Genomic DNA, 112,173 nt, shown 5'->3' on the forward strand with positions numbered 1-112,173 from the left:
GGTGCTCCCGAAGGTTACCTGGGTGCTTCGGTAGTCGCCGGCCACGTACACATTGCTGCCCAGCACCGCCACCGACTTGCTGATATCGTCGTCGGAGCCGCCACCGCGTTGGGCCCAGACGAAGCTATTGCTGGACGCGTCCCATTTAGCTATAAACACATCCAGACCGCCCGCACTGGTCAGCGTGGTAGGGCCGAAGCTGATGGTGCCCGAGAACGTGCCGGCCAGGTACACATTGCCGGCTGCATCTACGGTGGAGGCGTTGACGCTGCTGCTGCTGCCCGTAGGCTGGCTCGGAACTACGGCCATGTGCCAGGTTGAATTCTGCCCGAGCGCCATAACAGGCCCCATCAAGCTCAATAGCCAAAGTACTAAGCGGTGCGCCTTCAGGTAACTAAGACTCATATGCCACGGAATAAAGAGTGTGAAAAAATTATTGGGTATGTACATAAGTACAAAACACCCTTCCCGGAACCTAGATTCTGAAACTGTTATTTTTTGGCGGCGCCGAAGAAGTAGAGCACTGCATGGCAGCCATTAATAACGCCGCCAAGTCTGCTGCGCGTACTACAGGGTCCGGCCCGTAAGGCTGCTGACATTGTTGCGCCGTCGGTATCCTTGCCGTTGTGCGCTACCCAACTGTTGCTACCCCTTCCTATGCCTGGCCTATTCGGGTGGTACTGGCCATCTACGCCACGTGCTTCCTGATTGGCACCTACACCCACACGGCCAGCATTCTGCGGCGGGGGCTGCTGGCGTTTCCGGTGCCGGTGGGCATTGGGGTGTTCTGGGATACCCTGACGCTGCTGGACCCACTGACGGCAGGGCGGGTCTGGTGGCGGCCGCGCGTGGGCGTGCCGCTGGCGGCCGGTATTATGGCAGTGGACATCAGCGTGAACACCCACGTGTATCTGGCGGGCTACTTCAAGCCCCCGGTGGCGGGGCTGGTGCCGCTGAACCTGCTGGAGCAGGCGCTGTTTGGCGTGTTCATGTTCGTGACGGCGCCGTGGGTGTATCGGCAGCTGGCGCGGCCAAGTACGTTGCCGGGCTAACTATGGCCCCGCACTCGCTCGGCTATGCCAGGTGAGCCCTACGCCTGAGGGGCTATGCTCCGAATCCGGTCGCGCCACTAGCCCAGTTCCGGCGGACGCACGCAGCAGAGCTGCTGGGGCATAGTGGTCACTCGGCGCAGCCGAGCGACTGCCCGGATAGCCCGGAGCAGCGGCCAGAATACCGAAACAAATGGCTCATCCATAAACGCATCATGCTGCGCCTGCCGAAGCAGCTCTACCGTTCGTAACTCATTCGTTACAACAAAGCGGTAGATCTGCTTCGGCAGGCGCAGCATGACGCGTTACCTGGAAGGGCGTTCTGTTAGCTTGTTCGCCCGGCGCGCTAGTCGGGCAGCTCGTTGATGTCGCGCGGCTCGCGGCGGGGCTGGGCGTTCATGCGGTGGCGGTAGGCCGAGGACGTTTCGTAGGCCTTGATGCGCGCCCGGTTGATGGAGCCCAGCGGCAGGTGCTCGGGCAGGCAGTGGAACGGGTTGAACGACAGCACATCGTCGGCAAACACGCGGCGGGCGGGGCTGTAGGCGTCCTGGGCCGGAATGACGATTTTGCCGAGGGGCTGGTAGGGGCTCTGGTCCTGGGGCCAGTCCACGGAGCTGTCCTCCACGGGCATGGTTTTCAGGTCGGTGCAGAGCTGGGCGCGCAACTCGTACTCGGCGCTTTGGGTGCGGAAGAAGTCCACCACCAAATCGCGCAAGCCGGCAGGCTCCGTGATTTTTACTTGCTCGCCGGCCAGCGCCTGCACGTTGGCCGAGAGCGGGGCCACGCTGATTTTCGACACGTAGTCGCCGAAGCGGATGGAGCCGAGCGTGGTGTAGGTTTCGCCCAGCAGGTGGTTGTTGGGGTGCGGCGGCACCACCAGCGGAATTTCCTTTTTGATGCCCACGGCATCCAGCGCCTGATTCACCAGCGTGCCGGCCTCAGTCATGATTTTAGTAACGACTTCCGGCGCGTGCAGAAACACCTTTTCCTGGCGCAGCTGCATGTCGTGGTAGCTCTTGATGTCGCCGGTTGGAATGATGGTGTCGTTCACCATCAGGAAGTCCTGGGTGATTTCGTCGGCCTGGTCGGCCAGAAACTTCCGGCCCTCCACCCCAATAATCTTCAGGGCCAGCCCCTTCACCGCCGACTGCGTATCGGGGTCGATGGCGCCGGGCGCGGACGACAGGCGCAGAATCACGGGGTACACCCGGGGCTCCCGGAACATGCCCTGGGCCAGGTGCGCGGGCAGGTTGGGGTAGATGTGCAGCTCGCCGCGCAGCACGCCGTGGCTTTTGGCGTGGGCGTCGCGGATGGCGTGGCGGTGCTTCTCGAACATAAAGCGGTTCACCCGCGCCATCGACTCCACGGTTTCGTTGGTGAGCTGCTCTTCGTTGGGCTGGATTTCCTCGACGCCGGAATCGAAGCGGACGTACTGGGTTGGAATGGTTGCGGGCATAGGCCAGTTGGAAAACGCCCCGGGTTTGCTCCAGAGGCTGTTTTCCAATACGGACCAACTACGGCTTACGTTATAGCTGAGCTAGGCGCGCCAATAGTAGCGCGGCACAGTAGCGCGAACTTTGTAGTTCGCGCCCCAGAACGAAATCACCCGAACGGCGCGGTGGCGCGAACTACAAAGTTCGCGCTACTGCCCTCTGCGGGCAGCGGGGCTACAGGATTTCGTAGCAGGGGTAGCGGCGCTGGCGGTAAATCAGGCCGTCCTTGAATTCGAAGATGAGGCAGAGGTGGGCGATGATGCGCTGGCCGCGCAGCAGCGGGCCCAGGTCGCTGGTGGCGGTGGCCTGCCACTGGCCTTCCACCTGCACGCTGCCGTCGTCGCAGAGGCGGGTGTGGCTTACTTCGAAGTGGGGCTCCTGCAGTAGCTCGCGGCCCAGGCGCAGGTTGTGGAGAATATCGGCGAGCGAGCGAGTCTGCAGGGTTTTGTAGAGGCCGTTGGGATACTCCGTCTGCACTACCTCGGGGTGCAGTACGGCGGCGTAGGCGGCAGGGCTGGTTTCAAACGCATCAACCAGCGCGAAATATTCATTGACAACAGCAAGCGGGTTGGACATGGCGAAGAGGGGGAAAACAGCGCAAAATACGGGCGGCACATAGCCGCAGCCAAGCAAAGCTACTGCTTAGCCCCCACTCAATTGCCGTATCCGGGGCCAGCCACCGGCGCCATCTGTTCGGGGTACTCCAGGGGTGGCCGGCTCTGTCATCCGGCAGAGCAAAGCCAGCGGCCGATGGTACGGGCGGGCTGCTGTCTGGCGCGAAGAAGCCGGCGCCTTACTGTTTCTGCAGCCAGGCCAGCGCCTCAGCTTCGTCTTCAAACGAGCGGTAGACCAGCGGGCGGCTCTGAACCTGGGTGGTGATGAAGGCCGTAGCCAGGCGCACCATCACGTCCGGCGACACCACAATGGCCCCATGCCGGTAGCCGGCCGCAGTAGCCAGGGGCAGCCACTCGGCCCCTATCCATTGCTGTTCCTCGGGCGTGAAAGGCACCATTTGGGTCTGGTTGATCAGAACCCGGTGCCAGCCGTATCGTTGCAGCGCCAGGCGGGCGTGCGTCAGCAGCGCCTGCGTCTCATTCATCTTGCGGATCCCTGCCCGCCACACAATCCGGACCAGCTGCGTGGGGTCTTCAAGCACCTGGCCGGCAGGGTTTTCGAAATACACCAAAAGTTGTCGCCGGCCTGTCATCGAGCAAAGATAGTTCCCGTTGGTGTAGGTACATGCATTGGCGGCTCCAATCCGGCAGCGGCCCTTTTCAAAGACCGCTGCCGGGTGTTATTAGGGCGTTTTTTTAGGGGCCGCCCCGGTGGTGGCGCGGGGAGGCGTGGCCAGCGGAGGGGCGGGCACTGGCTGGCGCAGCAGGCGCTCGGGCGAGGCTGTAGCCTGGCGGGCAGGCTGGCCGGTCAGGCCGGGGGCGGTGGTGGCATTCTGGCCCTGCCCGGCGGTAGTACCGGAGGCTGTAGAAGGAGCCGGCATGGGCGTATTGGGGGGCGGCACTTTCACGGCGCCCAGCTTGCGCTGGGTAGGCGTGGACGGGGCGCGGTTCTGGGCCGCGGCGGTGGTACCTGCCAGCAGGGCCAGCAGCAAGGCAGTGGAAAGCAGACGGAACATAGCAGCTATAGGAAATGGTACAGCGCTGTATACGGGCGCCACTGCCTGAAAGGCGGCCTATGCGGCCAGCCTTTTCCGTTGCGGGCCGGCTACCACGCAAACGGCCGCTTTCCCGGGTAGGAAAAGCGGCCGTCTGGGCACTTATTGTATTACTGAGGCGGACTATTGGCGCGGCGGCATGGTGCCGGTTGGCGCATCTACCTGAATCCGGCCTTTGGGGGCGGCGGCTTTCTGCCGGCCTTTGCGCATGGCTTTGCGGCGGGCGGCCCGGCGGCGGAAGAAGCCCAGGCGGCGCTTTTTGCTGCGGCTGTTGCCACGGTAGCGCTTGTAGTTGGGGCGCGGAATCAGCGTTACGGCATCCGTGGCGGATACGGCAGCTTCCGTGAGCGGCGCCTCCGGGCTGGCAGCGGCCAGCACGGTTTCAGGCTCCAGCAACACCATGAAGGCACACAGAAGCAATAGTATTATTCTAAACATGATCCGAAGAAAAAAGGGTGAAACAAGCCGAAAACAGGTGGTGCAGGCAGGTGCGAACAATGCCTATACTACCTCAATACCAAAGATAACGGCTATAATCGGGCCAATATTATATTTACCCTCAATATCCAATAGCTTATCTGAAAATTGCCTTTTTCAACGGCCGCCTGTTTTCGGCGAAACCTAGCTGCGCGAGGTCAGCCAGCGCACCGCTTCGCCTTCGTCGATGAACTGGTTGAGGGAGCAGTAGTCGCCGTGGGTGTAGGGCAGCGGCGGCAGGGTGTCGTCCTGCACGTGGTCGGCCTGGTAAGGCGCAATCAGGAACGCCAGGTACACGTGCTCGTGGAGGTGGCGGCGCAGCGTGGGGTAAAACTCGGTGGTCAGCCAGTGTACGTCCTGGGCATCTACCTGCAGGCGGCGGCGCGAGTCAATCAGCCAGCGGTTGCAGCTGCCGCAGGAGGCGGCGTAGTGAAGCATGGCCTGGTAGCCGGCGCGCAGCTCGCCCGATTCCGCCGGCCGGGTCCAGCGGGCGGCCACGATGCCCAGATCGGGGCGGTGGCTGAGGTGGAGAAAGTCAGCTAGCGTGGTGGGCGTCATGCAAACAGGGGTAGGTGGCAGGCCGGGAAACAGGGCAGTGGTACCGATACGCACCAACGGCACTTCGTGTTGGCTGTGCTGACCGCAGCCCCCCGTAAACGCGGCGGCCCGGCTCACTCCTGGGGAGGAAGCCGGGCCGTCACAGGCTAGGGCCGCACCGGGGGCGCGGGCACCACCGGCGGCTGGATGTTGTAGCGGCGGTTGAACTCGGCCACAGCCTCGGAACTCACGTTGCGCTTGGTTACTACCACCATCACGCCGCCAGTGGCACCGTCGCCGAAAATCCGGGTGGCCTCGGGGCCTTTCACCACATTCACGCTGGCAATGGTGCGGCGGTTGAGCTCGTTGATGGCCTGCTGGGTGGACGGCTGGCCGTCGAGGAAATACAGGCTGGGCGCGCTGGCCTGCACCGGGGCGGGTGCCGGCGCTGCCTGGGCAAATACGCCGGCCGGCAGCACCAGCAGGGCCGTGCGCAGCGCCAGCCGCAGGGAAACAGATAGAAGCTTCATAGTTGGGATATACGCCCCGGGGGCTCGTTTGACTGAAAAAAGACGCTCCCGCAGCCTGGCAGGTTGCGGGAGCGGAGTATCGGGCGGATGCTATCTGTTATTTGGTGATGATGACAATAGCCCCTTGTCGACCTTTTTCGCCGTATTTCTTTACGGCGTGCTCGGCATCCAGTACAAACACTGACTCCAGCTTGTCGGGCGTCAGCTGCACGTCGGCCGGACTCACTTCGCGGCCATCCACCATCAGCAGCCGGCCGTTCAGGTCGGCGGCCGTCAACGGCTTGCCTTGCTTGGCATTTTCCATAAGACGCGCATCGGCGCCGGAAGCGGGCTGCAGCACGATGCTGTGCGTTTTCATGAATGCCAGCACCTCGGCCGAGTTCCGGTTCTGCTTGGTAAAAACCAGGATTACGCCATTGCTGGCTTCGGGGCCGAAGGTGGCCGTAGCGGCGCCTTTCACCACGTTCATGCTTTCAATAGTGGCCGGATTCAGGTTATCCAGTGCTTTTTTTTCGATCCGCTCGCCATCCAGAAAGTAAATCGGCTCAGCTACCACCACCGGTTGCCCCTGAGCATCGAACAATACATTTTCCGGCCGGCGGCCAATGGCTATTTCGGCTTTGTAGCGCAGGTTGGTACCATCAGCGGCCCGTACTTCCGATACACCGATCAGCCGGTAGCCAGGGTACTGCTGCACGATGTGCCGCAACGCGGCCGGCGGCAGGGCGCTGATGGGAGCAGGCTTCTCTGTATCGGCCAGGGTGCTGGTTGCTACCGCAGGAGTAGCCTGGGTGGCGGCGGCGGTCAGGAGCAAGCCCAGCGCTATAGGCAGCACAGCGGCGTAGCGCAGCAGTTGCCGCCGGCCGGAAGGAAGGGAATTCATCATACGAATACGGTTTTTAAGGGTGATAAAGGAGAAAGGGGTTGTTAAAGGGGAGCCGGCCGCCAGCGTACTGAGCCGGACCAGGCTGTATTGATACTGTTTCGGGGCCAGCTGGCTTTCGCGCAGCACGGCGGCATCGGCAATGAACTCCAGATTTTCCTGGGTGGCGCGCAGCCACAGCCAGGCCGCCGGGCTGGCCCAGGCCAGCACCCGGTGCAGGTGGCCCAGCAGCACATCCAGCGTGTGGGCCTGGCGCACGTGCACCTGCTCGTGGAGCAAGGCCACCGGCAGTTCGGCCGGCGCGTGGTGGGCCGGGTTTAGGTAAATGGCGCGCCCGAAAGAAAACGGACTCACCTCCCCCGCCACCGCCCGAAACCGCACCCCCGCCGCCTCCACCGGCCGGGAAGCCCGGTGCAGCCGCCACAACGACGCGCCCTGCACCAGCAGCCGGAGCAGCAGCCCCGCCGCCCCCAACCCGTAAGCCGCCAACAGCCACGCGCCATACTCAGGGCCAGAAGCAGCCGGGGCGGCCGTGCCGGTTGCCTCAGTCCAGGCGGGCACTACCTGCATCAGCGGGGCGGCTGGGGCCACGGCGGGCCGCAGCCAGCCCAGATCCAGCACCGGGTAAACGGCCGCCAGGGCCAGCGCCGCCAGCAGGTACCCGCGGTTGAGCTGGTGAAACGTGAGCCGGCGCAGCAGCCCGTAGTACACTGCCAGCAGCAGCAGAAGGGCCAGCTGCATCTGCAGCAGATAGAGCAGCAGCGCAGGCATCAGGGGCGGGTTTTGCGGTTTTCAATCATGTCGATGATGTCCTGCAGCTCCTCGGGGCTGATTTTCTGCTCCTGGGCGAAGAACGACACCAACTCCTTGTAGGAATTGCGGAAGTAGTCGCCGACGAAGGTGCCCAGGAAGCGGCGGCGGTACTCCTCGGCCGTGACGCTGGGCACAAACCGAAAGGTGTTGCCTAGCTTGCGGCTGGTCAGGTAGCCTTTGCGCTCCAGGTTGCGCACCGTGGAGGCCAGGGTGGTGTAGGGCGGACGCGGCTCGGGCAGCAGCTCCAGCACCTCCTTGATGAAGCCGCCGCCCAGCTGCCAGAAGCCCCGCATAGCCTCTTCCTCGGGTTGAGTTAATCGTTCCATTTTCTTATTACGAACTTTTCATAATTCTACGAATAAATCATACTTATTGATTATCAATGGAAAATATTTTTTTCAATAGAAAAAGAAAGAGGCCGCCTGCATGATGCAGACGGCCTCTTTTGGTCTTGGAGCTTTTGTGACAGCAGGGCATTGGCTCAGCGGCTGTTGAACGGTGTAGAGACGCGACACTTCGCGTCTCGCCGTTGAATGACTGGAACCGCACCCGATAAACAACCTCAGCAACGACGAGACGCGAAGTGTCGCGTCTCTACACCTTTCCTGAAATCACCCTTCACTGAGCAACCTCAGCACGCGACGACCGGCCCGACGGCTTGCAGCCGCCGGACCGGGACGTTCTGGGCTACCAGATGTTGGCGCGCTGGTTCTGAGCGCGGACCATCTTGGCGTCTTCCTTGCAGCCGAAGGCCTCGTAGAACTGGGGCATGTTCATGAGCGGGCCGTTGGTGCGGTACTGGGCCGGGGAGTGCGGGTCGGTGAGGACTTGCTGGCGGATGTACTCGGGGCGGGCGTTGGTGCGCCACACCTGCGCCCAACCCAGGAAGAAGCGCTGCTCGGGCGTGAAGCCGTCGTAGCGGGGGCGCGGGTTGCTGCCGTACTTCTTCTGCAACTCCTTTTCGAGGGCCGAGTAGGCCAGGGCCAGGCCGCCGAAGTCGGCCAGGTTTTCACCCATCGTGAGCTTGCCGTTCACGAACACCGAATCCAGGGGCTGGAAGGCCGAGTACTGGGCGCCCACCATGTCGGCGCGCTTCGTGAATTCGGCGGCGTCTTCCTTGGTCCACCAGTCGCGCAGGTTGCCCTGGGCGTCCGACTGCCGGCCCCGGTCGTCGAAGCCGTGGGTGATTTCGTGGCCGATGACCGCGCCCATGCCGCCGTAGTTTACCGCGTCGTCGGCCTTGGGGTCGAAGAACGGGGGCTGCATGATGCCGGCCGGAAACACGATTTCGTTGAGCGAGGAGTTGTAGTAGGCATTCACCGTGGGCGGCGTCATGCCCCATACTTCGCGGTCAATCGGCTTGCCGTAGCGGCTCAGGTTGTCTTTCGACTCCCACTCGCGGGCGGCCAGCACGTTTTTCAGGTACGATTCGCGGCTCATCGAGAGGGCCGAATAGTCCTTCCACTTATCGGGGTAGCCGATTTTGACGGTGAAGGCGTTGAGCTTCTTGATGGCCTCCTCCTTGGTGGCAGCGCTCATCCACTCCAGGCCGCGGATATGCTCGCCCATGGCTTCCTTGATATTAGCCACCATCTGCTGGGCCTTCACCTTGGTTTCGGGCGCGAAGGCCTTGTCCACGTACAGCTGGCCGAAGGCTTCGCCCAACGCACCATCCGTGGCGCGGAGCATGCGCTTCCAGCGGGGTTGCTGCTGCTTGGCTCCACTCAACACCTGCTGAAACCGGAACGACTCATCGCCGAACGACTGCGGCAGCGCCGACATCAGCGACGAGGTGAGGTGCCAACGCAGGTAGGTTTTCCAGTCACCAAGCGGCTCTTGCTTCAGAGCAGTGCTGGCTTCCTGCAGGAACTCGGGCTGACCCACAATCACCTCTTTGGCCGAGCTGAGGCCCAGGGCGGGCAGCATCACGGGCAGACCCAGGTTGGGGTATTTCTGGGCGGCCTCGGCCACCGTCATCTTGTTGTAGTTGGCGTAGGGGTCGCGCAGGGCTACGCGGTCCTTGCTGGCTTTGGCGAGCCGGGTTTCGAGGCGCAGCACCGTGGCGGCGCTTTTAGCGGCCACGGCCGAGCTTTCGCCCAGCATCTTGAACGTGTTGGTGAGGTAGGTGGTGTAGGCCGTGCGGATGGCTTTCGAGCGGGCGTCGTCCTTGAGGTAGTAGTCCCGGTCGGGCAGGCTGAGGCCGCCCTGGCTGAGGTAGAGGGCATACTCGTCGCTCTTTTTGCGGTCCTGGTTCACGCCCAGCCCGAACACCGAGCGGGTTTGCAGGCGCTGGGCGCGCACCAGCTCGGTTTGCAGGCCACGCAGGTCTTTCACCGCATTGATGCGGTTTAGTTCGGGCTGCAGGTACTTCAGGCCGGCCTTGTCAATAGCCACCGAGTCCATGGCCGTGGCGTAGTAGTCGCCTACTTTCTGCAGGTTGGTGCCCTTGGCGGCGGTTTTGTTGGCGGCCGAGGTTTCCAGAATCTGGCGCATCACGGCCTCATTCTGGTTGATGAGCCCGTTCCAGGAGCTCCAGCGCGACTCGGCGGCCGGAATCGGGTTGTTCTTCAGCCAGGTGCCGGAAGCGTACTGAAAAAAGTCGTCGCAGGGCGACACCGACTTGTCAATATTGGCCGGATCAATCCCGACGCCGGGCAGCACGGGGCCGAGCTGGGCCGTAGCATCAGTCGTGGCCGGAGTTGCAGCAGGCGGCGTGGTGGCGGTGGTAGCGGGCGTGCTGGCGGCGCATCCGGCCAGGGCCATACCGGCTGCCGTGCCCAAGGAGAGCAGGAAGGTGCGTTGTGGGGTCATTGGTGGAAGATTGGAGGTTGTGGATGAAGTTGAAGATGTCAAACATTAGAGCTAAGGCTAGTTCCCCTCCTTGGAAAGGAGGGGCTAGGGGTGGTTGATGGCCGGTAGAACGGGTTTTAGAACTAGCTCTAGATGATGTTCAACGGGTATCAACCACCCCTAGCCCCTCCTTTCCAAGGAGGGGAACTAGTTTTTAGCTTCCGGCTACCAAATCACCGCCCGTTCAGCATCGGGGCGGACCATTTTCTGGCCGGGCTGGCAGCCGAAGGCCTGGTAGAACTCGGGCATGTTCATGAGGGGGCCGATGGTGCGGTACTGGCCGGGCGAGTGGGGGTCGGTGAGGATTTGCTGGCGCAGGGCTTCGGGGCGGATGTTCTGGCGGCGCAGCTGGGCCCAGCTCAGGAAAAAGCGCTGCTCGGGCGTGAAGCCATCAATCAGCGGGCGGTTGCCTTTGCCGTACTGCTTGTCGAGCTGCTTCTGGAGGGCGGCGTACACGATGGTGAGGCCGGCAAAGTCAGCCAAGTTTTCGCCCATGGTCAGCTTGCCGTTCACGTGCACCGAGTCGAGGGGCGAGAAGGCGTCGTACTGCCGGCCCACCACGGCGGCGCGCTTCGTGAATTCGGCCGCGTCAGCCGGCGTCCACCAGTCACGCAGGTTGCCTTCCGAGTCGTACTGCCGGCCCGAGTCGTCGAAGCCGTGGGTCATTTCGTGGCCCATCACGCCGCCGATGGCGCCGTAGTTCACCGCGTCGTCGGCTTCAGGGTCGAAGAACGGGGGCTGCAGGTAGCCAGCCGGAAACACGATTTCGTTCATCGGCGGGCTGTAGTAGGCGTTGATGGTGGGCGGCGTCATGCTCCACTCGGTGCGGTCAATCGGCCCGCCGAACTTCTTCACGTTCTGCTGATAGCCCCACTGGCGCGCCGCCAGCACGTTTTTCAGGTACGACTCGCGCGAAATATTCAGCGCCGAATAGTCCTTCCACTTGTCGGGGTAGCCGATTTTCACGCGCAGGGCGCTGAGCTTCTTGAGGGCTTCCTGTTTGGTTGCGGCGCTCATCCAGGTGTTGGTCTGGATGTGCTCGGCCATCGACTCGCGGATGTTGGCCAGCATATCCAGCGCCTTCTGCTTGGCGGCGGGCGAAAACGCCTGATCCACATAGAGCTGCCCGAAGGCCTCGCCCAGCGTGCCGTCGGTGGCGGCCAGCATGCGCTTCCAGCGGGTGGGCTGCTGCTTGGCCCCGCTCTGCACCTGCGCAAACCGGAAGGCCTCGTCGCTGAACGCCTTGGGCAGCGCCGAAGGAACCGACGAAACCAGCTGCCAGTTCAGGTAGGTTTTCAGGTCGGCCAGCGGCTCCTCTTTCAGCACTGCGCTGACTTCCTTGAAGAAATCGGGCTGGCCCACAATCACCTCCTGGGCCGCGCCCAGGCCGTTGCGCTTCAGCAAAGCCGAGGGCTGCAGGTTCGGGAATTGCTTGTCGGCCTCGGCCACCGTCATCTTGTTGTAGCTGGCATACGGGTCGCGCAGCGAAACCCGGTCTTTGCTGGCGCGGGCCAGGCGGGTTTCCACGCGCAGCACCGTGGCGGCTTTGGCCGCAGCCGTAGCTTCCGCGTCGCCGAGCAGCTTGAAGGTGTTGGTGAGGCAGGTAATGTAGGCCGTGCGCACAGTTTTGGAGCGGGCGTCGTCCTTAAGGTAGTAGTCCCGGTCGGGCATTCCCAGGCCGCCCTGGCTCATGTTTACGGCGTACACCGAGCTGTTTTTGCGGTCGGGCGAAACGCCGGCCCGGAAGAACGCGCCGGTGCCCAGCGTCTGCTGGCGGGCAATTTCGGTGAGCATGCCGGGCCGGTCTTTCACGGCGGCAATGCGGGCCAGCTCGGGCTTGAGGTACGTCAGGCCGGCTTTTTCGAGGCCCACCGAGTCCATGCCGGCGGCGTAGTAGTCGCCCACTTTCTGGCGGTTCGAGCCGGGGGTGGCGGCGCGGTCGGCAGCGGCATCTTCCAGGATGCGGCGCAGGGTGGCCTGGGTTCGGTCGTTGAGTTCGTTGCGCGGGGCCCAGCTGCTGGCATAGGCTGGAATCGGATTGTTTTTCAGCCAGTTGCCGCCCGAAAACCGAAAGAAGTCCTCGCACGGCGACACCGAGCGGTCCACATCCTGGGGGTTGATACTACGGCCGCCGGTGGTGGAGGCAACAGCCGTGGCCGGAGGCGTGGCCGTGGTGCTGGTAGCGGCGGGCTGGGTGGTGGCACAGCCGGCCAGGGCCAGCAGCAGGGCCGCCGCGCCGGCCCGGGTAGGAACAGAAAGATGTTGCATGCAGCGAAATCAGAGTAGGCTTCGCCTAAGGTCGCGGCGCGGCGGGAAAGGTTGCGGGCCGCTGCCAATCACCCTGTTAAAAGGCACAAGCGCGACCGAAAACCCGGAGCGGGCAGTCAGTCGCGCTTGTGCTGCTTAACCAGAAAACTGTCTTGTTGCTACACTTTGCTTTGCTCGGCCTGCAGCCAGGCAATGGCCTGGCCCTCGTCGGTGAACTGGGCAGACATGGCGTGGCCGGTGCCGGGGTGCCGCAGCTCCGGAAACGGGGGCGAATCGGTGGAGGCCAGCAGTTGGTGCGGGGCCAGCAGGAAGGCTACCCGGATTTCGCGACCCAGCTTCTCCAGCGCCTGCCGGGGCGCGTTCTGGTTCACCCAGTTGGTGATTTCATGCGTCGTGCGGAACCGCCGCCGGGCATCGAGCAGCCAGAACCGGCAGTTGGCGGCGGCGGCGGCCTGAAACAGCTGCACGTAGTTCTGCTTCACCTCCTCGGCCAGACTGATTTCCACCAGCCACCGGCCCACCAGAATATCCAGGTCAGGGCGGTAGAGAATGGGAAAAGCAGGCGTCGAGAAGTCTTGCATCAAACAAAGGTACAGTACAGAAATCATGTACGGGCTGGCCCGCTGCGGCCTCCGCCTACAGCCGCGGCTTGGCCCGCATATACTGGTTGGGCCAGGCAATATCAGTGCCCAATTCGTGGGCCGCGTGCAGCGGGAAGTAGGCGTCGCGCAACGACTCCCGGGCCAGCAGCACCAGGTCGGCCTGGCCGCTGGCAATGATGGCCTCGGCCTGCTGCGCGTCGGTGATGAGGCCGACGGCGCCGGTGGGCAGGCCGGTTTCGCGGCGCACCTGCTCGGCAAATTCCACCTGGTACCCGGGGCCCACCGGAATATCAGCCTTGGCCACGTTGCCGCCGGTGGAGCAGTCCAGCAGATCCACACCCTTGTCTTTCAGAATGCCGGCCAGTTGCACGGTATCGGCGGCCGTCCAGCCGCCCTCGGTCCAGTCGGTGGCCGACACGCGCACCAGCAGCGGCAGGTGCTCGGGCAGCACGGCGCGGGTGGCTTCCACCACTTCCAGCAGCAGCCGGATGCGGTTTTCGAAGGAGCCGCCGTATTCGTCCTGGCGGTGGTTGCTCAAAGGCGAGAAGAACTCGTGCAGCAGGTAGCCGTGGGCGGCATGCAACTCAATCACCTCATAGCCCGCCTCTAAAGAGCGCAGCGTGGCCGCACGGAAGTCGGCCACCACCTGCCCGATTTCGGCCACACTCAGGGCGTGGGGCGTGGGCTCGTCGGGGGTGAAGGGCTCGGCGCTGGGCGCTACCGTCTGCCAGCCGTGGGGCTCGGTGGGCAGGATGGCGTCGGCGCCTTCCCAGGGGCTGCGGTGGCTGGCTTTGCGGCCGGCGTGGGCCAGCTGAATGCCGGCCACGCTTCCCTGGGCCTTGATGAAGTCGGTGATGCGGCGCAGAAACGGCACGTGCTCGTCTTTCCAGATGCCCAGGTCGCCGGGCGTGATGCGGCCTTCCGGCGACACGGCCGTGGCTTCCTGAATGATGAGGCTGGCCCCACCCACGGCCCGGCTGCCCAGGTGCACCAAGTGCCAGTCGTTGGCGAAGCCATCCTGGGCGCTGTACATGCACATGGGCGAAATAACTATCCGGTTGCGGAGCGTGATACCACGCAGCGCAAACGGCGAAAACAGATCAGACATGATGAGGAGTGTTGGTCGGTACGAAGCCAGTAAACCCTTTCCGGGGCCGATAGGTTGCGCCGCGGCTGGGCCGCCGGAAACAAGTGCGCCCGTTTCCGGGTAGTGCTAGGCACCTGGCTTCCGCCACCTGTTCCCTTCCCCTATGATGCGCACCATCAAGCAGCAGCACCGCGCCGTTAGCGCCCCCATTGCCGACCTGGTTACCTACCGGGCCCTGCCCACGGAGGCCGTCGAGCACCTCGACCCGTTTCTGTTTCTCAACCACCACGGCCCCCAGACCTACCCGGCCCGCAACCGCGGCCTGCCCTTCGGCCCCCACCCCCACCGCGGCTTCGAAACGGTGACCTTTATTCTGGACGGTGACATCATGCACCAGGACAGCGGCGGGCACCAGAGCGTTATCGGGCCGGGCGGCATTCAGTGGATGCGGGCCGGCAGCGGCCTGATTCACTCGGAAATATCGTCCGACGAGTTCAAGCAGACCGGCGGCCCGCTGGAGATTCTGCAGCTCTGGGTGAACCTGCCGGCCCAGCACAAAATGACCGCGCCGCACTACGTGGGCTTGCAGGAACCGGAAATCCCGACGGTGGCGCTGGACGAGGGCCGCGTACAGGTGCACGCCGTGTCGGGCAACTGGGCCGGCGCCGAGGGCGCCCTGCAGCCCCTCACGGATATGCAGCTGGCCACCATCAACTTCCAACAGGGCGGGCAGCTGGCCCTCACCATTCCGGCCGAGCGCACCATCTTCTGCTACGTTATCCGGGGCCGCCTGCGCATCAACGGGCAGGAAGCCGCGGCGCGGCAGCTGGTGGAGTTCAACTACGACGGCGACGAGTTCCGGGCCGAGGCCCTCACCGACGACTGCGTGCTACTGCTAGGCCACGCCAAACCCTTCCAGGAACCCATCGTGGCCTACGGACCCTTCGTGATGAACTCCGAAGTCGAAATCCGCCAGGCCTACCAGGATTATCAGGCCGGCAAGTTCGGCGTCTGGAAGGGCTAGCCCCGGCCAGGCAGGCCTAAGTCCTGCTAAATACACTGGCTATCAGGAATCAACCTGAAATTTTCTTTTGCCATTGATAAGGTAAATCCGGCTTTCATTCGTCTGCCAGACAGCAGCGGGGCGGGGCCGCCACCAACCGGGCGGCCCCGCCCCGCTGCCGGATTTTGCCGGAACGATTGTCCACAACCATTTTTCTTCGTACATTTGCAACCGAATCAGTTACACTTATTTTCATGAACACCCGCTTCGCCGTCGCAACGCACATTCTGGCTTTCCTGGCGCATAGCTCGGGGCAGCCGGTATCGTCGGAGGTGCTGGCGGGCAGCGCGGGCACCCACCCGGTGGTGGTGCGCCGCCTGATGAGCACGCTCCGCAACGCCGGCCTGGTGCGCACCCAGCTGGGAGCCGGCGGCGGCGCCCTGCTGGCCCGTTCGCCCGAAAGCATTTCGCTGCTGGACGTGTACGAAGCCATGCAGGAGCCGGAGCCCGACCTGTTTGCCGTGAGCAGCACCAAGCCCAACGCCCACTGCAACCTGGGCCGGGTGATGCAGCACACGCTCGAAGACCTGCTAGGCAGCGCCGAGCAGGCCATGCGCCAGGCGTTGGCGGCCGTATCGGTGGCGCAGCTGATGCAGGAACTGGCTACCCGCCTCCCCGCCGACTGCGGGTGCCCGGGCACCGCCTAGCCTCCTTTTTTCAGGTTTTGATCTGTAACCGGATCAGTTACCAACTTTTTTGCCCCACGCTTTTCCAGGTTGCGCAACCACCCGTTTTCGGGCCTGCCGACTCCACACCTATATGAACAAGTTTGTTAGAATGACGCCCGTCATTCTGCTCGGCGCACTGGGCGGGCTGGCCCTTTGGCCCAGCCACCTGCCCGAGGCCCCCACCCCCGATTCGTCGACCCTTACAGCTTACCTGCGCGAGCCGCAGCCGGCCACTCCGCCCCTGGCGGCCGGCACGGCCGTGCCCGCTACCGTGGCCGGGCGGGTCTGGGAAGTGTATTTCACTGAAGGGCAGCACGTGCGCAAAGGCCAGCTGCTGTTGAAAGTAGCGCAGAAGCTCGTTTCGGCCGACCACCACCGCCTGCAGCAGCAGCTCACCCAGCAGCAGCAGCAACTGGCTTCTCTGGCCGCCCGGCCCGCCGCGCCGGCCGCCGAGCTAACGGCCACCACCGCCCGCGTGGCCGCCACCGAGCGGCAGCTGGCGGCCCTGCCCGCACAGCTCAGCTTCCAGTTCGTGACGGCCCCGCACGACGGCGTGATGGTGCGCCGCAGCGTGGCCGCCGGCGACTACCTGAGCGTCGGCGCGGCTATTGGCCAGCTGGCGCCGCTGCCCGCCACGCCCCCCGACGATACCACCTTACTGCTTTCCAGCGCCAACTAACCCCGTTTTTCCGCACCGCAACTTTCTACTCCCTTATGCAACAGCTCACGCAATACCAGGTGGAGCGCATGCTTCACCGCCAGCGCCGTAACCCGGCCCGCCCCCTCACTCCTTCCACCCGCCTGGTCCACGACCTGGGCTTCGACTCGGTTGACGTGGTGGAACTTACCCTAAATCTGGAAAGCCGCTTCCATATCGAAATTGCGGATGCGGAGCTGGAAGAGCTGCACACGGTACAGGACGTGCTCAACTGCGTAGACCTGCACTTTTCGCCGCCGGTGGCCTAATTCGGCGGCTCTTTTGCGGGCCCGGCGCCGTGTGTATCTTGCATGCCCTACGCCTGCCCTACCCTTATGCCCGCTTTCCCCGACGATGTGCAGCACTCCCTGGCGGAGGCAGGCTGGTTTGAAGGCCGAACCGTATCCACGGCCGGCTACCAGCAGGACACGCTACGTCGGCAACTGACCTGGCTTCCGGCCGCCGCCGCGTTTCTGCGCGAGTTTGGGGGCCTGCACTGCTACTTCACCCGCCAAGACCAAAGTACTACCCGCATGCACTTCGAAATCCAGCAGGCGGCGGCCTTGCTGGACATGCACCGCCTGCGCACGGAGTATGAGCCGCGCGTACCCGGCCGCAAACTGGGGTTGGTAGGCCAGGCCTACACCGATCCGCTGTGCTTGCTGGTAGATACCCACGGCGCGTTTTACGGCGCCTGCGAGGAGGGCATCTACCACATTGCGGATACTGTGCCGCTGGCCCTGGAAGCCATTGTGATGGACCTGCCTTTCCGGCAGCTATAGCCGCCTGCCTACGCTTTACGGCACCACCGATGCCAGCTGCATCTGCTGCAGCCAGTCCAGGGCCGTGCGCTCATCGATGAAGCGGTCGGCCACAAAGGGTTTGCCGTCGAAGAAGCTGGCGGGCGGGAAAGCGGCGTCGGCCTGGGGGTCGCGCAGGTGCACCGGGGGCAGCAGATATGCCAGCGCCGTGCGGCCGCCCAGCTGCCCCTGCAGGCGCGGCAGAAAATCCTGCACCATCCAAACGGCCCCTTCGCGGTCGGTGTTGTTGCGGCGGCGGGCATCTATCAGCCACTGGCGGCAGCCGTGCTGGGCCGCGGCCTGCAGCAGCAGCTCGTAGCCCTGCTGCATTTCGGCCAGCGAAATCACCCGCATCCAGCGCGCTACCAGCACCTGTAGGTCGGGGCGGTACGCGAGAGCCAGAAAGTCGGGGGTGTCAGCAAGCATAAGCGGGATGAAGGCGACGGACCGCAAAGGTAGATAGAGTGTTTTACATATAGTCTTCTTTCCCGGCCACCTCATGGCCGGCTTTGGCTGCCGTGTGGCAGCCCCGTATATTTCGCCATGATTCCCCTCATTACCCGCACTTCCCGCCTGACCATTCTGGCTGCCAGCCGTGCCCTGCTTACGGCTGAGCTCCACAAGCCCCAATACTTCCCGGTGCTGCTGGGTGCGGCCCTGCCCGCCGACTGGCCTCCCGGAGAGTACGACGCCGAAGCCAGCCGCTATTTTCTGGCGCAGCTGACAGCGGGCGGCCGGGCCGCGGCCGGCTGGTATGGCTGGTACGCCATCCTGCGGGCCACCGAGCAGCAGCCCGCCACGCTGGTAGGCGCCGGCGGCTTCTGGGGCCCGCCCGATGCCAACGGCACGGCCGAAATCGGCTACTCCATTGCGGCCGACTGGCGCGGGCAGGGTCTGGCCACCGAACTGGTGGGCGGGCTGGTGCAGCAGGCCTCGCACACGGGCATGGTGCGCCGCCTGATAGCGCACACGCTGCCCGGCAACGAGGTGTCGCAGCGCGTGCTGCTCCGCAACGGCTTTACATTGACCGACCCCGACACAGAAGGTCGCATGCGGTTTGAGCGGGCCGTAGAGCCCTCGGAGGCGCCGCAGGCGCCGGGCCAGATTACGCCTATCAGCTAGCCGGCTTGCGGGTGGCCTTGGGCGCGGGCAGCTGCGGGTCGAGGCGGAGCAGGGCATCGCGCAGAGTGCGAGCCACCACGTAGGCTTTGTACCAGTTCTGGTCGGCGGGCACGAGGTGCCAGGGGCAGCTGGCTGGGCTGCAGTGCCGGAACACGTCTTCGTACACGGCGCGGTACTGGGGCCACTGGCGCGCCTTTTCTTCGTCGCCGGCCTCGTATTTCCACTGTTTGTCGGGGTCGAGGGTGCGCTCCAGCAGCCGCTCCCGCTGCTCGGCTTCCGAGACGTGGAGGTAGAACTTGAGCACCGTGGTGCCCGCCTGCTGCAGCAGCTTCTCGAAGTTGTTGATGGCCACAAACCGGCGCTTGGCTTCCTCGGCCGGTATCAGGCCCTGCACCCGCGTGATGAGCACGTCCTCGTAGTGGGAGCGGTTGAACACCTGCAGCATGCCGCGAGCCGGCGCCTGCTGGTGCACCCGCCACAGGAAGTCGTGCGCCAGCTCTTCGGCAGTCGGTTCTTTGAAGGAATGCACCTGCACGCCCTGCGGATTGAGGCCGCTGAACACCCGCCGGATCAGGCCGTCTTTGCCGCTGGCATCCATGCCCTGTAGAATCACGAGCACGCTGTGGCGGTTTTCGGCGTAGAGCCGGTACTGCAGTTCAATCAACTCCTGCCGGATGCGCTTTAGCTCCCGTAGCGTGTGCTCTTTGTGAAACTCGGCAGGCGCTCGGCTGGGCAGCTTGGTCAGGTCAGGGGTGGCGTGTTTGCTCATGGTAGCTTGGTATACGCAGGAGTTGCGGCTTGCTACAGCTAATCTGGGCACTTCCCGCTCTGGCCTATGGATACCACGCGGCAAAGAGGCGATGAAATGGCGTTCTGCGGCTTATACTCGGCGGCAATACGCGACAAATCGACCGAAACCGCCTTTAAAACCCGCAAAAACCGGTCATTTTGGCCGAATACAGCCCTATGGGCGGGTTGTTTACTGTTGGTACACGGTTTGCAATAGCCTTGTCGAACCTACCAATAGGAACCCAACCATGAATCTGATTAGCCGAGAATTCATTCGTAACTTGGCCCCGCAACTTGATCTGCTCAACACGCTGGGTGGGGGCATCGCGCAGGTTCAGCTGCGCGTGGACAAGCGGGAGCAAGGCGTACTGGTACGCGTAGCGGCCCCGTCGGTGAGCCCCGAAAATATTCATGTGCTGCTCAACAACAACCGCCTGACGGTGCTGGGCGAATACCGCCATCAGCCCGAGGACCAGCTGGCCGCGCCGCTCTTCACGCGCGTGCTCGACCTGCCTGCCAACCTCGACCTGACCCGGATTGATGCCGTGCATGAAGAAGGAGAGCTCCACATACGGATTCCGTACCAGAATCCGGCCGACCGCCCCCGCGAAATCACCATTAAGCAGCGCTAAGCCGCGCCTGCCTTCTTATATCGCCGGGACCGACCGGCGCCATGTTTCACCAGCCACTGCGCCCGCAGTGGCTTTTTTATTGCCCCCCGGGGCCGGGCGGGCGGGCCGGCGGCCTCAGCTCATCAGCACAAACACCAGCACGAAGCCCATCAGCAACGACAGGTAGAACCAGCCCATCACCAGCCCGCGGTAGCGGCGCGGCAACTGGTTGCTGAGCACCAGCACGGCCACCACCACCAGCACCAAATGCAGCAGCAGAAACAGCACGGCCTTCACCCAGTTGGGCACGATGGTGTTTTCGGGCTGGAACTGGTCGGGCCGGCCCAGCGGCGACGTCACCCAGCGCAGCAGGTAGTAGGCCACCACCTCAAACACCACAAAGCCCGCCGCCCCCGCCACCTGCGCCCACCCACTCGTTTTCTGCGTTACGTCAGCCATTTTCTTTTTGGGTGAATTTTGGTGGTGAGGTGATGGAGTGATGGAGTGATGGAGTGATGGAGTGATGAGGTGATGAGGTGGTGAGGTGGTGAGGTGGTGAGGTGGTGAGGTGGTGAGGTAAGAAAGTCATTCCGAGCCTGCGAGGAATCTCGCGTGCTGATGTTGCCAAAGTAATTCAGTCGTCAGCAAGCGAGATGCTTCGCTCCGCTCTGCATGACGTTCTTACCTCATCACCTCATTACCTCATCACTATTTACCAAGCACTTCGGCGCTGCGGGTGCGGATGTAGAGCTCTTCCACTTTGGCGCGGGCCCAGGGCGTGCGGCGCAGAAACGCCAGCGCCGACTTGGCACTGGGGTTCACGGCAAAGCAGTTCATGCGCAGCCGCTCATCGAGGCCGGGCCAGCCGTAGCGGGCCTGCAGGTAGTCGATGATGGAAGCCAGCGTGACGCCGTGCAGCTCACGGATGAGGTGGCCGTTTTCGTCGCGGGCATCTTGGGGGGCAGAGGGCATAAGGCAAAGGGCAGGTAAGGTGCGCGGCGGCAAGTTCGCAAAAAACCGGCACGCTGGCTTTTGCCCGCATGGGCACTAGTTGCTTAGCTTACGGCGTTACTTTTGCCATGACCCTGCTGATGAAACGCCCTGCCTCCACTCCGCCGCGCCGCCGCCCGAGCCTGCCGCCCTGGCTGCGCTGGGTTGTGGGAGTGGTGCTGCTGGGCACGCTGGGGTTCTACCTCACCCACCGCCGCCAGATCAACCGCCATGCGCGCCTAGCCTGGGCCTCGCTCATCAGCCGCCACCTCACGGGTCACGAAAAAACGCCCCTGCTCGACGGTTACTCCGTGCACGGCATCGACGTATCGGCCTACCAGGGGCGCATCAACTGGGCCGAGGTGGCCAGCCACGACGTGCAGTTTGCCTTCATCAAGGCCACCGAGGGCGTGACGCTGCGCGACCAGCGCTTCCGGCGCAACTGGGAGGCCGCCCGCAAAGCCGGCGTGTACCGCGGCGCCTACCACTACTTCCAGCCCAACTACGACGGCGCCCGGCAGGCCAACCTGTTTACCCGGACCGTGCCCCTGGCCCCCGGCGACCTGCCGCCGGTGCTGGACGTGGAGCACGCCGAGTTTCACGATGTGGCCGCCATGCGCCGCAACGTGGGCGTGTGGCTGCGGCTGGTGGAGCGCCACTACGGCGTGCGGCCCATCCTGTACTCCAACTACAGCTTCTACAAGCGCCATTTAGCGGGCCATTTCGATAAATACCCGCTCTGGCTGGCGCACTATGAGGTGCCGGAGCCCCGGCTGCCGCGTGAGAAGTGGATTATCTGGCAGCATTCCGACGAAGCTTACATTCCCGGCATCCGCGGCACCGTCGATTTCAACGTGTTTCAGGGCAGCTTCCAGACGCTGCTGGCCCTGCGTATTCCTCCCAAAACCGGGCCGGCGCCACGCTAAAGGCCCCGCGCCCGGGCCCGCCTTACCTTTGTGCGTATGACCCGACCTGCTTTTCTTCCTTTCGGACTGCGGCCCGGCCCCGGTCCGCGGCTGGCTACCGGGCTGCTGCTGCTCCTACTGGCCGCCCTGGGCGGCTGCGCCGGCGGCGGCTCCACCTTCACCCAAACCGGCCAGGCCTCTTACTACGCCGATAAGTTTGAGGGCCGCAAAACGGCCAGCGGCACGGTATACCGCGGCGGCCGGCTCACGGCGGCCCACAACACGCTACCCTTCGGTACGGTGGTGAAAGTCACGAACCCGCGCAGCAAAAAGTCCGTCAAGGTCACCGTCACCGACCGGGGCCCGCACGCCAAAGGCCGCATCATCGACCTGTCCAAGAAGGCCGCCCGTAAAATCGACATCCTCGACGCCGGCGTGGCCCCCGTGAAGCTCAAAGTGGTCCGGAAGCGCTAAGCTTCTCCCAGTCCCACGCCTGCGGCGTTCGACCGGGAGCATCACTCCACCATTTTCCCTTTTCCATGCGCATCAAGAAGAAAGTAACCTGGACTCTGCCGCCTGCCACCACCTCCCGGTTCGAGGCGCTGGCGGCCTTCATCAAAGCAGCCGAGGCCCAGCATTGGTCGGAAGCCGAGGTGCAGTTTGTCATCGACGAAGTAGTGGAAGCCACCAACGAAGTCGAGGTGCGCGAAATCCTGCAGGACTACACCCAGCGCTAGCCACCCCAAACGCCACCGCGGCGCCCCTGCCATTGCCGAACCCCACCCAAAGCGGGAGATTCGGCAACGGCAGGGGCGCCGCGGTGTTTTTTGTGCTGCCCGGCAGGACCCGCTGGTCAGCGGCGGCCTGCCCTGCAGGGACCGGCTATTTGCCTTTCTTCTTCATTTTGGTTTTGCCCTTGGCTTTCGGGTCTGCCATGGCGGCTTTCATCAGGCTGTCCTGCTCGGCTTTCATGGCCATGGTGGTGAGGCGGCCGGTCAGCGACATGTAGTCGCCTTCCTTCATTTGGGCGGTGGTGCCATCGGGCATGGTTAGGGTGCCGTCGGGCTTGATTTTGGTGCCGTTGATGAGGGCGGTTTCCTGCAGAACCGGGTTGGTGAGGCCCTGCTGGGTGAGAATCACCTTGCCGTCCTTCATTACCGCCCCGTCGCGGGTGGCGCCGTCTTTCATCACCATGCGGCCACGTGGCTGCACTGGTTTGCGGGGCGGGAGTTTAGTTTGTGCCTGGGCCACGAAGCTGCCCGTAGCCAGCAGCAAGGCAAGAGAAAGAATCCGTTTCATAGCGGAGAATGTGAAGAGGGGAAAAAATGGGTGGGGAAGCAACAGTTTGGTAATCTACAAAAGAAGGGCCATTTCCGTTTCAGCAACCCCGGTCAGCTTCCTGCCGTTTGTAAAACCGGAGCGGCAGCCGCACCGGACAGGCCTAAACGCCTGCATTTCCGGGTCGCGCCGCTCCAGATCCGTCGTTCTCACCTGCCACGCTTTTCCGTCATTCTGTCCTGTGGACTACAAAGACTACTACAAGATTCTGGGCGTAGAGAAAACCGCTACCACCGACCAGATAAAGAAAGCATACCGCAAGCTGGCCCGCCAGCATCACCCCGATGTGAACCCCAACAACCCGGACGCGGAGCAGAAATTCAAGGAGGTAAACGAGGCCAACGAGGTTCTCTCCGATCCGGAAAAGCGGCAGAAATACGACCAGCTCGGCAGCGACTGGCAGCGCTATCAGCAGGCCGGCGCCGGGGGCGGCAGTGCCCGGGGCGGCGGCTTCGACTGGAGCCAGTACCAGCAGCAGGGCGGCTTCGGCGGCAACGACTTCGGCGACGGCGCCGACTTCTCGGACTTCTTCGGCTCTATTTTCGGAAATATGGGCGGCGGCGGCGGACGCAGCACACGCGCCGCGGCCGGCCAGGACTACCAGGCCGAGCTGGAGCTGAGCCTGCAGGACGCCTACGAAGGCGGGCCGCGCACGCTCACTGTCAACGGCAAAAGCCTGCGCCTCACCATTCAGCCCGGCGTTGAGGATGGGCAGGTGATCCGGCTGCGCGACCAGGGCGGCCCCGGCCGCAACGGCGGGCCGGCCGGCTCGCTCTACATCACGCTGCGCGTGCGGCCCGATGCCCGCTTCGCCCGCACCGGCAACGACCTCACCCAGGAAGTGCAGGTGCCGCTGTACCGGGCCCTGCTGGGCGGCGAGCAGATAGTAGAAACCCTCTCGGGCCCGCTCAAAATCAACATCAAGCCCGAAACCCAGAACGGCACCCGCCTACGCCTGCGCGGCAAGGGCTTCCCAGTGCACAAGCAGGCCGGCCAGCACGGCGACCTGTACCTGCGCCTCACGGTGCAGCTGCCCCAGCGGCTTTCTGAGCAGGAAAAAGACCTGTTGCAGCAGCTGGCCGCACTGCGGCCCTAGCGACTTCGCTCACGTTATCGTTTTACCAGCCAACCACATAGCCTCCCTCGCGCATGGAAACGCACCGCATCACCATCACGTACCACGACTGCGCCAGCCAGTACGCGCTGACCGAAACGGACCTGCGCGACTTTGTGGAGCTGGGCCTGCTGGCGGCCGGCCCCCGGCCCGGCACCATCCACGACGAGCCCGAACACGTAGCGCGCCTCTCGCGCCTGCAGCACGAGCTGGAGCTGAGCCACGCGGGCATTGAGGTGGTGCTGGCCATGCGGCAGCGGCTCCTAAGCTTGCAGGCCGAGCTGGTGCGGCAGCAGGCCCGCGCCCGGCAGCTGGAATTTCTGCTGCGCAGCTCTGGCCCCCAACTCGAAGCCGACGACTGGCTCTAGGGTATGTGGGAGGATGACGACGACCACGACGACGAGGGTTTCGACCAGGGCTTGCGGGAGCTGCACGCGGCCCCGCTGCGCCAGAAAGCCCGCGAGATTGGCTTGCTAACACAAGCGCTGGTGCAGAGCCTGGCTCCCGCCACCACTCCGCACCCCGATGATGCGGCCCTGCTGCCGCCCGAAAACCAGTCCGAAGAACCCGAGCTGCGCCCCGAAGACGTGCGCGGCATTGGGGAGCTGATGCTCAGCAACGGCTTTCAGTTGGCCGCCAAGCTGGCTGCCGCCCGTGCTACCACCGACTATGGCCGGAGCATGGAACTGGCCATGCTCATCAAAGTGGCGGCCGAAAGCCTGCTCACCCAGACGTCGCTGTGCCGGGAACTACGCCTCACCCACCCCGACTATATCCAGACGCTACGCCGCGAGCTAGACGAGTTTCGCCTCCTATTCCGCGACTGGGTCGCCACCTTCGACCCCACTGACCATTACGACGACGGCTGGGGACTTTTTAGGGCTTAGGGCTTAGGGCTTAGGGCTTAGGGCTTAGGATATATGAAAGAGGCCCCGCCGGGTTACGGCGGGGCCTCTTTCATATATCCTAAGCCCTAAAGTGCTTCCACGCCTAGGGCCAGCAGGGTGCCGGCCAGGGTGGCGGCCAGCTTGGGCATGTTGAGTTTGTGCTCGGGGCTGGTTTCGAAGAGGATAGTGGTGGAAACGTGCAGGAAGTTGCCGGCCACAAAGCCCAGCAGCGCCGCGTAGAGGCCACCGGTCAGGAGCTGGTCGAGCACCACGTAGTTGCTGACGATGATACCGATTGGGGCCGCCAGCGCAAACAGCACCAGCAGCGGCAGCGCCTTCCGGAAACTGCCCAGCCGCAGCCGCAGCGCGGCCATCAGGGCGAAGGCAGCCGGAATGTGGTGGAGCGCCACGCCCGTCAGGATGGCGTAGAAATTGTCGCTCACGGCGCCGGCGGCGGGGGCCTTCACCAGGATGCTGCCCTCCAGAAATGAGTGAATCACCAGCGAAAACAGCAGCAGGAACGGTACGTGTCCCACGTGCTCGGAATGATGGTGCACGTGCCCGTGCTCCACGCCCTGCGAGAAGACCTCCAGAATCAGCTGCCCGAAAAAGCCCGCCAGCACAAAGTAGCCGATGCGGTGCATGTTGCCGGGCACCAGCAGCAGCGCTTCGGGCAGCAGGTGCGTGATGGTGAGCGTAAACAGATACGCGCCGCTAAAGGCCAGCAGCGGCTTCATCCAGACGGTGCTGGCGGTTGGTACCAGCCGGGTAGACCAGCCGGCCCCCAGCACGGTAAGAAACAACAGCAAAACAGCAAACCACATAAACCGGTGATGAAGTGATGAAGTGAACGGTGATGAGGTGAACAGTGATGAGGTGAATGGTGACAGGCTGCGTAGCTTCCGCATAGTACCTGTTGCCTGTTGCCTGTCCCCTCTTCACTATTCACCTCATCCCTCGTCACTTTTTAAGAATGAAAATCATGCGCGGGCTGCTAGCCTCGTCGTAGGGGCGCAGCTGGTAGTCGCCGAGCACGTCTACCAGCCGCAGCCCGGCCAGCAGGAAATACTCCTCAAACCGTTCCCGGCTCAGGGCCCGCACCCGCTCCTCGAAATGCATTTCCTGGCTGTCGGCGGTCCGGAAGTCGATTTCCTTCACGATGAAGTCCCGGTCGAGGTGGCGGCGCAGCTGGAACGTAATGCCGTTCACCGTTTTTTGTTCGTGCGCTACCAGCTCGCGCACCGTGCGTTCGGTGTTCAGGAAGTCGATGACCAGCTTGCCGCCCGGCCGCAGGGCCGCCGTGGCGTTGCGCAGCGCCAGCACGTTTTCGCTCTCGTGCTGAAAGTAGCCGAAGCTGGTGAACAGGTTGAAAATGAAATCGAAAGGCCCGAACGGCAGCGGCTCCCGCATGTCGTGCACCGCAAAGTGCAGGTGCTGGTGGGCGTGGCGCCGCGCCGCCGCAATGCTCTCCGCCGACAGGTCGATGCCGGTTACGTCGTAGCCCCGCTCGCTCAGGTAAATGGAATGCCGGCCCTTGCCGCAGGCAAAGTCCAGCAGGCGCGCCTGCGGCTTGGGGTGCAGGCGCGTCAGCAGCGTATCCAGGAAAGCCTGGGCTTCGGCCTGGTTCCGGTCGTGGTAGAGCAGGTGGTAGTAAGGCGAGTCGAACCAGGTGCTAAACCATTCCGGCTCCGCCGGGGCGGGTAAAGGCGTCATATCAGAAAACCACAGGTTGCTTGCGCGAGGCAAGGCGCAATGTTCGGGGCCCGGAGCAGCCGTGGCGGATATCATGCAACAATGTTACAAAATATCCGCAACAACAGCAGTTCCACGTCCGGCGGACCTGCCCCATAGGCGGGTTTCACCGAACGTGGAACTGCACTTCGCGGTAGTTTCTAGCCGGCAGGCTTGCTGGCTTCAACAGGCTCCAGCGCCATTTCGCACACCGGGCATTTGCCGGGCTTGTCGCTGGCGCTGCCTTCGCACTTCATGGGGCAGATGTAGGCCGCGGCCGCCGCTGGGGCAGCCAAGCTGTCGGTTGGGGCGGCAACGCTGGCTTCCGGAGCGGCGGCGCCGGCTTCCGTGGCGGGCTTGCTGTCGCAGCCGGTTAGGCTACCCAGCAGCAGGGCGGCAGCCGCCGCTACTTTCAGAGAAACGATACGCACGGGCTATTCGGGCTTTTCAGCTTTGGCGGCCGGGTCGGCTGTAGTTGCTTTTTCAGCCGCGGTTTCGTCGCTCTTGTTGAGCAGCGTTTCCTTGGCGTTGGCCGAGGTAGCACCATCAGCCGTCGGCTTGGCGCGGCGGTCCAGGTTCACGTTGGAGCTAGGCGGCGTGGCTACGCCAGCTTCGTGCTGCGTGCCTTCTGCACCGTGCTCTACGCCTTTGGCACCGTGCATGGCACCGGCTCCTTCGTGGTGCGCGGCAGCACCCTCGTGGTGGGCACCGCCCGCCGTGGCCTGGTCAAAGTTGTCGGAAGAGCGGGTACCGGGCTCCACCATATCTACCGATACTTTCTTGTCGGGGCGCCAGTCGGAAGGCTCGCTGCTGCACGCAGACAGGGACAGAGCGGCTACAGCCAGCGCGGAAAGCAGAAGTTGCTTGGTCATGAGAAGAAAAAGAGAGTTGAAATAACAGGTAAAAAGCGCGGCAGGCTACTTAGCCTCAGGCGCGGCAGCCGGCAGCAGGTTCTTGCGGCGCAGCATCGACTCGAACAATTTCTGGTCGGTGGCCGTGTTGAAGATCTTAAACGGAACGTGCAGGAACATGGGCGTTTCGAAGGTGCGGGCCACCCAGGCGCGCCAGCCGGTAATCTCGGCCGGCACGTCCTGGTTGCGGAACCAGAGCAGGTAGCCTTCGCCTTCCCGCTCTACGCGCCCGATCATGTCCCAGTTGACGCCCATACCTTTTCCTTCCTTCTCGTTCTGCATCAGCCCGATCTGGCGCTGGTCTATCACGTAGCTCATGCGCTCGAAAAGGGGCTTGGTCTGCTCTACCTGCGTCACGGCTGTAATCTGCGAGGAGCGCAGCAGCACGTAGAGCAGGGCCAGCACCAGCCCGCTGGCCAGCCACCACCACGAAGGCCAGATAGCGGCCGGCAGCACGCCCACCACAAACGGAATCAGGACAAACCACCATTCCTTGCGCCACACGTAGCCCATGGCCACGCGGGTGTAGAGGTTGGAGTCGAGCTGGTGCTTTTTCGTACGGATAGCCAGGGGCGAGCCAGCCGGCTGCTGCTGTTGCTGGCGGTAGCTGGCACCGCGTTGGTTGGGGAGTTGCATGGAGGGTAAATTGCTAAATGGCTGAATGGTTAAATGGCTGGCTGTTCAATCAACTGCTGAAACGGGTAACCAGGTAACCATTCAGCCATCCAACCATTTAAAACGCTTTCAGGCTGAGGTCGAGGCTTTTGGTGGAGTGCGTGAGGGCGCCCACGGAAATGTAGTCGACGCCGGTGGCCCCGACGGCGGCAATGGTGTGCTCGGTGATGCCGCCGCTGGCTTCGGTTTCTACGCGGCCGGCAATCAGCTCCACGGCTTCGCGCAGCTGGGTTGGCGGCATGTTGTCGAGCATGATACGGTCGATGCCGCCGGCGTCGAGGGCCTGTTGCACTTCGGTCAGGTTGCGGGTTTCCACCTCAATGGGCAGCTGGCGACCGGTGCGGGCCAGGTAGGCCTTGGTGGCCGCAATGGCTTCCGTAATGCCCCCGGCGTAGTCCACGTGGTTGTCCTTGAGGATAATCATGTCGAACAGGCCGTAGCGGTGGTTGACGCCGCCCCCGATGAGCACCGCCCACTTCTCGCAGAGGCGGAAATTGGGCGTGGTTTTGCGCGTATCGAGCAGGCGGGCCTTAGTGCCGGCTAGCAGGTGGCGCAGGTGGGTGGTGTGGGTGGCAATGCCGCTCATGCGCTGCATGCAGTTGAGCACCAGCCGCTCCGCCGTCAGGATGCTCTGGGCGCAGCCCTCTACCGTCAGTACCACGTCGCCGTGCTTGATGGAGTCGCCGTCGGCGAGCAGGGTTTCCACCTGCAGGTCGGCGTCCACGGCCCGGAAGATGTGGCGGGCCAGCTCCACGCCGGCCAGTATGCCCTCGTCCTTCACCAGCAACCGCGCCCGGTTGCGGGCGTCGGCCGGAATGGCCGCCAGCGAAGAATGGTCACCGTCGCCGACGTCTTCGCGGAGCGCCGTACGAATGAACTCTGAAATTGCTTCCGGGGTGAGGTAGGGGGTGTTTTGCACGGGGCAAAAATAGTGAAAACGGCGCACCTATGAGTAACTGAGTACGGGAGGAGCTGAGTAGGTGACAGGTGGGCAGACGGGCGCAGAGCACCGGTCCTCGGAAACGCGCCCATTGCAGGCCGCCAGCGCCTATTACGCAACAGGCCCCCAGCGCACGGATGCACTGGGGGCCTGAAAGAAAAACAGCGGCGGCGAGCAGGAACAGCTTACTCAGCTACTCCATTGCTCCGCTACTCTTTCGTGAAATCCATGTTGTCGATGCGCAGGGCACCGTTCACGTTTTTCATCTTGATGAACACCCGATAAGGGCCCGATTTGCCGTTGTACTTGCCAATGGCGTAGGGAATGCCCCCCTGGCTGGCGCCCTGGTGCACGATATCGAAGGTGGCGGGGGCGGTTTTGGCGAAGAAGTCTTTCAGGACGAACTCGGCCTGGGTGGCGCTGTAGCTCTGCCGGTCGCCATCGAAGCTGATGTTGACCGTGGTGCCGAAATACTGCGACAACTCGCGCGAGGAAGCACTGCGCAACGCATTGCGCACGGCCCCGAAGGTTTCGGCCTGCGCCAGCACCGCTCCCGAACTCAGGAGCAGCCATACGAACAGGAAGGCGTGGAAGAAGGTGCGTTTCATGGGGTTGGTAGAGAATTCGTCATGCAATACGCTAAAATGATGCCAAGCCTCCGCTACGCGCCAACCACCCGGCGGGTTGTAGCTGCACCTGCTGAGCAAGATAAGAAAATGCGGCTGGTACGGCGCGCGGCGCGTATCTTTGCCGGCATGAACAAACAGGTATTGTTGGTAATTCTGGACGGCTGGGGTCTGGCGCAGAATAAGGAGGTTTCGGCCATCGACAAGGCCCAGACGCCCTTTGTGGATTCGTTGTTCGAGCGGTTTCCGCACAGCAAGCTGCAGGCTTCCGGCGAGGCCGTAGGTTTGCCGGACGGACAGATGGGCAACTCGGAAGTAGGCCACATGAACATCGGGGCCGGCCGCGTGGTGTACCAGGATCTGGTGCGCATCAACAAAGCCATCCGGGAGCGGAAGCTGGGCCTCGTGCCGGCGCTGGAAAAAGCCTTCGAGTATGCCCGCCTTAACGGCAAGCCCGTGCACCTGATGGGGCTGCTCTCCGATGGCGGCGTGCATTCGCACCTCGACCACCTCAAAGCCCTGTGCACCCTTGCCCACGACGCCGACGTGCACAACGTGTTCATCCATGCCTTCACCGACGGCCGCGACACCGACCCCAAGGGTGGCGTGAGCTACGTCAATGACCTCGAGCAGCACCTGCAGCGCGGGGCCAGCGGCAAGATTGCCTCCATCGTGGGGCGCTACTACGCCATGGACCGCGACAACCGCTGGGAACGGGTGAAAGTAGCCTACGACCTGCTGGTGAACGGCAAAGGCACGGCCTCGCAGAACCTGATCCAGAGCATGCTCGACTCCTATAAGGAAGGCGTGACCGACGAGTTCCTGAAGCCGATTGTGAAAACCGGCGCCGACGGCCTGCCGCTGGCCACCATTCAGGAAGGCGACGTGGTGATCTGCTTCAACTTCCGCACCGACCGGGGCCGCGAAATCACGCAGGCCCTGACGCAGCAGGACTTCCACGCCTTTGAGATGCACCGGCTGAACCTGCATTACCTCACCATGACCAACTACGACGCCACGTTTGTGGGCGTCACGCCTATTTTCGAGAAGGATAACCTCGAAAATACGCTGGGTGAGGTGCTGGCCGCAAACCACAAAACGCAGATCCGGATTGCCGAAACCGAGAAGTATCCGCACGTGACGTTCTTTTTCTCCGGGGGGCGCGAGGTGGAGTTTGCCGGCGAAAACCGCATCATGCGCAACTCGCCCAAGGTAGCCACCTACGACCTGCAGCCCGAGATGAGCGCCTACGAGCTGCGCGACGCGCTGGTGCCCGAGCTGCAAGCCAAGTCGGCCGACTTCGTGGTGCTCAACTTCGCCAACACCGACATGGTGGGCCACACCGGCGTGTTTGAGGCTGCCGTGAAGGCCGCCGAAGCCGTGGACGCCTGCACCCGCGACGTGGTGGAAACGGCCCTGGCCGCCGGCTACGCCTGCATCGTCATTGCCGACCACGGCAACGCCGAGTTCATGATGAACCCCGACGGCTCGCCCAACACGGCCCACACCACCAACCTGGTGCCCTGCATTCTGGCCGACACCGACTACCACGGCGCCCTCGCCGATGGCAAGCTCGGCGACATTGCGCCCACGGTGCTGGCCCTGATGGGCGTGCCACAGCCCGCCGTAATGACCGGCCAGAGCCTGCTGCTTGCTAACGCTCCGGCCCGTGCCTAAGCGGCTCGGGGCACTGGTGCTGCTAAGCCTGCTGGCAGCCTGCGGAACAACTGACGACGAGGTGACCATGCGCACCAACCCGGCCAACCGCAAGCCCGGCTACTTCGACGTGAAGGGATACTTGGATGCGCAGGTAACCCGCCTCAACCAGCTGCAGCCCGCCGTGGAGAAGCAGGTGCAACTGCGCGACGGCCGCCAGGAAACCACCCGCGTCACGAAAACCGACTGGGCCAAAGAGCTGCAAATCTTCTACCAGGCCGACATCAACAAGCCGGCTTTGCGAGGGCTGTATGCGGCCGATGCCGCGCCCAAGCTGCAGGACGGTGTCGTGCGCGAAACCTATGCCCTGCAGCCCGGCAACGACGCCCCGGTGAAGCGCCTGACCGTGGAAGCGGCGCAGGAAAGCGGCGCCACTCAGCAGCTCACGGCCACCGTTCAGCAGGACAACCCGCTTTTTTACAGCGAAAAGAAGTTACTCTTAGCTGTACGCAACGGCCAGCTAACCGAATACGAGGTGCGCGGCGTGCAGAAGCTGGTATTCTTCGACACCGTGCGCTACTCCGTCCGGACGCGGGTGGTGCAGTAGACGTGCCGCCCCAACAAAGCAAGGAGCCTGAGCGAAGCCAACAACGGTTTCGCTCAGGCTCCTTGCTGTATTAGGCTAATTGGTTTCAGTCGAAGTAGGGCTGCACGCGGGCTATGCTGGGCTGGCCGGCCGTGAAGGTTGCCGAGACGTTATTGGCCCGCTCGGTGTCGCGGAGGCGCAGCTGCAGACACGTCCCGCCGTTTTGCCGCGCCGACTCGTTGAGCGTGGCCCGCAGGCGGCGGCCGTAATCGGGCCGAAAGTTGGTAATGATGGCCTGCCGGAGCAGATCCTTGTCTGGAGTCCGGTAGAACTCAAACTCGTTGCCCTGGTGCTGCAGCGTCAGGATGGTGTCCATCTGGCCGGCTTCGTGCAGGTTGGCGAAGGGCTTGCGGGTTTTGATGGTAGCGCCCACGCTCAGCAGCTCCTGCACGGTAGGCTCGGGCCCGAAAGGCTGGCCGGCCAGGCTGTCGTTGGTGAGGGTGCACACGGCTTTAGGAGCCACGGCGGGTTGCGTACGGGGGCGCGGTGCCTGGCGGCGTGTGGGCTTCGGCTCCGGGCGGGTAGCAGCTTGGCCGTTGTCATCGGAACCACAGCCAAACAGGCCCAGCGCAGCGTACAGCAGCGCGGCAGAAACGCCTTTGGAAGTGGACAGCAACATAGCGGACAACATGGCGCAGACAGAGGAACGATTTGACTGTCATACGCAAAAGCGCTGCCGGCGGCTTGCTTACGGCCGATAATTCTCCGCAATCCGGGCCTGCGCTTTACTCACTTCCCATCAGGGTAGCCACCACCCAGCGGCGGCCGCCCTGGTTGCGGTGCTCACCCAGATAAATGCCCTGCCAGGTGCCCAGCGCCAGCTCGCCGTTGCTGATGGGCACACTCACGGCGTGGCCCAGCATAGCCGCTTTCAGGTGCGCGGGCATGTCGTCGGGGCCTTCCAGGGTGTGGCGGAAGTAGGGCGCGTTTTCGGGTACGGCCTGGTTGAAGTAGGCCTCGAAATCGTGGCGCACGGTGGGGTCGGCGTTTTCATTGATGCTCAGGCTGGCCGAGGTATGCTGAATGAAGAAGTGCGCCGTGCCCATCCGCAGCTGCTCCAGCTCGGGCAATTCCGCCACCAGCAGATCGGTAATCAGATGAAAGCCCCGGCGCACGGCCGGCAGCCGCAGCCGCTTCTGGAAGTAGATCATAGCGCTACGGATTCACCCGCTCGTAGGCGCCCAGGTCGGGCGTGGAGGTGTTGCGGGCCTTGTTCACCAAGTCGCGCGGCACCAGCGCATCGAAGCGGGCCTTGTTGCTGGCCGGCGACAGGGTATCGAGGCGGTAGTCGTACTTGTCGGCGGCGTTTTCGGGCGAGCGTTTGAACTTCGGGTTGACGTTGAGCAGGTTGTTGAGGGCGGGATTGCCAAGGCCCGGCTTGTCGGCCGCATCGGCGGCGGCGGCATACGCGCGGGTGCGCAGCAGGCTGTTGCGGATGCTGAGGCTGCTGCGGTACCGGTCGCTGTTTTCAAAAAACAGCTCTTCCGCAATCGAGCCCCACACAATGGAGTTGTTGATGCTGACCCCGATGGTGATAGGGCTCACCAGCGGCCGCTTGTCGTCGGGCGGGGTATTGGTGAACGACAGGGAGGCCGTTTCGCGCCGGCTGAACAGTGGCGTGTAGTTGGCGACGGTGCAGTAGTTGAGGTTGTAGATGCCGCCGCCCACGCCCGCAACGGCGTACTCGCCGCAGTTGGTAAACAGGCAGTTGGTAAGGTCAAAGTCGCCGGAGAAGCTCAGCACCCCGCCCCCATCAAAGCTCTGGCCGCCGCTGGCAAACGTGAGGCCCGCGCCCGATATGTTGCGGATGCTGGTGTTGCGCACCGTCACTTTGGGGTGGGGCCGGTTGCGGGGGTTGAACACCAGAAAGCCAAACGAGGCGTTCTTGATGTCCACGAAGTTCACCACGTTGTTGCGGCTGCTGCTGGCATCAAACTGGATGCCGGCCCACTGGCCCGGCACGTCGTTGTAGGCCGCCTCCAGCCGGTCGCCCTGGAAGCGCACGATGGTGCTGCGGTCGTCGTCTTTGAGCTCGGTGGTGGGGTTGGCGTTTTCGTTGATGAGCAGCGTGCCGCGCACCACCAGCGCCGCTCCGCCGTGTGAGTAGATGCGGGTGCCGGGCTGAATGCGCAGCGTGCAAAGCGAATCGACGAGGGCCGCGCCGTAGATGACGTGGGGCTTGTCGTTGCGCCACACGGCGTCGCAGGGCAGGCGCTCCAGCACGTGGAAGTAGGCGTTCTGCCCGTAGGCCACCAGCTTCACGTCCTGCTCGTTGCCGTTGGTCGTGAACAGCAATTGTTCAGTAAGCAAAAACGGCTTCAGGGCCGAGGTGGCGCCGAGGCGGGCCTTCACCAGCACCAGCAAACTGTCTTTGCCCCGGATTTCGAGGCCGGCGGCGGCTTGGCGCTCGTCGCCGTTGATGATGAGCGAGTAGGTGCCGGGGTTGGTGTCGGCCAGCCGAATCTGGTCGATTTTCACGGCCCGGCTGTTGCGGTTGTACACCCACAGGCGCTTGCTCACGGTGCCCACCTGCGTGAATACCGTATCGAAGAGCACGGTATCGGCCGAAAACTCCAGCTTGGCGCTGTTGTCGGTGGTGAGCAGGTCTTCCTTCGGCTCGCAGCCCGGCAGCAAGGCCAGCAGCGCACAGCAGATCAGAAGCAGGGGCAGGAGAAAGCGCATAGAAAGAAAATAAAACAGAACGTCATGCAGAGGCGGAGCCGAGGCATCTCGCGTGCTGATGTTGCTATAGCAAGTACCACACTAGCGAGATGCTTCGGCTCCGCCTCTGCATGACGTTCTCACTCGCCAATAGGGCTAACGAGCGGATTTCGCTCTTATTACGACACGCCTTCCTTCAGGCGCTCGGCGCTTTCGGCCAGGCGCAGTTGCTCCACGAAGTCGTCGATGTTGCCGTCCATCACGCTGGCCAGGTTGTACACCGTGAACCCGATGCGGTGGTCGGTTACGCGGCCCTGGGGGTAATTGTAGGTGCGGATTTTATCGGACCGGTCGCCGCCGCCAATCATGTTTTTGCGGGCAGCGCCTTCGGCTTCGTTTTTCTTGGCCAGCTCGATTTCATAGAGGCGCGAGCGAAGTACCTGCAGGGCCTTATCGAAGTTCTTGAGCTGCGACTTCTGGTCCTGGCACTGGGCCACCAGGCCGGTGGGCAAGTGGGTGAGGCGCACGGCCGAGTAGGTGGTGTTTACCGACTGCCCGCCGGGCCCGCTGGACATAAACAGGTCCTTGCGCACGTCGTTCATGTCAATCTGTACGTCCAGCTCCTCGGCTTCCGGCATCACCACAATGGAGGCCACCGAGGTGTGGATGCGGCCCTGGGTTTCGGTGGCCGGCACGCGCTGCACACGGTGCACGCCGCTCTCAAACTTGAGCTTGCCGTACACGTCCTCGCCCTTCACGGCCAGGATAATTTCCTTGTAGCCGCCCGAAGTACCTTCGGTGGCATCGATGAGGTCCATCTTGAGGCCGTTCTTTTCGGCGTAGCGCATGTACATGCGTTGCAGGTCGCCGGCAAAGATGGCCGCTTCGTCGCCGCCGGCCCCGGCCCGGATTTCCATGATGACGTCCTTGCTGTCGTTGGGGTCGCGCGGGAGCAGCAGGTCTTTGATGACGCCTTCGAGGCGCTCCTGCTCGGGGTAGAGCGTTTCCAGCTCGTCCTTCGCCATCTGGCGGAAGTCCTCGTCCTTTTCAGTCGAGATGACCTCCTTGGCGCCGTCGATGTTGGCCAGCACGTTCTGGTAGGCCTTGTACTCGGTCACGATCTTGCCCAGGTCCTTGTATTCTTTGTTCAAGGACTTAAAGCGTTTCATGTCGCTCATGGCGTCAGGCTGGGTTAGCAGCTCGCTCACGTCGTTGAAGCGCTGTTGGATGGCCTCCAGTTTATCTAGCATCTTGCCTTCGGGGAATTGTATTTGCAGCTGCAAAGGTACTGAAAACAAACACGTGTAGGTTGGCGCCCGGTTCCGGATTGGCCGGGCCGGGGCCGGCGGCCGGCGGCAGTACCCGGCAGCGGCGCAAAAAAAAGCCGGAGCCCCTGCGTGCATCCTGAAAAGTTTTTCTACTTTGAGCCCGTTCTCCTGCCTGCTATGCTTCCACTCATTGCGCTAAGCTTACTTCTGCACACCCCGGCTGCCGGCGCTCCGCTGACAACCACCGGTACGGCTACCACAACCCGCTGACGCGGGCTGCCGAACCTCCTTTTCCCTTTCCCCAGAGTTTTCGCAGCCCGTCGCCGGCCGCTTCCCACCCCGGAAGCTCCGGCCCGACGGGCTTCTCCGTGTAGTGCCCTTCCGCTCCAGCCTCCCTCCTGCCCGCCCCGCGTTTCCTGTCTTCTATCTCTGTTTAATCTCTACGCTCATGCAGGTCCTCAAATTCGGTGGTACGTCGGTGGCTACGGCCGCCAATCTTCAGCGCGTGGCGCGGCTGGCCGAGGCCGCTGCCCGGCAGCAGCCCACTATCGTCGTGGTGTCGGCGCTGGGTGGCACTACGGATCTGCTGATTGAGGCCGGCCGCGCCGCCGCCGCCGGCCATCAGGACTACCGCGCCCACTTGCGCCAGCTGGAGCTGCGCCACCTGGAGGCGGTGCGCGGCCTGCTGCCGGTGCCCGAGCAAAGCGAAGTGCTGAGCTTCGTGAAAAGCTCCTGCAACGAACTGGAAAACCTCTGCGACGGCGTCTTCGCGCTGGGCGAGCTGTCTGACCGCACCCTTGACCGGCTGATGAGCTACGGCGAACTGCTGGCCTCGGGGCTGCTGGCGGCGGCGCTGCGCAGCCACGGCACGCCGCACCTGTGGTACGACAGCCGCCAGCTGATCCGGACCAACTCGCAGCACGGCTTTGCGGCCGTGGACGTTGCCTTCACCAACCTGCAGATCCGGGAGTTTGTGGCCGAGCAGCCGGCGGCGCTCTATGTGGTGCCCGGCTTCATCGGCAGCGACGCGCACGGGGCCACCACCACCCTGGGCCGCGGCGGCTCCGACTACACGGCGGCCCTGTTTGCGGGCGCGCTGGCCGCCGAGCGCCTGGAAATCTGGACCGACGTGAGCGGCATGATGACGGCCGACCCGCGGCTGGTATCGGCGGCGCGGCCCATTCCGCGCATCTCCTACCAGGAGGCCATGGAACTGTCGCACTTCGGGGCCAAGGTGCTGTATCCGCCTACCATTCAGCCGGTCATGAGCCAGGGCATTCCGCTCTGGATCAAAAACACCTTCGCGCCCGACGATGCCGGCACGCTGGTGGAAGTGCGCCCACCCGCCAACCACGAGGTGGTGCGGGGCCTGAGCAGCATCAGCGGGCTGGCTTTGCTGAGCCTGGAGGGCAGCGGCATGGTGGGCATTCCGGGCTTTTCGCGGCGGCTGTTCGGGGTGCTGGCGCAGGAGCGGATCAACGTCATTCTTATCACCCAAAGCTCCTCGGAGCACTCCATCTGCGTGGCCGTGCGCGCCGCCGACGCGCCCCACGCCCAGGTAGCCGTAGACGAGGAGTTCGGGCCCGAAATAGCGGCCGGCCGCGTGGAGCCGCTGCGCCTGGAAACCGACTTGGCCATTGTGGCGCTGGTGGGCGAGCAGATGCGCAACCACTCGGGCATCAGCGGACGCATGTTTGGGGCACTCGGCAACAACGGCGTCAACATCCGGGCCATTGCGCAGGGCTCGTCGGAGCGCAACATCTCCGTCGTGATTCGGGCCCACGACGTACGCAAGGCCATCAACGTGCTGCACGAGGACTTCTTTGAGGAGTCGGTGAAGCAAGTGAACGTGTTTGTGGCGGGCGTGGGCAACGTGGGCGGCAAGCTGCTGGAGCAGCTGGCCCGGCAGCAGCCCTGGCTGCGCGAGAAGCTGCGCCTGAACCTGCGCGTGGTGGGGCTGGCCAACAGCCGCCGCTTCGTGCTCGACGACAACGGCCTCGACCTGGCGCATTGGCCCGAGGCGCTGGAGCAGGGCCAGCCGCTACGTTTGCCCGAGCTGGTGCGCGAGCTGCAGGCCCGCAACTTGCGCAACACCGTGTTCGTGGACGTGACGGCCAACGCCGACGTGGCCAACATCTACGGGCAGCTGCTGGAAAAAAGCATTGCCGTGGTGGCCTGCAACAAGGTAGCTGCATCGGCGGAGTACGCCAGCTACGCCCGGCTGAAGGCGCTGGCACGGGAGTTCAGCGCGGGGTTCCTGTTTGAAACCAACGTGGGCGCGGGCCTGCCCGTCATCGGGACGCTGAACGACCTGCTGCGCAGCGGCGACGAGGTGCGGCGGATGGAAGCCGTGCTGTCGGGCACGCTCAACTTCGTGTTCAACCACTATGACGGCAGCCGGCCCTTTGCCGAGGTGGTCCGCCAGGCCCAAACCGAAGGCTACACCGAGCCCGACCCGCGCCTCGACCTCAACGGCTCCGACGTGGCCCGCAAAATCCTGATTCTGGCCCGCGAGGCCGGCCGGGAAATGGAAATGGCCGACATCCGCAACGAGTCGTTTCTGCCCGAATCCTGCCTGCAGGGCGACGTGGAGGCGTTTTATGAGCAGCTGGCCGTGCACGAACCACACTTCCGGGCGCTGTATGACGCCGCGGCGGCCGAGGGCAAGCGCCTCAAGTTTGTGGCCCGCTACGCCGACGGCCAAGCCGGTGTGGGCCTGCAGGCCGTGGCCCCCGGCCACGACTTCTACGACCTGCAGGGCAAGGACAACGCTGTGCTGTTCTTCACCAACCGCTACCCCCGTCAACCGCTGGTAGTGAAGGGGGCAGGAGCTGGCGCCGACGTAACGGCCTCCGGCGTGTTTGCCGACATCGTGCGCGCCGCCCGGGTGTAGAAACTTAGCTGCAAGCCGTAAGCCACAAGCTACAAGTCTTCGTCCTGGGGGCGGGCGGCGTAGCTCCTGACTTGCCGCTTGTAGCTTGCAGCTTATAGCTCTCTAAATCATGACCGATTCCGTTACCGTTTACTCGCCGGCTACCGTGGCCAATGTGGTGTGCGGGTTTGATGTGCTGGGCTTCGCGCTGGCCGCACCCTTCGACACCATGCACCTGCGCCGCACGCCGGAGCCGGGCGTAGTCATTCTCAACGAAGACGACTACGACCTGCCCACAGAGCCTGCCCACAACGTGGCCGGGGCGGCGCTGCTGGCGCTGCTCCGGGCCACCGGCGAGCCGCTGGGCTTCGAGATGCGCATCAAAAAAGGCATCAAGCCGGGCAGCGGCATCGGGAGCAGCGCGGCCAGCGCGGCGGGGGCGGTGGTGGCTGCTAACCGCCTGCTCAACGACCGGTTCAGCCCGGAAGAGCTGGTGCAGTTTGCCATGTTCGGGGAGGAAGTGGCCAGCGGCGCCCGCCACGCCGACAACATCGCGCCGGCCATCTACGGCGGCTTCACCCTCATCCGCTCCGCCGACCCGCTCGACATCGTACCGCTGCAGGCGCCGCCCCTGCACGTGACGGTGGTGCACCCGCAGATTGAGGTGCGCACCGCCGACGCCCGCCGGATTCTGCGCCAGCAGGTGCCGCTGAAAGACGCCATCCGGCAGTGGGGCAACGTAGCCGGGCTGGTGGCCGGCCTGCTGCAATCCGACTACGACCTGATTGGCCGCTCTCTGGAAGACGTCATCGTGGAGCCCGTGCGCAGCATTCTGATTCCGGGCTTTGCGGCCGTGAAGGCGGCCAGCCTGGCGGCCGGGGCGCTGGGCGGCGGCATTTCCGGCTCCGGCCCCTCGGTGTTCATGCTCAGCCGCGACGAAGCCACGGCCCAGGCCGTAGCCCAGGCCATGCGCGGCGTGTACCAGCCGCTGGGGGTGGATTTTCACATTCACGTCACGAGCCTCAGCCCGGTGGGCGTGCGGTTTGCCGTTTGATATCCGTTGTTTACTATGCGCTACTACAGCCTCAATCACCAGTCGCCTACCGTTGATTTCCGGGAAGCCACCATTGCCGGGCAGGCGCCCGACGGCGGCCTGTACTTCCCGGAGCAGATTCCGCGCTTCTCCGCCGAATTCCTGACCCGGCTGCCAGCCCTGCCCCGCGCCGAAGTCGCCTACGAAGTCATCCGGCCCTACGTGGGCGCCTGCATCCCGGAAGACGAGCTGCGCCGAATCTGTGCCGAAACCGTGGACTTTGAGTTTCCGCTAGTGCCGGTTTCCGACCGAATTTCGGCGCTGGAGCTGTTTCACGGGCCCACGCTGGCCTTCAAGGATGTGGGCGCGCGGTTTATGAGCCGCTGCTTGGGCTACTTTTCGCGGCGGCAGGCGGCGCCCATCACGGTACTGGTGGCCACCTCCGGCGACACCGGCGGGGCCGTGGCCGACGGGTTTCTGGGCGTGCCGGGCGTGGAAGTGGTGATTCTGTATCCGTCGGGCAAAGTGAGCCCGCTGCAGGAAAAGCAGCTCACCACGCTCGGCCAGAACATCACGGCCCTGGAGGTGCGCGGCAACTTCGACGACTGCCAGCAGCTGGTGAAGCAGGCGTTTCTGGATGCCACGGTGACGCAGCGCCGGCAGTTGACCTCCGCTAATTCCATCAACGTGGCGCGCTGGCTGCCGCAGCAGTTCTACTACCTGTTTGCGCTGCAGCAGTGGACGCACGCCGCGCCGCCGGTGGTAGCCGTGCCCAGCGGTAACTTCGGCAACCTGTGCGCCGGGCTGCTGGCCCACGCCTCGGGGCTGCCCATCGGCCACTTCATAGCCGCCTGCAATGCCAACGACGCCGTGGCCGACTACCTGCGCACTGGCGCATTTGCGGCCCGGCCGGCCGTGGCCACGCTTTCCAACGCCATGGACGTAGGCAACCCCAGCAACTTCGGGCGCATTCTGGAGCTGTTCGGGCAGCAGCATGCGGCCCTGAGCGCGCTGGTCAGCGGCGCCACCATCACCGATGCCGACACTCAGGCGACCATCCGGCGCACCTACCAGCACACCAGCTACCTGCCCGACCCGCACGGCGCCGTGGCCCTACTGGCGCTGGAAAACCATCTGGCCGAACACCCAGACGCCCGCGGCTTCTTCCTGGAAACGGCCCACCCCATCAAGTTCCCGGAAGTGGTGGAGCCAGTGATTGGGGCGGCCGTGCCGGTGCCGGATTCGGTGCAGGGCTTGCTGTCGAAGCCCAAGCAAAGCATTCTGCTGGAGCCGCGCTATGAGGCGCTGCAGGAGTTTTTGCTGCGCTGAAGCCCCTGGGAATGCTGCGCACCGCTTATCCTGGAAACGAACAGCGGCGTGGCCTGTTTATCTTGCCGACTCCATCTTCTTATTTTCATGATGCGCCATTTCCTTCGTGCCGCCGGGGCCGCTTTGCTGCTGCTGGCCGCCGCCTGCCGTCCCGACCAGATTGAGCACCTGCGTGAAAGCAAGCGCATCGGGGCCGAGGCCGAAAACTGGGTGGTGAAGCGCATCATGCCCGAAGACCTGCTCCGCGCCACCCGCTGGGCCGGCGACTCGCTCACCCGCCACGCCGACCGTGAGCTGCTGCGCGTGTTGCGCGAAAAGCTCGCCGAGGGCGGTGTGGCTACCGCCCTGCCCTACTGCCGCCCCGAAACCTTTCCCGGCGTCGACTCGGTGGCCAAAACCCTGCAAGCCAGTCCCCGGCGCCTGAGCAGCAAGCCCCGCAACCCCGCCGCCCTTACGGCCCTCACCGCCTCCGACCTGCAGCCCGACACCGCCCGCCAGGTGGCCCGCTCCAACGCAGAGACGTTCTTCTACCAGCGCCCCATCATCGCCAACGATGCCCTATGTCTGCGCTGCCACGGCACAGTAGGCCAGGACCTTAGCGCCGCCGATTACGCCCTCATCCGCAAGCAGTTTCCGCAGGACCGGGCCACCGGCTACGCGCTGGGCGAGCCCATGGGCGTGTGGCGCTTCACGCTCCAGCGCCCTGGCGTGGCCGAGTTCTGGACCATGAAAACCCGCAAGATTCCCAAGCGCCGCAAGCTGTTTTAGGCTGGGCCCGGGCACGTTGCGGGAACCGGTGGGCGTGAGTTGATAAAGCAGCATAAAAATTGCGGGCAACTGCTCCACGCGGGCGGCAGCTCCAACCAGCACTTTGCCGGCCGCGTACCAGCTTTATCGTTCCGGCTTATTCTTACCCCGACTACTCTTGAACCGCTACTGTTACTCCCTGCTGCTACTGTTCTGTTTCAGCCTCGGGCCGGCCCGGGCCCAGACGGCCGCCCTGCCCAAAGCCAAGCTCAACGACTGCTACCGGGTGGTAGGCAAAGACAGCGTAGTGTTCTACTACTCCGACGAGTACGTGCTGACGCCGCCCGGCTGCGCCACCATCCGCCGCCACGTGCGCCTCGACAGCGCCGGCCGCTTCCAGGGCTTCGTGCGCGACTACCGCCTGACAAACAATGTGCTGCTGGTGCAGGGCGCCTACCGGGCCGGGCGCAAAGAGGGCCTGTTCGAGATTTATCACCCCAACGGCGAGCTGGCCACGCGCGGCCGCTACCTGCAGGGCCGGGAAGTCGGCGACTGGGCCTACTGGTACCCCACGGGCCGCCCCCGCCAAATCCTGAGCTTCCGCGACGGCCGCGCGCCCCTCATCCAGCAGTTCTGGGACGAAACCGGCACCCAGCTCGTTAAAGACGGCAACGGCACCTGGTACCGCAACGAGCTGGGCTTGAACCTGTCGGGCGCGGTGCTACAGGGCGCCCCGGATGGCCGCTGGGTGCTGCGCCGCCTCGCCAACGACGCCGTGGTAGTGCGGGAGATTTTTCGGAAAGGCTACTTCAGCAGCGGCGTTGTAGTCGACACGCTGGAAACCTACCAGGACGAGTCGCGCCTGGAAATTGCCGACTGGGACGCCTATAGCCAGGGCGAAGTGTACACGCTCAGTAAGGTGTGCCAATAGCCGCACTGCTGGCCTGGCCGCCACGGCCGGGTTTTCAGGCCGCACGGCCCCAACCTTCGGGGCGTTTTTGGAGTTTGGGGCTGATATGACTGCTTCTCTTCCTGACTCCGCGCCCATCGTTATCATCGGGGCTGGCATGGCCGGCCTGACCTGTGCCAACTACCTGCACCGTGCCGGCCGCGCCGTGGTGGTGCTGGAAGCCGCCGAGGCCGTGGGCGGCCGCGTCCGCACCGATGTTACGCCCGAAGGTTTTCGCCTCGACCGCGGCTTCCAAGTGCTGCTGACCAAATATCCCGAGGTGCAACGCCTGCTCGACTACGGTGCCCTCGATCTGAAAGCGTTTCGCTCGGGCGCGGTCATCCGGCTTGCCTCGGGCCAGGAAACCACCCTGCGCAACCCGTTGCGGCAGCCGGTGGCGGCCCTGCCGGCCGTGGTATCGCCCATCGGTACGCTCTTCGACAAGCTGCGCATTGCCAGCCTGGCCCGCCACGTGACCAGCCACAGCAACGAAGACCTGCTGAACCGCCCCTCCACCGACACCCTGACGTTTCTGCGCCGCTACGGCTGGAGCGAGCAAATCATCGACAACTTCTTCCGGCCGTTTTTTGGGGGCGTGTTCCTGGATCGGGGCCTGACCACGGCCAGCAACTTCTTTGAGTTTGTGTTCAAGCAGTTTGTGGAAGGCGACGCCGTGGTGCCGGCGCTGGGCATGCAGCAGATTCCGGAGCAGCTGGCTGCCCGCCTGCCCGCCGGCACCGTGCGCCTCCACTCGCCGGCCATCGCCCTGGAGGGCACCACCGTGCACCTGCGCGGCGGCGAAACGCTGCAGGCCGCCGCTGTGGTAGTGGCCACCGAAGGCAACACCGCGTCGGAGTTGCTGCCGGCACTGCCCCAGGCCCCGGCCACCGCTTGGCGCCGTACCACCTGCACCTACTTCTCGGCGCCCGCCTCGCCGGGCCGCCACGACAAGCTGCTGCGCCTCAACGCCGTGCCTGGGCAGCTGGCGCACAACGTCTGCTTTCCGTCGGATGTGGCCTCGGCTTATGCGCCGGCGGGCCGCACGCTGGTGTCGGTGAGCACCCACGGCGAGCATGGCCTGCCCGAAACCACCCTCACCACCACGCTACGCGCCGAGCTGATGCTATGGTTTGGTGAGGAAGTGAGCCAGTGGGAGCACCTGCGCACCTACGACCTGCCTTACGCTCTGCCCGTGTACCCGGCCGGCCAGCCCGTGCAGCAGCCCCAGCGCATCAGCCCTACTCTCTACCGCTGTGGCGACGTCACGTCGTACCCCTCGCTGAACGCCGCCATGGCCTCCGGACGCGAAGTAGCGGAGATGATTTTGAATGGTTAAATAGTTGAATGGTTGAATTGCTAAATGGCTAAGTGACCAGCACAAAAACCAACCATTCGACCATTTAGCAATTCAGCCACTTAACCGTTCACCTCCACCCACACCGGGCAATGGTCGGAATGGACGGCGTCCGGGAGCAGGCCGGCGCCGGTGAGGCGGGGCAGCAGCTCCGCATCAACCAGCAGATGGTCGAGGCGCCAGCCGACATTGCGGGCCCGGGAGCCGGTGCGGTAGCTCCACCAGGAGTAGTGGCCCGTCGCATCGCCGTGCTGGTGCCGGAACGAATCGGTGTAGCCGTCGGCCAGAAAATCCTTGAACCACTGGCGCTCCTCGGGCGTGTAGCCGGGGCTGTTCTGGTTGGCCTTGGGGTTGTGCAGGTCGATGGCGGTCTGGCAGCAGTTGAAGTCGCCACCAATGACAAGCTGGCGGCCTTCGGCGCGCAGCTGCCGCACGTACGTGCGGAAGAAGTGCAGCCACTCCACCTTAAACGCCTGCCGCTCCGGCCCGCTCGTACCCGACGGCATGTACACGTTCAGCACCGATACCTCATCGAAATCCAGCCGCAGCACGCGGCCTTCGGCGTCGTAGAGGTCGGTGCCGCAGCCCACCACCACGGCCGTGGGCGTCTGCTTCGTGAACGTGGCCACGCCGCTGTAGCCGGGCTTTTGGGCCGGATGCAGATACGCCTCATAGCCCAGCGCCGCAAACCCCGACACGTCCAGCGGCTCGCGCCCCGCCTTTATTTCCTGTACGCATAGCACGTCGGGCTGCGCTTCCCTCACCCAGTCCAGCAGCCCCTTGCTCAGAGCCGAACGCAGGCCATTGACGTTGTAGCTGATGATTTGCATGGTTTGAATTGGTGAATGGCTGGATTGCTGAGCGGTTGACTGTATAACCATTCAGCAATCCAGCCATTTATCCTTCCATTTCGGCGAAATACTCTAGGATGTGCCACTTCAGCATCCGCTCCTGCTCCTTGAGGCTGGCAAACGGCACGGGCTTCACCAGCCGGAAATGCGGCCAGCCTTCCTCGTCTACCTGCTCCAACTCGTAATAGCCGGAGAGGCTGAACAGGCGGCAGGTGGCAATGTGCATCAGGTCCTGCTTCTGTTCCTTGGTGAACGGCCCGGCGCCCTGGCCCAACTCCTGTACACCTATTAAGAGGAGCAGCGCGTTCAGGTCGGGCTTTTTGCCGAACCGCTCGCGCATCTCGTTCATGAAACCGTACCAGCGTTCTTCAAACTGGGTTTCGGTTTCGTCGGGGTGCATGAGGCTCATGCCTCGTGGTGGTGTTCGGGCGCAGCTTCCACGGCCTCCGTTTTCAGAATTTCCCAGTACTCCACGGCCCGGCGGAAGTGCGGAATCACGATGCTGCCGCCGATGAGGTTGGCAATGGCAAACACCTCATAGATTTCCTCGTCGGTGAGCTTTTCCTCGAAGCACTTGCCGAGGTGGTACTTGATGCAGTCGTCGCAGCGTAGCACCATGGAGCAGGCCAAGCCCAGCATCTCCTTGGTTTTCACGTCCACGGCGCCGGCCTGGTAGGTGTTGGTATCGAGGTTGAAGAAGCGCTTGATGACCTTGTTGTCGGCCGCCATGATCTTCTCGTTCATGCGCTGGCGGTACTCGTTGAATTCAGTGACTTGCGACATATGGGTGATGAGGTAATGAGTGAGTTGTAGCGCGAAGCTTTTGCTTCGCGTGTGGCCGAACGAGCTATCCGAAAGTATTCGTGCCAAAGCAACGATACACGAAGCAAGAGCTTCACAATACTACGGCAACTATGGCCGCGAATTGCTACTTTCAATCCGGCCCGTTCTAACCGCGAAATTAGGCAGAAGTTCGCCAGCGGATGCCGCCGGGCTTATTCGCTACCTGTTAGGACTATCTACGATGCGCGCCACCGCCGCTACTATCCTCGCCGATTTCTGGGGCCTGATTTTCCCGCGCGTGTGCCTGGGCTGCCAGGAGCCGCTGGCCCGCGGCGAAGACCACCTCTGCACCAGCTGCCGCGCCCAGCTCCCCTACACCGACTACCACCTGCTGCCCCCGGCCGATAATCCGCTGGCCCGCCGCTTCTGGGGCAAGCTGCCCGTACGCCACGCCCTGAGCTACCTGCGCTTCCTGCGCCGCGGCCGGGTGCAGCACCTGCTCCACCAGCTCAAGTACCAGGGCCAGCGCGACGTCGGCCTGGCCCTGGGCCGCTGGTACGGCCACGACTTGGCCGCGGCTGGCTTCACCTTCGACCTCATCGTACCCGTGCCGCTGCACCCGCGTAAGCTGGCCAAGCGTGGCTTCAACCAGTCCGCCCCTTTTGCCGAGGGCCTCGCTGAAGCCCTGCACATGCCCTGGCACGCCGCCGCCCTGCGCCGCACCGCCCACACCGACTCCCAGACCCGCAAAAACCGCGTGCAGCGCTGGCAAAACGTCGCCGAAGTATTTGAAGTAGCCGATGTAATAGCCATTCAGGGCAAACACGTACTGGTAGTAGACGACGTGCTGACCACCGGCGCCACCCTCGAAGCCTGCGCCGCCGCGCTGCTGGCCGCCGGCGCCACCGAGGTCAGCATCGCCACCATTGCCTGCGCGGATCGCTGATTTGCGCTGATTTCTGCAAGGCAGACGACTTGCCGTAAGATCCTAAAAAAGAAGAGAGCCGCTTCATCTGAAGCGGCTCTCTTCTTTTGTGGCTAAGTAAAAATCAGCGCAATCAAGTCAATCAGCGCAAATCAGCAGTTCTTACTTGTTCGAGCCGGCGTTGATCATGGCGCAGCGGAAGCCGATGGTGGCCGTAGCCGAGTCCTCAGCCATAAAGCGGCGCGTGCCGGGCGACAGCCAGTAGGCCACATCGCGCCACGAACCACCTTTGTACACGCGTACGTGGTCGTCGATCAGCGACTGGTAGCCTTTCTTATCGTACTTCTCCGAAGGGTCGAGGAAGCCGTTGCGGCGGAAGGGGTTCAGATCTTCCACGTCCTCAAACGAGAGCGGGCGGTAGATGTCCTGCACCCACTCGTTCACGTTGCCCGACATATTGTACAGGCCGTAGTCGTTCGGTGGGTAGGCGTATATGTACTCTGTAATCATGGCGCCGTCGTTGAGCGAACCGGCAATACCGGCGTAGTCACCGCGGCCACGCTTGAAGTTGGCGAGGAACTGGCCCATCTTGCCACCGTAGGAGTTCCGCACCTGGCGGCCATCCCATGGGTAAATGCGCTTGTTTTCCTGGTTTTCGTTGCCGGTTTCCTGCGTACCAACCAGTGCCTGCGCGGCGTACTCCCACTCTGCCTCGGTGGGCAGGCGGTAGTTGGGCAGCGTGTTGCCGTTTTCGATGGAAATCTTGGGCTTGCCTTCCGAATCGGTGCCTTCGGCCGCGTCGCCTTTCTTCTTACGCTTGAACAGGCCACCGCCGCCGCTGCTCTCTTCCGAGTTGCCGGCCAGCGTTTCATTCACCTTCGACGTACGCCAGGTGCAATAGTCGTTGGCCTGCAGCCAGCTTACGCCCACCACGGGGAAGAAGCGGAAGCCGGGGTAACGCAGGTAGTAGTCTACGTACGGGTCGTTGAACGACAGCTCACGGGCCCACACGGTGGTGTCGGGCAGGGCCGACTGGTAGAATTCCTCAGAGGAGTCTTTGCGGATAAAGTGCAGGTATTCCAGCCAGTGGATGTTGGCTACTTCGGCTTCGTCCATGTAGAACGAGGCGATGGTTACGGTGCGCTCCACGTTGTCGTGGGTCATCGTCACGTCCTCTTCCTGCGAGCCGAGTACGGTACGGCCGCCTTCAATAAAGATAAGGCCCGGGCCTTCGGGAATGCCGGCGTAGTCTGCCACTTTCATCCCTTCCTCGGTGTTATAATCGATGCCCGTAGTGGAGCTATACTTACCGGGTTTAGTAGCAGTCGGCGGACCGCTTTTGCAGGAAGCCAAAGCGCAGGCTCCTACGACCGCAAAACGCAGGTACTTGGAAAAATTCATGATTGAGTTGAAACTACCTGTTAGAAAACGTTTTAGGCAAGGCAAGTTGCTGCAATAATACAACAATTCAGAACGATGGCCAAGGAGGCGCCGGGGAATTTCGACGTTTGAGGCGGCGCCAGGCGGCGTCCAGCGAATCAAACGCCCGCAGGGTCAGAGTTATTTCATGCGCGCCGCCCAGATCGGCACTCAAGCTGCTCAGCGCCACGTCGTAAGCATATCCAACCCGGAAGCTGCCCACGCTGACGCCCGCAATGGCCGTCAGAATCTGCTGCGGGCGTGGGGCGCCGGGCAGCGGAATGCCGCGGTAGACGGCGCCCAGCGTAAGCGGCGTCACGGTTGCGTACAATCCGGCTTCGGCCCGCTCGGAGCCGCCCTGCCGCACGTAATGCGCGGTGGGCGTGACACTTATTTCGCGGGTTTGCTGGCGCGTGGTGCGCTGCAGGAAGTAGTGCTTGTAACCGGTGCTGACCTCGTAGCGGATGGGCAGCGTGCCCTGGGTGCGGAAACCGAGGTCGGGCTGGTTGAGATGGTGGCCGGCCACCGACACCCAGAAGTTCTGGGAGTAGAGCAGCACGCCCGTGCCCACGCTCAGGTAGCTGACGGGGTTGAAATCGAGCGGCTCGGCGGTGGTGGGCGTCGTGGTGCCGTCTTCCGAAAGCTGGTCGCCGAAGACGAGGTTGCCGTAGCTGATGCGCTGGTTGCCGTAGCTGGCGCGCAGGCCGCCACTAAACGACAGCGCTTTGTTGAGGCGGGTCTGGTAGGCGTAGAGGCCGCCTACCTCGAAGCGGGTGTAGCCCAGGCCGCCGGTCCGGTCGTGGTTGAGCAGCAGGCCGATGGAGTTATGCTGGTCCTTGAGGCGGTAGTCGGCGGCGAGCTGGCTGGTGGTGAAGGTGCCGGCCAGCGTGGGGAACTGGTTGCGGTAGCTGAGCGTGACGCTGGCATCGTCGAGAAGGCCGGCGAAAGCGGGGTTCTGGTGCAGGCGGTTGGCGTAAGGCTGGGCAAAGTACAGGTCCTGCGCGGCGGCGGGCAGCGCCACTACGGCGACTACTGCCGCCAGCAGCGGCCGGCGGAAGCGGCCGGAACGGCCCCTGATTTTGCGTCGGAATAGCCCTGTCATCAAGAGGTTAAACGCCGGCCTGGCTTGGTATCGTACACAACAATGTGGCTTTGCGGAAACTAAATTGCCACTTTCCGGCCTCATTAGCAGTATCCGGCGGGCATTAATCGACCAACGCGGGCATTTTGGCGACCAGCCCGCGGCCGTTGCCGGGCCAAGGCTGCTACTTTTGCTACGCTTTAGGCTTAGTACATAGGGCTTGGAAAGTAGGACGTTTGTCCTTCCTAAGCCCTATGCCCTAAGCCCGGTTTCCTAAGCCCTAACTCCTCTCTCCTATGCGTAAATTCTGGATTGGCTTACTGATTTTCGTGGTGGTGCTGGTGGCCGGCGTGGCCCTGACGCCGCTGCTGTTCAAAGACAAAATCAAGCAGGCGCTCGACAAGCAGCTAGCCCAACGGGTGGACGCCGAGGTGCAGTACCAGCCCGAAAACGTCAGCCTGACCCTATTCAGCACCTTCCCGGATCTGGCACTGGGCATCGATGAGCTGCGCGTGATTGGGCAGGACTCGTTTGCGCGCGACACGCTAGCCTATCTGCCGTCGTTGCGGGTGGGGCTGGATCTGATGAGCGTCATCCGGGGCGAGCAAATCAAAATAAAGAGCATCGTGCTCGACCGGCCCGACATCAGCGCGAAGGTGCTGAAAAGCGGCCGCGCCAACTGGGACGTGATGCTGTCCGACTCGGCCGCCGCGGCCCAGGGCCAGGATACGACTTCGCTCAACCTGGCCATCAGCAAATGGGAAGTGACCGACGGGCACCTGCGCTACGAGGACCGCACGATTCCCTTCAACATGGAGCTGCGCGGCCTCAACCACACCGGCTCCGGCGACTTCGAGCAGAACGTCTTCGATTTGGTCAGCCAGACTGAGGCGCGGGAGTTTTCGATGACCTACGACGGCACTGAGTACGTGACGCGCAAAAAGCTGACCGGCGACGTGACCCTGGCCATGGACCTGGAGAAGATGCTGTTCACGTTCAAAGACAACAAGGTGCAACTCAATGATTTCCCGGCCCAGTTTGCCGGCACCATCGGGCTGCCGAATGACACGGACATCACCTACGACCTGACATTCAAGGCGCTGGAAACCGACTTCAAGAACATTCTGAGTCTGGTGCCGGGCGTGTACACGGCGCAGTTCAAAGACGTGGAAGCCAGCGGGCAGGTGGCGTTTAATGGCTACTTCAAGGGCGTGCAAAACGACGTACGGATGCCCGGCTACGGCGTGAACCTGCAGGTGAAGAACGGTATGTTCAAGTATCCGCAGCTACCGCAGGCGGCCAAGAACATCAACGTGGACATGGTGGTGGACAACCCGTCGGGCTTTACCAACAACATGAAAGTCAACGTGAAGCAGTTTCACCTCGACCTGGGCCAGAACCCGATTGATGGCAACGTGGCCATCGACGGGCTGGAGCCGATGAAGGTGGACGGCCGCGTGAAAGCCAACGTGGACCTGGCCGAAATGATGAAGGTGTACCCGGTGCAGGACTTGCTGCTGCGCGGCAAGCTGTTCGTGGATGGCACCGCCAAAGGCACGTACTCCAGCACCCAGATGCCGGTGGTGCAGGCCAAGATGAACCTGACCAACGGCTACGTGAAGAGCAAGCAGTTTCCGGCCCCGATTGAGAATCTGACGGTTACGGGCGTGGTGACCAACCCCACGGGCCAGCTCAACGACACGCGCGTGGACATCAGCAACTTCCGGATGCTGCTGGACGGCGAGCCGCTGGCCGGCCGCGTGAGCACCCAGGGCGTAGACAAGCTGCGCTTCGATGCCGACGTGAAAGGCACCGTGGACCTCACCAAAATCACGAAAATATTCCCGCTGGACGGCATGACCGTGACGGGCCGCCTGAACGGCAACGTGGCCGCCAAAGGCAACATGGCCGACATCGAGGCCGGGCGCTACCAGACGGTGGTAGCCTCGGGCACGGTGCAGGCGCAGAACATCACCTACAAAAGCGCCGACCTGCCGCAAGGCATGCGCGTAACCCGCGCCACGGCCACCTTCAATAACGACAAGATTGTGCTGCAGAACATGGCCGGCTTCGTGGGCTCGTCGGACGTGGCGGCCTCGGGCACCATCAGCAACTACATGGGCTACCTGTTTGTGCCCGGCCAGCCGCTGCGTGGCAACCTGACGGTGAACTCCAGCCGCTTCAATGTGAACGAGTGGATGGTAGACGAGGTGACGGCGGCGCCGAGCAAGGGCGCCACGGCCGCCACCAAAGCCCCCACCGCCGCCACCAAGGCCGACGGCGTGCTACAGATTCCGAAGGAGTTCGACCTGACCTTGAACACCACTGTGGGCCAGGTGATTTACGACAACCTCAAGCTCGACAACGTGAAGGGCACGGTGGGCGTGCGAGACCAGACAGCAACGCTCAACGGCCTGACGTTTAACACGCTGGGCGGCGCGTTTGCCACCACCGGCTCGTATAGCAGCAAGAACCTGGCGCACCCCAAGTTCAACTTCGGGCTGAACATCAAGAACCTGAACTTCCAGAACGCCTTTGCGGCCTTCAACTCCATCAAGACGCTGGTGCCGCTGGCCGACAACCTGGAAGGCATCTTCTCCACCAACTTCAGCGTGAGCGGCGAAATGGGCCCCGACATGATGCCTAACTACAGCACGCTCACCGGCAAGGGCCTGTTTGAGGTGGTGCGGGCGGCCGTGAGCGGCTCGCCGGTACTCAATAAAATCAGCAGCCTCACGCAGTTTCAGGAGCTGAAAAGCTTTGCGGTGAACAACAAGGATGTGGCCGCCGAAATCCTCAACGGCAACTTCATCGTGAAGCCGTTTGACCTGACTGTGGGCCAGGTAAAAATGACCGTGGGCGGCTCCAACAACATCAGCAGCGGCGGGCTGGAGTACGTGACGGCCCTGAACGTGCCCACCGGCAAGCTCGGCAGCCAGCTCAGCGGCCAGCTCACGCGCCTCACCGGCGTCTCCGACATCAAGGGCACGGAGCGCGTGACGCTGGGCCTCAGCATCGGGGGCACCGTGAGCAACCCGCAGGTGAAGCTGACCACCGGCAGCGTGAAGGCGCAGGCCAAGGACATCGTCAGCAACATCGTGCAGGCCAAGGTCGACGACGCCAAGGTGCAGCTGCAGGCCAAAGCCAAAGTGGCGCAGGACAGCCTGCAGCGCGAGTTGCAGCGCAAGCAGCTGGAGCTGCAGAACAAGGCCCAGCTGGAAATTGAAAAGCGCCGCCTTGAAGCCCAGGCCAAGTTGAAGGAGCAGGCCACCAAAGGCCTCAACTCGCTGTTCGGCAAGCCCAAAGCCCAACCGGCCAAGCCCGCCACCCCGGCCCCCGACCCCACGCCGGCCCCCGCCGACCCCAAACCCGCCGACCCGGAGCCCACCAAGCCCGACACGGCCAAAACCGGCGGCTAACCCTCGTAACCGCACACACGCAAAAGCGCCCCGCAGCAACAGCTACGGGGCGCTTTTTATTGGCCGGTGGGCGTTCTAGCGCAGCTTTTGCACCAGGGCCAGCAGCTCGTGCTGGGTGGTTTGGGTCTTGTCTTTGGCGTACCAGCCGTGAATTTTCTCGGCGTATTCCTCGTGGGTGGCGCCCTGGGCTTTCAGGTCGAGTAGCAGCGCTTGGGCGGGCACGGGGCGCGGGCCCCAGTGGGCGGCCTCGGTGAGCGTCTCGGCGTGGAGCACTACCAGCTGCGGGATGGAGCGGGCGCCGTTGGTGAGGTAGCGGTCCATGAGGTCGGGGTTTTCGTCGCGCAGCAGGTAGTGGGTGCGGATGTTGCCGCCTGAAGCCTGGGCCACGGCTTCCAGCACGGGCACGATCTGGGCCGCGTCGCCGCACCAGCCTTCCGTGATAATCAGCCACTCGTAGCGCTGCGGCAGGGCCTGCACGGCGGCCGCCAGCTCGGGCAGCACGCGGGTGGTTTTGTCGAGGCGCTGCATGCGCTGCACGTTGAGGTGGGTGTACTCGGTCAGCTCCGGGCTTTGCTGGGGGCCGGTGGTTTTGCCGTCGGCCTGCAGCTCGTCGATGAGCTGGCGGTAGCGGGCGTAGGTGTAGGCCGAGGCGAGGCGCTCGGGCGTGAGAACGGGCTGGGTGGTGGGTTCGGTGGTCATGCAGGAAACAAGGTTAGCAGCACTACATACGCAGGCGGCGCGGCGGCGGCGGTACCCGGTTGTGGCCAAAAAAAGCCGAAGCCTTTCCAGGAAATCCTGAAAAGGCTTCGGTATAACCCGCAAACCGGGATTTTGCTTACAGGCTGGGCACGTCGGCGGCCTGCGCCTTCGCCGACAGCTCGCGGCAGTAGGTGATGTAGTCGGTGTTGATGGGCTCCAGGCCCTGCTCGCGCAGCTTGATGGCCACCTGGCCGCGGTGGTAGTTGCCGTGAATGGGCAGGTGCGTGAAGATGTCGGACACTTGGCTGGTGAAGCTCTCCCCTACCGAGTTGGTGTAGCTGATGAGGCGGTGCAACTCGGTTTCGTCGGCGGCGGCGGCCAGGCCGTAGAAGCGGGCCGTCGACTGCTCGTGCCAGTGGTGCAGGCCGGCCAAGTCGTGCTCCTGCCATACTTTCACGGGGCTGGGCGTGCCCGTGAGGCGGCCAATCCAGATAGACTGGGCGTTGAGCACGTGGCTGAACAGCCGCAGCACGTTGGCCGGGATGGTAGCGCCGTTGGCTACGAGGCCGTCGAGGTGGCGGAGCAGGGTTTCGTTGGCCCACACGTTGTAGGCCCCCAGTTTGTCAATGGTATTAATCATACGTGTGCTGTGCTGGTGGAAGAAGCGCCAGGGCTGCCGCCGGCAAACTCAGGCGTTATACCACGCCCGATGGTCTTGCCGCCCGCAGGCCGCTGGCCCCTATCTGGGGTCCTGCCAAACCAGCTTTTCTTCGGTTTTATTTTTGTTGAAATCAGAGCAGTTGCCGTCGCCGCGGCCCGTGAGGCCGCCGTCGGGGTGGCACAGTAGCTTGCCTTTCTGGTCGTAGAGGTTGGTGTACTGGTCGCAGCAGGGGCTGGTTTCGTAGTACACCACGGCACCTTTGTAGCGGTACCGGAACACCTGAATGGGCGGGTTCTGCTTCTCCTCGGCCAGATGCGCCTCAATGCGGGCCTTCAGCCAGCCCGGGCGGGCGGTGGTGTCGAACTGCGCTACGGGAGCATCGGGCACGGGCGTGGTGGTGTTGCGGGCGGCCGGGGCCGGCGTGGAGGTGATGCCCGTGGTGCCGTTGGCCGGTGTGTCGGTTGGCGTCGTGACACTCACGTTTTTCTGGCAGCCGAAGCTGCAGAGCAGTACACCCAGCGCAGTGGCCGGCAATAGTAGAAAGGAGCGCATGGCAACGGGAAAAGAGGGCGCAAAAGTACAGACGGCAGCCGATAAGCCAACCGTTGGTCTGTACGTACGCCTATCCGGCGCTGAGGTTGGTGATGAGGTGACAGGTGACAGGTGACAGGTGACAGGTGACAGGTGACAGGTGACAGGTAAAGAAAGAACGTCATTCCGAGCAGAGCGAGGAATCTCGCCCGCGGGCTAATTCAAGAAAACACGGCCGTCTGAGAAAAGTCGTCTGTCTCTCCCTCTCTGAAGGAGAGGGGGCCGGGGGGTGAGGCCCACGCGAGATGCTTCGGCTGCGCCTCTGCATGACGTTCATGGTTTGTCACTCCATTATCATTCCATCACCCTATCACAATAACGCCCACAAGCGCGGGCCAAATACTAGCGCGCCCACTGCTGCGGCGGCTATGGCTCCGGCCAGCACGGCGCCGGCGGCCACGTCCTTGGCTCGGCCGGCCAGCGGGTGGTACTCCGGCGACACCAGGTTCACAACGGCCTCCACGGCGGTATTCAACAGCTCCAGGCTCCAGACCAGCCCCACGGCCAGTACCACCAGCGCCCATTCCCAGCGCGCCAGCTCCAGATACCAGCCCAGCCCCAGCACCGCTACGGTGGCGGCCGCATGAAACTGCAGATGCACCTCCGTGCGCAGCGCCGCCGCCACACCCCGCAGCGCATAGCCGAAGCTAGCGGCCCGGCGCCGCAGCACCGCCGGAAACCGCCGCGGCGGCCGCTCCGGGCTAGCCACGGGCCACCGCGTCGAAGGCGCCGAATACCGTCCGGCGCAGCTGCTCCCACTCGGGCCGGATGATGCTGAAGATGACCGTGTCTCGGCGGATGCCGCCTTGGGTGCGGCGGTGGCTGCGCAGCGTCCCTTCCTCGGTGGCCCCCATGCGGCGCATGGCGTTCTGCGACTTATGGTTGCGCGAGTCGGTTTCCAGCTCCACCCGCTCACAGCCCAGCACCTCGAAGGCATAGTGCAGCAGTAGGTGTTTGGCGGCGCGGTTGAGGCCCGTGCGCTGAAACTCCTGCCCCACCCAGGTGTAGCCAATGCTCAGCCGGGCGTCAGCCTCATCCAGGTTGTAGTAGCTGGTGCTGCCGGCTGCACGGCCGGTCTGCTTGTCCACGATAAGAAACGGGTAGCGGCGCTGCTGCTCCCGGCCCCGCACGGCCTCGGTCAGATACGCGGCCAGGCTGATTGGGTCGTCGGCGCGGGTGAGGGTGTAGGCCCACAGCTCCGGTGTAGCCGCCACGGGGCGCAGGGCCTCGAAGTCGGCCGTTTGCAGCGGGCGCAGCAGGACGCGGTGGTTTTCCAGAACGATATCCTTGGCGAAATCCATGCGGGCAAAGGAGTTGGGGGAGTACGCCGTAAAGATGCCGAAAAAACAAAACGCCGCTGCCTGGAGTAAGGCAGCGGCGCTTTGTATTAGCGGGACGAACCCGCTGTAAGCACTACTTCTTGATTTCGCCTACCATATCTTCGGGCTTGAGCCACTCGTTGAACTGCTCCTCGGTGAGGTAGCCGAGTTGGAGGGCGGTTTCCTTCAGGGTCGAGCCGTTTTTGTGGGCCGTCTGGGCAATTTCGGCGGCTTTGTAGTAGCCGATGTGGGGGTTGAGGGCCGTTACCAGCATCAGCGACGAATCAACGTGCTTCTTGATGTTGGCTTCCAGGGGCTCGATACCCACGGCGCATTTGTCGTTGAACGACACGCACACGTCGCCGATGAGGCGGGCCGAGTGCAGGAAGTTGTAGATCATCACGGGCTTGAACACGTTCAGCTCGAAGTGGCCGTTCATGCCGCCGATGTTGATGGCCACGTCGTTGCCCATCACCTGGGCGGCTACCATCGTCATGGCCTCGCACTGGGTGGGGTTCACCTTGCCGGGCATGATGCTGGAGCCGGGCTCGTTGTCGGGAATGTGCAGCTCGCCGATGCCGGCGCGCGGGCCCGAGGCCAGCAGGCGAATATCGTTGCCGATTTTCATCAGCGAGGCGGCCACCGTTTTCAGCGCGCCGTGGGCTTCCACGATGGCGTCGTGGGCGGCCAGAGCTTCAAACTTGTTTTCAGCGGTGATGAAGGGCAGACCGGTGAGGTCGGCAATGTGCTTGGCCACGTTCTCTGAGTAGCCGGCGGGCGTGTTGATGCCGGTGCCTACGGCGGTGCCGCCCAGCGCCAGCTCCGAGAGGTGCGCCAACGTGTTCTTGATGGCGCGCAGGCCGTGGTCGAGCTGCGACACGTAGCCGCTGAACTCCTGGCCCACCGTCAGCGGGGTAGCATCCATCAGATGGGTGCGGCCGATTTTGACGATGTGCATGAACTGCTCCGACTTCTGCTTCAGCGTATCGCGCAGCTTCTCGATGCCGGGAATGGTGGTTTCCACCAGGATTTTGTAGGCCGCAATGTGCATGGCCGTCGGGAACGTGTCGTTGCTCGACTGCGACTTGTTCACGTCGTCGTTGGGAGCCAGCACTTTCTTCTCGTCGGAGAGGCTGCCGCCCTGCAGTACGTGGCCGCGGTAGGCCACCACCTCGTTCACGTTCATGTTGCTTTGGGTGCCCGAGCCGGTCTGCCACACCACCAGCGGAAACTCCTTGTCGAGCTTGCCGTCCAGGATTTCGTCGCACACGCGGCCAATCAGCTCGGCTTTGTCGGCAGGCAGGATGCCGGCGTCGCGGTTGGTGAGGGCGGCAGCTTTCTTGAGGTAGGCGAAGGCGCGGATGATTTCCTTGGGCATCCGGTTGATGTCCTGGGCAATCTGGAAGTTGTCGATGCTGCGCTGGGTCTGGGCGCCGTAGTAGGCGTCGGCCGGCACCTGCACGGTGCCCATGGTGTCTTTCTCGGTGCGGAACTGCGTCATGCTTCTTGTGGGGTGAGAAGAGGATGAGGTGACAGGTAAGGATGGGGCAAAAGTACGGAAGGCCTGCCGAAGAAGCGGCGCGCCGGCCTACTTCACCACTTCCACCCAGCCTTTGCTGGCCGGCGTGCAGAACAGCTCGTTTTCCAGCGTGTAGTAGTAGACGCCGGCCGGCTGCTCGGCGGCGTTCCAGTCGTTGCGGTAGTTGTCGGTGGCGTATACCTGGCGGCCCCAGCGGTTGTAGAGGCGCAGGCGGGTGCCGGGCTCCAGCACATCCTGGTCGGGCTTGAAGAAGTCGTTGTCGCCGTCGCCGTTGGGCGTGATGACGTTGGGCGGCAGAATGGGGCGCCGCAGGTTCACGGTCACGGTTTTTTCCTCGGTGCAGCCGCCCTGCGTGACGCGCACCGTGTAGCGGCCCGAGGTGGTGGCCACAATCTCCGGCGTAGTAGCCTGCGTCGACCAGAGGTAGGTGCTGCCGGGCGCGGCCTGCGCCCGCAGCCGCACGCCGCCGCTTACGCAGCCCGTGGTGTCAGCCGGCAGCCTCGCCAGAGCCGGCTGCAGCACCACGGTACTGTCGCGGGTGGTGCAGCTGCCGTTGCTGACCGTCACGACATATTTGCCGGGCTGCGTGATGCGGATGCCGGCGGTGGTGGCGCCGGTGTTCCAGCGGTAAGTAGTGCCGGGGCTGGCGGCGGCCGTCAGCGTGAGCGAGCCGCCGGGGCACAGCACCTGGTTGCGGGGCAGCGTCACCGTTGGGCGGCTTTTCACACGCACCGTCACGTAGGTGGTATCGTTGCGCGAGCAGCCCGTGCCGGTGCCCAGCGCCACCAGCCGCACCCGGTAGGTGCCGGGGTTCTGGAACAGGTGCACCGGGTTCTTGTCGGTGCTAGGGGCCGTGCCGTCGGCGAAATTCCAGAGGAAGCTGCTGCTGCCAGTCGAGGTGTTGGCAAACGTGACCGTAGCCGGCGCGCAGACAGAGTCGACGGCGGCCACGGTGGCCTGCACCAGGGTACTGGCGCTACTGGCCTGGTCTATCTTGAACGTCAGCATATCGAACCCGGAGCTGCGGCGGATGGGAGAGTAGGCCGAAACAGTAGTAATAAAGCTGCTTGTGGTACAGATGCTGTGGTAGAGCTTCCCCTGCGCATCGAAGCGGTGCGCGGGGCCATGCGCGTGCTGCACCGACGGGCCGAAATACGAGCCAAACAGTCGGGCGTTGCCGGCCGCGCTGAGGGTGGTCAGATATACGCCGCCCGTGGTGCCGGTGCCCGGCAGCGGGTTCAGCAGCGGCTGCCCGCCCCCATCAAAGCCCGCCAGATGGATATTGCCGCAGGCATCCACGCCCAGCGCAGTAGGCTGGGAGAAGGAGAAGTTAACCGGCTTGGCCAGAAAGAACTGGCTGGTCAGGGCCTTGTTGAGCTTGGCAACAAACACGTTGCCCGCCAACGCCAGCGCGCCGGGCGTGGCTTCCAGGACACCGACACCGCCGGCGGTGCCGCACACCACCACGTTGCCCTCCGCGTCGAGCCCCAGCTTTTGTACCTGGTCGATGCCAAGCAGGGAGCCTATAAACGTGGAAGCCAGCAGCGCACGGCCATCGGCCTGCAGACGCGCCACAAACCCGTCGCCGGGAGCGGCGTAGGTGGTGCGCAGCGCGCCGGGCGTTACCGGAAAGTCGGGGGCATTGGTAGCGCCGGCCACCAGGATGTTGCCGTTGGTTTCCACCTGCAGGCTGTTGGCCGTTTCGGCATTGCCAACGCTGCCGCCCAGAAACGTGCTCCACTGCAGCGTCGTCAGCGACTGGCTGAGGCTGGCTACCAGCACGTCCTGGCCGCTCAGCGTCCGGTCGTAGGCCCCGGCGGTGGTCGGGAAGTTGTCGGAAGTGGTGTTGCCGGTCACGACTACTCCGGTACTGGTCAAGGCCAATTCGGTGCCGTAATCAGAGTAGAGGCCGCCCAGATACGTGGACCCCAGCAGCGACGTGCCGGTAGCATTGAAGCGTGTAATGGCCAGATCGACATTGCCGTTGGCCGAGGGGTCGTAGCAGCCGGCTGTCACCGGGAAGTTGCTGGACGAGGTCTGGGTGAGAACGTACAGGTCGCCCGTTGCCGAGGTGCGCAGGGCCCGCACTTCATCCACCCCGGCGCCGCCCAGGTAGGTGGCATACAGCAGCTGCGAGCCGGTAGGGCTGAACTTGCTGATGGCTACTTCCGTGCCCCCCTGATAGGCATTCTGGTAGGCGCCCGGCGTCACGGGAAAGCCCGGAGTCTGCGCGAAGCCGGCGGAATAGATGTTGCCGGCGGCATCGTAGCCGCTGGCCGCGCCCCAGGTTTCGCCGGCGCCGCCCGAGTAGGTGCAGGCCACCACCGCCGGGTCAATCACCAGGGTTGTGGCGGGGTCGTAGCCCTGCGGAAACTCGTAGTGCAGCAGGTTGCCGCTGAGGCGGTAGCGGCAGGGCACCGCGCGGCGCTGCCCCTGCACGAGCTGATAGGCGTAGGGGCGCTGCTCCACCACATCTGTCACGGAGGTGTGCACCAGCAGCGTGCCGTCGGGCTGCACCTGCAGGCCGTCGGTGCCGCGGTAGCGCAGGGCAATGGCTTCGGGGTGGCCGCCGGGCTGCACCTCAAAATCGTACTTCAGGCCGCCCGGCTCGGTGCCGTACACGCGCAGGTCGGTGCCGGGGTAGAGGCCGGAGTAGCGCACCTCCCCGAACAACGCCACGTTGCTGGCCCAGCGCGCCGGGTCGTTGCCGAAGAAGTAGTTGTGGTAGGTTTTTTCCTGCTCCCGGCCCACTGGCGCCCCAGTGGGCGCGGCATCCACAAAATCAACGAACACCGCGTGCCCGCGGACAGGCACGGCCGGAGCCGGCTTGGACGCGCGGCTGGTCGTTTCGAGGGCGTCGTGGGCCCGGCGCAGGTCGGCGGCGCTGTGCCAGTCGTAGACGAAGCCGCTACAGGTCAGGTAGACGCTGCCACCCGGTATTTCGGCCCGAAACTTCACCGGGTCTGCCCATTGCTTCCGGTTTTCGACAAAGTGCAGGCCAGAGCCGGCATAGGCGGAGGGGCCGGCCAAGGTGGCCAGCAACGCCAGGGCCTGCGGCACCCGGCGGGATAGTAGTGACATAATGCTTGGTAAAGGATAGAAATCGGGTGTAAGGTAGCAAGTAATCAGACACAAGCATCGAGTATTTAGATTACAAGCAACTGCCTTTAAAACAGGAATTTGACGATAATTCAACTACTCACTACCTGTAAATCAGCACGTAAACCAGATGCTCTGGCACTGGCGCCGCCACGCTTGTTCCGGGTGTACACGGTTCGGCCCGGGCGGCACGTCAATCCCCAAATTATGCGCGGCCCGGGCATAGCCCCGGCACTGGCCGGCTGCGTATACACCGGCACATCACCAGCCTATACTTTCCCATGAAAAAGACCTTCGAAGACGAATCCGACGCCCTGTCGACCTCGCCCGCCACACCGACCGCCCACCAGGACGCCGCCGTAACGCCGCCTAACCACGAAAACCAGGAGTCCACCAGCACCCGGATATCCGCCACCGCCGAAACGCCCGTGCCCACCGCCGGCAACGGTGCCCCCGACTACAGCCAGGTAGAGCTGAAAACCGAGCCCGAGCTACCCACCCCCGATAAAGCCGGCGGCAGCGCCACCGAGCCCGAAAGCGGCGGCGGCTACAGCGGCTAACGGCGTATTAGCGGGTAGTTACCGCCCGTCATGCAGAGGCCGGCGGCCAAAGCGTCTCGCCAGTGTAGTAAACTAATTCTACTACACCGGCGAGATGCTTCGGCCGCCGGCCTCTGCATGACGTTGTATTATTCAACTATCACGCTACCGCTGCACAATCTTGAACGGCACGTCAACCACGACTTTGCGGGCTACGCGGCGGTTGCTTTGCACGGCCGGAAACCAAGCCGGGCCCGCCTGCAGCAGCCGGATGGCTTCTTCATCGCACTCCGGCGACACTTTGCGCAGCACCTTAAAGTCGCTCAGCTTGCCATCGGTGCCTACCATGAACTGCAGGCGCACGGTGCCTTCCAGCCGTTCGTCCAGGGCTTTTTGCGGGTAGTCGAGGCTGTCGCGCAGGTACTTGCGCAGGGCGGGGTAGCCGCCGGCCGGGGTGGCGCCGATGCTGGGCAGCAGCGGCGGTGCCTCGCGACGCACCACTACCACCTCGCTCAGCTGCCGGCTATCCGGCGCCAGCGCCAGGGCCAGCGTGGAGTCGGAGGGACGCAGGGTGCGGGTCTGGGCGACGTAGCCGACGGAGCTGACCGCCAGCTGTGGGGCCGCGGCCGGCACCTGCAGCGAAAACGCCCCGTCGGCGTTGGTGCTGGTGGCAGTCTGGGTGCCAGCTACCAGCACGGTGGCACCGGGCAGTGGCTGGCCGCTCGTATCCGTAATGCGGCCCTGCACGGTGCGGGTAGCCGGCGGAGCCACCGGCGCGGCCGTTACCGAAACGCCGGCTACGCGGGCCATTTTAGCTTTGGCTGCTGCCGGAGCCGCGGCCGCCGCCACCGACTTACTTTCCACAGTATCCGGCGCGGCCACGGCAGCCACGTCCATCATGCTGCCCAGGCCAGAAACCTGACTGCCGGACGCAAGATCAGCCGCCGGAGCGGGCACTTCGGCATCAGACACTACTATTGCCCGCTGCCGCATTGGCGCTGCCGGTGGCCGCCGCAGCGGCGAGGCCGGCGCAGCAGGCGGGATTACAACTGCCACATCAGAAGCGGCGGCCGCCGGCTCGGCGGGCTGCACGGTGGCAGGCGCGCCGGTGGGTTGGCGGGCGGCGGCTTTCGGGGCTGTGCGGGCCGCTATGTTGGGCGCGCTGCTGAACCGACTGACTGCCAGCCAGCCCACCACGCTCAACGAAATCAGCAGCACGGCCGCTGCCGCCAGCGGCCGCCACGCCCACAGAGGAACTACGGCGGATTCGGGGGCAGCTTCAGGGGCCAGCTCGGCTACGCGGGTGTGCAGGCGCTGGCGTAGCGCGGCCAGGCTGGCCTCGTGGGCGGCGGCGGGCTGCAGCTCCAGGCCTTCCAGCATATCGGCGCACACGGCGCAATCCAGCGTGTGGGCTTCCACGGCGTGCTCCTCGGCCGGCGGCAGCTGCCCGGCCACGTACCGGCGCAGCTGCTCCACCGGCAGGTGGGCGCCGGCCGGGGCAGAGGGTGCGGAGGTTGGGTTAGGGCGAGGCATCGGAGGCGGAGGCTTGCAGGAGGCGGCGCAGGTTGCGCTTGCCGTTTTGGAGGTGGCTTTTTACGGCGTTGAGGTCGAAGCCGGTGAGGGCCGCCACTTCGCGGTAGCTTTTCTTTTCAAGGTAAAACAGCTCCAGGCACTGGCGCTGACCGGGGGGCAGTTCGGCGAGGGTGTGTTCCAGCTGCTGCAGGTGCTGCTCGTGCAGCTCGGCGTCGGCGGGGTCGTCGGCGGTCAGATGCCGGGCCGCTACCGATTCCATACCGGCCTCGTCGGAAAAGTGCACCAGCGCGGGGCCGGCCCGTTGGCGGGCCCGCAGCACCATCAGGCAGTGGTTGCGGGCCGTGGCGTGCAGCCAGGGCGGGAAGTTCTCCACGGTGTGCTGCCGCAGCTTGGGCACTAGCTGCTCGAATAGCTGCATCACGGCATCCTGGGCATCGGCTTCGTCGCGGAGGTAGCGGCGGGCAATGGCCAGCACGCCGCTCATATGCCGCTCGTAGAGCACGCCCAGGTCGGCCACCTCGCCCTGGGCGTGGTAGCGCCGCAGCAAGTCCGCATCGGACAGCTCGGCAGCAGCAACAGGACGACGACGAAACAACATAGCGCAACGGCAGGGCCAGCCAGCGGCCCACAGGTTCCGCCAAGATACGGGCAGCGCGGCGTTTAGCGGCGCAGGTAGCCGGAAAGTGGCAAAGGTGATTACAGCTTCTTATCGAAGCGGCCTTGCGTGACGCGGATGGAGTCGCAGCCGGGTTTGTAGAGCGTGAAGTCGAACGTACCGGAGACGATACCGGCCTGCAGATCTAGCCGGGTGATAGTCAGATTGCCGCGTCGATAGGTAACTGCAGAATCTGTACTGCTCCAATAACAGTTGGTCTTCCGGTTTAAAAAGCCTGCGGCGGCACTTGATGAGTTTGCAAAGTAGAAAGTGCCGACACCCTGTATTCCTTTTGCCCAGACAGAAATCGTTTGGAAATCATTAGCGCCCTGTCCGTATATCCTGTACGTGCTAATATTTATTATCCCCCCACTCGGGAATAGGTCATACGACACTGTGTAATTAGCTGTACCATCGTTCCCCTGTGGTGTCCAAGCTTCCCCATTCACAAGGCAGCCGAAGGTGTTGGCGCCGGTTTGGGTGACGGGTGGTAGCCGGGCTTCGGGCGAAGGGTCGTTGTCCTTGCACTTGGAGCATTGCGAGAGCAGCAGCAGGGCCGCGTAGAGGAATAGTTTGCGCATAGAAATTCAGGCGAAATCCAGGATACTTGATTACCCATACTGTAGCCCGGCCTACCAGCCGGAGGCAATGCAGCGAGGCCACCAGGCCAGGCGAGCAGGGCGCAGATACAAAATATCCGTAAGCTATTGATTTTGCGCACACATACCCCACTTGGGTCAGCGGCCAGCCAACAAAAAAGCGCCCCCGGTTAGGGGCGCTTTTCAACCGCTTGCCAGCGCAACACCTACTCGCGCACCAGCTTTACAATCTGCTGCTGCCGGGCCTGGCCCACCGATAGCAGATACAAGCCCTGGGGTAGCTCGGCAGCGCGGGGCAGCGCCTGCTCGTTCCAGCCGGCTTGCACTGGCCGGGTTTCCTGCCACAGCAGGCGGCCGGTGGCCTCGTGCACGCGCACCGTGATGGTACCAGCCTCCGGGGCCTGCACGCGCAGCGTGAGCTTGCCGTTGCGGTGTGGGTTGGGGAAAGCCTCGGCCAGCAGCTTAGGCGTGGCGCCGGGCACCTGCACCGTCCGGACGGGCGAAGTGGTGGTGGTGCCATCCTGGTCTACCTGACGCAGACGGTAGTACACGGGGCTGGCCTGATAGCGGGCCAGATTCCGGTCGAGGAAACGGTAGTCGGAGCGCTGGCTGGTGGTGCCGCGGCCATCCACCTGCCCGATACGGCTGAACGTGCGCCCGTCGGCGCTGGCTTCCACCTCAAAGCGGGCGTTGTTTGTTTCCGAGGCCGTAGTCCAGCGCAACAGGCCGTCTTCGCCCTGGCGCTCAGCCGTGAACTCTACCAGCTCTACCGGCAGCGGATTGGCCGAGTTGCTGACCGTGAGCAGGCCCAGCACGGTGGTGCTGAACGAGAAGCTGCGGCTGCTGGGCGTAGTGGTGGCGGCCGCCTGCGCCCCGGCTTTCTGCCAGGACGAAGGCGTAGCAGCCTGCCACGCCTGCATCGCCGCGAAGCTGCTCAGGCTGTTGTCGTTCTCGGGCAGCCAGTCCAGGGTCACGGCCACGGCCGAGTTGGGGTTGTTGCCGCTGGTGATGGTCCAGATCCGGTCGATGCCTTTAAAGGCGGGAGCCGCCGTATTCTGGCCGTAGCTCACGTTGGGCAGCAGCAGGCCCGCGGTGCGCTTCACCGTTACGGTACCCAGGTTGTTGCCGGGGTTGAGCGTGGCGCCGTTGCCGAAGTTGGTGGTGCTGTTTACGCCGGTGCGCGTCACCTGCAGGTTGCCCTGCACGTAGCGGCCCGGCGCTTCCCCGCTCACGGAGGCTGTGTTGGGCAGCAGCACCGTAGCGGTGGTGGCCGTCTGCACCATACCACTAGTGAGCGTGAGCTGCTGCGTGATGGTCAGGTCGGCCGGAACGCTCACCACGTTCTGGCCCGCCGGGCCGGTGTTGGCTATTTCCAGCTGCGCGAGGCTGGCGCCGCCGGAGGTCAGGCTCTGGTTGGCGGTGCCCACCGCCCGCACCAACCCTGCCGACGTGAGCGTGCCAGCGTTGGTCAGATTGCCGCCGACCAGCACGGTACCGGCATTGCTGAGCGTGCTGCCCGCCTGGTTGTTCAGAGCGCCTGGCACGTAGAGCGTCGCGCCGGCCGGCACCGTCAGGACAGCGCCGTTGTTGGTCAGGCCCTGGGCCGCCAGCGGGCCGGCCGCCAAACCCAGGGCCAGAAGAGAGTAGAAAGGCTTCATACCAGACAACGCCTTAGTTCCGAGGCGGAAAAACCCCTTCCAGCGCAATGCAGAAGTTGATGCCCAAATACGGCGGCATGATAGAGTGGGGCTGGCTCGCCCCGGCTACCCCGATGCTCTGCGGAGCCAGCGTGGCGCCAGCGGTGCCGGTTGCGTATTGCGTGCCGCCGCGCCCATCGTTAGCCAGGAAAGCTCCATCGGGAGAGGCCGAGGTGCCAGAGGCGGTGGTAGCTACCATCTGATGGGTGTGGGCCGGCATCTGGCTGGAAAGCAGCGTTACGCTTTCGGCGCCAGCTTTCTCACCCAGCGCGTGCGGGCTGAGTCCTGGCCCTGTTGACGCGCCGGCGTGCATAGGAAAACGGCCGCGCAGGTCTGGTAGGCCAAAATTCTGAATACCATTTCCGCCGTATGTCGTTCCGAGGATAGAGAACAGGGCGGTATACTGCGAAATAGACAAGAGCTGACCTTCGCAAAACGCGTATCCTCTGGGTGGAAAGTTGCCGGCAAACAGCATGATTTCACCAATAAAAGGATCTGCGCTTTGCACCGAGGCCGTACCACGGGTGCCGGCGGCTGCAGTGCCAGCCAGCAGGCCGCCGCCCAGCAGGGCGCCCAGGCGCTTGAGCCAGCCACGGCGCTCGGGCTCAGCAGCAGGAAGAGAAGAGGCCGGTACAATGCCGGCAGGAGTAGCGAGAATTCGCATATTCAGAGAAAAAGAAGGTCGGAAGAAAAGGATTAGTTGACACGGAACCAGCCACTGGTGGTGCCATTCACGATGTACACGAACTCCGCCGCGAAATTGGGCAGCAGGTTACCCGTGCCGCTGGTGCTAATCAGGCTCACGGCCTGCGCATCCAGGTTGGTGACCAGCAGCGTCTGGCCGTTGGTGCCGGCGCCCAGCGTGATGGTGCCGTTGCCGGTGCTGGCATTGTCCGTCAGTACCACTACGCCGGTGGTGGGTGCCAGCGAAGCGTTGCCGGTGCCAGGCACGGCAAAGGTGCCGGTCGTCTGGATGTTGGTGGCAGTAGAACCAGCGGCTGGGGTCTGCCATGTAGCTAGGCCGCTGGCGTCGGAGGTCAGAACTTTACCGGCACCAGGCGCGCCGCCCGTAATCTTCACTTGCCCTGCCACTTCCAGCTTCGCGCCGGGGTTTGTCACGCCGATGCCGAAGTTGCCGTTGTTCAGGAAACGGGCCCACTCGGTCGCAGCATTGCCCTGCGTTACGCCACCAAACCGGATGCCCGCGTTGCCCCCGCCCAGGCCCTGCTGGTTGAGCAGCCAGGTTTCGCCATCACCGCCGGAGCGGTTCCACTCCAGAAATGCGCCCTGCTTGCTGATGGCAGTGGCCGAAGAAGCCGAAATGCCCCCGGCTACCTCCAGCGCCTGCGCCGGGTTCGTAACTCCGATGCCGACGTTGCCGCTGGTTAGCAGACGCATCACATCGCGGTAGTTCTGGGTGGGGTCGCCGTAGCTGCCTTGGGCGCTGCTGCCTACACGCAGCGACAGGCCGCCTTCGGCCCCGCCGGCATTCACAAAGGCCGTGACGCCATCGTGGGTGAAGTAGAGATGGTCCCAGGCAGCATTATTGCGCAGGCCAATGGCGCCAAGCGCGTCCAGTGTGAGGTCCGGCGTAGTGCCGATGCCCAGGCGGCCTTCCTGGCTCAGGGTCATGAAGGTGGCGCTACGGGCGGAAGCGGCGTCGTAGCTCACCCATTGAAACTGCTTGCCGCCCAGCGCTGGCACCCCAAACGTGAGGGTGTTGGCTTCCATGAACAGGCCCCAGCGGCCCAGGCCGTTGTAGGCGCCCGAAGTAAACTTGTCCCAGCCGCGCGTGATGAGCGGCGCATCCGCCTGGTTCAGTGCAATGCCTTTAGCCGAGGTGGCGAACTGCGTGCCGTCGATGTCGAGGCGGAGCTTCTCGGTGTTGTTGGTGCGCAGCACCAGGTCCTGCGCATCAGTAGTTCCTACAAAGTTTGACGCCGGGGTAGTACCGGCATTGCCGGTGCGCAGCCAGCTTTGGGCGCTGGTGCCCGAGCCAATGCCCAGCGGCAGCCACTGCCCGCCCTGAAAGTACCAAAAGCCCGGCTGAGTGCCATTGGTCTGGTACACGAGCATCCCCTGGCTGGTGGTGGTGAGGGCCGTGCGCTGGGCTTCCGTCATGCGCGGAACCAGCAGGCCCTTGTTGGCCCCTGTGCCCGCCGAAATATCCAGGGCGGCGTTGGCATCGGGGGTGGTAGTGCCTACGCCAACTGCGCCAGTCTGCGCCAGCGCTGAGTAAGACAATCCGCTGAGGCCGACGCCAAGTAGCAGACGGTAATAGTGTTTCATACTTGAACAAGTAAAGAGAAGAGAAAACCGATCAGAAGACTGATGCTTGGAACCAGCCCACGCAATAAGGCAAAAATACTATATAGAAGGTATTATTCATTTTATTATTCGAGTTATTATATAAGTATTCGCTTCGACACTATCCTGCCCACCGCAGGGCGGATTTGGGCTTACTCCGGCTGTAAAGGCTCATATACTACCGTCCATAAAAAGCGCCCGGGAAACCTGCCGCCAAATGCCGTTCTTGCTAAACTTTTTGGCGCAAATTTGCCTTACACCCATTCTCCCCAACCTGTTTAGGAATGGCCAAGCTCAAGACCTTATTTTTCTGCCAGAACTGCGGCGCCCAAAGCGCCAAATGGCTCGGCCGCTGCGCCAGTTGCGGCGAGTGGAACACTTACGTTGAGGAAGTCATCCAGAAGGAAGACAACTCGGCGGCCGGCTCCTGGAAAGCCTCCACCACGGTAGGCACCACCAAGGCCGCCAAGCCCCGCGTCATCTCCGAAATTCACTTCGAGGAAGAGTCGCGCTTTGATACCAACGACGGCGAACTGAACCGGGTGCTGGGCGGCGGACTCGTACCGGGCTCCTTGGTGCTCATCGGCGGCGAGCCGGGCATCGGCAAAAGCACGCTCATGCTCCAGATTGCCATGAGCCTGACGCAGATGAAGGTGCTCTACATCTCGGGCGAGGAAAGCGAGCAGCAGATCAAGATGCGCGCCGAGCGCCTCGGCGAGCAGCACCCCAACTGCTACATCCTCACCGAAACCAACACCCAGAACATCTTCAAGCAGATCGACGCGCTGCAGCCTAACGTGGTCATCGTCGATTCCATCCAGACCCTGCACTCGCAGTTGGTAGAGTCGGGGGCGGGCTCGGTGAGCCAGGTGCGCGAGTGCACTCAGGAGCTGCTCAAGTACGCCAAGGAAACCGGCGTGCCGGTGCTGCTGATCGGCCACATCACCAAGGACGGCTCCATTGCGGGCCCCAAAATCCTGGAGCACATGGTGGACACCGTGCTGCAGTTTGAGGGCGACCGGCACCTGAGCTACCGCATCCTACGCACCACCAAAAACCGCTTCGGCAGCACCTCCGAGCTGGGCATCTACGAGATGCAGGGCTCGGGGCTGCGGCAGGTGAGCAACCCCTCCGAAATCCTGCTCTCGCAGCGGGCCGAGAGTCTGAGCGGCATGGCCATCGGGGCCACGCTGGAAGGCAACCGGCCGCTGCTGGTGGAAGTGCAGGCCCTCGTGACACCCGCCACTTACGGCACGCCCCAGCGGTCGGCTACGGGCTTCGATGCCAAGCGCTTACAGATGCTGCTGGCAGTACTGGAGAAGCGCAGCGGCCTGCGCCTCGGCCAGCACGACGTGTTCCTGAACATTGCCGGCGGCCTGCGCCTCGACGACCCCGCGCTGGACCTGGCCGTGTGCGCCGCCGTGGTGTCGTCGCTCAACGATTTGCCCATCCGGGGTGAGGTGTGCCTGGCGGCAGAGGTGGGGCTGAGCGGCGAAATCCGGGCCGTGAGCCGGCTCGACCAGCGCCTGAGCGAGGCCGAGAAGCTGGGCTTCGCCGAAATGTACATCTCGCAGTACAACGCCCGCGGCCTCGATCTGGCCCGATATGGGATTCGGGTGCAGCCGGCGGGCCGTCTGGATGAAGTATTGCAGGGTTTGTTTGGATAAATCCGCCAAAAACCCGGGGTGGTAGTCCGGTACGAAAAAAAGACATAATTCGGATTGGACTATCACAACCCAAAACCCGTATCTTCGGTACAGGAATTGACTTTTACCGCGAATAGTGTTGGCGTTCAGCTTGCGGCTGCAACAGCGGCCAGCGGCCCGGTTCCGACGCTATTTCCTGCAATACCCGTTCTGATGTCATACTCTATTCGCTTTCTTGCCGGGTGGCTGCTGGCTGCAAGCCTCACGACCCTTTCTGTTGGGGCGCAGGCCCAGGGTACGGTTACGCTCACCGGCAAAGTAAGCGGCCGCACCAACGACACCATCGCCGTATCGGTCCGCGAAAACCCGCTGGACCCGAAAGAGCAGATCACCTACGCCCGCCTCGATGACAAGGGCGAGTTCCGGATGGCCCTCAAGCTCGACGGCCCGGCCCGCGCCGACCTCGTGTACGGCGACGACGTCGCCGACCTGTTTCTGGAGCCCGGCGACGCGCTGGATATTCGGTTCCGGGGCAGCAACATGGCGGGCTCTGTGCGCTACAAAGGCAAGGGCGCCGACGCCAACACCTACCTGACCGACGTAGCGGAGCAGTTCATTGAAAATGATGGTTTTCAGGTGCTTCCTGATAACATCATGCTCTACGAGCCCGGTTTTCTGTCATTTCTGGACTACCGCCGCAAGGAAGAAAACAAGTTTCTGAAGAACGCGCTGGAAGACAACAAGTTCTCAGAAGCTTTCCGCCACTACGCCCAAGCCGAAATCGACTACAGCTACGCCAACGACCGGCTCACGTTCCCGGACCTGCGCGAGCAGGTGGTGGCCACCGAGGGCCGCCTGAAAATGTCGCCGGCGTTCTACGAGTTCCTCAACGACAAGAGCCTGACCAACAACGCGCAGGCTATGCAGAGTGAGATGTACCAGGAGTTTCTGCTCAACTACGTCCACTACCTGGCCAACAGCAACGGCAAGCTCCGCACTCACCCCGACTTCTACCAGGCCTGCTACGACATCGCCAAAACCCAGCTTAGCGGCCCGGTGCGGCCCATCATCATGGGCCGGGTGCTACAGGAGTCGTTCCGGTTTGGGCACGTGAAGCAGTCGGCGGCTATGCTGGCCGATTTCCGCACTGTGGACACCAAGAACCGCTACGCGCCGGTGCTGCAGCAGGACTTCGATACCCACAAGGCCTTTGCCATTGGCGCTCCGGCCCCGGAGTTCCGGCTGCAGACCGTCAACGGCGACTCGGTGAGTTTGCGCGACTTCCGGGGCAAGCTGGTGTACCTCAACTTCTGGCGCACCACCAGCGGCCTGAGTTTGCGCGACCTGCCCTACGCCGCCGACCTGGCCAAGAAGTTTGAAGGCAAGAACATTGTGTTCATCAACATTGCCCTCGACGAAAACGAAGGCGCCTGGAAGCAGCTCGTGACCAGCAAGCGCCTGCCGGGCGTTCAGGTGCGCGCCACCGGCGGCATGCGCAGCCCCATCCTGCGCGCCTACGCCCTCGACGATGTGCCGGCCTACTTCCTGCTGGCCGAAGACGGCACCTTCCTCAACACCAAGCCCAAGCGCCTGAGCAGCCGCGCAGCCGTCGACGAAATCAAGGAGTCGTTTGGCAAGGCCAGTACCTACACCAGCCTGCTTTCCAACGAAGCTAGCAAGTAAGTAGGTTGGAGCTGTCCTTCCGACGAAGGAGGAATCTGGGTCGGAGAGCTAAACGACCTGATCCAGATTCCTCCTTCGTCGGAAGGACAGTTCTGTAAGCACTACCGCTTTTCTATACTCTGTAAACGCCTTCTGCCCTGGCAGGAGGCGTTTTTGTTGGTATCGGGGGCGGCACCGCGCCAGCCGCTACCTTTGCTGCTACATGGCTTCTCTGCTCACCGACTCCGTTATTTTTCTTTCGAAAGCTACGCCGCGCCGCGTCTGGAATGCGGCGCAGGTGGTGGGCGGCTACGCCCTGAGCAAGCTTACGGGCAAGGCGCGCCACTGGGGTTTGCCGGTGGCGCTCAGCTTTGAGCCTACCACCAGCTGCAACCTGCGCTGCCCGGAGTGCCCCAGCGGCCTGCGCAGCTTCACGCGCCCCACCGGCATGCTGCCCGACGAGTTGTTTCGCAAGACCATCGACGAGGTGGCCTCGCGGCTGTGGTACCTGATTTTCTACTTCCAGGGCGAGCCGTACCTGCACCCCAACTTCCTGGATCTGGTGAAGTACGCCAGCCAGAAAGGCATCTACACGGCCACCAGTACCAACGCCCACTACCTCAACGACCACAACGCCCGCCGCACCGTGGAGAGTGGCCTCGACCGGCTCATCATCTCCCTCGACGGCACCACCCAGGAGGTGTACCAGCAGTACCGCGTGGGCGGCAAGCTCGACAAGGTGCTGGAAGGCACGCGCAACCTGATTAAGTGGCGGCGCGAGCTGAAAAGCCAGACGCCGCGGGTGGTGTTCCAGTTTCTGGTGGTGCGGCCCAACGAGCACCAGATGGACGAGGCCCGGCAGTTGGCCAAGGACATGGGCGTGGATGACGTGTGGTTCAAGACGGCCCAGATCTACGACTACCAGCACGGCTCGCCGCTGATTCCGACCATCGACTACTACTCGCGCTACGAAAACAACCAGGACGGCACCTGGAGCATCAAAAACCGCCTGCTCAACCACTGCTGGAAGATGTGGCACAGCTGCGTGATAACCTGGGACGGCCTCGTAGTACCCTGCTGCTTCGACAAAGACGCCGAGTACCGCCTCGGCGACCTCCAGACCCAGACCTTCCGCCAGCTCTGGCACGGCCCCAAATACCGCCAGTTCCGGGCCTCCCTGCTCAAGGGCCGCGACCAGATCGACATGTGCCGCAACTGCACCGAGGGCACTAAAGTCTGGGGCTAACCCCCTGTCGGCCGCGCCAGTAGCGCGAACTTTGTAGTTCGCGCCTCCGCGCCGTTACAGCCGCTCGAATGGCACGGCGGTGGCGCGAACTACAAAGTTCGCGCTACGGCACGGCGTAGCGGCCGTGCGTGCTTGTGGCCTGGTTTCTATCTTGCCGTGTTGCTCACCTTACTGCCCGTTTCTATGTTCGGCCTGACCCAGATCGACAAAGCCTTTACCATGCTCACCCACAAGCTGATTGGCTGGGGGCAGGAGTTCATTGTGATGCTGCCCAACCTGCTGATTGCGGCGCTGGTGCTGGTGGCTACGCTTTACGCGGCGCGGCTGAGCAAGCGCCTCATCACCAATATTTTTCCGCGCATCTCGCACAGCGCGGCCCTGCGCGATTTGGTGGCCACGCTCAGCTACGTGCTGGTGCTGTTGATCGGGCTGTTTTTTGTGCTGGAGGTGCTCAATCTGCAAAAAACCGTGACGTCGCTGCTGGCGGGCGTGGGTATCATCGGGCTGGCGCTGGGCTTTGCGTTTCAGGACATTGCGGCTAACTTCATCAGCGGCATCATTCTAGTGCTGCAGCGGCCCTTCACGGTCGGCGACGTCATCAAGACCAACGACTACACCGGCCTAGTAGAGCGTGTGAGTTTGCGCACCACCGACCTGCGCCAGGCCACCGGCGAGCTGGTGCGGGTACCCAACCGCAAGGTGTTCGAAAACGCCCTCATCAACTTCACCATCAACAGCTTCCGGCGCGTGGATGTGGACTGCGGCGTCACGTACGACGCCGACCTGGACCAAGTGCGCAGCGTGGCGCTGGCCGCCATCCGGGAGGTACCCAACCTGGCCCCCGAGCGCCAGCCCGACGTGATGTTCACCGAGTTCGGCGAGAGTGCCATTGCGTTTCAGGTGCGGTTTTGGGTGCCGTTTGAGCGGCAGCTCGACTATGTATCGGCCAAGAGCGAGGCCATCATGCGCATCAAGCGCGCCTTCGACGCGGCCGGTATTGTCATCCCGTTCCCGATCCGGACGCTGGACGTTCCGGAAACGGTGCTGCGCCGGCTGGCCCCGCCGCCAGCCGATCCGCCGGCAACGCCGAAAGCCTAGCCATCCGTCAGACACGCAAAAAGGCGCCCGGAACAGATTCCGGGCGCCTTTTTTTATAGCTAGCAGGGCTGAAACCGGCCGCTTACTTGTGGTTCTTGTCGAGGTCTTTGCCGAGGTCTTCCACGGTGCGTAGGAACTCGTCGACGTCGCCGTCGGCGTAGGTGCCGAAGGCGGTAGAGATGGTGCCTTTCACGCCGTCGGCGGTCTGGATGGCGTAGAGGATGGACATGTCGTCGGGGTTGCTTTCGCCCTCGAAGCGGTAGAAGTCCACGATGGTTACCTCGCTGGGCGCGTAGCCCTTGCTGCGGTCGTTGCCGATGGTGTGCAACCGGCCATCCTGCACGCGGAAGTCTTCCGTGAAACCGTCCTTGTTGAGTTGCTGCTCTACCTTCACGAGGGAGCGTTCTTCTTCTTTGTCTTGCATGGTTGTGTGGTATGCGAGGATGGAAACAGGCCGTAGGAACAGGGGCAAGCGAAACGCCCCCGCACCGGCTATACGAGGCCGGTACGGGGGCGGGTTGCTTTATTTTCAGGAAGGAAATCCGGCCTACTTTCCAGCGTCGGGGCGGGAGGCCGCCAGCTCGATGGTGCGCTGCAGCCGGTCGACATCAATAGCAGAGCAGGCGCCGCCGCAGCCTTTGGCGCAGCCGCCCGCACTCTTGGCGAAGAAGGCCCGCCAGAACAGCCGGCCTACGTAGAACGCCGCCGCCGCAAAGAGCAGCCCGATGATGAGAGTTTGCATCCACATAGTACCCGCAAAACTACGATGCCGCAGTAAAAGTTTGGTGTGAGCGGAAGACGAGCTGCCGCGGGCGCCGCCAGCCTGCGGGCGGCAACGTCCGGCGCGGGTTGGGGGCCTGTTTTGCCGGGGTCTGGTAAGATTTCCGCTTTTACTTGATGATCTGGCATCTGGCTGTACTTTAGCCAAGAGTTGGTCTTCTCCAGCTGAACGCCGGCCGGCCATTTGGCAATGTTCGTGCGGCCTTTCACCCTACCATCTGCATGCAAACTTCTACTCTTCGATTTACGCTGGCGGGCGGGCTGCTGCTGGGCGGCCTGGGGGCCTACGCCCAGCCCACCACCTACCCGCGCAACGGCGTCTACGACCAGCGGCCGGGCCTCTACGCCTTCACCCACGCCACCATCTTCACCGACTACAAAACCAAGCTCACCGACGCTACCCTGCTGGTGCGCGACGGCAAGGTGGAAGCCGTGGGGCCGAACCTGAAGATTCCGGCCGGCGCGGTGGTGCAGGACCTGAAGGGCAAGTACATCTACCCCGGCTTCGTGGATCTGGCCGCCAGCTACGGCCTGCCCGAAGTGAAGCCGCCCGAGCGCACCGGCCGCCGCCCACCGCCGCAGTTCGAAACCAAAAAAACCGGCGCCTACGACTGGAACCAGGCCATTCATCCGGAAACCCAGGCGGCGCAGGACTTCAAGGTGAACGACGAGCAGGCCGACGTGTACCGCCGCCTGGGCTTCGGGGCGGTGCTGACGCAGCAGCCCGACGGCATTGCGCGCGGCACGGCGGCGCTGGTGACGCTGGCCACCGCCGGCCACCGCGAAAACGAGGTGCTGCTGCTGGAACGCGCCGCCGCCGGCTACTCCTTCGACAAGGGCAGCAGCACCCAGAACTACCCCGGCTCGCTGATGGGCAGCATTGCGCTGCTGCGCCAGACGTTTCTGGACGCCGACTGGAACCAGCGCAACCCCGGCAAAGAGCAAAACCTGTCGCTCAGGGCGTGGCAGGAGCAGCGCAGTCTGCCGCAGATATTTGAGGTGAGCGACAAGCTGAACGCGCTGCGGGCCGACAAGCTCGGCGACGAGTTCAAAACTCAGTACATCATCAAAAGCCGCGGCGACGAATACCAGCGCCTGACCGACATCAAGGCCACCGGCGCCTCGTTCGTGGTGAGCCTCAACTTCCCCGACGCCTACAACGTGGACGACGTGTACGACGCCTCCCGCATTTCGCTGGAAGAGCTGAAGCACTGGGAAATGGCGCCCGCCAACGCCGCGCTGCTGGCCAAAGCCGGCGTGCCCTTCGCGCTGTCGGCCGCTGATCTGAAAGACAAAAAGAAGTTTCTGCCCAACCTGCGCAAGGCCATCCAATACGGCCTTACCGAGGAGCAGGCGTTGCGCGCCCTCACGGCCACGCCTGCCGAGCTGATCAAGGCCCAGGACAAAGTAGGCAGCCTGAAACCCGGCCTGACCGCCAACTTCCTGGTGTGCTCCACCCGCCTGTTTGCCGAAGACAACGTACTGCTCGACAACTGGATCCAGGGCGAGCGGTACCAGTTCAGCACCCTGCCCGCCGACTACCGCGGCGTGTACACGCTGCAGCTGGTTACGGCCGAAAAGGTGAAGAACAATGAGTTCAAGCTTTCTGCGGATATGGCGCTCCTCGTGGAAGGCAAGCCGGAAGCGCCCCAGCTGAAAGCGGTGCTAGCGCCGGGAGACACCCTGAAAGGCAGCATTAGCGTGAATGGCGAGCTGGCGACCATCGTGTTTCCGGCCGGCAAGGATAAAAAGGCGGAGGTCATCCGCCTGAGCGGCTACTACACCCCCGAAACCCGCGTGTTTCAGGGCGACGGCCAGCTGCCTGACGCGGCGCTGGTGAAGTGGACCGCCCGCCGCCAGGAAGCCGCCAGCCGCGCCGCCCGGCGCGACTCGGCGAAGGCGCCGGAGCCGGTGCAGCTCGGGGCCATTCTGTACCCGTTTGCGGCGTACGGCCGCCCAGCCATTCCGCCGCAGGAGACAGTGCTGATCAAAAACGCCACGGTCTGGACCAGTGAGGCCGCGGGCAAGCTGGAAAACACCGACGTGCTGCTGGTGGGCGGCAAAATCTCGAAAATCGGTAAGAGCCTGACCGCCAAAGACGCCCGCGTGGTGGACGGCACCGGCAAGCACCTCACGCCGGGCATTATTGATGAGCACTCCCACATCGGCATTATCGGGGGCGTAAACGAAGGCACCCAGGCCGTAACGGCGGAGGTGCGCATCGGCGACGTGCTCGACCCCGAGGACGTGGACCTGTACCGCGACCTGGCCGGCGGCGTGACGGCGGCGCAGCTGCTGCACGGCTCGGCCAACCCCATTGGGGGCCAGTCGCAGCTGATTAAGATGCGCTGGGGCGCGGCGCCTGAAGACCTGAAAGTGGCCGGCGCCGATGGGTTCATCAAGTTCGCGCTCGGCGAAAACGTGAAGCAGTCGAATGCCGGCGAGGCCAACGTGCTGCGCTTCCCGCAGTCGCGCATGGGCGTGGAGCAGGTGTTTGTGGATGCCTTTACGCGGGCCCGGGAGTACGAAAAGGAGTGGGCCGCCTACAACAAGCTCGGCAAAGGCAAGCAGAAGAAAACCGAAGCTCCGCGGCGCGACCTGGAGCTGGACGCGCTGGTGGAAATCCTCAACAACAAGCGCTTCATCACCTGCCACAGCTACGTGCAGAGCGAAATCAACATGCTGCTGAGCGTGGCCGACCGGATGGGCTTCAAGGTGAACACGTTCACCCATATTCTGGAAGGCTACAAAGTGGCCGACAAGATGAAGGCCCACGGCGCCGCCGCCAGCACCTTCGCCGACTGGTGGGGCTACAAAAACGAGGTGCGCGACGCTATTCCCTACAACGCCGCCATCATGCACGATGCCGGCCTGAACGTGGCCATCAACTCCGACGACGCCGAAATGAGCCGCCGCCTCAACCAGGAAGCCGCCAAAACGGTGAAGTACGGCGGGCTGTCGGAAGAGGAAGCGCTGAAGCTGGTGACCATCAACCCGGCCCGCATGCTGCACCTGGACCAGCAGATGGGCAGCATCCGGGAAGGCAAAGATGCCGATGTGGTGCTGTGGAGTGGCCACCCGCTGAGCGTGTACTCCCACGCCGAGCGCACCTTCGTGGATGGCCGCCAGTTCTTCGACCTGGAGTCGGATAAGGTGCTGCGCCAGGACATGGAGCGGGAGCGGCTGCGCATTGTGCAGAAAATGCTGGCGGCCAAGAAAGGCGGCGCGCCCACCCAAACGGCCACCGCCAAACCCACCGGCCACTTTCACTGCGACACCGACGGCGAGGAAAAAGAGCTGGACCAGTAGAACAGAACGATTAACTCCACCGCGCCACTTAGAAGGGCGCTGGACTACCAGAAACTTCAGCAACAATGAAACAACTACTGTTCTGCTTACCCCTGCTGACGGCTCTCACGGCTGCCGCGCAGGTACCCATGCCGGCCCCGGCCCAAAGCAAGCCGATTCTGCTGGTGGGCGGCAACCTGCACGTGGGCAATGGCACGGTGGTGCCCGACGCCGCCGTGGCCTTCGACAAAGGCCGCATCACCTACGCGGGCGCCCAAAGCGGCTTCGCGCAGCGCGCCGGCTACGAGGTGATTGACGTGAAAGGGCAAGAAGTGTACCCCGGGCTGATTCTGCCCAACACCACGCTGGGCCTCACCGAAGTGGAATCCATCCGGGCGACGGTGGACGAGCAGGAAGTGGGCCAGATGAACCCCAACGTCCGCTCCCTGATTGCCTACAACACCGACTCCGACATCATCCCGACGGTGCGCACCAACGGCGTGCTGCTGGCCCAGATTACGCCCCGCGGCGGGATGCTGTCGGGCCAGAGCAGCATTGTGCAGCTCGATGCTTGGAACTGGCAGGACGCCGCCGTGCGCCCCGACGACGGCCTGCACCTGAACTGGCCGGCCATGGTGCTCAAGCTCAACCCCGCCGAAGACGAAAAGGCGGTGGAGCGCCGCACCAAAGAGCGCCAGACCCAGCTGCGCGACCTGGAAGCCATGCTCACCGAAGCCGCCGCCTACAAGAGCCTGCCGGCCGGCCACCGCGAAAACCTGCGGCTGTCGGCACTGAGCGGCATTTTCGACGGCTCCAAAACCCTGTTCATCCACGCCGACTACGGCAAGGAAATAGTGGAAGCGGTGAGCTTCGCCAAGCGGCTGGGCGCGCAGAAGGTGGCCGTGGTAGGCGCCCGCGACGCTTGGATGATGCTGGACTTCCTGAAGCAGCACGACATTGCCGTGGTGCTCTCGCGCACCCACGCCCTGCCCCGCCGCCCCGGCGACGACTACGACCTGCCCTACCGGCTGCCCAGCATCCTGCAGCAGGCCGGCATCCGCTACTGCCTTGATTATGAAGGCAGCATGGAAACGGCCGGCTCGCGCAACCTGGCCTTCATTGCGGGCACCTCGGCTGGCTTCGGCCTCACCCAGGAGCAGGCCCTGACGGCCGTCACGCTCAGCCCCGCCCGCATCCTGGGCATCGACAAAGACTACGGCAGCCTGGAAACCGGCAAAAGCGCCACTCTGGTGGTAAGCAGCGGCGACCTGCTGGACATGCGCACCAACAACGTCACCCACGCCTACATCGACGGCCGCGCGTTCAGCTCCGAGAACAAGCAGCTCTACCTGAACCGCAAGTTCAAGAGCAAGTACAGCATGCCGTAAGCTGGAATCTGGGCACATGCAAAGGGGCCGACTCCACGTGGAGTCGGCCCCTTTGCATGTGTGCGAACTGTCAGGCTACTTCCAGAACTCCCGGATGGTGTCCTGCATTTCCTGGTGCACGTGGCCGTTGGAGGCCAGCACTTGCCGCCCAAACAGCGGGTCGCCATCCTGCAGAAACTCGGTGGTGCGGCCGCCGGCCTCGGTCACAAGCAGCAAGCCGGCCGATACGTCGTAGGAGTTGAGGTTGAACTCGAAGAAGCCCTCGAAGCGGCCGGCCGCCACGTAGGCCAGATCCACGGCCGCCGAGCCCAGCCGCCGCACGCCGTGCGACTTGCGCATAAACGCGCCCAGCACCTGCAGGTAGTCGTCCATCAGCCCGAAGTCGGTGTAGGGGAAGCCGGTGGCAATGAGCGAGCTGTTGAGGTCGGGCACGTCGCTGACGTGGATGGGCAGCTCGTTGCAGAAGGCGCCGGCGCCTTTGGCGGCCCGGAAGCACTCGTCGCGCACCACTTCGTACACCACGCCCGCCACCAGCTCCTGCCCCCGGATCAACCCCACGCTCACGGAGTACACAGGCAGGCCGTGCACGAAGTTGGTGGTGCCGTCGAGCGGGTCGATAATCCAGTTGAACTCCTCGGCGCGGTCGGCGCCTTCGGTGCCTTCCTCGGTGATGAAGCCGGCCTCGGGCAACACCTCGCGCAGGCCCGCTACCAGCAGCTTCTCGGTTTCCTTGTCCACGTACGACACCAGGTCGTGGACGCCTTTGCTCTCAATCTGGCCGCGGTGAAAAGTAGCCGCCTCCTGGCGGATGAACTGCCCGGCGTGCCGCGTGACGGCCGCCAGCTGAAAGCTGATTTCGTTGTAATCCATAGAATGTAGCATAAGCTTTAGCTTGTGCCTTGAGTTGAAAGAAAAGCACCTTACCGAAGCAGCAATGGCTTTTTGGAAGGCGCTGAAGAACGCATACGGGTTGCGGTGGCTGACGGCACAGGCTGAAGCCTATGCTACACTTCGGCGCCGCACACCCTGCACCACCGTGAAACCCAGCAGCAGCGCCGCCAGCACCTGGCAGGCGGGCCCGATCAGCTCGCCGTGGCGGACGTAGAACGTCTGCTCGGTGTTGAGGTGCACGGTGTAGCGGCGGGCGTCCTGCGTCCACCAGGCGGTGCGCGCCAGGAACTCGCCTTTCTGGTTGATGAAGGCCGAAATGCCCGTGTTAGCTGAACGAGCTACGTCGCGGCGGGTTTCGATGGCACGCAACGTGGCGTACTGCACGTGCTGCTGGTGGCCGGGCGAATCGGACCACCAGCCGTCGTTGGTGATGATGCCGATGAGGGTGGCGCCGCGCTTCACATATTCAGCCATGAAGTCGCCGTACACCGACTCGTAGCAGATGCTGGGTGCCAGGCGCAGGCCAGGCGTGGCGGTCTGGAACACGGTGCGCTCGTCTTGGCTGCCGTAGGAGCCCACGAAGCCACCCAGGTCGATGTTGTTGATGAGCGAGGCCAGCGCCACCGGCACCTTCTCCACGCCCGGCACCAGCCTGGACTTGTGGTAGAACGTCACGGCCCCCGTAGCGCCCGGGAAGTGCACGGCCGTGTTCGATACGTCGTAGTAGCCGAGGTCGTCGCGGAAGCGGGCGGTGGGCGTGGCGGTTTCCTTAGAAGGGTACTGCGTGATGCTGGTGATGCCCGTAATCAGCTCCAGGCCAGGGTGCTGCCCCAGAAAGTTGCGCACCCGCTGAATCTTAGGGTTGGCATCAAACGACTGTTCGAAATACGGTTCTTCCAGCGCCGTTTCGGGCCAGAGCACCAGCTTGGTCTGGGGCGTAAGCTGCTGCTCGGTGAGGCGGATGAGGCGGCTGAGTTGCTCGTCGTAGGGAATGAAGTTGGGCGTGCTGCTGAACTTCTCCAGGTACGGATCTACGTTGGGCTGAATCACCACCACCTCGGCGGCCGCACCCTTTTCCTGGTAGTTGCTGCCGATGAAATACGACAGGCCGATGGGCAGCAGAGCAGCTACCAGCGGAGCCAGCCAGCGCCGGGCCGGGCCATCCGTGGCCGAACGCCGATATAGCGCCCCAAACGCTAGGATGTTCACGGCCCACATCCAGACGGAGCCGCCTAGGAAGCCGGTGTACTCGTACCACTGCACCAGGTAGTTGGCCTGCGCGAAGCCGTTGCCGAGCGTGAGCCAGGGCCAGGTGAGGTCCCAGTGCAGGTGCAGCTGCTCGAAGGCAATCCAGTAGACCGGCAACGACAGATAGCCCAGCACCGAACCGGCCAGCCGCTTGGTGTGGTAAAACGCCATAACGGGCGCGCTCATCAGCAGGGCATTAAGCACCACGGCCGTGATGCCGCCGCCCAGCGTGCTGTAGCTCACCCAGTAGGTGGTGAAGGCGTTCCAGAGCAGCAGACTGAGGTAGGCGTAGCGAAACACCTTCCAGCCGCTGGCCCCGCGCTGCACCAGCAGCTGCTCCATCCGTAAAAATGGCACCCAGGTCACCAGCAGCACCAGCGCCAGCGGGCCGGGGTGCACCGGCCAGCCCAGCCAGAGCAGCGCCGCGCTCAGCAGCGCCAGCAGGCTGGGCAACCAGTAGGCCAGGCGGCCGGCGGTGGGCGCGGCCGTTTCGGCGGAAGTCAGGGTGGGGTTATTCGTCACGGTCGTCGGTTGCGTAGCGGTCTTGCTTGATGCGTTCTTCCTTTTCGCGGCCCTGCACCACCAGCACAATCTCGCCTTTGATGGCGGCGCGGGCGGCGAAGTTGGCAGCCAGCTCGGCCAGCGGAGCCGTCACGGTTTCCTCGAACAGCTTGGTTAGCTCGCGGCTCACGGAGGCGGGGCGCTCGGGGCCCAGCACGGCGGCCAGCTGCTCCAGCGTCTTCACAATCCGGTGCGGCGACTCGTAGAAAATCATGGTGCGGTGCTCGTGCGCCAGCTCCTGCAGGCGGGTCTGGCGGCCCTTCTTCACGGGCAGGAAGCCCTCGAACGTGAACCGCTCGGCCCCGAAGCCCGACTTGAGCAGCGCCGGCACGAAGGCCGTGGCGCCCGGCAGGCACTCCACCCGCAGGCCCCGGGCCAGGCACTCGCGCACCAGCAGAAAGCCGGGGTCGGAAATGCCAGGCGTGCCGGCGTCGGAAACCAGGGCCATGGTTTCGCCGCGCTCCAGGCGCTCCAGCAGCCGCTGCACCTGCTGGTGCTCGTTGTGGAGGTGGTAGCTAAGCATGGGCTTTTTCAGGCCCAGGTGCTGCAGCAGGCGGCCGCTGGTGCGGGTGTCTTCGGCCAATACCGTATCCACTTCGCCCAGAATCCGGATGGCCCGCAGGGTGATATCCTCCAGGTTGCCGATGGGCGTGGGCACGAGGTAAAGCAGGGTTTTGGGAGCGTCAGCCATAGCCGCAAAGGTAGCGGAGTTGCGGGCTGCGAGTAGCGCGAACTTTGTAGTTCGCGCACTCACACCGTTCAGGCAGTTGGTATGGCGTGGGGACGCGAACTACAAAGTTCGCGCTACTGCCCGCCGTACTCGGCGGCCAGCTGGTCGATGGCGGCGGCCAGGGCGTGGTCTTTGTCGGTGACGGTGTTGCCGGCGTCGTGGGTGTGCAGGCGGAAGCTGACCACGTTGTACTCGTTGCTCCACCAAGGGTGATGCTGCTGGTGCTCGGCTTCCTCGGCCACGTCGGTCATGAAGCTGAAGGCCACTTTGAAGTCGGGGAAGCGGAAGGTGCGGGTCAGGGTGTTATCGGTTTCGGTCCACATGGGGGTTGGGAGATTAGGGTTCGGTGTATTGCCCGGTCTGACGGCAGAAGAATGCTTCTTGGGGTGCTTCGCTCTGAGCTCTGTCAGTTGCCGGTCTATATCGGTGGTGGCTTCAATGGCTTGCCGCAGTATTGCGTCGACATCCGTGCCCGTCATTTCGATTGCCAGGCCGTGCCGGGACTCCAAACGAACTACATATACACCGTTGGATACCTCTTTGTACGTGAAGCTCCAGCCGGGTGGCAGGTTGGGACTATCGGATTCAGTCCACATGGGGGTTGAGGGTTGCAGTACAAAGTGAAGGGCAGGCTGAGTAACTCAGCCTAATGCTCTTCTACCCAGCTGCGTAGCACACGACCGTCCGGTGTGAGAGCAACCGTCAGGAAGCGAGGATCAATAATAGACCATCCAACGGGATATTCCAGCAGCTTTACCTGCTGGCCATACGTCCGAAAAAACCGATTACTGCGGGCGTCAAGCTGCTTCTGTTGGTCTTCGCTCAGGGTCACCGAGTCGGGCCCACGCAGCGAATCAGGCAGGGCCATGGTGGGGGGCAACAAATAGGTTGCTGCTTCCTTGTACGGTGCCCCGAGCTTCTGGACAACCTGCTGCCGTGTCATGCCGGCACGAAGATGGTTTTTGATTACATCCTGCACCATGTAGGCGCGGGGATTGCGCGTGTCTTCCACACCGGAATTTTGCAACCACACTTCCTGATCGAAGGAAGCTGAATGTGAACAGCCCAGCACGAGAAAAGAGAGAACAGCAACTGGTGATAATTTCATGGTACGCAAGGCTTTATATAAACTGATTGCAGGAATTATTCAGGAACCTAAATACTATAACTAACCGGCACTATCCAAGCTGCGCCCGCACTTCCATCAACGCAAAGCCCAGCAGGTTGAGGCCGCGCCAGTTGGCCGGATTGGCGGCCTGCGGGTGGCTCTGCGCCATCCCGATGCCCCATACCGGGTCTACAGGGCTGGCCTCCACCATCACGCGGGCGCCCGTGCCCAACAGAAATGCCCGCAGCGCCGGATGCTGGCTGAACTTGGCCGCATTGCCGCGCACCACCACCGCGAAGCGGGCGTCATTCCAGCGGGCTTCGTCGAAGTTGCGGACGGTGCAGCCCAGCTTTTTAGCCTGTTCGGGATGGGAGGAAGCCAGAATGGCCTGGCGGGTGGCTTCGTCCTGAAACAGGCGGGCTTTTTCGGCCATCATGTAGTGCTCGGCGGTGGCGTAGGTGTCGCCATCCAGCTCGAAAGGCGCCGGATACCATTGGCTGAACACCTCCTTGCCGACGCGGCCAGCCCCGGTATGGCCCCAGAAATACAGATACTTCACAGCCGCCCCAGCCTCCAGATGGTGCAGCAGGCTCTCGACGGAACGAATGGCGGGTAAGTCGGCGGCGGGCATGGCAGGTGCGGGGAGGAAGCGCGAATATTTTAGGGCAGCGGGCAGGCCAAAGCTAAACCCATATCGGCGAACCGCAGTACACCTAGCTATACCTGACTCCCACCTCAACACCCCGACCTCCCATGGCTACTGACCCGAACAACCGCCCCGTGCGCGTCATCAACGACGATACCACCGAACAGGAAATGAAGGCCGGCCACCGCACGCCTGGCGGCGACCCACCCAAGAACGAGGATGCCCGCGGCGGCTTCGGCAACCGGGAGGGCAAGGAAGGCTACGGCACCGACAGCGGCGCGGGCATTTCGGCCGTATCGGTCAACGAAAACGCCGACCGCACCAGCTCGCCGCCCGACAACATGCGCAGCACCGACGAAGGCCGCCCCGACCGTCCCAACCAAGACCTGCCCGCCGACGAAGACTCAGATCTGGAAGCCCGCCGCCCCGCCGATGAGCTGGACCGCGACGACGCCCGCAGCGGCCCCGATGAAATGTCGGACCCCGACTCCCGGGTAGGCATGGGCCAGATGGAGCGCCCCACCGGCACCAACGCCGACCTCGCCCGCCAGGGTACCAACGCCGACCTCACCGACCCCGACGCCACCGACACGGCCATCGTGCAGTAGTCGCAGCACTTATTGATAGCACTGAAAAGCACCTTTTCCTTCAGAAAAGGTGCTTTTTTGCGTCTTCCTGCTTTTCCGATACCCCTATGGCCCGCTACGCCTCTACCGACCTGCACGGCTGCCTGGCCACCTTCCGGCACCTGCTGGAGCACACGCTGCACCTGCAGCCCACCGACGAGCTCTATCTGCTGGGCGACTACGTCAACAAAGGCCCCGACAGCCGCGGCGTGCTCGACTACCTGATGCAGCTGACCGCCCGCGGCTACCAGATGTACTGCCTGCGCGGCAACCACGACCAGGAGCTGCTCGACGCGGCGCAGGGGCGGCACCAGCTCACCTGGGCCTCTGCCGCCGACCGCCAGCAAACACTGGCCAGCTTCGGCATAGCGCGGCCCGAGGACCTGGCGCCGCGCTACCTGCGCTGGCTGAGCGAGCTGCCGCACCAACTCGATATTCCGGGCTTCACGCTGGTGCACGCCGGCTACGACTTCCGGCTACCACCCGCCCAGATGCGCCACGACTGGCACACCATGCTCAATGTCAAGCAGTTTACCCTGGATACCTCGCGCCTGCAAGGCCGGCGCCTGCTGCACGGCCACGTGCCCACCCCCACCGCCGAGGTGCAGCGCCGCGTGCAGGCCCGGTCCGGCGCTATCGGGCTGGACACGGGCTGCGTGTACCGCCACAACCCGGAGCTGGCCCACTTGGCGGCCCTCAACCTCGACACGTTGGAGCTGACGCTGGTGCCCAACCGCGAAGCGCCGTATACCATAGCCCGCCGCGCCTAGCGGCGGTGTAATCAGCGGCGCGCCCCCGTCTGCCCCAGCCGTTGGTGGGTGGCAGACGGGGGCGCATGTCATTTCCTCAATAGCACTTATCGGTTATCGGGACGAATTATTTTTGCACCATTCCTACCCATCGTTACACCTTTTCCAAATCAAAACAATTCATAATACCATTTTTTACCCACTCATATAAACATCTTTAGCAAAATACATTTCCTGAAAAAATCTATTACATAAAACCTAAACAACTATCACAACGACTTCAAAACGTCATTTTTAACGCTTTAATGGCTTAAACAGCCTACTTCAGCTACAATACCGGAAATGATAATACAAATTTCATTTGTGGCGAATTTGCGCAAATAAATTTCCCCTCTATATTTGACGAATTATATAACACGAAATTCTAACAGAACCAACTCAATTAAACTTTGCAAAGACGCGCCAGTAGCTGAGCGCATCTCTTGCCGGGTTGGGTGTGGACTGTGCGGTACGCCGGCCACAGGCTGGCGGGGTAGGCTGCCCGACTGCAGCCCGGCAACAGACCGGAGCAGGGCGCCGAAGAGGGGTACACGTTTTCTGTCATGTTCGCTTACCAATCAGAGGGATGAAAAGAACACTACTTTCTATGTCGGGCCCGTCGCTGAAGTGCCTGTGGGGCATGGTAGCCGGCTCGTTGCTGCTAGCGGCGCCGGCCTGGGCCGCGGCCCCGGTGGTGAAGACGGTGGGAGCCGCCGGCTCCTACGCCACCATTGCGCAGGCTCTGGCCTCTGTGCCGGCCACCTTGTCGCAGCCAATTGAAATTCAACTGCTTGATGCCAGCTACACCGAAAACGTGCTGATCAATAAGGCCGGCACCGCCACCAATACCATCACCATCCGCCCGGCGGCCGGCGTGGCGGCTGAAATTACCGGCACGCTCACGTTTGGGGCCGGCAGCCGCTACGTGGTCGTGAGCGGCCACAACGGCACCAACGCCCGCACGCTCACGCTGCGCCAGCCGGCCATCAGCCGGGCCACGGTGGTGTTTGAGGACGATGCCGCCGACAACCGCCTCAGCCAGACCCGCGTGCTGGGCAGCTGCCAGCAGCCCGGCCTGGGCGTGGTCACCATCGGCAACGCGGCAACGGCCGGCAACGACCGTAACACGCTCATTGACAACCTGATTGCCAACGCTTCGGCGGCGCTGCCCAAAACGCTGATCTACGCCTTCAACATCGTGCCGGAGGCGCTCAACGAGAGCATCAGCATTACCGACAACGACCTGGCTAACTTCACGGCTTTCGGCCTGCAGGTGCAGAGCGGCAACGGCTCAAACTGGAACATCTCCAACAACGACTTCTTCTACGACCAGGCCACCACGCCCACGTCGATGCAGACGGCCATTGACTTCGAGCCCGGCACGCTGTCCGACAACAACGTCATCAGCGGCAACAGCATCGGGGGGCGCGCCGCGGCGGCCAGCGGCGGCACCTGGGTGAACACCAGCGCCGAGTTCCGGGGCATCGTGGTGGGCTGCGGCAGCGGCATCAGCACCACCATCAGCAACAACCTGGTGAGCAACGTGAGCCTCACCAGCACCACCCAGCCTCTGACGGCGCTGCGCCTGGAGGATGGCCTGACCGCCGTGGCCGGCAACAACGTCACGAACGTAACCAACAGCGGCCAGGGCGGCGTCATCAGCCTCAACTCGCGCACCGACACGGATTTGGTGAACTTCACGGTGGCCAGCGGCCAGATTGTGAACGTGGAGCCGGGCGGCATCCTGACCCTGACCGGCAACCTGCGCAACGACGGCGTGCTGAAAAACGCCGGCGACGTGCTGGTGACCGGCAGCTTCCTGAACAGCGCCTCGGGCACCTACAACCAGACCTCGGGCACGCTGGAAATCAAAGGCGACATGAACAACCAGGGCGGCACGTTTACCAGCGTGGGCGGCCTGGTGAAGCTGACCGGCAGCGGCCCGCAGTTGGTGAGCGGCGGCGTGTATTTCAACCTGGAAATCAACGGCGCCGGCACCAAAACCATCACCAACGATGCCGACATCATCAGCCAGCTCACGCTCACGAGCGGCATTCTGGCCACGGGCCCGCATACGCTGGAGCTGCTGGAACAGGCCAACATCACGGAGTCGGACGCGAGCTACGTGCTGGGCCGGCTGCTGGCCAGCCGCACCGTGCGGGCCAACAACACTGAGCTGTTTGGCGGCCTGGGCCTGGAAATGACGCCCGCCGCCAGCTCCGTGCTGCCCGGCGCAACCGACGTGCTGCGCGTGACGGGCACGGCCGCCAGCGGCTCTAACGGCAACCAAGGCATTAAGCGCTATTACGACGTGACAGCCGCCACCCCCAGCGGCCTGAACCTGAGCCTCGTGATGCACTATTTCACGCACGAGCTCAACGGCATTGCGCCGGCCAACCTGCGCTTCTTTAAATCAACAGACGCCGGGGTGAACTGGCAGCCGCGCGGCATCAGCAGCAGCGGCCCCGGCTACGCCCAGCTCAACGGCGTGGATGGCTTCTCACGCTGGACCCTCGGCGACGTGCAACGGCCGCTGCCGGTGGGCCTGACCTCGCTGCGGGCAGTGCGCCAGGGCCAGCAGGCGCTGGTTTCCTGGACGACGGCCTCCGAAGTCAACAACCGCGGCTTCGAAGTGGAAGTGAGCACCGATGGCCGGCAGTTCCGGGGCCTGGGCTTCGTGCCCGGCCAGGAGGGCCCATCCACCCAGGCCCGCGCCTACCAGTTCCTAGATCGTGAGGCCAACAAGCAGGGCCTGCGCTACTACCGCCTGCGCCAGGAAGACCAGGACGGCAAAACCAGCTACTTCGGCCCTGTTACGGTATCGTTCCAGGAAGCCCAGGCCACGCAGCTGGCCGCCTATCCTACGGCCTTCAGCGGCCGCCTCACCGTGGAGCTAACCACGCCCACCGCCACGCCGGTAGCCTTCTCGCTCACCGACGCCCTGGGCCGGGTGGTCTGGCAGCAAACCCAGCCCATAGCCGCTGGCCTCAGCCAACTGGACTTGGCCCCACAGTGCCCTGCTGGCACCTACACCCTCACGGCCCGCCTCAATGGCACCGTGCTCCGCCAGCGCGTAGTACGCCAGTAGCAACCTGGTTTTCAGGCTGCTCACAGCGCCGCTCCTGCAAGGGCGGCGCTGTTTTTTTGGGGGTATTAGGAGCTGCCGGCCCGATGTAGAGACGCCATACTTTGCGTCTCGTCGCTGAACGACTGGAAGCGCGCTGGCTGAACTACATCAGCAACGACGAGACGCAAAGTATGGCGTCTCTACATCGTCACTATCTTGAAAGAGCCTTGCTTACAGCAACTTATTTTCAGAGTGGCGGCTGAACCGGAAACGGAGGCATGATTCGTGTAGCAGGGGCCGCGGTTATACTTTCTACTCCTTACTTCCTGGTTATGCCTGCTTCCTACGCCTCTGCCGACGTGTTGCCGCGGCCCCATTTGCCCCATCCTGCGGCCCTGCCGGCCCCGCGTCGCAAGCGGGCCTGGGTGAAGGAACGGGCGTTTCTGGTGCAGAACATCGTGCGCGGCAACGTGCTGCACAACACCGGCGGGGCGCTGCACGTGATGCGCCTGCTCACGCTGCACAAGATGCCCGCCGGCCTGCTCGGCCCCGAGCACCCCTGGGTGACAGGCCAGATGCCCGCCGGCCAGGGCGCCGTGTGGCCCCGCAACGTGGTGTTCCGGACGGAGCCCGCCACCAACTGGGCCCAGCCCGACTACACCCCGGAGCCCGACGACATCATCGCCGGCAAGGTGGGCAAGTTTCTGGCCACGATGGTCAGCAAATCGGTGCCGACGCCGGAGATTCCGCACGGCACGCGCCGTCGCATGCCCCACGCCATCAACTACCTGCACGGCGCCGTGCACTACAACGGCCTCACGCTGCTGTTCAACCACTTCGCCGAAGCCCTGCAGTACCTCGCCGACCCACGCTTCCGCCGGGAGCTGCGCCGCCTGATCCGCACGGAGCACCGCGAAGTGACGCTGGTATTCCGGGAGCGAAACTACGACCCCGTGGAATACGCCTATTTCTCGGCTTTCGTGATGTCACACCTGCCGTGGTTTGCCAACGTGAATGGGGCCCAACGCCGCGTCATGTGGGGCAACCCCTCGCCTTACCCGGCCGTGAACATCATCAACGGCAACTGGGTGGCCGACACCGAGCGCCTGCGCCACGGCGACACCCACAGCATCGTGCGGGAGCCCGTAGTGCCGGGCCTCTACTTCCAGGGCGACTACGGCGTGCCCACCCGCGGCGCCAACCGCCTCGAAAAAACCCACGCCTTCCTCATCAACAACTGGGTGCGGCGGCGCGGCTTCCGCGGCGGCCTCTACTTCGTAGACCGGCGCAAGATTGAAGCCGAGCGCTACCGCCAGTACCAGGCCACCGGCGGCCAGAACTTCGCTGGCAATGAGCTGATTGAAAACCCGCTGCGGCGTCGTACCAAGTAATGAGGTGATGAGGTGATGGGGTGAAAAGTAGCACGTCATAACCCACATCACTTCATCACCCAATCTCACACCTTATCCTGCCGGATCAACTTTCGGTACACCTGCACCATGCGCTGCTGCGACATGCCGAGGCGGTACATGGCCGTGATGAGGTAGTAGATGCCCTGCAGCCGCCACACGCCGTTTTCGCGGTATTTGCGGGCTGAGGTGACGATGTAGTGCGGCAGCACCCGTAGCGGCGCCACTTGGCGCAGGCGGCGCGTAATTTCCTGATCCTCAAACACCACCATATCCTCGCGGTAGCCCCCAGCCTGCCCGAATACGTCGCGCCGCACAAACAGGCTCTGGTCGCCGAAGCGGAAAACCTCTTGCGGAAAGCGGGTGAACCAGGCATTCAGGGCCAGAAACCAGCTGGGATGGTCGAAGCGCAGGCGGTAGCCGCCGCAGCCCGCGCCCCCCGCCACCGCCGCCCGGATGTGCGCGGTAAAGCCGGCCGGCGGGTAGGTATCGGCGTGCAGGAAATACAGGATGCTGCCCGTAGCAGCTGCGGCCCCGAAGTTCAGCTGGGCGGCCCGGCCCTTGCGTGGGCACAGCAGCACCTGGGCCCCGGCGGCGGCGGCTTCGGCGGCCGTGGCATCGGGGCTGTGGCCGTCTATCACCAGCAGCTCCAGCGCTTCATCGGTTCCGGCAGCTTCGTGTAGGTGGCGCAGCAGCGGCCCGATGTGGCCGGCTTCCTTGTATGTAGGAATGATGATGCTGATAAGCGCCGGCCCGGTTGCCGCAACAGGAGCAGGAGTCATGCGCACGTCAGGAAGTATTTAGTAGGGAGTAATGAGTAGTAAGAATGGGGTAGTGAGCAGTAGAAAATACTGGAACACTCTCATACTGCTCCTTATGAGACACTTACTACTCTGTATTGTCTACTCAATACTATCTACTCCACACCAAATACTCACTTGCTATTCAGCACGTTGGCTTGCAGCACGGCTTTGGCGTCGAGGCGGTAGGGGTTGCGAGGGTTCTGGGCTACGGCCTGCAGAGTGGTGCGGGCCTGCGGCAGCTGGCCGGTGCGCCACTGCGCCATCCCCAATTGATACTGCGCCTTGGCGGCCAGCGCCGAGCCTGGCTGCCGGCTGGCCCGCAGCAGATAGGGGCGGGCGGCGGCAGCCTCATCCTGGCGCAGCAGCGTGACGCCGGTGTAGTAGAGCAGGGTGTCGGGGCCGAGGCTGTTTTCGGAGATGCGGCGCAGCGAGTGCAACGCGGCGGGGTAGTGGCCGTCGCGGTACTGCTGCATGGCTTCGCGCAGAAACGGGTTACCGACGCGCTGGGCGGCGGCTTCCGTCAGGCCCGGATCGGGCGTGTAGTAGCGGGTCCAGGCCTCCTCGGCGCTGATGGCGTGCGGGCGCAGCAGCAGCCACAGCCCTACGCCCAGCAGCAGCAGCAGCAGCAGCACGCCGCCGGCCACGCCCCAGCGCACCTGCTGGCGGCGGCGGCGGCGCTGCACGCGCTGCAGCGCATGCTGGCGCTGGTCGAGGCGCTTGTCGAGGCCGGCGAGGCGGTGGCGCAGGGTTTCGTGGCCGGCCACCCAGCGCAGGTCGGCCGTAAACCGCTCGTAACGCTCGTAAGCCGTGCTGAGCTGCTCGTCCTGCTCCAGACGCAGCTCAAAGGCTTCCTGCTCGCTATCCGACATCTGCCCATCGGCAAAGCGTTCCAGCTCATCGAGGTAGGGGCGCAGGTCAGGCATATATTTTTTAGGGCTTAGGGAGTAGGGCTTGGGGAATAGGTCTTGCTTGGTGCTTAGTGCGTTGGGCTTGGCATTTAGGAGCTCGATTGGTGCTTAGGAACGGAGTACCTAGGTGTATTGAACGTCCTAAGCCCTAAGCACCATTCCCTAAGCACTATCCTTAAGGCTGAGTTCGTAGAGGCGGCGCAGGCAGTTGGCTTTCTGCAGGCGGGCCACGGTGGCGTTGGCGAAGCCCATCTTGCCGGCTACTTTCTCAAAATTGTAGCCCCGGAAGTAGAAGAACATGAGCACCTGCTGGCAGTCGGAGCTGAGCTGCCCGAACAACCCCAGCAGCCGGCGGCGCCGGCCGGCTTCGGCGGCGGGCAGCACCTCGGTAGCGGGGCGGGCGGTTTGCAGCTCCTGCACGGCCATGCCGTAGACGTGGGCCCGCAAATCGGGTGGGAGCTTGGTGAGGCGGCCGTCGGCTACCTGGTCGTAGAACTCTACCAGCACGGTGCGCAGCAGCTCGTGGGCCGCAGGCGGCTCCAGCTGGTGCTGCCGCCGGGCCCAGCGCGCGAACAGGTCGCGGTTTTCCTGGTAGAAAGTTATCAGAAACGACTGGTTGCCAACGCGCAGATGGGTCAGGGTTTCGGCTAAAGGCTGATTCACGGGGCCAGAGCAACAAAGACGAAATACGGCCCCGGCCGGCAGCAGCCTGCCCGGGCGGAACAAGATAACGCAGAAAGTTGGCTTGCGGGCTATTCGGGCCACCTCACCCACGCAAACCGCCACGCAAACCGCCGCCCGCCCGGGTCCTTGGCCGGCGCCGCGTGGTGCCCCCCGCGGCGCCGGCCGAGGATCCGGTGCCTGCCAGCCGAACCCGGCCATAATTTTATCGGCCGCACAGGCGGCACTCTATATCAGACATACAATCAGCTGTGTATCTTCCCGCTGACTTCATCCTTTCTTCATCTGATTCCACTTCTACCCTATTTCCTGCATGAAACACCTCTCCTCTCTGGGGCTGGCCGCGGCCCTGAGCCTGGCGCCGCTGCTGGCGCAGGCCCAGGCTACGCAACCGGCCAGCCGCTACACGCTGCGCCTAGCCAGCGGCCCCGTAACGCCCGCCGCCAACTTCGCCGACTGGCTGCGGCAGCCCGCCACCACTGCCCCCACCGATGCCTGGCAGGGCCAAGTGTTCCGGGTGCTGCAGTTTGAGCAGCTGCCCACCGAGGCGCAGAAAGCCAGTTTAGCCGCGGCCGGCGTGCGCCTGCTCGACTACCTGCCCCGCAACGCCTGGACCGCCGCCCTGCCCGCCAACCTGCCGCACCAGCGCCTGAGCGGCGTGGGCTTGCGCAGCGTGCAGCCCGTGGCGCCCACCTGGAAACTGGCCGGCGACCTGGCCCGCAACACCATTCCGGCCCACATGCGGCGGTCCGGCGGGCTGGTGGAAGTGAACGTGCAGTACTACGCCACGCTCACGCCCAACCAAGCCGCCCAGGCGTTGCGCCAAAGCGGATTTCAGGAGGCCGGCAAGCCGATGTTTGGGCAGCAGCTGCGGGTGCTGTGCCGCGAGGCCGACATTGCCCGGGTGGCCGCGCTGCCCTGGGTGAGTGCCGTGGAGCCCGCCACGCCGCCCGCTGAGCCCGAGAACTTCCGGGGCCGCACCGACCACCGCGCCAACGCCATCAGCACCGACTACGGCGCCGGCCGCCACTACGACGGGCGCGGCGTGACCGTGGGCCACGGCGACGACGGCCGCATCGGGCCGCACATCGACTACCAGGGCCGCTTCGACCAGAGCGCGGCCGGCGCTAGCGGCGGCAACCACGGCGACCATGTGGCCGGCATCATCATGGGGGCCGGCAACGCCGACCCACGGGTGCGCGGCAACGCTACGGGCGCTTTCAACCAGTACTTCTCCTATCCCGGCAACCTCACCAACACCCCCGCGGCCTACGCTGGCGCCCGCAAGATGCGCGTGACCAACTCCAGCTACGGCGACGGCAACAACACCGGCTACACCAGCTTCACGCGCACCGTGGACCAGCAGACGCGCCAGCGGCCCTACCTGCTACACGTGTTTTCGTCGGGCAACTCCGGCACCTCTGACTTCGGCTACGGGGCCGGTGTGGGCTGGGGCACCATCACGGGCGGCCACAAGATGGGCAAGAACGTGATTACCGTGGGCAACGTGACGTACACCGACGCGCTGGCCAGTTCCAGCAGCCGCGGGCCGGCCAAGGACGGCCGCATCAAGCCCGACGTGTGCGCCGTGGGCACCAGCGTTACTTCCACCGTCGACCCCAACACCTACGCTGTATTTACGGGCACCAGCATGGCGGCGCCCGGCGTGGCCGGCGTCACGGCCCAGCTGGTGCAGGCCTACCGCAGCCTTAACAACCAGCAGGAAGCGCCCGGCGCCCTGCTGAAAGCGGCCCTGATGAACACCGCCGAAGACCTCGGCAACCCCGGTCCCGACTTCCGCTTCGGCTACGGCCGCGTGAATGCGCTGCGGGCCGTGCGCGTGCTGGAGCAGCGCACTTATCTGAAAGACTCCCTGACGACGGGCCAGGCCCGCACCCACACCATTGCGGTGCCGGCCGGCAAGAAGGAGCTGCGCGTGATGGTGTACTGGCACGATTACGAGGGCGCCATCAACTCCACCGAAAACCTCATCAACGACCTGAATATGCAGGTGGCTCTGCCCGGCGGCACCATCTACCAGCCCTGGGTGCTCGACCACCGGCCCACCGCGGCCCAGCTCAATGCCAACGCCGTGCGCGGCCTCGACTCGCTGAACAACGTGGAGCAGGTGACCGTGGCCGAGCCCGCCGCCGGCACCTACACCGTGACCGTGCGCGGCGCGGCCGTGCCCCAGGGCCCCCAGACCTACTACCTGGTGTATAGCTACCTCGAAGACGGCGTGGAGCTGACCTACCCGCTGGGCGGGGAAGGCTTCGTGCCCGGCGAAAACGAAGTAATCCGCTGGGATGCCCCGGCCGGCTCCGGCACGTTTGCGCTGGACTACAGCACCGACAACGGCACCACCTGGCTCCCGATTTCCGCCACCGTCGCCGCCACCGCCCGCCACTTCGACTGGACGGTGCCGGCCGGCGTGGCCTCGGGCCGCGTGAAAGTGCGCGTAACGCGCGGCACGGCCAGCAGCCAGTCGGTGGCGCCGCTCACCGTATCGGCGGTGCCCGGCAACCTACGCCTGGGCTACGTGTGCCAGAACGAGGTGAAGCTGCAGTGGGATACACTGGCTACGGCCTCGGCCTACATTGTATATAAGCTGGGCGCCGAGTACATGGATTCGGTGACGACCGTGACGCGCACTTCCGTGATTCTGCCGGGCCTGGGCTACGGCGCCGAGCAGTGGTACGCGGTGCGCGCCATCCGGGCCTCCGATGGGCTGCGCAGCCGCCGCACCCGCGCCCTCAACCAGCCGGCGCGCATCTTCAACTGCCCCGGCCCGCCCCTCATTGCGTTTGAAGCCAGCCGCACGCTGGTCTGCCCCGGCGTGCCCATCACGCTCACCGACCAGAGCCAGTCGTTCCCAACCAGCTGGACGTGGTCGGTTTCGCCCAGCGCGGGCGTCACGTTTGTGGGCGGCACCAGCGCCAGCTCGCAGAATCCGCAGCTGCAGTTTGCCACGCCCGGCACCTACAGCGTTACGCTGCTGGCCAGCAACAGCTACGGCCCCACCACGGCCACCCGGCCGGCCCTCATCACCGTGACTACTGGCGACCCGCTGCCCGTGGTGCAGAACTTCCGCACCAGCACCTTCCCGCCCGCCGGCTGGCAGGTGGTCAACCCCAGCGCCACGTCCAGTTTCCGCTGGCAGCTGAGCGGCTCTATCCTCCCGGGCCCCGACTCGGTGGCGCGGCCCGTGCCCATGGCCAACGACTACGCCAACGCGGCCCGCGGCGCCGAAGACTATCTGATTACGCCCCCGCTGAACCTGAGCACGGTGCCCGCCACCGCCAACACCGTCCGCCTGACGTTCTGGGTGGCGTATGCGGCCTACAGCGCGGCCTACTTTGATGGTATCCGGGTGGATATGAGCACCGACTGCGGCGCCACATTCCAGCCCACGGGCTACCTGAAGCGCGGCACGGCCCTGGCCACAGTGCCCGGCTTCGACACCAACGAGTGGGAGCCTTCCCGCCCTGCCGACTGGCGCCAGGAAACCGTGGACCTGCCCGGCCTGCTGACGGCCGGCGGCACGCGTCCGGCCAACGTGCTGGTGCGCTTCGCCAACCTCAACGACTACGGCAACAACCTGTACCTGACCAATGTGCGCCTGCGCGCCCTGCAGGTGCTGGGCAATGCCAGCCGCCAGGCCAACCTGGGCTTGCTGAGCGCCTATCCGGTGCCTTTCTCGCAGGAGCTGACGGTGCAGCTGGCCCCCACCAAAGCCGGTGCCGCCACGCTGCAGCTGCTCGACGCCCTGGGCCGCACCGTGCGCGAAGAAGCCGTGCTGCTGCGCGCTGGCGCCCAGCAGCACACGCTGGCCACCGGCAGCCTGCCGGCCGGCGTGTACACGCTGCGCCTGCGCACCAGCGCCGGCACCCAGCAGCTGAAAGTGGTGAAGTAACGACGTTCGGCTTCCCGTAAAGTAATCCGCGCGTTAGCGCGTCTGCCGGAAAGCGCCTCCCGTCTGGGGGGCGCTTTCTTTGTTGAAGAATAGTCGGGAACTTGCCTGCCTGCTTCGCTTTTCCCCCTGTACTGCCATGGCTGCCGACCTGACCCCTGCCGATTTCTCCGTAGTGCCGACGCTGGAGGGCCTGCCCGCTGCTGTGCTCGACTGGCTGCTCACCCACGGCGAGCGGCGCGAGTTTGCCCCCAACGAAACCGTGGTGGAGCCCGGCATGCCCGCCGAGCTGATGCTGGTGCTACTCCAGGGCAGCCTGCAGTTCTACGTGGTGCGCAACGGCCAGCCCGAGCCCGCCTTCCGCCTCGATACTGGCCAAATCAGCGGGGTGCTGCCCTACTCGCGCATGCAGACCATCAAGGCGCGGGGCGTGGCCGTGGGGCCGTTGGTGGTTTACACCCTGCACCGCGACCTGTTTCCGGAACTGGAGCAGGTAAGCCCCGAGCTGGTGCAGCGGCTGGTGGCTCTGATGAGCGACCGGGCCCGCCTGGAAGCCCGCGGCCAGGAGCGCGACGACAAGCTACGGGCCCTGGGCAAGCTCTCGGCGGGTTTGGCGCACGAGCTCAACAACCCCGCCGCCGCCATCGTGCGGGCTGCCGAAGCCCTCAACCAGCACCTGCGCGCCTCGCCCACGCTGATGCGCGACCTGCTGCAGCACTGCCCCGACCCCGCCGCCCTCGACCGCCTCACCGCCCTCGCCTTGGCCCCAACTGCCGACGGCCCACCTCTCTCCGGCCTGGCCCGCGCCGACCGCGAAGACGAACTGCTGAGCTGGCTGGACGAGCAGCAGGTGCCCGACCCATATGCGCTGGTGGAAGGCCTGCTGAACGCGGGCCTCACCGCAACGCAGCTGACCGAAGCGGTGGCCGGCCTGCCGCCCACCGCCCGCCCGGCCGCGCTGGCCTGGCTGGAAGCCAAGCTGGCCTCCCTGCGCCTCGTGCACGACGTGCAGGAAGCCGGCGGCCGCATCAGCACACTGGTGCACAACGTGAAAACCTACTCCCACATGGACCGCGCCGCCGACTTCGCGCCCCTGGACGTACACGCCGGCCTCGACAGCACCGTGAATATGCTGGGCTTCGCGCTGCGCGAAAAGAACATCCAGCTCCGGCGCGACTACGCCCCTGGCCTGCCGCTGGTGCGCGGGCAGGTCAGCAGCCTCAACCAGGTCTGGACCAACCTGCTCGACAACGCCATTTCCGCTTTGCCACCGGGCGGCGAAATCACGCTCCGTACGCTGCTGGAAGGTGACTTCGTGCGGGTGTTCATCATCGACAACGGGCCCGGCATTCCGCCCGAGATTCTGCCGCGGGTGCTGGAGCCGTTCTTCACCACCAAGCCGGCCGGCGAAGGCTCCGGCCTGGGCCTCGATATTGCGCTGCGTACCGTAGAAACCCACGGCGGCAAGCTGGAAGTAAGCTCCGAGCCCGGCCATACCGAGTTCTGCGTATGGCTGCCGGCGCAGAGTAGCTGAGTAGGGGAGTAACTGAGTAAGTTATTCAGCACCGCTACTCGTTTTTTTCCCCTGTTGCGCAGCAGGCCGGTAGCGCGAACTTTGCCGGCACTGCCCCAACCATTCTACCGACGCGGGGCCGCGAACTACAAAGTTTGCGCTGCCGGCCACTACTCCGTTTCTCCACTACTCAGCTACACACCACATGGACAAGAAACCGATTATTCTGACCGTGGACGATGATGCGCAGGTGCTCAATGCCATCGACCGGGATTTGCGGGCCGAGTTCCGGCAGGACTACCGGATTCTGCGGGCAGCTTCGGGTGAGGAGGCCCTGGAAACCCTGCGCGAGCTGCTGGCCCGCGAAGAGGAAGTGGCCCTGATTCTGGCCGACCAGCGCATGCCCGGCTTGGAAGGCGTGGAGCTGCTGGCCGAAGCCCGCACCCTGTTTCCGGACGCCAAGCGGGTGCTGCTCACAGCCTACGCCGACACCGAAGCCGCCATCCGGGCCATCAACAACGCCCGCCTCGACCACTACCTGATGAAGCCCTGGGACCCACCCCAGCAGCTGCTCTACCCCACCCTGCACGATTTGCTGGGAGCCTGGCAGGCCACGCACCGGCCGCGCTTCAAGGGCGTGCGCCTAGTGGGGTTCCAATGGTCGCCGCTCTCGCACGACCTCAAAGACTTTCTGGCCGGCTACATGGTGGCGTATCAGTGGCTGGATTTCGAAACCAACCCCGACGCCCAGGCCCTGCTTTCAGCCAAAGGCCTAGCCGCCGCCGACCTGCCCGTGGTAGTGCTGGAAGACGGCACCGCTCTGGCCCGGCCCACCGCCACCGAGGTAGCCACCCACATCGGCCTCACCACCCAGGCCACCCAGGAACTGTACGATGTGGTGGTCATCGGGGCCGGGCCGTCGGGGCTGGCGGCGGCGGTGTACGGCGCTTCCGAGGGCCTGAAAACGCTCATCATCGAACGCCAAACCCCTGGCGGACAAGCCGGAACCTCATCCCGCATTGAAAACTACCTGGGCTTCCCAACGGGGCTGAGTGGGGCCGAGCTGGCGCACCGGGCCTGGGCCCAGGCCGTGCGCCTCGGGGCCGAGTTGCTGGCACCGCGTGAGGTGACCGAGCTGTGCGTGCAGGACGGCTACAAAGTCCTCACCCTCAGCGACGGCAGCACCGTGCGCACCCGCGCCGTGGTGCTTACCACCGGCGTCAGCTACCGCACCCTGGAGGTGCCCGGCATGCACCGCCTGAGCGGGGCCGGCGTGTACTACGGCGCCGCCCGCACCGAGGCCCGCTCCTGCGACGAGCAGGACGTGTACATCGTGGGCGGCGGCAACTCGGCGGGGCAGGCGGCCATGTATTTGGCCACGTATGCCCGGCGAGTGGGCATCGTCATCCGGGGCGAGAGCCTGGCGGCGTCGATGTCGGCGTATCTGATTGAGCAGATTGCCCATACGCCCAACATCGAGATTCTGCCCTTCACGGAGGTGGCCGAAGTATGCGGACAGGATCATCTGGAAGCCGTGGTGCTGAAAAGCCGCGGCGAGCTGCGGCAGGTGCCGGCCCGGGCGCTGTTCGTGTTTATCGGGGCCAAGCCCAGCACCGAGTGGGTGTGCCAGACGGTGCTCTGCGACGGCAAAGGCTTCCTGCTGACCGGCCGCGACCTGGTGACGGACCCGCGCTACGCCACCGCCTGGAAGCACCCGCGTGAGCCTTACCTGCTGGAAACCTGCGTGCCGGGCGTTTTCGCGGCCGGCGACAGCCGGGCCGGGGCCATGGCCCGGGTGGCCTCGGCGGTGGGCGAAGGCAGCATGGCTATCAAGTTCGTGCACCAGTATCTCGACGAATAGCGGCCGGATCTGACGGGGCAGGGGTCGGAAACCGAAGATTTCTTTGGTTCGGCCGCAGGCCACGTTTTAGGCCCGCGCAGCCCCGCCAAACGCCCCCGGCCGGAAACGCGCCGGCGACAACAGGCCCTTTCCGGGGTTTCAGGTGGGAATATTGAAAACCACCGGGCTGCCCATACAGTATATGCACTTCGGCGCCACTGGCGCGCCGCTGTGCTGTTTTGTCTGTGTGGACGCTTTTTTATGGCCCCTTCTTCTACCTTCTCTTCCTGGCGGCGCCTGTGCCTTGCGGCGGCGGCCTCCGTGCTGTTCAGCGGCTGCGAGCTGCTGGAATTCAGCCCCAACGATTTTCGCGGGCCTGAATCCCTGACCAACCTCACCCAGAAAAACCTCGACAAGCTGGCCGCAAAGCCACTGCCGCCCGGCGACACCCTGCGCTTTGTGTTCACCGGCGACTCGCAGCGTTTCTACAACGAGGTGGAGGCACTGGTGGCCAGCGTCAACCAACAGCCGGGCGTGTCGCTGATGGTGGTGGCCGGCGACATTTCCGACTTCGGACTGGCCCGCGAGATGCGCTGGGTGGCCGAGCGCCTCAACCGCCTCACCATTCCCTACCTCACCGTTATCGGCAACCACGACCAGGTGGGCAACGGCCGCGCCTCCTACCAGCAGATCTATGGCCCGCTGAACTACTCGTTTGTGTACGGCGACACCAAGTTTGTCTTCGTGGACACCAACAGCCGCGAGTACAACTTCAATGGCCGGATTCCGGACGTGCCGTGGCTGCAAGCCCAGGTGCAAAACCTGCAGGGCGCCCGCCGGCAGGTGGTGATGTCGCACGTGCCGCCCCAGGACAGCGACTTCGACCAGAGCCTGACGCCCGCCTATACCCGCACCCTGGCCGAAGCCCCCAAGCTGGCGTTTGAGCTGAACGGCCACCGCCACAGCTCCAGCATCGGCCAGCCCTTCGAGGACGGCGTGACCTACATCAACTCGGCCTCCTTCGAGCGCAACGAGTACCTGATTGTGACGCTCTGGAACGACGCCAACGACGAGCCGCAGTTCCGGCTGAAAAAAGTAAGCTTCTGATGCGCCACCTGCTTCTTCCGCTGCTGAGTGCCACGCTGCTGGCAGGCCCCGCCCTGGCCCAGACCTCACCTGACACGCCCAATCCCGACGCCGTGGCGCCGCACCCCTGGTTCCGGCCCCGCCACCTGATTCTGCAGACGGCCGGCGGCATGGGCATGGTGGCCGGCGGCGTGGGCTACAGCTTCCTGCGCGACCGGACGGAAGCCGATGTGCTGGTGGGCTACGTGCCCAAAAAGCACGCCGGCTCGACCCTGTCCATTGCCACGCTCAAGCTGCTGTACACGCCTTACACCGTGCCGCTGGGCGAGAAGCTGGAGTTGCGTCCGCTCACGTTTGGGCCCTACGTCAGCTACACGCACGGCATTGTCAATGATGGAGAGGAAGACCAGTACACCAAAGGGTACTACTGGTTTTCCAGAAACACCCGTGTGGGTGTAGTGCTGGGTGGACGGCTCACCTACAAACGCCCTACGTTGCCTTCTGGCCGCTCGCACCGGGTGTCGGCGTACTACGAGCTGGGCACCAACGACCTGTACGTGGTCAGCTACTTCTCCAACGGCAACTTCCGCTCCCTGAGTCCAATGGATATCCTCACGCTGGGGTTGGGCCTCAAGGCTGAGTTTTAGCGCTGCCGTTCCGGTGGCTTTCCTTCTTTCTGACGCGGTTCCTGCTGTATGCGGCCACTCGTTTGCTTGGGTCTGATGAGTGTGCTGAGCGGCGCGGCCCGCGCCCAGACTGGCCCCGACTTCGGCCGGCACCGGGGTGTGCCGGTGTTTGTGAGCGTGCAGATCGGGGGTGGGGCGGGCATGGTGGCGGTGGGCGGCGGCGTGCGGCTGGCGCACCAGCGCCTGGAGCCGGAGGTGCTGGTGGGGCGCGTTCCCAAGCGCTACAGTGGCTCGCCGCTCACCATCTTCACTTTCAAAACCACCTACGTGCCGCTGCGCGAAACTCTGGGGCCGCACTGGCAGATGGGCGGCGGGCTGGGCGGCTTCATCAACTACACCCACGGCGCCACGCTGCTCAACAGCAAGGACCCCCGCAAATACCCCGACGGCTACTACTGGTTTTCGACGCGGGTGCGCACCGGCCTCTACGTGGCTCCGCGCCTCAGCTACGCCGGGCGCCCTTCCACGCAGCACCCCCATCCGCCCGGCCTGACGGCCTACGCCGAGTTGGGCACCAACGACCTGTACTTTCTCAGCCGCGTCACCAACCGGAATTCGCCCACGCTGCGCAACATCCTCACGCTGGGCTTCGGCTCGAAAGTGAGCTGGTAATGCCGGAGTGGGCGGTTAGCCTCGCACCCCGGCCAGATACGCTTCGCGGGCTTCGTTGAGCAGGCGCAGGATGGTGGCGCGCTGGCGCAGCAGGCTCTCCAGTTGGGGCCGCTGCTGCCGGAACAGCCGCAACGCCCGCAGCCGCCGCAGCCGGCCGGCCAACTTGTTGGCGTAGTACAGGGCGTAGAAACCGGCGGGCGCCAGGCTCAGGCCGTAGAGCAGCGTCCAGCGCCAGTCCTGAGTGAAGTGGTGTACCAGCGCAATCTGGGCGGCATAGCCGACACTGAACGTAATCATGCCCACCACCAGCATGATGGGCGCCACAAACTCCACCTCCTTAGTGGCGCGCTTGGCCACCATGGAAGGCAGCTTGTAGGGCAGGTAGTTGTTGACAACCCCGTACAAATACACGGGCAGGCCCAGCACCAGCTTCAGGCCCGCCACTACGGCCCGCGAGGTGCGGGTGTCGGGGCGGCCGGTGCGCTCCAGGGCTTCGTCGGAGAGGCCGAGGCGCTTGAGGTCAGCGAGGTAGGCGGTCAGCTTTTCGCGCACCTCGCCCAGGTGGTCGGGGTCGTGCTTCTCGAAGTAGGCCACGGCCTGCAGCAGGGTGCGGCTGAGCTGGAAGTTGTCGTAGAGCGTGCGCGGGTCGTCGTCGATGAGGTGGCCGGTGAAGGTGCGCTCCAGCTGCTGCACCAGCTCGTCCTCGGCCGCGTCGCGGGTGATAACGAGGTGCTGCTCCAGCTGCCGCCGGATGTCTTCGGTGAGCTGGTCGGCGGCGGCAGTGGGGTCCTGGCGGTAGGCGTCGGCGTAGTCGGCCACCCGGATGGGCGGGGCCACGTTCACCAGCACGTCAGATCGGAAACGCTGGGGGTCGAAGTAGTTGATGCCCACTGGCAGCACCTGCAGCCCCAGCGTGAAGTTGTGCCGTGCCTCTGCGCCCAGCGCAATGCGGGCCGCGCCGGTTTTGAGGGGCCGCAGGCGCCGCTCGCTCACGCTGGTGCCTTCCGGAAAAATCATGACCGTGCCGCCGCGCCCCAGGTAATCGTAGCACTTGCCGAAAGTGGCCTCGTTCTGGGCTTCCAGCTGCTCGGGCGTGGTGGCTTCGGCGCCGCTTTCCAGGTCCTGGCGGCGGTAAATCGGGATGGAGTTACCGGACGTGAGCAGCGCCCGCGACACCGGATTCTTGAAAAAGGTGCTCTTAGCCAGAAACGCAATGGCCTGACGGCGGTTGGCGGCCACCACCAGCGGGTCCATAAGCGTGTTGGGGTGGTTGCTCACCATCAGCAGCGGCCCCGAGGTCTGGAGCCGGTCGCGGTGGCGAATTTCGAGGCGGCGAAAGAATACGCGCAGGGCCACCTGCACGAGGGGCTTCATGACGGTGTAGAAGAGCATAGAAGGCAAGTACGGCGGAACCCAACAAACGGCCAACCTACCCGGCCCGTTCCGCCCGAGAATCGGCAGCAAATCCCGACTTTTACAGCCCGGCCGGGGCGGGCGTCTTTCGTGTACTGCGCCCCGGATACGGGGTTTTGGCCTATCATTGTTCCGACTTTTGCTCGGAGCGGCCGGACGCCGGTCGGCAGCGGAGACGTGGGCTTTTCGGCCGGCGGCCGGCCCCGCCCCAGCTGGTCATCAAACTTACCCGCCCTCTCTTCCCGTATAGTGTAGTCTCTATGCCGCACCTCTACCGTTTGCTTTCGTTGCTGCTATGGGCACTGCTGCTGCCTGGCCAGGCACCGGCACAACTGCCCGCGCCCCTGGCGGCTGCGCCCACCGAGGCGGAAGTGCTGCGGCAGGCCACGCAGCTGATGCAGAACCGCCAGTATGAGTCGGCCTGGAAGCTGCTCAATGGCTTCGACCCCAAACACCGCCGCCCGGCCGTGGCCCTCATGCAAACCGAGCTGGCCCTCAACTACCACCTGCGCAGCCGCGAGTTGGAAGGCTTTGGCTTCGTGGATGTGAAGCCGCTGGAACGCCTGGATTCGTTGCGCGAGCATTTCACGCGCGCAGCCGTTCCGTACCCGTTTGTGGTTGAAACGGTGCTGAAAAACCTCATCCGGCAGCACCCCACCAACTACCGCCTCCACCGCGCCCTCGCCGACTATTACTACCAGACCGAGCAATGCAACTGCGCCGAGGCCGACAAGTCGCCGGCCCAGCTCTACGCCCTGATGGTGCGCTACTACACCACCACCCACCAGCACGGCCTCGGCGACTTCAGCTCCTACTTCGCGCTGGGCTACGCCCGCCAGAGCTTGCGCCAGTTTGCCGAAAGCGTGCCCGCCTACACCCGCGCCATTGCGTTGCGGCCTAGCTACGCGCCGGCGCACTTCCAGCTGGCCTACAGCTACACCGTGCTGCAAAAGCTGCCGCTGGCCCTGCAGGAAGCCCGCGCCGCCGCCCGCTACTTCGACGACCCCACCGCCAAAAGCGACGCCACATACCTGGCCGAAAACCTGGAAAAGAAGATTGCCCAGGCTGGCAAAGCCAAAAAACAGACGGCAACCAAGAAGAAATAACACAAAGCGGCCCACGCCACAAAGGTGTATTTGTGGTGTGGGCCTCTTCGTTTACGGGTACAGCAGTTATCAGCCTTCCATCACGCGGTTCTGGCGGGCAATGGACTCCAAATGCACGGCGGCCAAGTACTGCTCCACAAACTCGTGGGTGAGGCCCAACGTGGCGCCCTGGCGCTGGGCGCGCTCCAGCACCTCGTTCCAGCGGCTGGTCTGCAGAATGGTGATGTCGTTTTCCTTTTTGTAAAGGCCAATCTTTTCGGCCACGGCCATGCGGCGGCCCAGCAGCTGCATAATCTCGGCGTCGAGCTGGTTGATTTGCTCGCGCAGGCTGGCCAGGGCCGTCAGGAACTCGCGCTGGTCGGTGGTTTCGTGGCGCCACACCAGCGCCTCAATCAGGTCGCGCAGTACCTCGGGCGTGATTTGCTGCTTGGCGTCGCTCCAGGCGTTGTCGGGGTCGATGTGGCTTTCAATCATGTTGCCCTCGAAGCCCAGGTTGAGGGCCTGCTGGGCCACGCCGAACAGCGTGTCGCGGCGGCCGCAGATGTGGCTGGGGTCGCAGAGCAGCGGCATTTCGGGGTGGCGGCGCTTCATTTCGATGGGCAGGTGCCACATGGGCGCGTTGCGGAAGTCGGTGTTGCCGTAGCTGCTGAAGCCCCGGTGAATCAGGCCTACCTGCTCCAGACCCGCCTTTTGCAGGCGCTCCACGGCCCCCACCCACAGCTCCAGCTCCGGGTGAATGGGGTTCTTGACCAGCACCGGCACCTGCACGCCGCGCAGCACATTGGCAATTTCCTGCACCGAAAACGGGTTGCCGGTGGTGCGCGCGCCCACCCACAGAATGTCCACCCCGAAGGCCAGGCAATCCTCCACGTGCTTGGCGGTGGCCACTTCCACGGCCACGGGCAGGCCGGTCAGCTCACTGGCTTTCTTCAGCCAGGGCAGCCCCTTGGTGCCCACGCCCTCGAAACCGCCGGGCTTGGTGCGAGGCTTCCAGATGCCGGCGCGCAACGCCTGCACCTTGCCGGTAGCAGCCAGGCGCTGGCAGGTTTCGAGCACCTGGGCCTCGGTTTCGGCCGAGCACGGCCCGGAAATGAGGTACGGCTTATCGTCGGGCTGGCGGTTGAACAGGATTGATTTCATGGGGTTTAGTGGATTGGTGAAGTGGTGGTTTGGTGGAGTGGGGAGGTGGTGGAGTGATGAGGTGGATTGTTATGCTGAGCATGTGGCGCATAAAACCAGGTTGCAGAAGCGTAGCCAAAGCATCTCTATGCCTGGCTGATTTCCGGCGGCTGCAACGAAGCAGTAGAGATGCTTCGACAAGCTCAGCATGACGTTCTAACCCACAACTCCGCCACTCCAACACGCCAGCTCACGGCAGAATCTTGCGGATGCGGTTGGCTTGCTGGATGCTGTCGGTCAAGCCGTTGTAGTCTTCTTGGGCCAGCAGCTCGCGCAGGTACTGGAGCTGATGCAGGTGCTCATCCAGCACGTCGAGCACGTTGAGGCGGTTTTGGCGGAAGATGGGCACCCAGGTGGCCGGCGCGCTCTTGGCCAGCCGCACCGTCGACTCGAAGCCGCCGCTGGCCAGGTCGAAGATGCGCTGCTCTTCCTTCTCCTTTTCCAGCACCGTGAGGGCCAGCGCAAACGAGGTGATGTGCGAAATGTGCGATACGTAGGCCGTGTGCAGGTCATGCTCGGCGCCACCCAGGTAAAGCAGCCGCATGGGCAGCGCCTGAAACAGCTGCTCCACCACCCGCACGGCGTCCGGGTCGCTGTGCGCCGTGTCGCAGAGCACCACCGTTTTGCCCTCAAACAGCCCCGAAATGGCTGCTTCCGGCCCCGAGTGCTCAGTGCCCGCCATCGGGTGCGCCGCCACGAAGCGGCCCCGGCGCGGGTGGTCGGCCACGGCCGCCAGCAGTGCCTGCTTGGTCGAGCCCACGTCGATGACCACCTGGTGCGGCTCCGTCACATCGAGCACCAGCGGCAGCACCGTCACGAGGGCATCCATGGGCACGGCCACCACTACCAGGTCGGCGCGGCGCACGGCGGCGGCCAAGTCGGTTTCGATTTCGGCTACCAGCCCCAGCTCCAGGGCCCGGCGGGCGTGAGCAGGGCTGCTTTCCACCCCAATGATATGCCGGGCCAGCCCATGCTGGCGCAGGCTGAGCGCCAGCGAGCCGCCGATAAGCCCCAGGCCGATGATGGTGATAGTCATGGTGTTGATTGGCAGGTTGGTTGATGTGAGAACGTCATACTGAGCTTACTGAAGCATCTCTACCGCTTGGTTGCAATGCTAACCCAACGAAGTGGTAGAGATGCTTCGGTAAGCTCAGCATGACAGTTAGCTTCTGGCGAGATGCTTCGGCTGCGCCTCTGCATGACGGCCGTGTAGGGTGTTTTGCCACTCCCGCACCCGCGCCAGCGCGTCGCGCAGCACGCTTTCCGGCTGGCAGAGGCTGACCCGGATGTAGCCGCCGCCGTTGCTGCCGAAGATGCCGCCCGGCGTCAGAAACACCCGGGCGCCGGCCAGCACGGCGTCGCTCAGGGCGTAGCCATCGGCCACGCCGGCAGGCACGGCTGCCCAGATGAACAAGCCTACCTGCCCGGGCGCGGGCGCACAGCCCACGGCCTGCAGCAGCTCCACCACCAACTCCCGGCGGGCCCGGTAGGTGGCGTTGAGGTCCTGAAACCAGTCGTCACCGAGCGCCAGCGCCGCTACGGCCGCCTGCTGCACCGGCAGAAACATGCCCGAGTCCATGTTACTCTTGAAGCGGAGCACATCGGCCAGCACGTCGGCGCGGCCGGCGAGCAGGCCCACGCGCCAGCCAGCCATATTGTGGCTTTTGCTGAGCGAGTTCAGCTCCACGGCCACCTCCAGAGCGCCCGGTACCGCCAGCAAACTCAGGGGCGGCGTTTCGTTGAGAATGAAGCCGTACGGATTGTCGTGCACCAGCAGAATGCGGTGTTGGCGCGCAAAGGCCACGAGGCGGGTCAGGAAGGGCAGGTCGGCGGCGGTGCCGGTGGGCATGTGCGGGTAGTTGACCAGCATCAGCTTCACCCGCGAGAGGTCGGTGGCAGCCAGCGCGTCGAGGTCGGGCAGCCAGCCGGCGGCTTCGGTGAGGTTGTACTCCCGGATTTCGGCCCCGCAGATTTCGGCCACGGCGCGGTAGGTGGGGTAGCCGGGATTTGGGATGAGCACCGCGTCGCCGGCTTCCAGGAACGTCATGGCCAGGTGCATCAGCCCTTCCTTCGAGCCCAGCAGTGGCAGCACCTCGGTGGCGGCCTCCAGCGCCACGCCGTAGTGGCGCTGGTAGAAATCGGCCATGGCCTGGCGCAACGCGGGCGTGCCCTGGTAGCCCTGATAGCCGTGGGCGGTGGGCTGGGCAGCTGAGGTAGCCAGCGCGGCCAGCACGCTGGGGTGCGGCGGCAGGTCGGGGCTACCGATGCCGAGGTTGATGATGTTGGCGCCGGCCGCGTTGAGGGCCGCCAGCTCGCGCAGCTTGCGGGAGAAGTAGTATTCGCCGGTGTGCGCTAGGCGGCTGGCTACGGGGATGTGCAAGGTGTTTTCTGTCATTGCGAGGGTTGGCGGTCAGTTCCCCTCCTTGGAAAGGAGGGGACGTTGCGCGTTGGCGCAACCGGGGTGGTTGATTCGTTGAACGACTCGCGGCCAGGCCGCTAGTTACGTCAGGTGATCAAGCTCGTGCGGGTGTCGTGCAACGATCCAACCACCCCAGTTTCAGCCTTTGACTGAAACATCCCCTCCTTGGAAAGGGGGGGAACGGCATCCTCCTCTTCCCAGCTGCCGCGGCGGTAGGCGCCCAGCACCCGCAGCTCCTCGGTCACCAGCGCTAAGTCGGCGAGCAGGGCCACCAGCTGGGCCATTTCCCTGAACTCGATATCGGCGTGAAAGCCATAGTGCCAAGGCTGGCCGGGGCGGGGGCACGACTGCAGCTTGCTCAGGTTGAGGCCGTGCGCCGCCACCCGCACCAGTACGTTGGCCAAACTGCCGGACTCGTGAGGCACGCAGAAGTACAGCGAAGCCTTATCGGCGTGCGGATCGGTGAGGGCGGTGTCGGCGCGCTCCAGTACCAAAAATCGGGTGTAGTTGTGCGGGTCGTCGTGGATGGCGGGGGCCAGGATCTGCAGCCCGAACAGCTCGGCGGCCTGGGCGCCGGCCACCACGGCCGCGCCCGGCGTGCTGGTTTCGGCCAGCCATTGGGCGCTGCGGCCGGTGTCGTCGGTTTCCACCAGCTTCCAGTCGGGGTGGCTGTCGAGGAAGGTGCCGCACTGGCGCAGGGCCATGGGGTGCGAGTGCACGGTGCGCACGTCGGCCAGCGTGGTGCCAGGCCGCGCCAGCAGGTGCTGATGGATGGGCAGGTACACTTCGCCGGTGACCTGCACGGCGTGGCGCTCCAGCAGCAGATAGTTGGGCAGGATGCTGCCGGCCAGCGAGTTTTCCATAGCCATGAGCCCGGCCTCGGCGGTGCCCTGCACCACGTGCGCCACCACTTCGGCAAACGTAGCGCAGGCCCGCAGCGCAGGCTCCGGCCCGAAATACCGGCGGGCGGCTACTTCGTGGAAACTTCCCTGAAAACCCTGAATGGAAACGTGCATAAGCGAGTAGCTGAGTAAGGGCAATAAAAAAGGGCCTCCGTATGCGGGGCCCTGCGGTTGGTGGTAAGCTGGGTTTCAGCTCAGGCAACACGGGGCCGGTTTCTTCCAGTAGAAGAAATAGGCGTAGGTGAAAAAGTAGCGCAGGGTGGTCATGGGCAGATGCAGGCGTAAACAAAGCGCCTCCCGGGGTCGGGAGGCGCTGAAGATTTTCAAGTGAAAAAGCTACACGGCGGCTACCCGACTACGCGGTGGCGTAGTAGAAGCAGTAGCTAAAATAGAAGCGGGCCGTGGGCTGCAGCATGAGAATGAGGTGCTTGACGGTGGCAAGGTGGCACCCACAGCCCGGACTTCCAAATTTTTCGGCCGGAAAAGTGCGCCCCTGCCACAGCCACTGAGGCGAGCCAGCACCTGTAACGCGAAGTTCCACTTCGCGGAACGCCCGGCATGGTAGAACAAGCTAGCCGCAGAATTGCAACGTCTCGCGAAGTGAAACTTCGCTTTACAAATCAGCCACTTATCGTTCCGCCGCTACTTCGCTGCTCAGGGCGGCGGCCTGCTGCACCAGCTCCCGGAACTCGGCCCGGGTGCCGTCGGGGTCGGGGGCGGAGCGGGCCAGGGCGGCGGTGCTTTCCCAGTTGGCCGTGCCGCGGTGCTGTGAGTGGCGCAGCAGCAGCCCAAACTGCGCCACCGCCGCCGCAAACCGCAGATTCTCGGAAGCCTGGGCTATCGGCTCGTCGAAGCGTGAGCCACGCACGGGCAGCGTGAGCAGGCGGCTGGCGCTGCCCTGCGGCTCCTGGTAGCGCAGCTTCACGGTCAGCAGCTCGGTGCTTTCGGGGGCGAAGCGGGCGGGGGCCGTGGTCTGATATTTCAGGGGGTCGGTGGAGGAGGTAGCGGCGGCCGGGGCGCCGGTGGGCACTATTTCGTAGAGGGCCGTCACCTGCTGGCCGGCGCCCAGCTCGCCGGCGTCTTTGCGGTCGTCGTTGAAGTCCTGGGCGGCCAGCAGGCGGTTTTCGTAGCCCAGCAGGCGGTATTGCTGCACGCGGGCGGGGTTGAATTCCACCTGCACTTTCACGTCCTTGGCCAGCGTGAACAGCGTGCCGCCAAACTGCGCCACCAGCACCCGCCGAGCCTCGCCGAGGTTGTCGAGGTAGGCGTAGTTGCCGTTGCCCTTGTCGGCCAGCAGCTCCATGCGGCTGTCCTGCAGATTGCCGCTCCCGAAGCCCAGCACCGACAAAAACACGCCCGATTCGCGCTCCTGCGTCACCAGCCGCTCCATATCGGCGTCGCTCTGCTCGCCCACGTTGAAGTCGCCGTCGGTGGCCAGGATGATGCGGTTGTTGCCGCCGGCCCGGAAGTGCTGGCGCGCCACCTGGTAGGCCAGGCGCAGGCCCTCGCCGCCGGCCGTGGAGCCGCCCGCTTCCAGCTTGTCCAGCGCCTCCAGAATGGTGTCGGCTTCGGTGCCGGGCGTGGGGGGCAGCACGAGGCCCGCGGCCCCCGCGTACACCACAATCGACACATAATCCTGGGGCCGCAACGCCTTCTGCACCAGCTCCCGCAGGCTTTCCTTCAGCAGCGGCAGCTTGTCGGGGTCAGCCATCGAGCCCGATACATCCAGCAGAAACACCAGGTTGGCGGGCGGCAGATTTTCGGTGGGCACCTGCCGGCCCTGCACGCCCACCAGCACCAGCTGATGCGCGGGGTTCCAGGGGCAGGCGGCCACCTCGGCATTCAGCGAGGCCGGGCCGGTGGTAGGCTGTGGGTAGGAATAGGGGAAGTAGTTGATAAGCTCCTCCAGCCGCACGGCATCGGGCGGGGGCAGCTGCCGAGCCTGGGTCAGGAAGCGGCGCACGTTGCTGTAGGAGGCCCGGTCAACATCAATAGCGAAGGTGCTGAGCGGGTTGCGGCGCGCTTCCAAAAACTGGTTTTCGTGGACGATGGCGTAGTTCTCGCGGCTTTGCGGGGCCGTATCGGTGGCATTGGGTGCGGCGTCAGCAGCGGCAGCTGGGACGGGCTCGGCGGCAGCTTCCACGGCTTCGGTTGTCACCAGTTGCTCGGTGGAATATTGGTGGCAGGCGGGCAATAGCCAGGCGCCAGCCAACAGCCCACAAAGGGGCCAGAGGCGGTTCAGTTTCATCAGAAGGAAGGCTTGGAGGATGAAAAAGCCTCACCCGGCAACAATTGCTGGCTATCCGCCCCGCCGCAACTCGCGACCTTGCGTGGGGCAGCTCTGCGGCCCGTTTCCCTTCGCGACGGAAACCAGCGGCTGCAGAACCAGCGGGACCCACTGCTTGCAGTCGGGCCTCGGGTGAGGAAGTATACAAGCGGCGCCGCCTGTGGTGGTTTATGCAATTGGGCGGGCTGATGTAACCCGCCAAGGGCCAACATAATTGTGGCATAGCGCCCTCGCGCCCTAACCTTGCTTGCCACAAGAAGCGAGGGGCGAGGTCAGGCGGATTTTCAAA

The 112,173-nt window shown here is 64.0% G+C and carries 108 protein-coding genes (1 of these 108 running past the window's edge); 42 read left to right on the top strand and 66 right to left on the bottom strand.

What is annotated here, in order from left to right; genetic code table 11:
• Positions 1-309 carry the beginning of a T9SS type A sorting domain-containing protein gene (locus tag O9Z63_RS16530; RefSeq protein WP_270126446.1) on the bottom strand. Its footprint begins 1,392 nt before the window's first position, so the window shows 309 of its 1,701 coding nt (coding positions 1-309); its start codon is at positions 307-309; its stop codon lies beyond the left edge, outside the window.
• A gap of 317 nt (positions 310-626) precedes the next feature.
• On the opposite strand from O9Z63_RS16530, the gene O9Z63_RS16535 reads away from it, so the two are divergent.
• A complete protein-coding gene (locus tag O9Z63_RS16535; protein WP_270126447.1) occupies positions 627-1,052 on the top strand; it encodes a hypothetical protein in 426 nt (141 codons plus the stop codon).
• Between the two features lie 77 nt (positions 1,053-1,129).
• Here O9Z63_RS16535 and O9Z63_RS16540 read toward each other — a convergent pair whose 3' ends face one another.
• The 14 genes from O9Z63_RS16540 to O9Z63_RS16605 form a co-directional block, all read right to left on the bottom strand.
• Complete coding sequence (locus O9Z63_RS16540) at positions 1,130-1,348, bottom strand: hypothetical protein (protein WP_270126448.1); 219 nt, start codon at positions 1,346-1,348, stop codon at positions 1,130-1,132.
• A 47-nt stretch (positions 1,349-1,395) separates the two neighbouring features.
• Positions 1,396-2,505: a catalase family protein gene (locus O9Z63_RS16545; RefSeq protein ID WP_270126449.1), complete on the bottom strand. Its 1,110-nt coding sequence runs from the start codon at positions 2,503-2,505 to the stop codon at positions 1,396-1,398.
• A 211-nt stretch (positions 2,506-2,716) separates the two neighbouring features.
• Positions 2,717-3,118, bottom strand: coding sequence for a nuclear transport factor 2 family protein (locus O9Z63_RS16550; protein WP_270126450.1), 402 nt, complete (start codon positions 3,116-3,118; stop codon positions 2,717-2,719).
• Between the two features lie 217 nt (positions 3,119-3,335).
• Positions 3,336-3,728, bottom strand: a complete 393-nt coding sequence (locus O9Z63_RS16555) for a SpoIIAA family protein (RefSeq protein WP_270126451.1) — start codon at positions 3,726-3,728, stop codon at positions 3,336-3,338.
• Between the two features lie 111 nt (positions 3,729-3,839).
• The gene (locus O9Z63_RS16560) at positions 3,840-4,172 is read right to left on the bottom strand and encodes a hypothetical protein (RefSeq protein ID WP_270126452.1); all 333 of its coding nucleotides are present in this window, start codon (positions 4,170-4,172) and stop codon (positions 3,840-3,842) included.
• A 162-nt stretch (positions 4,173-4,334) separates the two neighbouring features.
• On the bottom strand, positions 4,335-4,649 hold the full coding sequence (locus tag O9Z63_RS16565; protein ID WP_270126453.1) for a hypothetical protein: 315 nt from the start codon (positions 4,647-4,649) through the stop codon (positions 4,335-4,337).
• Between the two features lie 183 nt (positions 4,650-4,832).
• The gene (locus O9Z63_RS16570; protein ID WP_270126454.1) at positions 4,833-5,246 is read right to left on the bottom strand and encodes a hypothetical protein; all 414 of its coding nucleotides are present in this window, start codon (positions 5,244-5,246) and stop codon (positions 4,833-4,835) included.
• A 146-nt stretch (positions 5,247-5,392) separates the two neighbouring features.
• Entirely contained in the window at positions 5,393-5,755 is a 363-nt protein-coding gene (locus O9Z63_RS16575; protein WP_270126455.1) for a TonB-dependent receptor plug domain-containing protein, read from the bottom strand.
• A 97-nt stretch (positions 5,756-5,852) separates the two neighbouring features.
• Positions 5,853-7,409, bottom strand: coding sequence for a M56 family metallopeptidase (locus tag O9Z63_RS16580; protein ID WP_270126456.1), 1,557 nt, complete (start codon positions 7,407-7,409; stop codon positions 5,853-5,855).
• On the bottom strand, positions 7,409-7,777 hold the full coding sequence (locus O9Z63_RS16585) for a BlaI/MecI/CopY family transcriptional regulator (RefSeq protein ID WP_270126457.1): 369 nt from the start codon (positions 7,775-7,777) through the stop codon (positions 7,409-7,411). The genes O9Z63_RS16580 and O9Z63_RS16585 overlap by 1 nt, the downstream gene beginning before the upstream one ends.
• 361 nt (positions 7,778-8,138) lie before the next feature.
• Positions 8,139-10,262 carry a M13 family metallopeptidase gene (locus O9Z63_RS16590; RefSeq protein WP_270126458.1) on the bottom strand — a complete coding sequence of 708 codons (2,124 nt, stop codon included), beginning with the start codon at positions 10,260-10,262 and terminating at the stop codon, positions 8,139-8,141.
• 204 nt (positions 10,263-10,466) lie between these two features.
• Positions 10,467-12,569: a M13 family metallopeptidase gene (locus tag O9Z63_RS16595; protein ID WP_270126459.1), complete on the bottom strand. Its 2,103-nt coding sequence runs from the start codon at positions 12,567-12,569 to the stop codon at positions 10,467-10,469.
• 158 nt (positions 12,570-12,727) lie between these two features.
• Positions 12,728-13,150 (bottom strand): hypothetical protein, encoded by a 423-nt coding sequence (locus O9Z63_RS16600; RefSeq protein WP_270126460.1) that lies wholly within the window; start codon positions 13,148-13,150, stop codon positions 12,728-12,730.
• Between the two features lie 55 nt (positions 13,151-13,205).
• Positions 13,206-14,279 carry an NADH:flavin oxidoreductase/NADH oxidase gene (locus O9Z63_RS16605; RefSeq protein ID WP_270126461.1) on the bottom strand — a complete coding sequence of 358 codons (1,074 nt, stop codon included), beginning with the start codon at positions 14,277-14,279 and terminating at the stop codon, positions 13,206-13,208.
• 145 nt (positions 14,280-14,424) lie between these two features.
• On the opposite strand from O9Z63_RS16605, the gene O9Z63_RS16610 reads away from it, so the two are divergent.
• From O9Z63_RS16610 to O9Z63_RS16630, 5 genes are all read left to right on the top strand, one after another.
• A complete protein-coding gene (locus tag O9Z63_RS16610; RefSeq protein WP_270129280.1) occupies positions 14,425-15,282 on the top strand; it encodes a pirin family protein in 858 nt (285 codons plus the stop codon).
• Positions 15,283-15,515: 233 nt separating this feature from the next.
• Complete coding sequence (locus tag O9Z63_RS16615; RefSeq protein WP_270126463.1) at positions 15,516-15,968, top strand: Rrf2 family transcriptional regulator; 453 nt, start codon at positions 15,516-15,518, stop codon at positions 15,966-15,968.
• Positions 15,969-16,098: 130 nt separating this feature from the next.
• Complete coding sequence (locus O9Z63_RS16620; protein ID WP_270126465.1) at positions 16,099-16,668, top strand: efflux RND transporter periplasmic adaptor subunit; 570 nt, start codon at positions 16,099-16,101, stop codon at positions 16,666-16,668.
• Positions 16,669-16,703: 35 nt separating this feature from the next.
• Complete coding sequence (locus O9Z63_RS16625; RefSeq protein ID WP_270126466.1) at positions 16,704-16,955, top strand: acyl carrier protein; 252 nt, start codon at positions 16,704-16,706, stop codon at positions 16,953-16,955.
• Positions 16,956-17,021: 66 nt separating this feature from the next.
• Positions 17,022-17,468: an SUKH-3 domain-containing protein gene (locus tag O9Z63_RS16630; RefSeq protein WP_270126468.1), complete on the top strand. Its 447-nt coding sequence runs from the start codon at positions 17,022-17,024 to the stop codon at positions 17,466-17,468.
• 15 nt (positions 17,469-17,483) lie between these two features.
• On the opposite strand, the gene O9Z63_RS16635 is transcribed toward O9Z63_RS16630, so the two are convergent.
• Positions 17,484-17,912 (bottom strand): hypothetical protein, encoded by a 429-nt coding sequence (locus tag O9Z63_RS16635; RefSeq protein WP_270126469.1) that lies wholly within the window; start codon positions 17,910-17,912, stop codon positions 17,484-17,486.
• Between the two features lie 117 nt (positions 17,913-18,029).
• Between O9Z63_RS16635 and O9Z63_RS16640 the strand changes: the two genes are divergently transcribed.
• Positions 18,030-18,608: a GNAT family N-acetyltransferase gene (locus O9Z63_RS16640; protein WP_270126471.1), complete on the top strand. Its 579-nt coding sequence runs from the start codon at positions 18,030-18,032 to the stop codon at positions 18,606-18,608.
• Here the strand turns inward: O9Z63_RS16640 and O9Z63_RS16645 are convergent.
• Positions 18,601-19,377 carry a PPK2 family polyphosphate kinase gene (locus tag O9Z63_RS16645; protein ID WP_270126472.1) on the bottom strand — a complete coding sequence of 259 codons (777 nt, stop codon included), beginning with the start codon at positions 19,375-19,377 and terminating at the stop codon, positions 18,601-18,603. The genes O9Z63_RS16640 and O9Z63_RS16645 overlap by 8 nt on opposite strands.
• Before the next feature lie 301 nt (positions 19,378-19,678).
• Between O9Z63_RS16645 and O9Z63_RS16650 the strand changes: the two genes are divergently transcribed.
• A complete protein-coding gene (locus tag O9Z63_RS16650) occupies positions 19,679-20,029 on the top strand; it encodes an Hsp20/alpha crystallin family protein (protein WP_270126473.1) in 351 nt (116 codons plus the stop codon).
• A gap of 114 nt (positions 20,030-20,143) precedes the next feature.
• Here the strand turns inward: O9Z63_RS16650 and O9Z63_RS16655 are convergent, their stop codons facing one another.
• Positions 20,144-20,467 (bottom strand): hypothetical protein, encoded by a 324-nt coding sequence (locus tag O9Z63_RS16655; protein ID WP_270126475.1) that lies wholly within the window; start codon positions 20,465-20,467, stop codon positions 20,144-20,146.
• Positions 20,468-20,716: 249 nt separating this feature from the next.
• Complete coding sequence (locus O9Z63_RS16660; RefSeq protein ID WP_270126476.1) at positions 20,717-20,980, bottom strand: VF530 family protein; 264 nt, start codon at positions 20,978-20,980, stop codon at positions 20,717-20,719.
• Between the two features lie 107 nt (positions 20,981-21,087).
• Here O9Z63_RS16660 and O9Z63_RS16665 point away from each other — a divergent pair, with 107 nt between their 5' ends.
• The 3 genes from O9Z63_RS16665 (at position 21,088) to O9Z63_RS16675 (ending at position 22,640) form a co-directional block, all read left to right on the top strand.
• Positions 21,088-21,924 (top strand): glycoside hydrolase family 25 protein, encoded by an 837-nt coding sequence (locus O9Z63_RS16665; protein WP_270126477.1) that lies wholly within the window; start codon positions 21,088-21,090, stop codon positions 21,922-21,924.
• 36 nt (positions 21,925-21,960) lie between these two features.
• On the top strand, positions 21,961-22,377 hold the full coding sequence (locus O9Z63_RS16670; RefSeq protein ID WP_270126478.1) for a septal ring lytic transglycosylase RlpA family protein: 417 nt from the start codon (positions 21,961-21,963) through the stop codon (positions 22,375-22,377).
• Between the two features lie 65 nt (positions 22,378-22,442).
• On the top strand, positions 22,443-22,640 hold the full coding sequence (locus tag O9Z63_RS16675; RefSeq protein WP_270126479.1) for a hypothetical protein: 198 nt from the start codon (positions 22,443-22,445) through the stop codon (positions 22,638-22,640).
• Between the two features lie 145 nt (positions 22,641-22,785).
• Here O9Z63_RS16675 and O9Z63_RS16680 read toward each other — a convergent pair whose 3' ends face one another.
• Positions 22,786-23,202, bottom strand: a complete 417-nt coding sequence (locus tag O9Z63_RS16680) for a DUF6799 domain-containing protein (protein ID WP_270126480.1) — start codon at positions 23,200-23,202, stop codon at positions 22,786-22,788.
• A gap of 220 nt (positions 23,203-23,422) precedes the next feature.
• On the opposite strand from O9Z63_RS16680, the gene O9Z63_RS16685 reads away from it, so the two are divergent.
• From O9Z63_RS16685 to O9Z63_RS16695, 3 genes are read left to right on the top strand one after another with little or no spacing between them, the layout of a single operon-like run.
• Positions 23,423-24,337: a J domain-containing protein gene (locus O9Z63_RS16685; RefSeq protein ID WP_270126481.1), complete on the top strand. Its 915-nt coding sequence runs from the start codon at positions 23,423-23,425 to the stop codon at positions 24,335-24,337.
• Positions 24,338-24,390: 53 nt separating this feature from the next.
• Positions 24,391-24,723 carry a hypothetical protein gene (locus tag O9Z63_RS16690; RefSeq protein WP_044015322.1) on the top strand — a complete coding sequence of 111 codons (333 nt, stop codon included), beginning with the start codon at positions 24,391-24,393 and terminating at the stop codon, positions 24,721-24,723.
• A gap of 3 nt (positions 24,724-24,726) precedes the next feature.
• Positions 24,727-25,242 (top strand): hypothetical protein, encoded by a 516-nt coding sequence (locus O9Z63_RS16695; RefSeq protein ID WP_270126483.1) that lies wholly within the window; start codon positions 24,727-24,729, stop codon positions 25,240-25,242.
• 86 nt (positions 25,243-25,328) lie between these two features.
• On the opposite strand, the gene O9Z63_RS16700 is transcribed toward O9Z63_RS16695, so the two are convergent.
• From O9Z63_RS16700 to O9Z63_RS16730, 7 genes are all read right to left on the bottom strand, one after another.
• Positions 25,329-26,066, bottom strand: coding sequence for a ZIP family metal transporter (locus O9Z63_RS16700; protein WP_270126484.1), 738 nt, complete (start codon positions 26,064-26,066; stop codon positions 25,329-25,331).
• A gap of 136 nt (positions 26,067-26,202) precedes the next feature.
• Positions 26,203-26,955 (bottom strand): class I SAM-dependent methyltransferase, encoded by a 753-nt coding sequence (locus O9Z63_RS16705; protein WP_270126485.1) that lies wholly within the window; start codon positions 26,953-26,955, stop codon positions 26,203-26,205.
• Positions 26,956-27,134: 179 nt separating this feature from the next.
• Entirely contained in the window at positions 27,135-27,404 is a 270-nt protein-coding gene (locus O9Z63_RS16710; protein WP_270126486.1) for a heavy metal-binding domain-containing protein, read from the bottom strand.
• 3 nt (positions 27,405-27,407) lie between these two features.
• Positions 27,408-27,845 carry a hypothetical protein gene (locus tag O9Z63_RS16715; RefSeq protein WP_044015313.1) on the bottom strand — a complete coding sequence of 146 codons (438 nt, stop codon included), beginning with the start codon at positions 27,843-27,845 and terminating at the stop codon, positions 27,408-27,410.
• A 45-nt stretch (positions 27,846-27,890) separates the two neighbouring features.
• Complete coding sequence (locus O9Z63_RS16720) at positions 27,891-28,520, bottom strand: hypothetical protein (protein WP_270126487.1); 630 nt, start codon at positions 28,518-28,520, stop codon at positions 27,891-27,893.
• Between the two features lie 97 nt (positions 28,521-28,617).
• Positions 28,618-29,478 carry a carboxylating nicotinate-nucleotide diphosphorylase gene (nadC, locus tag O9Z63_RS16725; RefSeq protein WP_270126488.1) on the bottom strand — a complete coding sequence of 287 codons (861 nt, stop codon included), beginning with the start codon at positions 29,476-29,478 and terminating at the stop codon, positions 28,618-28,620.
• Between the two features lie 230 nt (positions 29,479-29,708).
• Entirely contained in the window at positions 29,709-30,107 is a 399-nt protein-coding gene (locus O9Z63_RS16730; RefSeq protein WP_270126490.1) for a DUF4783 domain-containing protein, read from the bottom strand.
• 147 nt (positions 30,108-30,254) lie between these two features.
• Here O9Z63_RS16730 and gpmI point away from each other — a divergent pair, with 147 nt between their 5' ends.
• Positions 30,255-31,802 carry a 2,3-bisphosphoglycerate-independent phosphoglycerate mutase gene (gpmI, locus tag O9Z63_RS16735; RefSeq protein ID WP_270126491.1) on the top strand — a complete coding sequence of 516 codons (1,548 nt, stop codon included), beginning with the start codon at positions 30,255-30,257 and terminating at the stop codon, positions 31,800-31,802.
• On the top strand, positions 31,795-32,388 hold the full coding sequence (locus O9Z63_RS16740; RefSeq protein ID WP_270126492.1) for a hypothetical protein: 594 nt from the start codon (positions 31,795-31,797) through the stop codon (positions 32,386-32,388). Before gpmI ends, O9Z63_RS16740 begins: the two co-directional genes overlap by 8 nt.
• A gap of 85 nt (positions 32,389-32,473) precedes the next feature.
• Here the strand turns inward: O9Z63_RS16740 and O9Z63_RS16745 are convergent, their stop codons facing one another.
• From O9Z63_RS16745 to prfA, 4 genes are all read right to left on the bottom strand, one after another.
• Positions 32,474-33,046, bottom strand: coding sequence for a hypothetical protein (locus O9Z63_RS16745; RefSeq protein WP_270126493.1), 573 nt, complete (start codon positions 33,044-33,046; stop codon positions 32,474-32,476).
• A gap of 106 nt (positions 33,047-33,152) precedes the next feature.
• The gene (locus tag O9Z63_RS16750) at positions 33,153-33,578 is read right to left on the bottom strand and encodes a secondary thiamine-phosphate synthase enzyme YjbQ (protein ID WP_270126494.1); all 426 of its coding nucleotides are present in this window, start codon (positions 33,576-33,578) and stop codon (positions 33,153-33,155) included.
• A 4-nt stretch (positions 33,579-33,582) separates the two neighbouring features.
• Positions 33,583-35,109, bottom strand: a complete 1,527-nt coding sequence (locus O9Z63_RS16755) for a hypothetical protein (protein ID WP_270126495.1) — start codon at positions 35,107-35,109, stop codon at positions 33,583-33,585.
• 158 nt (positions 35,110-35,267) lie between these two features.
• Positions 35,268-36,338, bottom strand: coding sequence for a peptide chain release factor 1 (gene prfA, locus O9Z63_RS16760; protein WP_044018490.1), 1,071 nt, complete (start codon positions 36,336-36,338; stop codon positions 35,268-35,270).
• A 466-nt stretch (positions 36,339-36,804) separates the two neighbouring features.
• Between prfA and thrA the strand changes: the two genes are divergently transcribed.
• The 6 genes from thrA to O9Z63_RS16790 all read left to right on the top strand — a co-directional run bounded on the left by thrA (position 36,805) and on the right by O9Z63_RS16790 (position 44,622).
• Positions 36,805-39,249, top strand: a complete 2,445-nt coding sequence (gene thrA, locus O9Z63_RS16765; RefSeq protein ID WP_270126498.1) for a bifunctional aspartate kinase/homoserine dehydrogenase I — start codon at positions 36,805-36,807, stop codon at positions 39,247-39,249.
• Positions 39,250-39,358: 109 nt separating this feature from the next.
• Entirely contained in the window at positions 39,359-40,282 is a 924-nt protein-coding gene (locus O9Z63_RS16770) for a homoserine kinase (RefSeq protein WP_270126500.1), read from the top strand.
• A 15-nt stretch (positions 40,283-40,297) separates the two neighbouring features.
• Positions 40,298-41,590, top strand: coding sequence for a threonine synthase (gene thrC / locus O9Z63_RS16775; RefSeq protein WP_270126502.1), 1,293 nt, complete (start codon positions 40,298-40,300; stop codon positions 41,588-41,590).
• A gap of 87 nt (positions 41,591-41,677) precedes the next feature.
• Positions 41,678-42,358: a c-type heme family protein gene (locus O9Z63_RS16780; protein WP_270126504.1), complete on the top strand. Its 681-nt coding sequence runs from the start codon at positions 41,678-41,680 to the stop codon at positions 42,356-42,358.
• Between the two features lie 157 nt (positions 42,359-42,515).
• A complete protein-coding gene (locus O9Z63_RS16785; RefSeq protein ID WP_270126505.1) occupies positions 42,516-43,268 on the top strand; it encodes a toxin-antitoxin system YwqK family antitoxin in 753 nt (250 codons plus the stop codon).
• Positions 43,269-43,353: 85 nt separating this feature from the next.
• Positions 43,354-44,622 carry a protoporphyrinogen/coproporphyrinogen oxidase gene (locus O9Z63_RS16790; RefSeq protein WP_270126507.1) on the top strand — a complete coding sequence of 423 codons (1,269 nt, stop codon included), beginning with the start codon at positions 43,354-43,356 and terminating at the stop codon, positions 44,620-44,622.
• Between the two features lie 80 nt (positions 44,623-44,702).
• Here the strand turns inward: O9Z63_RS16790 and O9Z63_RS16795 are convergent, their stop codons facing one another.
• The 3 genes from O9Z63_RS16795 to O9Z63_RS16805 form a co-directional block, all read right to left on the bottom strand.
• Entirely contained in the window at positions 44,703-45,470 is a 768-nt protein-coding gene (locus O9Z63_RS16795) for an exodeoxyribonuclease III (RefSeq protein ID WP_270126509.1), read from the bottom strand.
• 67 nt (positions 45,471-45,537) lie between these two features.
• On the bottom strand, positions 45,538-45,900 hold the full coding sequence (locus tag O9Z63_RS16800; RefSeq protein ID WP_408613549.1) for a hypothetical protein: 363 nt from the start codon (positions 45,898-45,900) through the stop codon (positions 45,538-45,540).
• Positions 45,897-46,274, bottom strand: coding sequence for a carboxymuconolactone decarboxylase family protein (locus O9Z63_RS16805; RefSeq protein WP_044018485.1), 378 nt, complete (start codon positions 46,272-46,274; stop codon positions 45,897-45,899). The genes O9Z63_RS16800 and O9Z63_RS16805 overlap by 4 nt, the downstream gene beginning before the upstream one ends.
• Before the next feature lie 241 nt (positions 46,275-46,515).
• Between O9Z63_RS16805 and O9Z63_RS16810 the strand changes: the two genes are divergently transcribed.
• Entirely contained in the window at positions 46,516-47,220 is a 705-nt protein-coding gene (locus tag O9Z63_RS16810) for a ComF family protein (RefSeq protein WP_270126511.1), read from the top strand.
• Positions 47,221-47,361: 141 nt separating this feature from the next.
• Here O9Z63_RS16810 and gldJ read toward each other — a convergent pair whose 3' ends face one another.
• Together gldJ and O9Z63_RS16820 are read right to left on the bottom strand one after the other, a co-directional pair.
• The gene (gene gldJ / locus O9Z63_RS16815; RefSeq protein WP_270126513.1) at positions 47,362-48,600 is read right to left on the bottom strand and encodes a gliding motility lipoprotein GldJ; all 1,239 of its coding nucleotides are present in this window, start codon (positions 48,598-48,600) and stop codon (positions 47,362-47,364) included.
• 67 nt (positions 48,601-48,667) lie between these two features.
• A complete protein-coding gene (locus tag O9Z63_RS16820) occupies positions 48,668-49,720 on the bottom strand; it encodes a PorP/SprF family type IX secretion system membrane protein (RefSeq protein WP_270126514.1) in 1,053 nt (350 codons plus the stop codon).
• Positions 49,721-49,995: 275 nt separating this feature from the next.
• Here O9Z63_RS16820 and O9Z63_RS16825 point away from each other — a divergent pair, with 275 nt between their 5' ends.
• Entirely contained in the window at positions 49,996-53,118 is a 3,123-nt protein-coding gene (locus O9Z63_RS16825) for an AsmA family protein (RefSeq protein ID WP_270126515.1), read from the top strand.
• 75 nt (positions 53,119-53,193) lie between these two features.
• Here the strand turns inward: O9Z63_RS16825 and O9Z63_RS16830 are convergent, their stop codons facing one another.
• From O9Z63_RS16830 to O9Z63_RS16860, 7 genes are all read right to left on the bottom strand, one after another.
• Positions 53,194-53,817 carry a thioredoxin family protein gene (locus O9Z63_RS16830; protein WP_270126517.1) on the bottom strand — a complete coding sequence of 208 codons (624 nt, stop codon included), beginning with the start codon at positions 53,815-53,817 and terminating at the stop codon, positions 53,194-53,196.
• A gap of 136 nt (positions 53,818-53,953) precedes the next feature.
• Positions 53,954-54,457 (bottom strand): DinB family protein, encoded by a 504-nt coding sequence (locus O9Z63_RS16835; RefSeq protein WP_270126518.1) that lies wholly within the window; start codon positions 54,455-54,457, stop codon positions 53,954-53,956.
• A 99-nt stretch (positions 54,458-54,556) separates the two neighbouring features.
• Positions 54,557-55,030, bottom strand: a complete 474-nt coding sequence (locus tag O9Z63_RS16840) for a DUF6970 domain-containing protein (protein ID WP_270126519.1) — start codon at positions 55,028-55,030, stop codon at positions 54,557-54,559.
• A gap of 349 nt (positions 55,031-55,379) precedes the next feature.
• Positions 55,380-55,778, bottom strand: a complete 399-nt coding sequence (locus O9Z63_RS16845) for a diacylglycerol kinase family protein (RefSeq protein WP_270126521.1) — start codon at positions 55,776-55,778, stop codon at positions 55,380-55,382.
• Positions 55,771-56,370 (bottom strand): GNAT family N-acetyltransferase, encoded by a 600-nt coding sequence (locus O9Z63_RS16850; protein ID WP_270126523.1) that lies wholly within the window; start codon positions 56,368-56,370, stop codon positions 55,771-55,773. Before O9Z63_RS16850 ends, O9Z63_RS16845 begins: the two co-directional genes overlap by 8 nt.
• 112 nt (positions 56,371-56,482) lie before the next feature.
• The gene (gene fumC, locus O9Z63_RS16855) at positions 56,483-57,889 is read right to left on the bottom strand and encodes a class II fumarate hydratase (protein WP_270126524.1); all 1,407 of its coding nucleotides are present in this window, start codon (positions 57,887-57,889) and stop codon (positions 56,483-56,485) included.
• Positions 57,890-57,976: 87 nt separating this feature from the next.
• Positions 57,977-61,009, bottom strand: coding sequence for a DUF7948 domain-containing protein (locus tag O9Z63_RS16860; protein ID WP_270126525.1), 3,033 nt, complete (start codon positions 61,007-61,009; stop codon positions 57,977-57,979).
• A 299-nt stretch (positions 61,010-61,308) separates the two neighbouring features.
• Between O9Z63_RS16860 and O9Z63_RS16865 the strand changes: the two genes are divergently transcribed.
• On the top strand, positions 61,309-61,587 hold the full coding sequence (locus tag O9Z63_RS16865) for a hypothetical protein (RefSeq protein WP_270126526.1): 279 nt from the start codon (positions 61,309-61,311) through the stop codon (positions 61,585-61,587).
• Positions 61,588-61,731: 144 nt separating this feature from the next.
• Here the strand turns inward: O9Z63_RS16865 and O9Z63_RS16870 are convergent, their stop codons facing one another.
• The 6 genes from O9Z63_RS16870 to O9Z63_RS16895 form a co-directional block, all read right to left on the bottom strand.
• A complete protein-coding gene (locus O9Z63_RS16870) occupies positions 61,732-63,099 on the bottom strand; it encodes a TonB family protein (protein WP_270126527.1) in 1,368 nt (455 codons plus the stop codon).
• Positions 63,086-63,697, bottom strand: a complete 612-nt coding sequence (locus O9Z63_RS16875) for an RNA polymerase sigma factor (protein WP_044015269.1) — start codon at positions 63,695-63,697, stop codon at positions 63,086-63,088. Before O9Z63_RS16875 ends, O9Z63_RS16870 begins: the two co-directional genes overlap by 14 nt.
• Positions 63,698-63,795: 98 nt before the next feature.
• Positions 63,796-64,335, bottom strand: a complete 540-nt coding sequence (locus O9Z63_RS16880) for a DUF6252 family protein (RefSeq protein ID WP_270126528.1) — start codon at positions 64,333-64,335, stop codon at positions 63,796-63,798.
• Between the two features lie 224 nt (positions 64,336-64,559).
• The gene (locus O9Z63_RS16885; RefSeq protein WP_270126529.1) at positions 64,560-66,011 is read right to left on the bottom strand and encodes a T9SS type A sorting domain-containing protein; all 1,452 of its coding nucleotides are present in this window, start codon (positions 66,009-66,011) and stop codon (positions 64,560-64,562) included.
• Positions 66,012-66,024: 13 nt separating this feature from the next.
• A complete protein-coding gene (locus O9Z63_RS16890; RefSeq protein WP_333490319.1) occupies positions 66,025-66,714 on the bottom strand; it encodes a phage tail protein in 690 nt (229 codons plus the stop codon).
• A gap of 32 nt (positions 66,715-66,746) precedes the next feature.
• A complete protein-coding gene (locus O9Z63_RS16895; protein ID WP_270126531.1) occupies positions 66,747-68,339 on the bottom strand; it encodes a hypothetical protein in 1,593 nt (530 codons plus the stop codon).
• A 302-nt stretch (positions 68,340-68,641) separates the two neighbouring features.
• Here O9Z63_RS16895 and radA point away from each other — a divergent pair, with 302 nt between their 5' ends.
• From radA to O9Z63_RS16915, 4 genes are all read left to right on the top strand, one after another.
• Positions 68,642-70,024, top strand: a complete 1,383-nt coding sequence (radA, locus tag O9Z63_RS16900; RefSeq protein WP_187317007.1) for a DNA repair protein RadA — start codon at positions 68,642-68,644, stop codon at positions 70,022-70,024.
• 192 nt (positions 70,025-70,216) lie between these two features.
• Positions 70,217-71,686, top strand: coding sequence for a TlpA family protein disulfide reductase (locus O9Z63_RS16905; protein WP_270126532.1), 1,470 nt, complete (start codon positions 70,217-70,219; stop codon positions 71,684-71,686).
• 202 nt (positions 71,687-71,888) lie between these two features.
• Positions 71,889-72,911, top strand: a complete 1,023-nt coding sequence (locus O9Z63_RS16910; protein WP_270126533.1) for an SPASM domain-containing protein — start codon at positions 71,889-71,891, stop codon at positions 72,909-72,911.
• Positions 72,912-73,067: 156 nt separating this feature from the next.
• Entirely contained in the window at positions 73,068-74,009 is a 942-nt protein-coding gene (locus O9Z63_RS16915) for a mechanosensitive ion channel family protein (protein WP_270126535.1), read from the top strand.
• Positions 74,010-74,091: 82 nt separating this feature from the next.
• Here O9Z63_RS16915 and O9Z63_RS16920 read toward each other — a convergent pair whose 3' ends face one another.
• Together O9Z63_RS16920 and O9Z63_RS16925 are read right to left on the bottom strand one after the other, a co-directional pair.
• Positions 74,092-74,433: a hypothetical protein gene (locus O9Z63_RS16920; RefSeq protein ID WP_044015256.1), complete on the bottom strand. Its 342-nt coding sequence runs from the start codon at positions 74,431-74,433 to the stop codon at positions 74,092-74,094.
• A gap of 123 nt (positions 74,434-74,556) precedes the next feature.
• A complete protein-coding gene (locus O9Z63_RS16925) occupies positions 74,557-74,757 on the bottom strand; it encodes a FeoB-associated Cys-rich membrane protein (protein ID WP_270126536.1) in 201 nt (66 codons plus the stop codon).
• A 254-nt stretch (positions 74,758-75,011) separates the two neighbouring features.
• On the opposite strand from O9Z63_RS16925, the gene O9Z63_RS16930 reads away from it, so the two are divergent.
• The gene (locus tag O9Z63_RS16930; protein ID WP_270126537.1) at positions 75,012-78,098 is read left to right on the top strand and encodes an amidohydrolase family protein; all 3,087 of its coding nucleotides are present in this window, start codon (positions 75,012-75,014) and stop codon (positions 78,096-78,098) included.
• A gap of 65 nt (positions 78,099-78,163) precedes the next feature.
• Positions 78,164-79,465 (top strand): amidohydrolase family protein, encoded by a 1,302-nt coding sequence (locus O9Z63_RS16935; RefSeq protein ID WP_270126539.1) that lies wholly within the window; start codon positions 78,164-78,166, stop codon positions 79,463-79,465.
• Positions 79,466-79,540: 75 nt separating this feature from the next.
• Here the strand turns inward: O9Z63_RS16935 and O9Z63_RS16940 are convergent, their stop codons facing one another.
• The 6 genes from O9Z63_RS16940 to O9Z63_RS16965 form a co-directional block, all read right to left on the bottom strand.
• Positions 79,541-80,335 carry an inositol monophosphatase family protein gene (locus O9Z63_RS16940; RefSeq protein WP_270126541.1) on the bottom strand — a complete coding sequence of 265 codons (795 nt, stop codon included), beginning with the start codon at positions 80,333-80,335 and terminating at the stop codon, positions 79,541-79,543.
• Positions 80,336-80,464: 129 nt separating this feature from the next.
• On the bottom strand, positions 80,465-82,126 hold the full coding sequence (gene lnt / locus O9Z63_RS16945; RefSeq protein ID WP_270126543.1) for an apolipoprotein N-acyltransferase: 1,662 nt from the start codon (positions 82,124-82,126) through the stop codon (positions 80,465-80,467).
• Positions 82,116-82,856, bottom strand: a complete 741-nt coding sequence (gene rsmI, locus O9Z63_RS16950) for a 16S rRNA (cytidine(1402)-2'-O)-methyltransferase (RefSeq protein WP_270126544.1) — start codon at positions 82,854-82,856, stop codon at positions 82,116-82,118. The genes lnt and rsmI overlap by 11 nt, the downstream gene beginning before the upstream one ends.
• Positions 82,857-82,969: 113 nt before the next feature.
• Positions 82,970-83,218, bottom strand: coding sequence for a 4a-hydroxytetrahydrobiopterin dehydratase (locus O9Z63_RS16955; protein ID WP_044015246.1), 249 nt, complete (start codon positions 83,216-83,218; stop codon positions 82,970-82,972).
• Between the two features lie 323 nt (positions 83,219-83,541).
• On the bottom strand, positions 83,542-84,003 hold the full coding sequence (locus O9Z63_RS16960; protein WP_270126546.1) for a hypothetical protein: 462 nt from the start codon (positions 84,001-84,003) through the stop codon (positions 83,542-83,544).
• Positions 84,004-84,073: 70 nt separating this feature from the next.
• Positions 84,074-84,634 carry an NADAR family protein gene (locus tag O9Z63_RS16965; RefSeq protein ID WP_270126548.1) on the bottom strand — a complete coding sequence of 187 codons (561 nt, stop codon included), beginning with the start codon at positions 84,632-84,634 and terminating at the stop codon, positions 84,074-84,076.
• A 122-nt stretch (positions 84,635-84,756) separates the two neighbouring features.
• Here O9Z63_RS16965 and O9Z63_RS16970 point away from each other — a divergent pair, with 122 nt between their 5' ends.
• The 4 genes from O9Z63_RS16970 to O9Z63_RS16985 all read left to right on the top strand — a co-directional run bounded on the left by O9Z63_RS16970 (position 84,757) and on the right by O9Z63_RS16985 (position 90,521).
• Positions 84,757-85,257, top strand: a complete 501-nt coding sequence (locus O9Z63_RS16970) for a hypothetical protein (protein ID WP_270126550.1) — start codon at positions 84,757-84,759, stop codon at positions 85,255-85,257.
• An 86-nt stretch (positions 85,258-85,343) separates the two neighbouring features.
• A complete protein-coding gene (locus O9Z63_RS16975) occupies positions 85,344-86,045 on the top strand; it encodes a metallophosphoesterase family protein (RefSeq protein ID WP_270126552.1) in 702 nt (233 codons plus the stop codon).
• Between the two features lie 604 nt (positions 86,046-86,649).
• Positions 86,650-89,151, top strand: coding sequence for a T9SS type A sorting domain-containing protein (locus O9Z63_RS16980; protein ID WP_270126554.1), 2,502 nt, complete (start codon positions 86,650-86,652; stop codon positions 89,149-89,151).
• Between the two features lie 311 nt (positions 89,152-89,462).
• The gene (locus O9Z63_RS16985; RefSeq protein ID WP_270126556.1) at positions 89,463-90,521 is read left to right on the top strand and encodes a hypothetical protein; all 1,059 of its coding nucleotides are present in this window, start codon (positions 89,463-89,465) and stop codon (positions 90,519-90,521) included.
• A gap of 65 nt (positions 90,522-90,586) precedes the next feature.
• Here O9Z63_RS16985 and O9Z63_RS16990 read toward each other — a convergent pair whose 3' ends face one another.
• The 3 genes from O9Z63_RS16990 to O9Z63_RS17000 all read right to left on the bottom strand — a co-directional run bounded on the left by O9Z63_RS16990 (position 90,587) and on the right by O9Z63_RS17000 (position 92,913).
• The gene (locus O9Z63_RS16990) at positions 90,587-91,321 is read right to left on the bottom strand and encodes a TIGR04283 family arsenosugar biosynthesis glycosyltransferase (protein ID WP_270126557.1); all 735 of its coding nucleotides are present in this window, start codon (positions 91,319-91,321) and stop codon (positions 90,587-90,589) included.
• A gap of 152 nt (positions 91,322-91,473) precedes the next feature.
• Positions 91,474-92,265, bottom strand: a complete 792-nt coding sequence (locus O9Z63_RS16995; protein ID WP_270126558.1) for a tetratricopeptide repeat protein — start codon at positions 92,263-92,265, stop codon at positions 91,474-91,476.
• A gap of 147 nt (positions 92,266-92,412) precedes the next feature.
• Positions 92,413-92,913, bottom strand: a complete 501-nt coding sequence (locus O9Z63_RS17000; RefSeq protein ID WP_270126559.1) for an RNA polymerase sigma factor — start codon at positions 92,911-92,913, stop codon at positions 92,413-92,415.
• 331 nt (positions 92,914-93,244) lie between these two features.
• Between O9Z63_RS17000 and O9Z63_RS17005 the strand changes: the two genes are divergently transcribed.
• The 6 genes from O9Z63_RS17005 (at position 93,245) to O9Z63_RS17030 (ending at position 102,578) form a co-directional block, all read left to right on the top strand.
• Complete coding sequence (locus O9Z63_RS17005) at positions 93,245-96,844, top strand: S8 family serine peptidase (protein ID WP_270126560.1); 3,600 nt, start codon at positions 93,245-93,247, stop codon at positions 96,842-96,844.
• A gap of 136 nt (positions 96,845-96,980) precedes the next feature.
• Entirely contained in the window at positions 96,981-98,375 is a 1,395-nt protein-coding gene (locus O9Z63_RS17010) for a sensor histidine kinase (protein ID WP_270126561.1), read from the top strand.
• Positions 98,376-98,559: 184 nt separating this feature from the next.
• Entirely contained in the window at positions 98,560-100,215 is a 1,656-nt protein-coding gene (locus tag O9Z63_RS17015) for an FAD-dependent oxidoreductase (RefSeq protein WP_270126562.1), read from the top strand.
• A 240-nt stretch (positions 100,216-100,455) separates the two neighbouring features.
• Positions 100,456-101,301, top strand: coding sequence for a metallophosphoesterase family protein (locus tag O9Z63_RS17020; RefSeq protein ID WP_270126564.1), 846 nt, complete (start codon positions 100,456-100,458; stop codon positions 101,299-101,301).
• On the top strand, positions 101,301-101,927 hold the full coding sequence (locus tag O9Z63_RS17025; protein WP_270126565.1) for a hypothetical protein: 627 nt from the start codon (positions 101,301-101,303) through the stop codon (positions 101,925-101,927). Before O9Z63_RS17020 ends, O9Z63_RS17025 begins: the two co-directional genes overlap by 1 nt.
• A 48-nt stretch (positions 101,928-101,975) precedes the next feature.
• The gene (locus O9Z63_RS17030; protein WP_270126566.1) at positions 101,976-102,578 is read left to right on the top strand and encodes a hypothetical protein; all 603 of its coding nucleotides are present in this window, start codon (positions 101,976-101,978) and stop codon (positions 102,576-102,578) included.
• Between the two features lie 15 nt (positions 102,579-102,593).
• On the opposite strand, the gene O9Z63_RS17035 is transcribed toward O9Z63_RS17030, so the two are convergent.
• The gene (locus O9Z63_RS17035; protein WP_270126567.1) at positions 102,594-103,970 is read right to left on the bottom strand and encodes a lysophospholipid acyltransferase family protein; all 1,377 of its coding nucleotides are present in this window, start codon (positions 103,968-103,970) and stop codon (positions 102,594-102,596) included.
• Between the two features lie 281 nt (positions 103,971-104,251).
• On the opposite strand from O9Z63_RS17035, the gene O9Z63_RS17040 reads away from it, so the two are divergent.
• Complete coding sequence (locus O9Z63_RS17040) at positions 104,252-105,097, top strand: tetratricopeptide repeat protein (protein ID WP_270126569.1); 846 nt, start codon at positions 104,252-104,254, stop codon at positions 105,095-105,097.
• Between the two features lie 69 nt (positions 105,098-105,166).
• Here O9Z63_RS17040 and O9Z63_RS17045 read toward each other — a convergent pair whose 3' ends face one another.
• The 5 genes from O9Z63_RS17045 to O9Z63_RS17065 all read right to left on the bottom strand — a co-directional run bounded on the left by O9Z63_RS17045 (position 105,167) and on the right by O9Z63_RS17065 (position 111,845).
• Positions 105,167-106,237 carry a chorismate mutase gene (locus O9Z63_RS17045; RefSeq protein WP_270126570.1) on the bottom strand — a complete coding sequence of 357 codons (1,071 nt, stop codon included), beginning with the start codon at positions 106,235-106,237 and terminating at the stop codon, positions 105,167-105,169.
• 229 nt (positions 106,238-106,466) lie between these two features.
• Positions 106,467-107,312, bottom strand: coding sequence for a prephenate dehydrogenase (locus tag O9Z63_RS17050; protein ID WP_270126571.1), 846 nt, complete (start codon positions 107,310-107,312; stop codon positions 106,467-106,469).
• Positions 107,313-107,438: 126 nt separating this feature from the next.
• Complete coding sequence (locus O9Z63_RS17055) at positions 107,439-108,671, bottom strand: pyridoxal phosphate-dependent aminotransferase (protein ID WP_270126572.1); 1,233 nt, start codon at positions 108,669-108,671, stop codon at positions 107,439-107,441.
• Positions 108,672-108,781: 110 nt separating this feature from the next.
• Positions 108,782-109,711 carry a prephenate dehydratase gene (locus tag O9Z63_RS17060; RefSeq protein ID WP_270126573.1) on the bottom strand — a complete coding sequence of 310 codons (930 nt, stop codon included), beginning with the start codon at positions 109,709-109,711 and terminating at the stop codon, positions 108,782-108,784.
• 514 nt (positions 109,712-110,225) lie between these two features.
• Positions 110,226-111,845, bottom strand: a complete 1,620-nt coding sequence (locus tag O9Z63_RS17065; RefSeq protein ID WP_270126574.1) for a vWA domain-containing protein — start codon at positions 111,843-111,845, stop codon at positions 110,226-110,228.
• Positions 111,846-112,173: the final 328 nt, after the last annotated feature.

The sequence above is a fragment of the Hymenobacter yonginensis genome (assembly GCF_027625995.1).
GTDB lineage: Bacteria > Bacteroidota > Bacteroidia > Cytophagales > Hymenobacteraceae > Hymenobacter > Hymenobacter yonginensis.

Bases quoted from the DNA above. Each gene is read 5' to 3' on its own strand.
- O9Z63_RS16540 (WP_270126448.1), bottom strand. From the start codon at position 1,348: ATGCTGCGCCTGCCGAAGCAGATCTACCGCTTTGTTGTAACGAATGAG.
- O9Z63_RS16545 (WP_270126449.1), bottom strand. From the start codon at position 2,505: ATGCCCGCAACCATTCCAACCCAGTACGTCCGCTTCGATTCCGGCGTC.
- O9Z63_RS16550 (WP_270126450.1), bottom strand. From the start codon at position 3,118: ATGTCCAACCCGCTTGCTGTTGTCAATGAATATTTCGCGCTGGTTGAT.
- O9Z63_RS16560 (WP_270126452.1), bottom strand. From the start codon at position 4,172: ATGTTCCGTCTGCTTTCCACTGCCTTGCTGCTGGCCCTGCTGGCAGGT.
- O9Z63_RS16565 (WP_270126453.1), bottom strand. From the start codon at position 4,649: ATGTTTAGAATAATACTATTGCTTCTGTGTGCCTTCATGGTGTTGCTG.
- O9Z63_RS16570 (WP_270126454.1), bottom strand. From the start codon at position 5,246: ATGACGCCCACCACGCTAGCTGACTTTCTCCACCTCAGCCACCGCCCC.
- O9Z63_RS16575 (WP_270126455.1), bottom strand. From the start codon at position 5,755: ATGAAGCTTCTATCTGTTTCCCTGCGGCTGGCGCTGCGCACGGCCCTG.
- O9Z63_RS16580 (WP_270126456.1), bottom strand. From the start codon at position 7,409: ATGCCTGCGCTGCTGCTCTATCTGCTGCAGATGCAGCTGGCCCTTCTG.
- O9Z63_RS16585 (WP_270126457.1), bottom strand. From the start codon at position 7,777: ATGGAACGATTAACTCAACCCGAGGAAGAGGCTATGCGGGGCTTCTGG.
- O9Z63_RS16590 (WP_270126458.1), bottom strand. From the start codon at position 10,262: ATGACCCCACAACGCACCTTCCTGCTCTCCTTGGGCACGGCAGCCGGT.
- O9Z63_RS16595 (WP_270126459.1), bottom strand. From the start codon at position 12,569: ATGCAACATCTTTCTGTTCCTACCCGGGCCGGCGCGGCGGCCCTGCTG.
- O9Z63_RS16600 (WP_270126460.1), bottom strand. From the start codon at position 13,150: ATGCAAGACTTCTCGACGCCTGCTTTTCCCATTCTCTACCGCCCTGAC.
- O9Z63_RS16605 (WP_270126461.1), bottom strand. From the start codon at position 14,279: ATGTCTGATCTGTTTTCGCCGTTTGCGCTGCGTGGTATCACGCTCCGC.
- O9Z63_RS16610 (WP_270129280.1), top strand. From the start codon at position 14,425: ATGCGCACCATCAAGCAGCAGCACCGCGCCGTTAGCGCCCCCATTGCC.
- O9Z63_RS16615 (WP_270126463.1), top strand. From the start codon at position 15,516: ATGAACACCCGCTTCGCCGTCGCAACGCACATTCTGGCTTTCCTGGCG.
- O9Z63_RS16620 (WP_270126465.1), top strand. From the start codon at position 16,099: ATGACGCCCGTCATTCTGCTCGGCGCACTGGGCGGGCTGGCCCTTTGG.
- O9Z63_RS16625 (WP_270126466.1), top strand. From the start codon at position 16,704: ATGCAACAGCTCACGCAATACCAGGTGGAGCGCATGCTTCACCGCCAG.
- O9Z63_RS16630 (WP_270126468.1), top strand. From the start codon at position 17,022: ATGCCCGCTTTCCCCGACGATGTGCAGCACTCCCTGGCGGAGGCAGGC.
- O9Z63_RS16635 (WP_270126469.1), bottom strand. From the start codon at position 17,912: ATGCTTGCTGACACCCCCGACTTTCTGGCTCTCGCGTACCGCCCCGAC.
- O9Z63_RS16640 (WP_270126471.1), top strand. From the start codon at position 18,030: ATGATTCCCCTCATTACCCGCACTTCCCGCCTGACCATTCTGGCTGCC.
- O9Z63_RS16645 (WP_270126472.1), bottom strand. From the start codon at position 19,377: ATGAGCAAACACGCCACCCCTGACCTGACCAAGCTGCCCAGCCGAGCG.
- O9Z63_RS16655 (WP_270126475.1), bottom strand. From the start codon at position 20,467: ATGGCTGACGTAACGCAGAAAACGAGTGGGTGGGCGCAGGTGGCGGGG.
- O9Z63_RS16660 (WP_270126476.1), bottom strand. From the start codon at position 20,980: ATGCCCTCTGCCCCCCAAGATGCCCGCGACGAAAACGGCCACCTCATC.
- O9Z63_RS16665 (WP_270126477.1), top strand. From the start codon at position 21,088: ATGACCCTGCTGATGAAACGCCCTGCCTCCACTCCGCCGCGCCGCCGC.
- O9Z63_RS16670 (WP_270126478.1), top strand. From the start codon at position 21,961: ATGACCCGACCTGCTTTTCTTCCTTTCGGACTGCGGCCCGGCCCCGGT.
- O9Z63_RS16675 (WP_270126479.1), top strand. From the start codon at position 22,443: ATGCGCATCAAGAAGAAAGTAACCTGGACTCTGCCGCCTGCCACCACC.
- O9Z63_RS16680 (WP_270126480.1), bottom strand. From the start codon at position 23,202: ATGAAACGGATTCTTTCTCTTGCCTTGCTGCTGGCTACGGGCAGCTTC.
- O9Z63_RS16690 (WP_044015322.1), top strand. From the start codon at position 24,391: ATGGAAACGCACCGCATCACCATCACGTACCACGACTGCGCCAGCCAG.
- O9Z63_RS16695 (WP_270126483.1), top strand. From the start codon at position 24,727: ATGTGGGAGGATGACGACGACCACGACGACGAGGGTTTCGACCAGGGC.
- O9Z63_RS16700 (WP_270126484.1), bottom strand. From the start codon at position 26,066: ATGTGGTTTGCTGTTTTGCTGTTGTTTCTTACCGTGCTGGGGGCCGGC.
- O9Z63_RS16705 (WP_270126485.1), bottom strand. From the start codon at position 26,955: ATGACGCCTTTACCCGCCCCGGCGGAGCCGGAATGGTTTAGCACCTGG.
- O9Z63_RS16715 (WP_044015313.1), bottom strand. From the start codon at position 27,845: ATGACCAAGCAACTTCTGCTTTCCGCGCTGGCTGTAGCCGCTCTGTCC.
- O9Z63_RS16720 (WP_270126487.1), bottom strand. From the start codon at position 28,520: ATGCAACTCCCCAACCAACGCGGTGCCAGCTACCGCCAGCAACAGCAG.
- O9Z63_RS16730 (WP_270126490.1), bottom strand. From the start codon at position 30,107: ATGAAACGCACCTTCTTCCACGCCTTCCTGTTCGTATGGCTGCTCCTG.
- gpmI (WP_270126491.1), top strand. From the start codon at position 30,255: ATGAACAAACAGGTATTGTTGGTAATTCTGGACGGCTGGGGTCTGGCG.
- O9Z63_RS16745 (WP_270126493.1), bottom strand. From the start codon at position 33,046: ATGTTGCTGTCCACTTCCAAAGGCGTTTCTGCCGCGCTGCTGTACGCT.
- O9Z63_RS16750 (WP_270126494.1), bottom strand. From the start codon at position 33,578: ATGATCTACTTCCAGAAGCGGCTGCGGCTGCCGGCCGTGCGCCGGGGC.
- O9Z63_RS16755 (WP_270126495.1), bottom strand. From the start codon at position 35,109: ATGCGCTTTCTCCTGCCCCTGCTTCTGATCTGCTGTGCGCTGCTGGCC.
- prfA (WP_044018490.1), bottom strand. From the start codon at position 36,338: ATGCTAGATAAACTGGAGGCCATCCAACAGCGCTTCAACGACGTGAGC.
- thrA (WP_270126498.1), top strand. From the start codon at position 36,805: ATGCAGGTCCTCAAATTCGGTGGTACGTCGGTGGCTACGGCCGCCAAT.
- O9Z63_RS16770 (WP_270126500.1), top strand. From the start codon at position 39,359: ATGACCGATTCCGTTACCGTTTACTCGCCGGCTACCGTGGCCAATGTG.
- thrC (WP_270126502.1), top strand. From the start codon at position 40,298: ATGCGCTACTACAGCCTCAATCACCAGTCGCCTACCGTTGATTTCCGG.
- O9Z63_RS16780 (WP_270126504.1), top strand. From the start codon at position 41,678: ATGATGCGCCATTTCCTTCGTGCCGCCGGGGCCGCTTTGCTGCTGCTG.
- O9Z63_RS16790 (WP_270126507.1), top strand. From the start codon at position 43,354: ATGACTGCTTCTCTTCCTGACTCCGCGCCCATCGTTATCATCGGGGCT.
- O9Z63_RS16795 (WP_270126509.1), bottom strand. From the start codon at position 45,470: ATGCAAATCATCAGCTACAACGTCAATGGCCTGCGTTCGGCTCTGAGC.
- O9Z63_RS16800 (WP_408613549.1), bottom strand. From the start codon at position 45,900: ATGAGCCTCATGCACCCCGACGAAACCGAAACCCAGTTTGAAGAACGC.
- O9Z63_RS16805 (WP_044018485.1), bottom strand. From the start codon at position 46,274: ATGTCGCAAGTCACTGAATTCAACGAGTACCGCCAGCGCATGAACGAG.
- O9Z63_RS16810 (WP_270126511.1), top strand. From the start codon at position 46,516: ATGCGCGCCACCGCCGCTACTATCCTCGCCGATTTCTGGGGCCTGATT.
- gldJ (WP_270126513.1), bottom strand. From the start codon at position 48,600: ATGAATTTTTCCAAGTACCTGCGTTTTGCGGTCGTAGGAGCCTGCGCT.
- O9Z63_RS16820 (WP_270126514.1), bottom strand. From the start codon at position 49,720: ATGACAGGGCTATTCCGACGCAAAATCAGGGGCCGTTCCGGCCGCTTC.
- O9Z63_RS16825 (WP_270126515.1), top strand. From the start codon at position 49,996: ATGCGTAAATTCTGGATTGGCTTACTGATTTTCGTGGTGGTGCTGGTG.
- O9Z63_RS16830 (WP_270126517.1), bottom strand. From the start codon at position 53,817: ATGACCACCGAACCCACCACCCAGCCCGTTCTCACGCCCGAGCGCCTC.
- O9Z63_RS16835 (WP_270126518.1), bottom strand. From the start codon at position 54,457: ATGATTAATACCATTGACAAACTGGGGGCCTACAACGTGTGGGCCAAC.
- O9Z63_RS16840 (WP_270126519.1), bottom strand. From the start codon at position 55,030: ATGCGCTCCTTTCTACTATTGCCGGCCACTGCGCTGGGTGTACTGCTC.
- O9Z63_RS16850 (WP_270126523.1), bottom strand. From the start codon at position 56,370: ATGGATTTCGCCAAGGATATCGTTCTGGAAAACCACCGCGTCCTGCTG.
- fumC (WP_270126524.1), bottom strand. From the start codon at position 57,889: ATGACGCAGTTCCGCACCGAGAAAGACACCATGGGCACCGTGCAGGTG.
- O9Z63_RS16860 (WP_270126525.1), bottom strand. From the start codon at position 61,009: ATGTCACTACTATCCCGCCGGGTGCCGCAGGCCCTGGCGTTGCTGGCC.
- O9Z63_RS16865 (WP_270126526.1), top strand. From the start codon at position 61,309: ATGAAAAAGACCTTCGAAGACGAATCCGACGCCCTGTCGACCTCGCCC.
- O9Z63_RS16870 (WP_270126527.1), bottom strand. From the start codon at position 63,099: ATGCCTCGCCCTAACCCAACCTCCGCACCCTCTGCCCCGGCCGGCGCC.
- O9Z63_RS16875 (WP_044015269.1), bottom strand. From the start codon at position 63,697: ATGTTGTTTCGTCGTCGTCCTGTTGCTGCTGCCGAGCTGTCCGATGCG.
- O9Z63_RS16880 (WP_270126528.1), bottom strand. From the start codon at position 64,335: ATGCGCAAACTATTCCTCTACGCGGCCCTGCTGCTGCTCTCGCAATGC.
- O9Z63_RS16885 (WP_270126529.1), bottom strand. From the start codon at position 66,011: ATGAAGCCTTTCTACTCTCTTCTGGCCCTGGGTTTGGCGGCCGGCCCG.
- O9Z63_RS16890 (WP_333490319.1), bottom strand. From the start codon at position 66,714: ATGCGAATTCTCGCTACTCCTGCCGGCATTGTACCGGCCTCTTCTCTT.
- O9Z63_RS16895 (WP_270126531.1), bottom strand. From the start codon at position 68,339: ATGAAACACTATTACCGTCTGCTACTTGGCGTCGGCCTCAGCGGATTG.
- radA (WP_187317007.1), top strand. From the start codon at position 68,642: ATGGCCAAGCTCAAGACCTTATTTTTCTGCCAGAACTGCGGCGCCCAA.
- O9Z63_RS16905 (WP_270126532.1), top strand. From the start codon at position 70,217: ATGTCATACTCTATTCGCTTTCTTGCCGGGTGGCTGCTGGCTGCAAGC.
- O9Z63_RS16910 (WP_270126533.1), top strand. From the start codon at position 71,889: ATGGCTTCTCTGCTCACCGACTCCGTTATTTTTCTTTCGAAAGCTACG.
- O9Z63_RS16920 (WP_044015256.1), bottom strand. From the start codon at position 74,433: ATGCAAGACAAAGAAGAAGAACGCTCCCTCGTGAAGGTAGAGCAGCAA.
- O9Z63_RS16925 (WP_270126536.1), bottom strand. From the start codon at position 74,757: ATGTGGATGCAAACTCTCATCATCGGGCTGCTCTTTGCGGCGGCGGCG.
- O9Z63_RS16930 (WP_270126537.1), top strand. From the start codon at position 75,012: ATGCAAACTTCTACTCTTCGATTTACGCTGGCGGGCGGGCTGCTGCTG.
- O9Z63_RS16935 (WP_270126539.1), top strand. From the start codon at position 78,164: ATGAAACAACTACTGTTCTGCTTACCCCTGCTGACGGCTCTCACGGCT.
- O9Z63_RS16940 (WP_270126541.1), bottom strand. From the start codon at position 80,335: ATGGATTACAACGAAATCAGCTTTCAGCTGGCGGCCGTCACGCGGCAC.
- rsmI (WP_270126544.1), bottom strand. From the start codon at position 82,856: ATGGCTGACGCTCCCAAAACCCTGCTTTACCTCGTGCCCACGCCCATC.
- O9Z63_RS16955 (WP_044015246.1), bottom strand. From the start codon at position 83,218: ATGTGGACCGAAACCGATAACACCCTGACCCGCACCTTCCGCTTCCCC.
- O9Z63_RS16960 (WP_270126546.1), bottom strand. From the start codon at position 84,003: ATGAAATTATCACCAGTTGCTGTTCTCTCTTTTCTCGTGCTGGGCTGT.
- O9Z63_RS16965 (WP_270126548.1), bottom strand. From the start codon at position 84,634: ATGCCCGCCGCCGACTTACCCGCCATTCGTTCCGTCGAGAGCCTGCTG.
- O9Z63_RS16970 (WP_270126550.1), top strand. From the start codon at position 84,757: ATGGCTACTGACCCGAACAACCGCCCCGTGCGCGTCATCAACGACGAT.
- O9Z63_RS16975 (WP_270126552.1), top strand. From the start codon at position 85,344: ATGGCCCGCTACGCCTCTACCGACCTGCACGGCTGCCTGGCCACCTTC.
- O9Z63_RS16980 (WP_270126554.1), top strand. From the start codon at position 86,650: ATGAAAAGAACACTACTTTCTATGTCGGGCCCGTCGCTGAAGTGCCTG.
- O9Z63_RS16985 (WP_270126556.1), top strand. From the start codon at position 89,463: ATGCCTGCTTCCTACGCCTCTGCCGACGTGTTGCCGCGGCCCCATTTG.
- O9Z63_RS16990 (WP_270126557.1), bottom strand. From the start codon at position 91,321: ATGACTCCTGCTCCTGTTGCGGCAACCGGGCCGGCGCTTATCAGCATC.
- O9Z63_RS16995 (WP_270126558.1), bottom strand. From the start codon at position 92,265: ATGCCTGACCTGCGCCCCTACCTCGATGAGCTGGAACGCTTTGCCGAT.
- O9Z63_RS17005 (WP_270126560.1), top strand. From the start codon at position 93,245: ATGAAACACCTCTCCTCTCTGGGGCTGGCCGCGGCCCTGAGCCTGGCG.
- O9Z63_RS17010 (WP_270126561.1), top strand. From the start codon at position 96,981: ATGGCTGCCGACCTGACCCCTGCCGATTTCTCCGTAGTGCCGACGCTG.
- O9Z63_RS17015 (WP_270126562.1), top strand. From the start codon at position 98,560: ATGGACAAGAAACCGATTATTCTGACCGTGGACGATGATGCGCAGGTG.
- O9Z63_RS17020 (WP_270126564.1), top strand. From the start codon at position 100,456: ATGGCCCCTTCTTCTACCTTCTCTTCCTGGCGGCGCCTGTGCCTTGCG.
- O9Z63_RS17025 (WP_270126565.1), top strand. From the start codon at position 101,301: ATGCGCCACCTGCTTCTTCCGCTGCTGAGTGCCACGCTGCTGGCAGGC.
- O9Z63_RS17030 (WP_270126566.1), top strand. From the start codon at position 101,976: ATGCGGCCACTCGTTTGCTTGGGTCTGATGAGTGTGCTGAGCGGCGCG.
- O9Z63_RS17035 (WP_270126567.1), bottom strand. From the start codon at position 103,970: ATGCTCTTCTACACCGTCATGAAGCCCCTCGTGCAGGTGGCCCTGCGC.
- O9Z63_RS17040 (WP_270126569.1), top strand. From the start codon at position 104,252: ATGCCGCACCTCTACCGTTTGCTTTCGTTGCTGCTATGGGCACTGCTG.
- O9Z63_RS17045 (WP_270126570.1), bottom strand. From the start codon at position 106,237: ATGAAATCAATCCTGTTCAACCGCCAGCCCGACGATAAGCCGTACCTC.
- O9Z63_RS17050 (WP_270126571.1), bottom strand. From the start codon at position 107,312: ATGACTATCACCATCATCGGCCTGGGGCTTATCGGCGGCTCGCTGGCG.
- O9Z63_RS17055 (WP_270126572.1), bottom strand. From the start codon at position 108,671: ATGACAGAAAACACCTTGCACATCCCCGTAGCCAGCCGCCTAGCGCAC.
- O9Z63_RS17060 (WP_270126573.1), bottom strand. From the start codon at position 109,711: ATGCACGTTTCCATTCAGGGTTTTCAGGGAAGTTTCCACGAAGTAGCC.
- O9Z63_RS17065 (WP_270126574.1), bottom strand. From the start codon at position 111,845: ATGAAACTGAACCGCCTCTGGCCCCTTTGTGGGCTGTTGGCTGGCGCC.